General features: G+C 35.7%; 80 protein-coding genes (1 of these 80 running past the window's edge). 42 read left to right on the forward strand and 38 right to left on the reverse strand.

Annotated elements, in window-relative coordinates:
* A partial coding sequence (locus PL77_RS32290; RefSeq protein WP_044204701.1) for a hypothetical protein occupies positions 1 to 223 on the forward strand: 223 nt, incomplete at its 5' end.
* A gap of 349 nt (positions 224 to 572) precedes the next feature.
* Here PL77_RS32290 and PL77_RS30420 read toward each other — a convergent pair.
* From PL77_RS30420 to lon, 3 genes are all read right to left on the reverse strand, one after another.
* On the reverse strand, positions 573 to 1451 hold the full coding sequence (locus PL77_RS30420; protein ID WP_052444309.1) for a diacylglycerol kinase family protein: 879 nt from the start codon (positions 1449 to 1451) through the stop codon (positions 573 to 575).
* A gap of 344 nt (positions 1452 to 1795) precedes the next feature.
* Entirely contained in the window at positions 1796 to 2785 is a 990-nt protein-coding gene (locus PL77_RS10695; protein ID WP_044204704.1) for a beta-ketoacyl-ACP synthase III, read from the reverse strand.
* 275 nt (positions 2786 to 3060) lie between these two features.
* On the reverse strand, positions 3061 to 5526 hold the full coding sequence (lon, locus tag PL77_RS10700) for an endopeptidase La (protein WP_044204706.1): 2466 nt from the start codon (positions 5524 to 5526) through the stop codon (positions 3061 to 3063).
* A 461-nt stretch (positions 5527 to 5987) separates the two neighbouring features.
* Between lon and PL77_RS10705 the strand changes: the two genes are divergently transcribed.
* On the forward strand, positions 5988 to 8081 hold the full coding sequence (locus PL77_RS10705) for an OmpA family protein (RefSeq protein ID WP_044204709.1): 2094 nt from the start codon (positions 5988 to 5990) through the stop codon (positions 8079 to 8081).
* Between the two features lie 81 nt (positions 8082 to 8162).
* Positions 8163 to 9404, forward strand: coding sequence for an ornithine--oxo-acid transaminase (gene rocD / locus PL77_RS10710; protein ID WP_044204711.1), 1242 nt, complete (start codon positions 8163 to 8165; stop codon positions 9402 to 9404).
* Positions 9405 to 9939: 535 nt separating this feature from the next.
* On the opposite strand, the gene PL77_RS10720 is transcribed toward rocD, so the two are convergent.
* The 5 genes from PL77_RS10720 to PL77_RS10740 all read right to left on the reverse strand — a co-directional run bounded on the left by PL77_RS10720 (position 9940) and on the right by PL77_RS10740 (position 18897).
* Complete coding sequence (locus PL77_RS10720) at positions 9940 to 10338, reverse strand: hypothetical protein (protein WP_044204717.1); 399 nt, start codon at positions 10336 to 10338, stop codon at positions 9940 to 9942.
* A 212-nt stretch (positions 10339 to 10550) separates the two neighbouring features.
* A complete protein-coding gene (locus PL77_RS10725) occupies positions 10551 to 13256 on the reverse strand; it encodes a choice-of-anchor D domain-containing protein (protein ID WP_044204718.1) in 2706 nt (901 codons plus the stop codon).
* A 454-nt stretch (positions 13257 to 13710) separates the two neighbouring features.
* On the reverse strand, positions 13711 to 16230 hold the full coding sequence (locus tag PL77_RS10730) for a family 20 glycosylhydrolase (RefSeq protein WP_044204720.1): 2520 nt from the start codon (positions 16228 to 16230) through the stop codon (positions 13711 to 13713).
* Positions 16231 to 16612: 382 nt separating this feature from the next.
* Positions 16613 to 16975, reverse strand: a complete 363-nt coding sequence (locus tag PL77_RS31750) for a hypothetical protein (protein WP_156152318.1) — start codon at positions 16973 to 16975, stop codon at positions 16613 to 16615.
* 197 nt (positions 16976 to 17172) lie between these two features.
* Positions 17173 to 18897 (reverse strand): phospho-sugar mutase, encoded by a 1725-nt coding sequence (locus tag PL77_RS10740; protein WP_044204726.1) that lies wholly within the window; start codon positions 18895 to 18897, stop codon positions 17173 to 17175.
* A gap of 182 nt (positions 18898 to 19079) precedes the next feature.
* On the opposite strand from PL77_RS10740, the gene PL77_RS30425 reads away from it, so the two are divergent.
* The 3 genes from PL77_RS30425 to PL77_RS10755 all read left to right on the forward strand — a co-directional run bounded on the left by PL77_RS30425 (position 19080) and on the right by PL77_RS10755 (position 25456).
* Complete coding sequence (locus PL77_RS30425; protein WP_052444311.1) at positions 19080 to 20255, forward strand: M48 family metallopeptidase; 1176 nt, start codon at positions 19080 to 19082, stop codon at positions 20253 to 20255.
* A gap of 425 nt (positions 20256 to 20680) precedes the next feature.
* Positions 20681 to 24937: a di-heme oxidoredictase family protein gene (locus PL77_RS10750; RefSeq protein ID WP_044204730.1), complete on the forward strand. Its 4257-nt coding sequence runs from the start codon at positions 20681 to 20683 to the stop codon at positions 24935 to 24937.
* Between the two features lie 54 nt (positions 24938 to 24991).
* Complete coding sequence (locus tag PL77_RS10755; RefSeq protein ID WP_044204731.1) at positions 24992 to 25456, forward strand: T9SS type A sorting domain-containing protein; 465 nt, start codon at positions 24992 to 24994, stop codon at positions 25454 to 25456.
* Between the two features lie 482 nt (positions 25457 to 25938).
* On the opposite strand, the gene PL77_RS10760 is transcribed toward PL77_RS10755, so the two are convergent.
* A complete protein-coding gene (locus tag PL77_RS10760) occupies positions 25939 to 26679 on the reverse strand; it encodes a hypothetical protein (protein ID WP_044204733.1) in 741 nt (246 codons plus the stop codon).
* 579 nt (positions 26680 to 27258) lie between these two features.
* Here PL77_RS10760 and PL77_RS10765 point away from each other — a divergent pair.
* On the forward strand, positions 27259 to 30879 hold the full coding sequence (locus PL77_RS10765; RefSeq protein ID WP_044204735.1) for a fibronectin type III domain-containing protein: 3621 nt from the start codon (positions 27259 to 27261) through the stop codon (positions 30877 to 30879).
* A 214-nt stretch (positions 30880 to 31093) separates the two neighbouring features.
* Positions 31094 to 33961 carry a triple tyrosine motif-containing protein gene (locus tag PL77_RS10770; RefSeq protein ID WP_044204736.1) on the forward strand — a complete coding sequence of 956 codons (2868 nt, stop codon included), beginning with the start codon at positions 31094 to 31096 and terminating at the stop codon, positions 33959 to 33961.
* 78 nt (positions 33962 to 34039) lie between these two features.
* Here the strand turns inward: PL77_RS10770 and PL77_RS10775 are convergent, their stop codons facing one another.
* A complete protein-coding gene (locus PL77_RS10775) occupies positions 34040 to 35356 on the reverse strand; it encodes a hypothetical protein (protein WP_044204738.1) in 1317 nt (438 codons plus the stop codon).
* A 339-nt stretch (positions 35357 to 35695) separates the two neighbouring features.
* On the opposite strand from PL77_RS10775, the gene PL77_RS10780 reads away from it, so the two are divergent.
* The 4 genes from PL77_RS10780 to PL77_RS10795 all read left to right on the forward strand — a co-directional run bounded on the left by PL77_RS10780 (position 35696) and on the right by PL77_RS10795 (position 38813).
* Positions 35696 to 36643 (forward strand): hypothetical protein, encoded by a 948-nt coding sequence (locus PL77_RS10780; protein ID WP_156152319.1) that lies wholly within the window; start codon positions 35696 to 35698, stop codon positions 36641 to 36643.
* 192 nt (positions 36644 to 36835) lie between these two features.
* The gene (locus tag PL77_RS10785; protein WP_044204740.1) at positions 36836 to 37669 is read left to right on the forward strand and encodes an ATP-binding cassette domain-containing protein; all 834 of its coding nucleotides are present in this window, start codon (positions 36836 to 36838) and stop codon (positions 37667 to 37669) included.
* A gap of 18 nt (positions 37670 to 37687) precedes the next feature.
* The gene (locus PL77_RS10790) at positions 37688 to 38449 is read left to right on the forward strand and encodes a hypothetical protein (protein WP_044204743.1); all 762 of its coding nucleotides are present in this window, start codon (positions 37688 to 37690) and stop codon (positions 38447 to 38449) included.
* Between the two features lie 40 nt (positions 38450 to 38489).
* The gene (locus tag PL77_RS10795) at positions 38490 to 38813 is read left to right on the forward strand and encodes a GntR family transcriptional regulator (protein WP_223241413.1); all 324 of its coding nucleotides are present in this window, start codon (positions 38490 to 38492) and stop codon (positions 38811 to 38813) included.
* A gap of 416 nt (positions 38814 to 39229) precedes the next feature.
* Here the strand turns inward: PL77_RS10795 and PL77_RS10800 are convergent, their stop codons facing one another.
* The 4 genes from PL77_RS10800 to PL77_RS10815 all read right to left on the reverse strand — a co-directional run bounded on the left by PL77_RS10800 (position 39230) and on the right by PL77_RS10815 (position 44646).
* Entirely contained in the window at positions 39230 to 39787 is a 558-nt protein-coding gene (locus PL77_RS10800) for a DUF4291 domain-containing protein (RefSeq protein ID WP_044204918.1), read from the reverse strand.
* A 99-nt stretch (positions 39788 to 39886) separates the two neighbouring features.
* Positions 39887 to 41446, reverse strand: coding sequence for an arylsulfatase (locus PL77_RS10805; RefSeq protein ID WP_052444313.1), 1560 nt, complete (start codon positions 41444 to 41446; stop codon positions 39887 to 39889).
* Between the two features lie 311 nt (positions 41447 to 41757).
* Entirely contained in the window at positions 41758 to 43848 is a 2091-nt protein-coding gene (locus PL77_RS30430; RefSeq protein ID WP_052444314.1) for a T9SS type A sorting domain-containing protein, read from the reverse strand.
* A 501-nt stretch (positions 43849 to 44349) separates the two neighbouring features.
* Positions 44350 to 44646 carry a GNAT family N-acetyltransferase gene (locus PL77_RS10815; RefSeq protein ID WP_044204748.1) on the reverse strand — a complete coding sequence of 99 codons (297 nt, stop codon included), beginning with the start codon at positions 44644 to 44646 and terminating at the stop codon, positions 44350 to 44352.
* 518 nt (positions 44647 to 45164) lie between these two features.
* On the opposite strand from PL77_RS10815, the gene PL77_RS10820 reads away from it, so the two are divergent.
* Both PL77_RS10820 and PL77_RS10825 read left to right on the forward strand, forming a co-directional pair.
* Positions 45165 to 49289 carry a choice-of-anchor tandem repeat GloVer-containing protein gene (locus PL77_RS10820; RefSeq protein WP_044204750.1) on the forward strand — a complete coding sequence of 1375 codons (4125 nt, stop codon included), beginning with the start codon at positions 45165 to 45167 and terminating at the stop codon, positions 49287 to 49289.
* Positions 49290 to 49457: 168 nt separating this feature from the next.
* Positions 49458 to 50474, forward strand: a complete 1017-nt coding sequence (locus PL77_RS10825; protein ID WP_044204753.1) for a bestrophin family protein — start codon at positions 49458 to 49460, stop codon at positions 50472 to 50474.
* Between the two features lie 286 nt (positions 50475 to 50760).
* Here PL77_RS10825 and PL77_RS10830 read toward each other — a convergent pair whose 3' ends face one another.
* The 8 genes from PL77_RS10830 to PL77_RS10865 all read right to left on the reverse strand — a co-directional run bounded on the left by PL77_RS10830 (position 50761) and on the right by PL77_RS10865 (position 58942).
* The gene (locus PL77_RS10830; protein WP_044204756.1) at positions 50761 to 51663 is read right to left on the reverse strand and encodes a DnaJ C-terminal domain-containing protein; all 903 of its coding nucleotides are present in this window, start codon (positions 51661 to 51663) and stop codon (positions 50761 to 50763) included.
* Between the two features lie 439 nt (positions 51664 to 52102).
* Positions 52103 to 53038: a TIGR01212 family radical SAM protein gene (locus PL77_RS10835; RefSeq protein ID WP_044204757.1), complete on the reverse strand. Its 936-nt coding sequence runs from the start codon at positions 53036 to 53038 to the stop codon at positions 52103 to 52105.
* Between the two features lie 21 nt (positions 53039 to 53059).
* On the reverse strand, positions 53060 to 54301 hold the full coding sequence (locus tag PL77_RS10840) for an MFS transporter (RefSeq protein WP_044204759.1): 1242 nt from the start codon (positions 54299 to 54301) through the stop codon (positions 53060 to 53062).
* A 439-nt stretch (positions 54302 to 54740) separates the two neighbouring features.
* On the reverse strand, positions 54741 to 55784 hold the full coding sequence (gene fbp / locus PL77_RS10845) for a class 1 fructose-bisphosphatase (protein ID WP_044204762.1): 1044 nt from the start codon (positions 55782 to 55784) through the stop codon (positions 54741 to 54743).
* Between the two features lie 173 nt (positions 55785 to 55957).
* A complete protein-coding gene (locus tag PL77_RS10850; RefSeq protein WP_044204766.1) occupies positions 55958 to 56350 on the reverse strand; it encodes a phasin family protein in 393 nt (130 codons plus the stop codon).
* 237 nt (positions 56351 to 56587) lie between these two features.
* Positions 56588 to 57490, reverse strand: coding sequence for an alpha/beta hydrolase (locus PL77_RS10855; RefSeq protein ID WP_082026484.1), 903 nt, complete (start codon positions 57488 to 57490; stop codon positions 56588 to 56590).
* A gap of 15 nt (positions 57491 to 57505) precedes the next feature.
* Positions 57506 to 57931 (reverse strand): thioesterase family protein, encoded by a 426-nt coding sequence (locus tag PL77_RS10860; RefSeq protein WP_044204933.1) that lies wholly within the window; start codon positions 57929 to 57931, stop codon positions 57506 to 57508.
* A 66-nt stretch (positions 57932 to 57997) separates the two neighbouring features.
* Positions 57998 to 58942, reverse strand: a complete 945-nt coding sequence (locus tag PL77_RS10865) for an alpha/beta hydrolase (RefSeq protein ID WP_052444316.1) — start codon at positions 58940 to 58942, stop codon at positions 57998 to 58000.
* Between the two features lie 205 nt (positions 58943 to 59147).
* On the opposite strand from PL77_RS10865, the gene PL77_RS10870 reads away from it, so the two are divergent.
* From PL77_RS10870 to PL77_RS10885, 4 genes are all read left to right on the forward strand, one after another.
* Positions 59148 to 60902 (forward strand): M14 family metallopeptidase, encoded by a 1755-nt coding sequence (locus tag PL77_RS10870; protein WP_253273979.1) that lies wholly within the window; start codon positions 59148 to 59150, stop codon positions 60900 to 60902.
* 9 nt (positions 60903 to 60911) lie between these two features.
* Entirely contained in the window at positions 60912 to 61340 is a 429-nt protein-coding gene (locus PL77_RS10875; RefSeq protein WP_044204773.1) for a YkvA family protein, read from the forward strand.
* Positions 61341 to 62358: 1018 nt separating this feature from the next.
* Entirely contained in the window at positions 62359 to 65451 is a 3093-nt protein-coding gene (locus PL77_RS10880) for a TonB-dependent receptor (protein ID WP_044204774.1), read from the forward strand.
* A gap of 11 nt (positions 65452 to 65462) precedes the next feature.
* Positions 65463 to 67103, forward strand: a complete 1641-nt coding sequence (locus PL77_RS10885) for a RagB/SusD family nutrient uptake outer membrane protein (protein WP_082026486.1) — start codon at positions 65463 to 65465, stop codon at positions 67101 to 67103.
* Between the two features lie 319 nt (positions 67104 to 67422).
* Here PL77_RS10885 and PL77_RS10890 read toward each other — a convergent pair whose 3' ends face one another.
* Positions 67423 to 68127 (reverse strand): hypothetical protein, encoded by a 705-nt coding sequence (locus PL77_RS10890; RefSeq protein ID WP_044204778.1) that lies wholly within the window; start codon positions 68125 to 68127, stop codon positions 67423 to 67425.
* A 63-nt stretch (positions 68128 to 68190) separates the two neighbouring features.
* A complete protein-coding gene (locus PL77_RS10895; RefSeq protein WP_044204780.1) occupies positions 68191 to 69804 on the reverse strand; it encodes an aminopeptidase P family protein in 1614 nt (537 codons plus the stop codon).
* A 397-nt stretch (positions 69805 to 70201) separates the two neighbouring features.
* Here PL77_RS10895 and PL77_RS10900 point away from each other — a divergent pair, with 397 nt between their 5' ends.
* The 13 genes from PL77_RS10900 (at position 70202) to PL77_RS30440 (ending at position 88754) form a co-directional block, all read left to right on the forward strand.
* Positions 70202 to 70906, forward strand: a complete 705-nt coding sequence (locus PL77_RS10900; RefSeq protein ID WP_044204787.1) for a FadR/GntR family transcriptional regulator — start codon at positions 70202 to 70204, stop codon at positions 70904 to 70906.
* Positions 70907 to 71213: 307 nt separating this feature from the next.
* Entirely contained in the window at positions 71214 to 74318 is a 3105-nt protein-coding gene (locus PL77_RS10905) for a TonB-dependent receptor (RefSeq protein ID WP_044204788.1), read from the forward strand.
* 5 nt (positions 74319 to 74323) lie between these two features.
* Positions 74324 to 75691 carry a RagB/SusD family nutrient uptake outer membrane protein gene (locus tag PL77_RS10910; protein WP_044204790.1) on the forward strand — a complete coding sequence of 456 codons (1368 nt, stop codon included), beginning with the start codon at positions 74324 to 74326 and terminating at the stop codon, positions 75689 to 75691.
* A gap of 118 nt (positions 75692 to 75809) precedes the next feature.
* The gene (locus tag PL77_RS30435) at positions 75810 to 76571 is read left to right on the forward strand and encodes a PKD domain-containing protein (protein WP_052444317.1); all 762 of its coding nucleotides are present in this window, start codon (positions 75810 to 75812) and stop codon (positions 76569 to 76571) included.
* 206 nt (positions 76572 to 76777) lie between these two features.
* The gene (locus tag PL77_RS10920; protein ID WP_044204792.1) at positions 76778 to 79012 is read left to right on the forward strand and encodes a polysaccharide lyase 6 family protein; all 2235 of its coding nucleotides are present in this window, start codon (positions 76778 to 76780) and stop codon (positions 79010 to 79012) included.
* Positions 79013 to 79017: 5 nt separating this feature from the next.
* The gene (locus PL77_RS10925) at positions 79018 to 81246 is read left to right on the forward strand and encodes an alginate lyase family protein (RefSeq protein ID WP_044204942.1); all 2229 of its coding nucleotides are present in this window, start codon (positions 79018 to 79020) and stop codon (positions 81244 to 81246) included.
* A gap of 20 nt (positions 81247 to 81266) precedes the next feature.
* On the forward strand, positions 81267 to 81620 hold the full coding sequence (locus PL77_RS10930; RefSeq protein ID WP_044204794.1) for a cupin domain-containing protein: 354 nt from the start codon (positions 81267 to 81269) through the stop codon (positions 81618 to 81620).
* Positions 81620 to 82939 (forward strand): MFS transporter, encoded by a 1320-nt coding sequence (locus PL77_RS10935; RefSeq protein WP_082026487.1) that lies wholly within the window; start codon positions 81620 to 81622, stop codon positions 82937 to 82939. Before PL77_RS10930 ends, PL77_RS10935 begins: the two co-directional genes overlap by 1 nt.
* Before the next feature lie 93 nt (positions 82940 to 83032).
* Positions 83033 to 83785, forward strand: a complete 753-nt coding sequence (locus PL77_RS10940; protein ID WP_044204796.1) for an SDR family NAD(P)-dependent oxidoreductase — start codon at positions 83033 to 83035, stop codon at positions 83783 to 83785.
* 1 nt (position 83786) lies between these two features.
* Positions 83787 to 84821, forward strand: coding sequence for a sugar kinase (locus tag PL77_RS10945; RefSeq protein WP_044204798.1), 1035 nt, complete (start codon positions 83787 to 83789; stop codon positions 84819 to 84821).
* Between the two features lies 1 nt (position 84822).
* Positions 84823 to 85512 (forward strand): bifunctional 4-hydroxy-2-oxoglutarate aldolase/2-dehydro-3-deoxy-phosphogluconate aldolase, encoded by a 690-nt coding sequence (locus tag PL77_RS10950; protein WP_044204800.1) that lies wholly within the window; start codon positions 84823 to 84825, stop codon positions 85510 to 85512.
* A gap of 12 nt (positions 85513 to 85524) precedes the next feature.
* Positions 85525 to 86424 carry a polysaccharide lyase family 7 protein gene (locus PL77_RS10955; protein ID WP_082026488.1) on the forward strand — a complete coding sequence of 300 codons (900 nt, stop codon included), beginning with the start codon at positions 85525 to 85527 and terminating at the stop codon, positions 86422 to 86424.
* A gap of 623 nt (positions 86425 to 87047) precedes the next feature.
* Complete coding sequence (locus PL77_RS30440) at positions 87048 to 88754, forward strand: polysaccharide lyase family 7 protein (RefSeq protein WP_082026489.1); 1707 nt, start codon at positions 87048 to 87050, stop codon at positions 88752 to 88754.
* A 307-nt stretch (positions 88755 to 89061) separates the two neighbouring features.
* On the opposite strand, the gene PL77_RS10965 is transcribed toward PL77_RS30440, so the two are convergent.
* From PL77_RS10965 to PL77_RS10980, 4 genes are all read right to left on the reverse strand, one after another.
* On the reverse strand, positions 89062 to 90606 hold the full coding sequence (locus PL77_RS10965; protein ID WP_044204951.1) for an acyl-CoA carboxylase subunit beta: 1545 nt from the start codon (positions 90604 to 90606) through the stop codon (positions 89062 to 89064).
* A gap of 177 nt (positions 90607 to 90783) precedes the next feature.
* A complete protein-coding gene (locus PL77_RS30445) occupies positions 90784 to 91464 on the reverse strand; it encodes a head GIN domain-containing protein (protein WP_172665832.1) in 681 nt (226 codons plus the stop codon).
* A gap of 330 nt (positions 91465 to 91794) precedes the next feature.
* Positions 91795 to 93441 carry a glucose-6-phosphate isomerase gene (gene pgi / locus PL77_RS10975; protein WP_156152320.1) on the reverse strand — a complete coding sequence of 549 codons (1647 nt, stop codon included), beginning with the start codon at positions 93439 to 93441 and terminating at the stop codon, positions 91795 to 91797.
* A gap of 240 nt (positions 93442 to 93681) precedes the next feature.
* On the reverse strand, positions 93682 to 94521 hold the full coding sequence (locus tag PL77_RS10980; protein WP_044204804.1) for a mechanosensitive ion channel family protein: 840 nt from the start codon (positions 94519 to 94521) through the stop codon (positions 93682 to 93684).
* 267 nt (positions 94522 to 94788) lie between these two features.
* On the opposite strand from PL77_RS10980, the gene lpcA reads away from it, so the two are divergent.
* Positions 94789 to 95373, forward strand: a complete 585-nt coding sequence (gene lpcA / locus PL77_RS10985; protein WP_044204808.1) for a D-sedoheptulose 7-phosphate isomerase — start codon at positions 94789 to 94791, stop codon at positions 95371 to 95373.
* 17 nt (positions 95374 to 95390) lie between these two features.
* Here the strand turns inward: lpcA and PL77_RS10990 are convergent, their stop codons facing one another.
* Positions 95391 to 97577, reverse strand: coding sequence for an ATP-binding protein (locus PL77_RS10990; RefSeq protein ID WP_044204811.1), 2187 nt, complete (start codon positions 97575 to 97577; stop codon positions 95391 to 95393).
* 95 nt (positions 97578 to 97672) lie between these two features.
* Entirely contained in the window at positions 97673 to 98512 is an 840-nt protein-coding gene (locus PL77_RS30450) for a hypothetical protein (protein ID WP_052444321.1), read from the reverse strand.
* 175 nt (positions 98513 to 98687) lie between these two features.
* Here PL77_RS30450 and cysC point away from each other — a divergent pair, with 175 nt between their 5' ends.
* The 3 genes from cysC to PL77_RS11010 are packed head-to-tail and all read left to right on the forward strand — an operon-like array spanning position 98688 to position 101543.
* On the forward strand, positions 98688 to 99302 hold the full coding sequence (gene cysC, locus PL77_RS11000; RefSeq protein WP_044204813.1) for an adenylyl-sulfate kinase: 615 nt from the start codon (positions 98688 to 98690) through the stop codon (positions 99300 to 99302).
* Positions 99303 to 99309: 7 nt separating this feature from the next.
* Positions 99310 to 100215 carry a sulfate adenylyltransferase subunit CysD gene (cysD, locus tag PL77_RS11005; protein ID WP_044204815.1) on the forward strand — a complete coding sequence of 302 codons (906 nt, stop codon included), beginning with the start codon at positions 99310 to 99312 and terminating at the stop codon, positions 100213 to 100215.
* A gap of 20 nt (positions 100216 to 100235) precedes the next feature.
* Positions 100236 to 101543 carry a sulfate adenylyltransferase subunit 1 gene (locus PL77_RS11010; RefSeq protein WP_253273980.1) on the forward strand — a complete coding sequence of 436 codons (1308 nt, stop codon included), beginning with the start codon at positions 100236 to 100238 and terminating at the stop codon, positions 101541 to 101543.
* 154 nt (positions 101544 to 101697) lie between these two features.
* Here the strand turns inward: PL77_RS11010 and nirD are convergent, their stop codons facing one another.
* A complete protein-coding gene (nirD, locus tag PL77_RS11015) occupies positions 101698 to 102072 on the reverse strand; it encodes a nitrite reductase small subunit NirD (protein ID WP_044204817.1) in 375 nt (124 codons plus the stop codon).
* An 80-nt stretch (positions 102073 to 102152) separates the two neighbouring features.
* Positions 102153 to 104642, reverse strand: coding sequence for a nitrite reductase large subunit NirB (nirB, locus tag PL77_RS11020; protein ID WP_044204820.1), 2490 nt, complete (start codon positions 104640 to 104642; stop codon positions 102153 to 102155).
* Between the two features lie 478 nt (positions 104643 to 105120).
* Between nirB and cobA the strand changes: the two genes are divergently transcribed.
* The 3 genes from cobA (at position 105121) to PL77_RS11035 (ending at position 107122) form a co-directional block, all read left to right on the forward strand.
* Positions 105121 to 105873: a uroporphyrinogen-III C-methyltransferase gene (gene cobA, locus PL77_RS11025; RefSeq protein WP_044204822.1), complete on the forward strand. Its 753-nt coding sequence runs from the start codon at positions 105121 to 105123 to the stop codon at positions 105871 to 105873.
* 191 nt (positions 105874 to 106064) lie between these two features.
* Positions 106065 to 106472 carry a DUF4345 domain-containing protein gene (locus tag PL77_RS11030; RefSeq protein ID WP_044204824.1) on the forward strand — a complete coding sequence of 136 codons (408 nt, stop codon included), beginning with the start codon at positions 106065 to 106067 and terminating at the stop codon, positions 106470 to 106472.
* 104 nt (positions 106473 to 106576) lie between these two features.
* Entirely contained in the window at positions 106577 to 107122 is a 546-nt protein-coding gene (locus tag PL77_RS11035; protein WP_044204825.1) for a hypothetical protein, read from the forward strand.
* 37 nt (positions 107123 to 107159) lie between these two features.
* Here PL77_RS11035 and PL77_RS11040 read toward each other — a convergent pair whose 3' ends face one another.
* Genes PL77_RS11040 through PL77_RS11050 form a run of 3 tightly spaced genes read right to left on the reverse strand, consistent with a single transcriptional unit; the run spans position 107160 to position 109541 of the window.
* Positions 107160 to 107798: a class I SAM-dependent methyltransferase gene (locus PL77_RS11040; protein ID WP_172665833.1), complete on the reverse strand. Its 639-nt coding sequence runs from the start codon at positions 107796 to 107798 to the stop codon at positions 107160 to 107162.
* Positions 107798 to 108622 carry a hypothetical protein gene (locus PL77_RS11045; RefSeq protein ID WP_156152321.1) on the reverse strand — a complete coding sequence of 275 codons (825 nt, stop codon included), beginning with the start codon at positions 108620 to 108622 and terminating at the stop codon, positions 107798 to 107800. Before PL77_RS11045 ends, PL77_RS11040 begins: the two co-directional genes overlap by 1 nt.
* Before the next feature lie 16 nt (positions 108623 to 108638).
* Positions 108639 to 109541, reverse strand: a complete 903-nt coding sequence (locus tag PL77_RS11050) for a DUF4835 family protein (protein ID WP_044204830.1) — start codon at positions 109539 to 109541, stop codon at positions 108639 to 108641.
* 162 nt (positions 109542 to 109703) lie between these two features.
* Between PL77_RS11050 and PL77_RS11055 the strand changes: the two genes are divergently transcribed.
* The 3 genes from PL77_RS11055 to PL77_RS11065 all read left to right on the forward strand — a co-directional run bounded on the left by PL77_RS11055 (position 109704) and on the right by PL77_RS11065 (position 111471).
* A complete protein-coding gene (locus PL77_RS11055; protein ID WP_044204832.1) occupies positions 109704 to 110261 on the forward strand; it encodes a TetR/AcrR family transcriptional regulator in 558 nt (185 codons plus the stop codon).
* Positions 110262 to 110329: 68 nt separating this feature from the next.
* A complete protein-coding gene (locus tag PL77_RS30455; protein ID WP_052444322.1) occupies positions 110330 to 111205 on the forward strand; it encodes a pyridoxamine 5'-phosphate oxidase family protein in 876 nt (291 codons plus the stop codon).
* 11 nt (positions 111206 to 111216) lie between these two features.
* The gene (locus PL77_RS11065) at positions 111217 to 111471 is read left to right on the forward strand and encodes a hypothetical protein (protein ID WP_044204842.1); all 255 of its coding nucleotides are present in this window, start codon (positions 111217 to 111219) and stop codon (positions 111469 to 111471) included.
* A 63-nt stretch (positions 111472 to 111534) separates the two neighbouring features.
* Here PL77_RS11065 and coaBC read toward each other — a convergent pair whose 3' ends face one another.
* The 3 genes from coaBC to PL77_RS11080 all read right to left on the reverse strand — a co-directional run bounded on the left by coaBC (position 111535) and on the right by PL77_RS11080 (position 113979).
* Positions 111535 to 112740, reverse strand: a complete 1206-nt coding sequence (gene coaBC / locus PL77_RS11070; protein WP_044204844.1) for a bifunctional phosphopantothenoylcysteine decarboxylase/phosphopantothenate--cysteine ligase CoaBC — start codon at positions 112738 to 112740, stop codon at positions 111535 to 111537.
* Positions 112741 to 112914: 174 nt separating this feature from the next.
* Positions 112915 to 113223 carry a DNA-directed RNA polymerase subunit omega gene (locus tag PL77_RS11075; protein ID WP_044204845.1) on the reverse strand — a complete coding sequence of 103 codons (309 nt, stop codon included), beginning with the start codon at positions 113221 to 113223 and terminating at the stop codon, positions 112915 to 112917.
* A 552-nt stretch (positions 113224 to 113775) separates the two neighbouring features.
* Complete coding sequence (locus PL77_RS11080; protein WP_156152322.1) at positions 113776 to 113979, reverse strand: hypothetical protein; 204 nt, start codon at positions 113977 to 113979, stop codon at positions 113776 to 113778.
* A gap of 213 nt (positions 113980 to 114192) precedes the next feature.
* Between PL77_RS11080 and PL77_RS11085 the strand changes: the two genes are divergently transcribed.
* A protein-coding gene (locus PL77_RS11085) for a hypothetical protein (RefSeq protein ID WP_044204849.1) crosses the window boundary here: on the forward strand, positions 114193 to 115343 show its 5' portion. Its footprint extends 259 nt past the window's final position; the window shows 1151 of its 1410 coding nt (coding positions 1-1151); its start codon is at positions 114193 to 114195; the stop codon falls past the right edge of the window.

Here is a 115343-nt window from a genome sequence, read left to right on the forward strand (position 1 = left end):
CCTAAATGATTTTAAACTCGCTAAAGCTCAAACAAGAAAATCATTTTTAACGGCTCATTCCATGAAATTTTTAACGCTTTTCCCTTCAAGGCCGAGGAAAGTACTGCCAAACGAATTGGGTAGAATGCCACTGGCGCGAATGTTAAGCGTTAGCGGCATTCGTGTCCTACAGATCAACAGAAATCTCCTGATTTCTAAAAATCATAAATATTCGAAAACTTAGTTTACAATGTATTTAATACATTGTAAACTAAATTGAAGTTAACTTCTAATCAATCTTTCTACTTTTTTTTATAAGGTCGATTTTCAAGCTTCCTTCTTCTTCATTTTTGTCTTAACACAAAAACGAAGCAAAAAAGTCAAGGCTTTGAAGTCAAAAGCTAAATTTCATTCCATTCGCCTAAATGATTGCTTGATTACAGATAAAAAAAATGAGGATTTTATAATAATCTTTTAAAAAGCAGTTCTGTAGGGTCGTTGCAATGCAACGTCCTCGCGAACCACAATACATAACCATTTATCCTTCATAAAAAGAACTTCTTTAATTAATGAAAATTGATTTTATAATGTGTTTAATCAATGATCACATTAAGGTGGTCTTCTTTTCTAATCTTAAAATTTAAAGGAGTAGACCACTTTTTATGCTCTCCATCTTTGTGGCCTAGAATCTGACTTTTCTGAGTAGTGGAGTTCACCACAAAATCATTTGATTTTAAGTTAGTACCTTTTGATACATTATTGTCTTTGAGAATTTGAACATCAAAATTGATAAGATTATGAAGGGAGGACTTAGCTGAAAATTTTGCTTTGAGGAGTCCATCATTTAATTTTTTTGATGTTGTATCCAAGTCCATAGGATGAGTTTGAGCTCCTTTGTCTACAGTTATCGAAAAAGCTTTTGAAGTGATTTTCTGACCATTGATATGAATTGTATATTCATTCTGTACTTGATTTTGTAATCCCATAAACTTTACCTTAAAGTAGTTCTTTAAAGTTTTGCTGTTGAATTGCATCAAACTATTGTTGTTGATCAAAGTATCAAAACCAATCCCTGCGTTACAAAAAAAGTATTGATCATTGATAAGTGGAGCATTGATATGAATTACCTTTTGATGATATATAATTTTTATCGCCTTTTTTAGTCGTGCAGGTATACCAAAGTGCTCGGCTAGTCTATTCCTTGATCCACAAGGAATGATCCCAAAAATCTTATCTGTTCCAACTAACGATTGTGCTACTTCATTTACCGTAGCGTCTCCACCAATTGCGACTATGATATCAAAATCATTTAATAGAGATTTTGCTAACGTTGAGGCATGACCAGGATATTCAGTGTAGACAATATGTACGTTGATCCTTTTACTTGCTAATGCTTGTTGTGCAAGGTGTGCTGCTTTAATAGACGAACCATTCCCAGATTTTGGATTCGTAATCAATATTATGTTAGGCATGATGAATTTGTTTTAAAATAAGATTTTAAAAAATTACTCGTCCTTAACCATCAACCAGTTATTAAAAAAAGAATATAACAAAGCAGTCCCTCAGTTATGAGGTTATTATTCATAAGGTGTGATATAATTTTAGTTCATTTTGTAAGGTAATTCGGCAAATTTTTATAGTCTTTATAGTCTTAAATTTCACACCACCAGTAGAATAGTAATCTTAATATAAGGTAAAGCTTGATTACATTTTTTTAGGTTAAGTTTCTATTTTCATAAATATATAAAAAAAACAGCATTTTCTCTTTTGATTCAGAAAAAATGCTGTTTCTATAGTCTAAAAGGAGATCATAGCCTTATTCACTATCATAAGCCCATTTGATGTAAAGGGAACCCCATGTAAACCCTCCACCAAAGGCCGCTAAAACTAGGTTATCGCCTTTTTTAAATTTCTTTTCAAAATCCCATAAAACCAAAGGAATAGTGGCACCAGTAGTATTTCCATATTTTTCAATGTTGATACACACTTTTTCTTTCTCTAGTTTCATGCGTTTGGCAGTTGCATCAATAATTCTCAAGTTGGCTTGATGTGGGATAAGGTAAGCAACATCTTTTGCAGAAAGTTGGTTTCTTTCTAAAATAGAAGCAGCGGCAGAAGCCATATTTGTTACTGCATGTTTAAAAACCGACTTACCATCTTGGTAGAAGAAGTGTTCGTTTTCAGCTAAATGTTGTAATGAAAGTGGATAAGCTGATCCTCTTTTTACATTTAATAGGTCTTTGCCTGACCCATCCGAGTGTAATACAGCATCCATTAGACCATATTCTTCGCTTGGTTCGAGTAGAACAGCACCTGCTCCATCTCCAAAAAGAATACATGTATTTCTATCAGTGTAGTCCATTACAGACGACATTTTATCAGCACCTACTACTACAACTTTTTTATAGTTTCCTGACTTAATAAAGTTGGAAGCCATTTCTAAAGCATATATAAATCCTGAACAAGCTGCAGAAATATCAAAGCTCATAGCATTGGATTGAATTGCGTCACAGACAATGTTGGCAGTAGAGATAAATCCCATATCTGGCGTTGATGTAGCACAAATCAATAAGTCAATCTCTTCTCCTTTAGCATTTGTTTTTTCTAGCAATGCTTGTACGGCATTTATCGCAAGTGTTGAAGTACCTTTATTGTCTCCTTTTAAAATACGTCTTTCCTTAATTCCTGTTCGAGAAGTGATCCATTCATCACTAGTCTCCACCATTTGCTCTAAATCGTGGTTTGTTAATTTGTCTTCAGGAACCCAGCCTGCTACAGCGGTAATCGCAGCATTTATTGGACTCATACGTTTGGTTACTTTTATGGTAATTGTGTGTAAGGAAGAAAAAAAAAGCAGTACAATGGGGTACTGTTTTTAATTAAACTTCGATGCAAAAAAAAGAATTTTTTTCGATTAAAGAAAAAATATCATTATATAAAGATGTTTTTTAGAGTTAATATTAAGGATAAAACATAAACCATTGTGAATGAATATTCACTTTAATGTAATGCAAAAAAAAGAGGCTATCTTTATAACATTCTGCGAATGAAGATAGCCCCTTTTTTTGTGCTTTTTAAAGCCTAATTTTCTTTTGGAAGGTGAAATTGAATAGGGTCTCCAACCTTACCTTTTAGAAGTGCAATGTCTAAAACTTCTTTTGCATCTTTAACAAAATGAAGTGTTAAACCATCTGTATATTTTTCTGGAATATCTTTCACATCTCTTTGGTTTCTCTCCGAGAAGATGATTTCTTTAATTCCAGCTCTTTTTGCTGCAAGTAGCTTTTCTTTAATACCACCTACAGGCAATACTTTACCTCTCAAAGTGATTTCACCAGTCATCGCCAATTTAGCTTTTACCTTACGTTGTGTAAAGATAGAAACCATAGAAGTAAGCATTGTGATACCTGCAGAAGGCCCGTCTTTTGGAACAGCACCAGCTGGTACGTGAATATGTAAATCATAGTTTTCGAAAATTCTATAATCGATATCATATACCTCTGCATTTGCTTTTAACCAAGACAATGCCGTGGTCGCAGATTCTTTCATCACGTCACCTAACTGTCCCGAAAGGGTCAATCTACCTTTACCTCTATTCAGTGAGCTTTCAATAAATAAGATTTCACCACCAACAGAAGTCCAAGCTAAACCAGTCACAACACCTGCATACTCGTTGTCTTGGTAGGTTTCTCTTTCAAAGATAGGAGCACCTAGGAATTTTACAATTTCATCTGGTCCAATTGTTTTCTTGTACTCTTCTTCAAGTGCGATAGATTTTGCAACCTTTCGAACAATAGAACCCACAGTTCTTTCTAAACCACGAACACCAGATTCTCTAGTGTAATTTTCGATTAAGAATTTTAAACCTTTAGCCGAAAGTGTAAAATCTTTTGCTTTTAAACCATGTTCCTTTCTTTGCTTAGGAATTAAATGTTTTTTAGCAATTTCCTCTTTCTCTTCAAATGTATAACCTGTAATCTCAATGATTTCCATACGGTCTCTTAAGGCAGGTTGTATAGTATCTAAAGAGTTGGCTGTTGCAATAAACAATACTTTTGAAAGATCATATTCTACCTCCAAGTAGTTGTCAACAAAAGAGCTGTTTTGCTCAGGGTCCAGTACTTCAAGGAAGGCAGAAGAAGGATCTCCTTTGAAATCTGAGCCGATTTTATCAATCTCATCCAAAATGAATACAGGGTTTGAAACGCCTGATTTTTTGATACTTTGAATGATTTTACCAGGCATAGCTCCTACATAGGTTTTACGGTGACCACGGATCTCCGTCTCGTCATGTAAACCACCTAATGAGATTCTATTATATTCTCTACCCAATGCTTTTGCAATAGAGCGACCAAGTGATGTTTTACCTACACCTGGAGGGCCATATAAACATAAGATAGGTCCTTTGATGTCATTTTTTAGTTTAAGAACAGCAAGGTATTCTAAAATACGTTCTTTTACTTTTTCTAAACCTTGGTGATCTTTATCTAAGATTTTTTGAGCATTTTTCAAGTCAAAAGAATCCTCTGTTAATTTATTCCAAGGGAGATCAAGCATAAACTCACAATAGTTCATTGATACTGCAAAATCAGCTGCAGCAGGATTTGAACGTTGAAGTTTTGCTAATTCTTTAAAGAAATGTTCCCTAACGTTGTCTGGCCAGTCTTTTTTAACAGCACGAGCTTTAAGTTCTTCAATTTCTTGATCAGGACCCTCCATTCCTAATTCACCTTGAAGTACTTTCATTTGCTGACGTAAATAGTAATCACGTTGCTGTTGATCAATATCTACATTTGTCTTTCCAGCAATCTCATTTTTGATTTCCAAAACGTTCACTTCCTTATTCATCAATTTAAGGAGTTTCTCGATTTTGGTTTTACCATCAGTGATCTTAAGGATTTTCACTTTTTCCTTAACATCTGCCGTGATGTTTGTGGCAATGAAATTGGCTAAAAATTCTAGCCCCTTGATATTCTCTAAAGCTAAAGAAGCTTCTTGAGGAATGTCACGGTTTAAGCTCAAAAGGTGATAAGCAGAATCTTTCAAAGATGATTCTAAAGCTTTCTCTTGATCTGGCGTTATATTTTCAAAGTTTTCCTCTTTGATGGCAACGTTTCCTTTTAAATAAGGAGTTTGTGTCGTCACATCAATCAGTTCAACTTTACTTCTTGCTTGGGCTATGATTGTACAGTTACCGTCTGGTAATTGTAAGATTTTTACGATCTGAACAAGTGTACCAAATTTATGCATATCGTCAAAAGATGGATCTTCAACAGCGGCATCTTTTTGAGCGATTGCAGTGATAAATTGTTTTTTATCGTAAGCCTCCTCTACAAGCTTTAAGGATTTTTCTCTTCCGATGGTAATGGGTAAAATCACATTAGGGAAGAGTACCATATTTCTTAGTGGAAGTATGGGTACCTCAAGTTCTGTAATTCCGTCTAATTGATATTCGCTACTATCATCTTCAGCAATCACTGAAATCACAGCATCATTATTTATATTTGATAAAAGCCCTTGGGCTAATGTATCTTTTGTTTTTCTCATAAATTGAGTTTGTCTTGTCTTTATTATGCCTATCTGCACAATCAGTATGGTTAGTATTATTCAATATTGTACCTAAATGGTAAATGCTGACATATTTTCATGCTCAACTGACAAAAGTGGCGCAACAATGGACGGTATATTATTTTGAATTTCCCTACGACTGTACGGAAACAATTTTTTTTACGTTATATAAATATAGAGATGTTTCAGGTATGAAATTATCTTTTATGGTAAATGTACAAAAGTACTAACTCAAAATGACTTTATACTACTTCTTCTTATTATTATATTACAATTTTTGGTTTCAAAAAACGTAGAATAGTACCACTTTTAGTGCGTTTTTTTAGCGTTATGCTTACAAAAAACAACAAAGAATCAAATTATGAACTAATTTTGGTTTAAGTACTCAATTAAATTAACATCTTTGATTATCTTAAAAGAATAGAGAGATAAGATAAACTATGGAAAAAACCTTCATTAGAAGCGGACTTAGTCTTTTATTCATCGTATTGTTGCTCATGCATAACCCAATATATGGACAAAGAAAAAAGAAAAAGAAGGCCGAATCACAAAATAAGGAACAACAAGACAGCGGACTGAAAATTTCTGAGTTTGAACCTACTTCTATCAATAAAGTAGTCAAGCTACCAGGATTAAAATTCCCGAATATAAATCGTATTCCATATTACAGAAACGACAAAGCTTTAGCTCAAATCTTAAGACTAGAAAGAAACAAACAATGGGCTGAATACAGACAACTATTGTATACTTATGTCACTTCTTTTGGCATTCAAAATTTTTTAAAGAAAGAAGACATGGATCTGATTTGGCGATTGGCCAAAGTGTCAGAACATGCAGGTGATAGGGCGTTAGCCAAAGAATCCTATAGACTTCTTCTAAGACATTATCGTGGTGACTTTTCAAAAGCATTGAAACATTACGATAACTTAGTTTTATTCGAAAAACCATTATATGCCAACCTAGATGACTACTATCGGTTGGTAGATAAAAGAGCATTAATTGATACACTTCAACCCCCTGAAGATGTATTGGTGGATATGGGTGGTCATGTGAACTCTCAATTTTCAGACTATGGAATGACATTAGGTGGCGAAGCTCAAAACAGGTTACTTTTTACAAGTAATAGAAGTGGTAGAGACACATCAGCTTTCAACAGACAGTTTAATCCTTCACATGCTAACGAGGATATTTTTGTATCCGAAAAGACTGAATTTGATATGTGGGGACCGGCTGAGTCATTTGATGAAATCAATACAAAATACAATGAAGGGTCACCATACCTTACAAAAGATGGAAATACACTTTACTTTATTCGTTGTATGACACCTGACGGTTTTGGAGATTGTGACATTTATGTCTCTCAAAAAAATGAAGATGGCAGTTGGGGTAAACCTAAAAATATGGGTCCGGGCATTAATTCTTACGCTTGGGATTCTCATCCTTCGCTGTCCATGACCGAGGATACTTTGTATTTTGCATCTGATCGTAAGGGCGGTTTTGGTAACGCTGATATTTATTTTAGTGTAAAGAAAAAAGATGGCAGCTGGGGTAAACCTAGAAATATAGGGCCATTTATTAATTCTAGAGGAAGTGAATTGAGCCCTCATCCCCATGTGAAATTTCCAGTTTTATATTTTAGTTCTTCTTTAGGTATTATCAATTTTGGGGGCTTTGATATTTATAAATCCTACATCGTTAAAGGAGAATTTACAGAGCCTAAAAACGTGGGTCCTTTGGTCAATGGTCCTGGTGATGAGTATTATTTTGCAATTGACTCAGAGGCGAAGCAACTGTATTACGCAAAATCTAAGGTCAAAGGAGATCCAAATCTAGATTTACAATCTTTCCCTCTTCCCATGGAGGCAAAACCAAACAATACAGTCCGTTTTTCAGGAAGAGTTGTAGAACCTACAACAGGTGAAGTTTTTAAAGGTGTAGTAACGATCATTGATTTATCGGATAGGGTGGAGGTAGCTCCAAAGGAAATCAGAGAAGATGGCTCTTTTGATTTTGAATTGGTCAACGAAAAGAAATACCTCTTGGTGATTGAAGGAGATAATTTTTTCCAGATTGAAGAAATATTTTTTGTAGAAGGAGATAGACATGTTCAAATACCTGCTATTTCTGTAAATAGTTCCCTTTCATTTGCATCCATTGATTTTGACCCTGGTAGTTCAAAGTTAAAACCTGAGATGGAAAACAATCTTCATTTAGTGGTTGACTTTTTAGTTAAACATGAAAATTACAGATTGTTGGTGACCGGACATACAGACTCAGATGGTAATTCAAAAGCCAATTTGAAATTATCTAAAGAAAGGGCAGAGTCCATTCGTAGGTTCTTGATCAATTACGGTGAGATGGAAGACAATCGTGTCATTGCCGATGGCAAAGGGGACGATGATCCTATCATTGTGAATCCTCAGAACGAAGATGAAAAACGGTTGAATAGAAGGGTAGAGTTTAAGATTTTCCTAGATGAATATAGAATTTCAGTTCCTGTAACAGATGATAATTTTGAGTGGAGTGATGACTAATTTTTGGAAAGTAGATGAATAACTTTCATATTTGACGAACTATAATATAATAAACACAATATTCATAATTGATTAACTGTCATGGAACAAGTAAAGTCTATCTCTTCGCAAGAAGCAATCGCTTTGGAGAAGAAATATGGTGCACACAACTATGCACCCCTACCTGTTGTATTAGAGAAAGGTGAGGGCGTTTTTGTATGGGATGTAGAGGGAAAGAAATACTATGATTTTCTTTCAGCTTACAGTGCAGTGAATCAAGGTCACGTTCATCCAAGAATCTTAGATGTGATGGTCAAACAAGCTTCAAAGTTGACTTTGACATCAAGAGCTTTCTATTCAGATCAGCTAGGTATTGCCGAAAAAATGTTATGTGATACATTTGGTTTCGAAAGAGCAATCCTAATGAATACAGGTGCTGAAGGAAATGAAACTGCTATTAAATTAGCAAGAAAGTGGGGTTACGAGAAGAAAGGTATTCCTGCAAATGAGGCAATCATTGTAGGTGTAGAGAAAAACTTCCACGGTAGAACGACGACGATTATCTCAGCTTCAACAGATCCTGTCGCAACAACGAACTTCGGTCCGTTTATGCCAGGTTTCGAAATTGTGCCTTATAATGATATTGCCGCTTTAGAAGAGGTATTACAAAACCCTAATGTAGCGGGTCTTTGGTTAGAACCAATTCAAGGTGAAGCAGGTGTTTACCTTCCTGAAGAAGGCTACTTGAAAAAAGCACAAGAACTTTGTAACAAACATAATGTACTATTTATGGTAGACGAAGTTCAAACAGGTGTGGGTAGAACAGGTAAATTGTTGGCTTCAGATTATGAAGAAATCAAGCCGGATATGATCATCTTAGGTAAAGCTATTTCAGGTGGTTTCTATCCTGTATCTGCAGTTTTATCTTCCAATGAAGTAATGGATGTATTGAATCCTGGTGAACATGGTTCTACTTACGGTGGTAACCCGTTAGCATGTGCAGTGATGATGGAAGCTTTAAACGTACTGAAAGACGAAAAGCTTACTGAAAATGCGTATGACTTAGGTGTGATTTTCAGAGCGAAGATGGAAGAACTTTGCGGAAAAACGGATTTACTAATTGGAGTAAGAGGTAAAGGTTTACTGAATGCACTTTTAGTAAATGATACGGAGGAAAGTTCTACAGCTACGAAGTTGTGCTATGCTTTAATGGACAAAGGTCTTTTAGCAAAGCCAACGCATGGTAATATTATCCGTTTTGCACCTCCTTTAGTAATTACTGAAGAGCAATTAATGGAATGTATTGCGATCATTGAAGAAGTCGTAATGAATTTTGAGAAGTAAATAATTTACTTCTATCAATCATATAGATCAAAAGGGCATCTGGTATTTAATTACTCGATGCCCTTTTTATTTTTAGGCGACTTGCGAGTAAGACTATTTTTTTCTAAAAATTTGATTTAATGTCTTTAGAAAATAATTAAAGGTGAACCCTGATAGAATTAAAATCAAACTATAGATTAAAAAATAAAAAAGAGATTTAGGGTGAAGTACTGTAAGATGCATTTCTGGAAGAATTAAAAACAAAAAGCAAACAATAAGTATGATGAAGATTAAACTTCCAAATTCAGTTTTTCCGAAAGCATCATTTTGTTTTTCTTGATTCATTTTGATATTTATTAGAGGATGAATGGTTAGTTATAGAAAGATGGGAGTTGATGATGTTATTGAGTCGAGTAAATTATTCTTTTTGTATTCATTCCTAGTTCAGGAGGTCTGTAAATCAAAGAAATAGGGACATAAATTCCGAAATATTACACTTCAAAATCTATGCCCCTATTTATAAAGTAGATCAACTACTTCAATAGATGATATTCTATTATAAAACCTCTTTTCCTTCCTCATCCACTGGATAAGGAATAAAAACGAAATTGACGAAGTCTTCATCAATTACGAAAAGACAACAAAATTCATCTGCATTTTTATAGTTCTTTTTAAACTCTTCATATTTCTCTGCAAGAATAAGTTCCTTTTGAAGGAATTCTTCAGCGAAAGAAACATTATAATTCCACTCTAGGAAATCCTTTTGTTGAGGCCCTACAATGTATTGCCCTACTTTCGCTTGTGTTTTGCTCACGGGAAAGATAGGGTATTGAGAAAAGTTTCTTTTTCTGATTTGATAGGAAGCTTCTTGAAGTACGGAATAGACTTTAATAAAATCTTTTGTAATTGTACCAAGGTATTTTCCTTGACTATTTAATTCTGGCGTATTCTGCATAATCTTTTCTTTGATTTGGAATCAAATTTTTCATTGACTCCCAATTACAAAATTCTAAAGTATTATTGATCGAAGCAAATCTCTTAAAGTAAAGTTAACTATTCAGTCGAAAATTGAGAGAATAAGCTTTACAAATCAATATGTTATAACGTTCTACCGAACCACAATGATCATTTACTATTCAAAAAAACATCATAATGCTCATTAAATTTTTACTTAATGATCACTTTTCGAGTGATTTGACCACCAATATCTAAAACATAAATCCCTGCATGTAATCGACTGACATCAATCGTTCCATTAGATATTTGATCTATATGTTGCACGCCATAGAGATCGAAAATCCTAACTTTTACTTGTTGAGATATTCCTTTAATATATAGTTGGTCTTCAGCAGGATTTGGATAAATATCTACTTTAACCACTTGGTTATCAATACTTGTTACCGTTCTTTCTTTTAAAACCAATGAGAACTCTTCCATTTTTTTGTCATTGGTTTTTAAAGAGAAAATACCATCCACTTTTATTTTATCCTTTGGCGAATAATTAATGGTAATATCCAAGCTTTCTTGAGGTCTTAAGAAATTCACATTCTCGTCATAAGAAATTGAGAATTCATCATTATCACTTACAAGAATTGAGGGTAATTCTAGGATGTCAGTTCCTTTATTGAGTATGGTTAGCGTGTAAGCATCAAAACCTGCAAAATCCACAGTACTGGGTTGTATTACTTCATTATTATGTGTCACCTCCAATACCGGAAGTAATGAAGTCATTTTTACGGTATAGCTGAAATGATTGGCAGAAGGTTCATCTGTTGTGATATGCACTTTTGAGTTATACTCTCCTGGTAAATGTGGAGTAGCATGCATGATCAGATTTTGTTTTTCAGAGGGTTGAAGTGTAATTGGAAGATCAAACCCCGAAAAATCCAGTGTATAACCATCGTTTAGGTCTACTGTGATGGTTTTTATGGTTAAAGGAGCTGCACCTCTGTTTTGAATGACATAAGTGTACTCAAAATCCCTTTCATAACTCAAAGGACCATATTCTTCTATATCTCCATTCCATACGGTAATGGTATTTTCAGGATTACTCATATAAAATTCAGACTTAACTGGATTTGCTGTTAACCTGACAGTTTGAATAGCATTTTTGTAATCTGATGTTTCTACTTTTAGTATTTCCTCAAGATGCTGATGTGCTTTCGATGAATTACATTGAATAACAACCTTACCATTTTCATTTGCCTTGATTTCATTTTGAGTAAATTCTTTAATTTCGAAATCGTTTTGACCTGTATTTTTGAAACTTACACCTTTTATGGTCAAAGGTAATGTACCTGAGTTTTGAACAAGAAGCGTAATTTCTTTGCCTGTATTGATATCAAAACGACCAAAATCAATAGGGTACGATTCTGAGACTAAATTACCTTCGTATTTTAATTCAGCTTCATGGTATTGATGGAATGCATGAACATTGAAGCGAATCGTTTTTTTTTCATGAGCATTTGAAACGATATCTATCGGAAAGCTTTTCTTATATGCATTATACCCATTAGGAGAATAGGTGAATGAAATTTTTTGACGTTCATTTATACCAATATCACCACCTGAATAGTCAAAAGAGAATTGATTATGGATGTCATAGATTTCAGAAAACTGAGTAATACTTAATACTTTATTTCCAATATTTTTGATATAAAGTTCATCAGTCACCATTGCATTATCTGATGTGGATTGCATATCAAACCCTAGGTTTTGAGTGATCTCTTGTCCATTTTTATCTTCAAAACGAATCATCGCAGCTTCAATGACTGTTGAAAAATCAACTTTAATTGTTGGAGCCTCTACATCTGTAGTATTGAATATAATCTCAACATTCTTTTTCCCGATACTAGAAGGAATTAACTCTAAGGTATACGTGAAAGATTCATTTGGTTGGATTGTGGTAAAAATACCGCTATTGGGCATATGGTACTCACGATCATTATTTTGGTTTAAAGTGACACCATTGATTGTTAAATCGGCATTACCTTTATTTTCTACCGTGAAACGGAATTGTTGAGTTGCATAGGGTAGAGGCTTTTCTGTAATAGTATTTTCAGGTTGGAGTAGATCACCTTTATAACTAATTTCTACCTCTGGTGATAATACATTTCCTATGACTTTTATTTGATGTTCATCCATTTGCCCTCTTTCAAGTTTATTCTTGATGATGGCTTCAAAAGCACCTTTTTTCATTGCTTTAAATGAAAGATTATTATTGTAAGTCGTACCTTTCCCGAAGCCTTGTTTTGTGTGGTAGGTAGAGATAAACTTGTTTGTTTCTGAATCAAATTCTGTTTTATCGACAAACATATAGCCTTCTCCAATATTTTCCATCTCAATAGTGAAACGTTTTATTTCTCCAATTAATACATCTCCAAGGTCAATTTGATTATTGACAATAGGATATTCAGGGCTACTTACTTTAAGTTCTCCATCATCTTTATTGACAATCGTGTTGATGGTAACAGAGGGAGCTTGTGGATCTGATGAAGAAAAAGTAAGAAATCCTTTATGTAAATCAATATTAGAAGCAGCAGAGTAATAAATATAAAAACTCCCAGCTTCATTAGGATGGATAGTCATCTCTCCAGAAGCAGGGAAATAACCAAAAATTCCTGTGTCATCAAAAGTAATTGTATTGATTGTCAATGACTCAGTTGAAGACTCATTTCTGACTATGATTTGTTGTGATAGAATGGGTGACGCTACTCCAGGATTACCAAAGTTGATAGTGTCCTTATCGTTTAATACATCTTCTGTATTATCACTGTTGACTTTGTATAGGCCTAATTTTCCTTGTGCATTGGATTGAAACGTTATGCTCAGAAATAGAATTGAAATTAGAATAGTAAATGTGTATTTCATCATTTATGTTAGTTGATAAAATGTGAGAGGTTAATTAAAATTATTTAAAGTTAGAGGACAAAAGTACGGGAGTTATTAGACGTAGCAAGTACAAGTAATAAAGTTGAGCTTGATGTTTACATTGTTATTTAGTGAACTTTCAGAATTTTATTTTGGTTAGATTTTGAAAACGATTTAATGTGTTGAAGTAGGTGTTTTTTACCATCTTTTTTGTAATCCTAAATTGTTTAACATCTGTTACCATGGTGTTTCGTACACTGTAAACTCAGTTATCGTCAACTTTTAATCGACTTCTCTATAAGCAATTATAGAATCTACTTTCAATCTTCCTTCTTTTTCATTTTTGTCTTAACAATAGACTACAACTGTACAAAAGGTATTAAACAAACAAAACCATTCTTAATGTTGCCAAAAAGAATGGTTTAGAAAGGTTGTTTGTCAGTTAATTTTATAATGTTTATAAACCTGCCATACTCTTATTATTTGAGATGACTTGTACTCTACCATAGTTGCCGTAAGCATCAAAAGCAGCTACTTTGATAGGTCCATCAATTTTCATTGGTGAAGTAAGCACTTTTGAATTTATGTCTAAAGTTTCTTTTACTGATGCATAGCGTATTTGTAGGCCAGGGTAGGCAACATTTACTTTTAATACATCATTTTCTAAATCAACTCCTACAGGAGGTATTCTGAAGTTACGTCCCCATGAAGCCAATCGGTTAAATTCTCTTTGTCCAACGGCATTTGCAAACACATTCCATTTTTGATCTAGATTTTTGAAAATCTCTTTTTCTTTATCTCCTTTTTTCACTACAGATTTAGACCATGCTCTTTCAGCTAATGCCATCATCTTAGGATAAAGTAAATATTCAGTGTCTTGAGGAGACTTTAAAGTTTCTGACCATAATGCCCCTTGTATACCTTTGATATGTGATAAGCCTTTAGCCGTCAAACGCTCTTTATCTTTCATTTCCTTTACGGTCAAATCACCACCTAAGCGTAGTTTATGACTCACCTCAAAGAAGTTAGTAGGCAGATAATTGAAAATGTTTCTTGTATCGTTATAATCACCCCAGTAGAAACCAGGTTCATCGACTTCTTTTGTATAAGCCATATCAAAGTAAAGGCTTGAAACGCTTGTCAGAATTACATCATATCCTTCATTTGCTCTCTTATAACCGAAATCTTCAGTACCAGAACCCCATGAGTTGTCCCATGCGTTTAAGGTCAAGTTTTCAGAAGACATACCCTCTGCATGATGAAGAATATCATCCCATAACTGTAATTTGATTTGGTTTGCTTTTGCAATATCAGCAAGTTTTACTGCATAAAATCCTTTCAATTCGTTAATACTCTTGATGCCATTTTCTTTCATATACTCTTGACATAGAGGAGATTTTTCCCAAACACCATGTGCTACCTCATCACCGCCAAGGTGCATTGTTTCTAATGGAATACCTGCTTGAGCATAAATCGTTTTAAATTCTCCGATCAAATCATTGATAAATGTATACGAAGATTCTTGGCAAGGGCAGATTGTATTATCGTTGAAGCCTTGTACAGAAGAATACTCTGACTCATCATTTGGATCGTGAAGAATATACTTATCAGCTTCTTCATTTTCTTCCACCTTACGAAGATTTTCAGCTCTAAACTTCATTGCATTAATGGCAATACGAGCATGTCCAGGAAGATCTACTTCAGGGATAATTGTGATATTTCTCTCATCAGCATAACGGATAATTTCAATGTAATCTTCCACCGTGTAATAACCGTTGGAAACATTTTCAATACCTTCAGCACCAGAACCGTAAGAAGGTAACGTACTGTATTCCGAAGTAGGGTGTTTACGAATACTACCAATCTCTGTCAATTCTGGGAATTTCTTCAATTCAATTCTCCAACCTTCATCGTCTGTTAAGTGGAAATGTAAAGTATTCATTTTGTAGAATGACATTACATCCAGAAGGTTTAAGACCGTTTCTTTGGTTTGGAAGTTTCTTGCAACATCTAGCATAAATCCTCTGTAACCGAAACGAGGTTGATCTTTAATTTTAGCTGTTTTGATGCTGTTTGCTTCTCCTTGGATAGGGAGAAGACCTCTTAATGTTTGAATACCATAAACGATTCCTTTTTCTTGACCAGAAATTTTGATATTGTTTTCATTGATATCCAAAGTGTAAGCCTCCTCAGAATCATTAACTTTATGTAATGTTAGATGAATAGCTTTTTCAGTTGCCTTTGGAACGATTTCTAATTCAACTCCAGTAGCATCCTTAAAGTAACTTTGTAATAACTTAGCTTGTTTTGTTGTATTTGCTGCCGCCTCGATTTGCTTTAAAGTTGTAATATCGATGCTTGATTTTCCTTCAATTACTGAATAAGGAGAAGGAATTATTTTCTGAGCTGTCGTTAATTCAATTTCAGATAACTTGCTATTTTTCTTGTATCGGATCTCTTTCGTTTCTACCTCATAAGTATCTGTAGCAGATATTTTAGCCATTGAAGGCTCTAAGTCACTGTAAGAATAACTTGGTGTATAAAACTCTTTCTTATTGTTTTTATTGAAAATAAAGTAAAACCCTTGAGCTCTATCTGTATACTTAATAACTGCACTGTTGGTATAAAGAGGAACAATTATGCTATCACCTGTAGTTAAACCTTTAAATGTTTTTTTAGGTGTAATTTTAAAGAAATCGCCATTAATTCTCTCAATGTTGACATCCTCACCTGCAAGGTCTACATTTAAATCTGTACACGGTTTATTGTTGAAATATAGTTCCCAATTATCCTTATCAAGGTTTTGTTTGCCTACATTTTTTATGGTTAATTCTGCAAATGATTCATTTTTTTCATTCGCATCGTTTGTTCGTTGTTTCCAATGTATTGTGATATCCTTAGTGCTTTTTTCTTTTGTACTTACGCAAGAGAAAAGTCCCAAAAATAACACGAATAAAAGATAGTTGAATGTCCTCATTATAGTATATTCTATTGTTCCTTGGCACAGCCAAAACATAATTCGATATTATTTCTATAAGCAATTTATTATTTAATAAGTGTAGAAAGAAAACTTTTAGCTGAGAGGCATGTTTTTCAAGTCAAACAACATAAAAACGCTGTTTAATGTATTTTGGTAGAAATGAAAAGTAGGTCTAATCCCTGCTATTGAGGTCTTGTTAGCACATTTACTATAATCTATCATAGGGTATACCTGCCTTATTTTATCTCTAGGCTTGATAGTAGGATGATATAGAAAAGAGGAGAAATAGCCTAAAAACGGAAACGAGCACCATAGTTTTTACCATGATGCTCGAAATTTAATGTTTCACCTCAATGTCACTTATTTTAACCTTGTGGAGTTATTGTTCCAAAAGATAATTGAGGATGTAAATATTGTACCTTACGGGGTAAATGAAGAAGATAACAAGACAAACATATGCAAAGTACATAAAGTAAAGATGCATGCTTTGTCGGTCTTCATTTCCTTTGTTTTTCCATTCCTTCTTGAAAAAAGACAATTGGCTAAGTTGAGCACTTTCAATGTTCAACTTTCGGTCATTCAGAATGCTAATATTTTCATTGGATAAGTTTTGAGCTGCTGTTGTTGTTGGCTCTTTTGAGAAATGATCAGTTAGAAAAGGTAAAGCTCCTGATCCAATTAGGAAAAGGGCGAAAAAGAAGTATCGAACTTCTCTCACGATTATTTTTTTTACCTTTTGCACGTACACATAGTTTAATAGAATTGTAAATTAACTTTGCTTTTTAAAACGAGGTAGAACAATCGAGGTTGGAAAATTGACAGTTGAATTTAGAAAAGTTGTTTTATTATAAGGGTTTTTAAAAGAATCCCTGCCGTTATATAAAAATAGCCAATAACCTTTTAAAGGTTATTGGCTAATAAAAGAGAATGAATTGATGTTTATTTCAATTTCATGTCTTCAATAATTTTAGCAACTCTTTCTTCTAAAGTAGCATCTGCAGCATCAAATTCGTCTGCTGATGAGATAGAAGTATTTACGCTAAAGTAGAATTTGATTTTAGGCTCAGTACCTGATGGACGAGCAGAAATCTTAGTACCATCTTCTAAGAAGAACTGTAATACATTTGATTTAGGAAGATCAATTGTACACTCTGCTTTTGTCACTAAGTCTGTAGCTACTGAAGATTGGTAATCTCTCATTTCAAGAACAGTAGAACCGTTGATTGTTGCAGGAGGATTAGCACGTAGTTCTTTCATCATGTTCGCAATTTCCTCAGCACCGCTCATACCTTTCTTAGTAATTGAGATTAATTTCTCTTTGAAGTAACCGTGCTCAACGTAGATGTCGATCAATTGGTCGAACATTGATTTACCTTCATTTTTATAGTAAGCAGCCATTTCGCAGATCATTGAAGATGCAGCAACAGCGTCTTTGTCTCTTACAGAATCACCGATCAAGTAGCCATAAGATTCCTCACCACCTACGATGAAGTTTTCTTTTCCTTCTTTCTCTTTGATTATTTCAGCAATGTATTTGAAACCAGTCAAAACATTGTAGCAAGGTATTCCGTTTGCTTTTGCAAAACGATCAATTAGGTCAGTAGTAACGATTGTTTTACAAACGAAATCATTGTCTTGTGCCTTACCTTCTTTCTTACGAGCAGAAATCACGTAGTTGAATAATAAAGCAGCAGTTTGGTTACCGTTTAATAAAGTCCACTCTCCTTTGTGATTTTTGATCGCAATACCCACACGGTCAGCATCAGGGTCAGTACCCAATAAGATGTCAGCATCAATTTCTTTTGCTTTTGCTAAAGCCATGCTCAATGCTTCCGCTTCTTCTGGGTTAGGATAAACTACAGTAGGGAAGTTACCGTCTACTACTGCTTGTTCTTCGATGATATGGACGTTGTCAAATCCAAGTCTTTCCAAAATACGTGGTACCATAGTGATACCTGTACCGTGAATCGAAGTGAAAACAATTTTCAAATCCTTTTGTGCTTTGATTGCTTCAGGAGAAACAGCCAAACCTTCTAACATATCTAAGTAAGGTTCGTCTACCTCTTTGTTGATTTTCACAACTTCTCCGGCTCCGCCTTCCCACTTCACGTCTTCGATAGATTCGATTTTTCTTACTTCAGCAACGATATTACCATCATGTGGAGGTACTACTTGACCACCGTCTGCCCAATATGCTTTAAAACCATTGTATTCTTTAGGGTTGTGAGAGGCAGTAAGTACAATACCTGTATGACAACCTAATTCTCTAATCGCAAAAGATAATTCTGGAGTAGCACGAAGTTCATCAAATAAATAAACTGTAAATCCGTTGGCTGCTAATACGTTTGCAGCAACTTCAGCAAAAAATGAACTGTTATTTCTACAGTCATAAGCAATAGCAGCTTTAGGAGTACCTTCTACTTGTTGTTTTACATAATTTGCTAATCCTTGAGTAGCCATACCAACAGTGTATTTGTTCATTCTGTTAGTACCTACTCCCATAATACCACGTAATCCACCTGTACCGAATTCAAGTGACTTATAAAAACTTTCTTTGAGTTCTTGTTCGTCTTCGGTCTGCAAGCGTTTAATTTCTGTTTTAGTTGCTTCGTCAAAAGGTCCTTCCAACCAAGCTTGTACGTTTTGGTTTATTATTTGATCCATTATAATATATAAGATAAGATTGGTATATACGCGTGCAAATTAATATAAAACAATAATATGTTTACGGTGATTTATATCAATTCCTTCGAATATCTTTTTAAAATTGTTTAAAAATGTTAATTTGGTATATTACAACCGTTTGAAATAAACCCAAACACCCACCAACGAATTTAACTCATAACATGTTTACCTATTATCAGATACTAGAAATTGACGAAAAAGCCTCAGAAAAAGAAATTAAACGTGCTTACAAACGAATGGCTAAAAAGTACCATCCAGATGTAAGTAGTCATGAAAATGCGGAAGAGTATTTTAAGTTGATTATTTCGGCTTATAATAACCTTTCCAATCCGTCTCAAAGAGAATTATATGATGCTTGGCTTTTTCAAGAACGGACAAAAACAAAAAAGAGGAGGGTTTCTCTCCCTAAAAACTACCAACCTGCTTATTCAAATGCTTCGAAAAAGAAAGAAGACCGAGAAGTGGTACGCTGGGGAATGGTTTCCGTTATTGGTTTCTTTTGCTTAGTCATCACTTTTATTGGGGTAAATAATTATCTCAAGGACAAAAAAGTAGAAGAACAAATCGCATATGAATATTCGTTACTTCAGAAGGCACAAAGGGCAGCTCAGATCAATGATTATGTTACCGCTTTTACCATTCTGGAGGCTGTCGAGTACGATATGCAATACCTTTATACGCAACATCGAAAGTTGTACGACAGTTTGCATTCAGTCTTAAAAAATACCTCTCTACAGTTATTTGAAGAAAAAGAATATACTTCTCTGCATTATCTTTTAACTGACTTAAGAGATAGCTCCAACAATGTGTTAACGGAGCAAATGTTATGGCAATTGGCACTTTCTCAATTCAATATTCAAGAGTACAATAACAGTGCAAAGACGTTTCGAACATTGATTACTAAAAATAAATGGAATTATGATGCTTATGCTGCTTATTCTGAAGTGTATTCATCAGGGTTAAATTCACCTGAAAAGGCAATAGACATTCTTACAGAAGGCGTATTGGTGACAACAGAGGAATATGCATCTACTTACGGAGCAGCCTATGCTGTTATTCTCAACGGAGAGGACATTCCAAATACTCACTTCAACCTGTATTATTTAAGAGCACGACTGCTCATGCAATTGGAAAGACATAAGGAAGTCATTCGAGATCTTAATTGGGCATTACGATTAAGACCAAACAACGAAAAACTACATTTTATTTTAGGAAATATGTATTCCAAAATAGGTGAAAAAGACAAAGCATGTGAAGCATGGGTGGAGGCAGAACGACTAGGTCACATACCTTCTACAACAATGTTATACAAATATTGTGTGAAACCAAACTCTTGATTTGAAGTAGAAATCTTTTGGATTTTCAGCGTGTGACTTACTCTTTCGTGATGATTTTCTTAAAAGAATGATTACGTCAAGCTATTAAGAAATGGACAGCATAGGTATTTTTCTTTTTGGAAGAAAAAAGCCTATGCTGTTCTTTTTTATGGGTTATTGCTGTATTCAGTTTGAAATATGAATTTCAATTTACAGCAATTGAAGTACTGCAATAGGGATTAATACAAGAATATGCAATACTACTTTTTTTGACGATGGTCGAATGATAATGAAACATGAACCTGTATCGATTGTGTACTTTGACGAGTAGTATTTAAGTAGTTCATTTTTTTGAGTGGCTAAAGTGAATACCTAAATTTTCGATAGCTAATCAGTTATGATTTAGGATTATTACTAAAAACAATTATTCACTTACAACTTTAAAAATGAATGAATTAATTACTTTCAATGGGAGGTCTATCTTGAAAAAGATAGGGGCTTTGTTTGCTTTATTTCGGAGCATTCAACTTTCTCAAAAACTATCATTTCTTGTGCTAACTTTTCTTTTCTCATTTTCTACAATGAATGCTCAGGAGTATGGAGTAGAAGTTGAAAATGGTACTGGAACAATCTATTTTGAAGATCAAGGATGGACTGGTGGATGGAATTATATCTGCTTGGGGAGCGACTGTAATGCTGGTGAAAAATTAGGTTCAAGATGGGTGCGAGAAGTACCTGGGTTGATAGTTGGACAAACTTATACCATCCAACTAAAGATTCAAGACAATGTAAACGGACAGTATATTTCACCTGAATATACCGTTACGGCTGTTGCGAAAGGTGATTCTTCTAACCCCGATCCAATTCCAACATGTGATGATGGTATCCAAAATGGAGATGAAACAGGAGTGGATTGTGGCGGTTCTTGTGCACCATGTCAGGTCACACCACCACCGGTTACTTCTAGAAAAGTAGAAGTAGAAATGGCTACTGTTTTAGGTGGAGCGTCTATATATGATGATACATCTGCATCGAATGGAAAAGGAATAGCTTATATCTCTTCGCAAGGAGCAGGTTTTTCTATTGCCAATACCCCGTCAGCTTCTTCGGTTGAAATCGTTTATGCATCCGAATTAGAAGGAGAAATTTCTATTTTTATTGATGGTGTAGATCAAGGGAATATACCTTTTACAAGTACAGGTGGTTGGGTTGGTACTTATCAGACCGCTACTTATACTATTGATATACAGCAGGGATCTACCTTTGAAATGATTTTTCAAACTGGAGATGCAGCACTCAATGTTGATTATGTCAATTTTGTAGGAGAAGCCGGTGAGCCTTTACCATGTACTGGGTTGAACAGTCCATCTTCTATTTTTAATGGAGTAGCTACTACGAATGAAACTTCGGATGGAGCACTTGATGGAACGGTAACGTTTAGTTTTGATAATGTAACAAACGATTACGATAGCATCACCTTTATTTTAGGAAGTACTTCTTATACTACTGCATTAAGTGATCAGACACTTTTAATTCAAAATATTGCCGCAGGTGATTACCCTGTATCCATTCAATGGAGTAATGGAGATTGTACCTCAGATTTGGGAACTGTTAAAGTTGGATCATGTGAAAATGGAGTAAGAGATGGCAATGAAACGCAAACAGATTGTGGAGGTATTTGTCCTGCATGTACCGATGAACCTCTTCCCACTGAAAACCTTGTAATTTCTGTAGCAATTTCTCCTACACATGGAGAGTATCTTGTAGCTCAATATGGTGAAGCTCCTCCAATGACGATTTATACATGGACCAATGATAATTCTGAGTTTACAAATTGCACAGGAGGTTGTGCTGAAAACTGGCCTTATGTCGTTACTGATACGAAAGCAAACGTAGTTTTACCCTCTACTTTGCCTTCAGGTTTAACAGGAGAGTTTGGTTTAAGTGGTACTTGTGATGGTCAACTTCAATTAACTTTTGATGGAAATCCATTGTATTACTATGTTGGGGACAATGTTGAAGGTGATGTGAACGGAGATGGAGCAGGTAATGAGTGGTTTATCGTCAAAGAAGTGGCAACAAATACTTGTTCAGATGGTATCCAAAATGGAGATGAGACAGGGGTTGATTGTGGCGGTTCATGTACACCTTGTTCATCAGGTTCTGGACAAGGATCATGTAGTGACTTTGGTTTAACAATCATTGATGGACAAGGTATTTTATACTACAACGAAGATTTAGGTTCTGCATCTTACCTTTGTTTAAATGGACAATGTTACCCGCCAGATGCTCAAGAGGATGGGTATTACAAGCGATTCGTAACTATTTCAACGAATACCGATTATACTATCAAAGTTCAAGGAAGTAATGAGCAAGAAAAAGTAGCTCAGGTAGCACAATGTTATTTTGTACCAACCTGTAATGATGGTATTCAAAATGGAGATGAAATGGGTGTTGACTGTGGCGGTAGTTGTGGTGATTGCCCAACGTGTGAAGATGGTATTCAAAACGGAGACGAGACTGGTGTAGATTGTGGTGGGGCCAATTGCATTTCATGTGAAGAAGTTTGTAATGGAACTCCCAACCCCAATGCAACACTTCAAAAGACCAATGAATCGGTTGAGAATTTAGCAGATGGTACGATTACCTTTGTTTATGAAGATGTATTAGGTAGAGAAGTTTTAGAATTTTCAATTGACGGTGGACAGACTTATCCTTATGCTAGAAATGATAATTCAGAGTGGTTTACGGTAGCTGATCTTGCTCCTGGTACTTACCCAATTAAGGTGAGATGGGGGAACGGTGGCGACTGTCCTATTGATTTGGGTGAGATCACAATTCTTGAAGGTGGTGCAGCACCAACTTGTTCTGATGGTATTTTGAATCAAGGAGAAACAAGAGTGGATTGTGGAGGCCCTTGTCAAGAATGTGGTGACGATCCATGTGGTGATATTCCATTGGTATTGTATCCTTCTCCAGCCTTACCTACTCCAGTGATAGGGGTAGCACCAGGTACTCATGGTTATACTTTTGATTTAGCAGAAGATTATTCTACGGTATCAGTAAGTTATGGTCAAACTATTGGTATTCAAGCTGGAGGAGATCCTGATTTTGAGTTTTTCTGTTCATGTAATCAGATCGAGTTTGAAGGAATAAAACTTAACGAAACAGGAGAAGTTCCTTCAAAATGTAAAGATGCTGGTAATTTTTACTACTTCTTTAGATATAAGAAACAAGGTTATATGACAGATGATCCTGGTGATCAATACATGTACTCTTCGTTATTTACAACCGAAGGGGAGAGAATTGATCCAAGAACTCGTCCAACGATATCATCCATAGGTGCCAATTGGATGCGATTCAGACACCCTCATGCTTATGATGGAATCACTGAAGCTATCTTTGATGCAGTACACAATGCAGATCAATTACGTTACTTAGACCGTTACGAAACGATCATCACAGACGGCCCTGATAATTTAAGAATTGACCCTCAATTGACTTCTGCGAATGGTACTTTCCATCCACATGCAGGAGCTGACGTTACGGTAGTTCGTATCGACATTTTAGATATTGGCGATTCTCCAGCACCAAGATATGCAACAACTGTTGGAGGTGTTTCAGGAACAACCTATGCTGACCTTGGCCCAGGCTATAATTATGGTAATATGGTCAATTATGAAATCACGGCTGTTGCTGGAGGAAGTGGTGCCCAGACATATAATACCCTTCAAAATTACTTTATTGGTCAGGGTTTCAATACGCTTGGAGATCCTCGATTGGCTTCAGCAGGTAAGGCATCTACTTTAATGATACTACCAAGTTTACAAACGGCAGGATTCAATGAAAGAAACTATAATCTAGAAAGAGACGCCATTTTCACACAACATTCAATTACGGTAGAAAGTGAAGATGATGTGGATGATTTCTTAGAGGGGCATCACTTGTTCCACGGTGTAGTCCATAGAAGTGAAGCTGGCGGTTATAATCAATATCAGGTGGATTTAGGAGAAGCAAAGATCGGGTCTACAACTTGTGGTACATGTCACTTTAGAGATGGTAGAGGTCCAGAAGTGATTCAAACTCCAAGAGGTCCACGTTTACCACCAGCGGTTTATGGTGTTGGTTTCTTACAGTGGATTGCAGGTGCGGAAGTTGGATTAAGATGGGATGGAGGAGTTGAAACAGTAGAGGAGCAAACTCGCAATGCCTTGATTGAGGACCATGGAATTGACCCTGATACGGATATTTCTCAAGAAGACTTAGAAGAAATCATTGCATACACCAAATTCCTAACGGTTCCAACGCGTAGTGCCAACTCTTACAATATACCAGGGGTGGTAGAAGGTGAATTGGCCTTTAATCAGGTAGGTTGTGCATCTTGTCACCAAGTCGCACAAAAAACAAGAAGCGATGCTCCTAAGGAATTCAGAGATATTGTAATTCGCCCTTATACTGATATGAAGTTACATAATGTCAACAATGGTAATTTCAGAACACCAGCACTTTGGGGAATTGGTAGAAACATTGATTTACTGGAAAGAAATGGACATCCAACTTTATTTATGCATGATGGATCTGCAAGTTCTCTTGAAGAAGCGATACAGAAACACGGTGGAGATGCTTCGGGTGTAAGAGCTGTATACAATGCTCTTTCTGAAGAAGAAAAAAGTAACATCGTCAAATTTATTAAGACGCTTTAAAATCAATAATGAAGGGTAGCACCTTAGCTACTCTTCGTTCCAAAAAGTATAAAAATGAAGAAATTAGTAACAACAATACTACTCATTTTAGGAAGTTGTATTGGTGTATTTGCACAGCAAAATGTAGCAAATATAACAGTGAAATGTCCTCCTTGCCGACCAATAGCAAGTTGTGATCAATGTTTTGAGACCCAGGCTCAAGCAGCAGCAAGTTGTAATTCAAATGCAAGAATTAATACTCAAAACTTGGTGGAAAGTTTGCCTTCACTAGGGGTTAATATCTTTCCTAACCCAAGTAAAAATGGAATTTTTACGGTGGAAGGTAATACGCCATTAAGTGGTACCATTCAACTCTTTTCACCCATTGGTACTTTAATTCAGGAATTTAGTGTGTCAGAGTCTAAGTCCTTCGTGATGGGACAAAAGTTAGAGCTGACAACAGGTATTTATATATTGTTATACACTGATAAAAGCGGTAGATCAATTTCGAAACGCGTAATTGTAGATTACCAAGATTAACGAATTTATTTGAGTGTAGTACGCTGTAAACTATATTTTCGAATATTTATGGCATTTAGAAATCAGGAGATTTCTGTTGATCTGTAGGACACGAATGAGGCTATCGCTTAACATTCGCGCCAGTGGTCTTTCTACTCCATTCGTTAGGTAGTACTTCCTTTTGCCTTCAAAGCCTAGATTTTTTGCTTCGTTTTTCATCAATGGAAAAATGAAGAAGAAAGAAGCTTGAAAGTAGAGCCTATAAATGTTTGTAGAAATGTTGTTTAAAATTTAACGAAAACTTAGTTTACAATGTAGTTATGTCTCAAATAAAAATTAGATGAATTTTCAGATTGAAAATCCGAACGTTAAAGAGGCATCTTTTTTAGGATGTCTCTTTTTTTTTGTTCCCTTTTCAGTAACGAAAAAAGAAGAAATAAGCTTGGAAATAGCCACTGTAAAGTCTTTCAGAAATATAGATTGAAAGGTAACAAAGGTTCACTTTAAAGGGTGCTGCTTTGTTTTAATTCATTTTCTAAAACACCACTTGGAATCTTTGGATTTGAGATATAAAACTTCAATTCATAGTTTTCTTCAAGGTATTCTTTAATGAAAAGAGGAACATCCTGTAAGTAGATCTTATGTGAAATATTATCTCGATTATTGTCTTTTTTAAATTTAGTGAAAGTCTTAATGACCTCTTCCTTTGTATTTTTTTCTTTAGCCAATCTTCCATTCAAGAATAATATCTGCTCTACAATTTTGAGGGCTTTTTTTGAATTTTCTTTATCACTCTTAAGGTTAATACTACCATTACAGGCAATCCTTATTTTTTCGATTTGCTGTATATAATAGTAAAAGTCTTTTTGGGTATTGTCAGAGAGTTCATTGATTTCAGTTTCTAATTTCTTGATTTTTGAGTTCTTCAGATTAATTAAACTGTCTAACTTTTCACCTTTATGAATCAAATCAAGAAATGAATTTTGATCTAATAAAGTCTGATCTGATTTCTCTACGGATGTTTCACTATAAAAAAGTTCAGGAATAGTATTTTCACCTGAAAAATCTTGATTATTAAAAAGTAAAACAACTGCGGCTACAACTTCAAGAATTAATGCAGAAAACAAAGGTGTCAAGTATTTTTCACGTATTCCTTTGATGATATTTGTAATACCTAAAAGGGTAACGACTGCCGTTAAAGTAAAAATTGAGATGAAAACGAAAAACAAAATGTTTGCCTTCATAAGATTGAATATTAATTAGTTTGTTCTTTGAATAATAGAAGTTCTAAATCAAAATTACAGTCACGATTTCTTATGGTTTTTGGAATTGTATCAATTAAGAAATGATAGAGTAATAATGTATTTGAAGCTTAATTTAGAGCTTGATGCGTTAAAATTAACATTATCCAGACAACATTACAACTCATCATAATTACATTTTGAGTAAAGTAAAAAGAGAGTATAGTTCAATTTGTTAGATCTTTCCCTAAAAGAACAGTGAAATTACTTCAAATCCACTTCAAAGAAGTAACAGCAATTCCATGAAAAATGAGAGCGGTATACTCTTAGTGAAGCATTGATGCAGTATCAGAAACTTAATTTTAAAGCTTGGAAACAACTTCATTACGTCAAAAGTGCTCTATTTGAAGAATACCTTTCTGTAACTCTAGTAGTACTTAAATATTATAGCATTCAATACGCATTCCCTAAGTTTGAGTTATAAATGAGTCTCGAAGCTCATCTAGCTATGAAATACTGAAATCCCTCTTTCACCGGGTTTCATATTTGATTTTTAAATGAAATGAAATAACTAAAATTGAAATGAAAAGACTAACGTTACTAATCTTAACTACAATTGTAGTATTGGGATCGTATGCTCAAAACTGTCCACCATCACACCCTTATGAAGCATGTGGCAGATGTTGGGAAAATGCAGCCCAAGCTCAAGCAGGAGGATGTGAGGAAACCAACGATCCAACTTCCCCTCCCAATGCACCGTCCAATTTGGTGTCCACTTCAGTTACAACATCTTCAGTAAGTATTCAGTGGAATGACAACAGTACAGATGAAGAAGGTTTTGAAGTTTACAGAAATAACAATTTAGTGGCTACTGTTGGTGCTAATGTAACTTCTTACAACAGTCAAAACTTGTCAAGTAATACCACTTATACATTTGAAGTTTTGGCCTTTAATGGAACCTTGAAGTCCTCAGCTACAAGTCCTCTTCAAATCACAACAGAGGAAGATATTCCTTCTGATGAATTAGGAAATGTTGCATTGTCTTCAAGAAACCAAGGAAATGGTTGGGTCATTGAATGGAACAGTGTGAATAACGCCACTTCTTATTCATTGAACATTACAACTAAAGAAGGGAATACGGAACTCTCTAATGACGATCTGATTGTTACAGGTTTATCTTATTCAGAGGGTAATCCGGTTGAAGATAGAACTTACATCTATACTTTGACCGCTTCGAATGCTACAGACTCAAAGCAGTCTAATCTAGTTCAAAAAATTAGATCAAGCTGTAATGGATCAGCAGATGAACAAGGAAAAGTATCAGGGAAATTTACACCTAAGAACGGGAAAGTATTGATGTTCCTTGGACAAGACAACAACTCCGTAGATGAGTATGTCAACTCTGGGCAATTCCCTACAATTGGTGGTTTTACCAACTATACTAACATTTATGACTTTGCAGGTCTAGAATCGATTAATAATTACGGAAGCGGTGACATGTGTATCCAATGTGGTATTGACAAATACCCTTCAGCGGCTGTAGCAATTGGTTTATACATGGTAGAGGACAACGATGGAAAAGGTGAAGACCACCCGAATGGTTTAACGGACGTTGTCAATGGGGTTTACGATGCATCAATTGATAAATTCGCCAATTTTGCGAAAGCTAACCCAACAACACCTTTCTTCCTTAGAATTGGTTATGAGTTTGATGGAACTTGGAACTTCTATGATCCTACAAAATACATCAATGCGTACCGTTATTTGGTGGATCGATTAAATGCTCAAAATGTAGAAAATGTAGCTTATGTATGGCAATCAGCAGCTTATGGGTTTACTTATAATTCTAACCCAATAGATGCATGGTACCCTGGGGATGAGTATGTAGATTATATTGGTTTATCATTTTTCTTCTATGATGAAGGATTTAATGGGCCAAACCTTCAATTCCTATTGGATATGGCTAGAAACAAGCAAAAGCCAATCATGATGGCGGAGGTTTCAGCACAGTATTATGATTTTGATGAAAATACATTTACGACTTATGATAATCCTGGCTTAAAAACACCAATGACAGGAGAAGCAATGTGGCAACAGTATTTTGAAGATCAATTGAAACCCTTTATTGAAGGAAACGAAGATGTGATCAGAGCCATTTCGTATATCAATGCAGATTGGCAATCACAAGAGCAATGGATGTGGCCAGATGCAGGCAATGGATATTGGGGAGATACGAGAGTACAACAAAATCCTTACATCGCTCAACAGTGGAATACTTGGATCACTTCGGGGCAATTCCAAAATGGAGATCCCAATTTATATCAGATTCTAACCACTGGCGGTTGTGGAGACGATACACCTCCAGATGATGATAATCCGCCAGTAGAAGGGGTGCTGCCAGGTGTACCATCAAATATTGCTGCCACTAGCAATTCATCTTCATCTATTTCAGTGAGTTGGTCAGCAGCAACTGACGCTGAGCGCTACGTTGTAAAATATGGCCTTTCATCAGGAAATTATACAGATTCCCTAACGGTTACTTCCACTTCAACAACAATCAACAACCTTCAAGCAGAAACGAATTATTATGTGAATGTGTACGCGATTAATGCAGAAGGCTCTGGAGACCTGGGTACAGAGACTTCTGCTACTACACAAGCAGCACCGGTTTTAGGCGATAAAATTGAAGGTAAGTTTACGCCTAAAAATGGAAAAACAATGTTGGCAATCGGACAGGATTTAGCAGCAATGTCGGGTTACAGAGAAGGGGAGATGCCAGAGCCGGCAGCGGCAGTAGCTTATGTTTCTTTCTTTATGCTAACACAAGATAATTATGGTATCAACTATGGTGCGACTGGCATGGACAATGATGGCAATTTCACTGGAGTGGATACAGATTGGGGATCAGGACCGTTAAACGCATCAAGTACAGCTTTAGGTTGGGATCAATCGGCTTTGATTATTGCGATGTCCATCACTGAAAACTGGAACTTGAATGGTCTACAAGGTATTGCGAGCGGGCAATATGAACAGTATATCGATAAATTGGCTTTATTCTGTAATACTTTCTCTGAGAAGAAGATTTACCTGAGAATCGGTTATGAATTTGATGGACGTTGGAATTCTCAAGAAACAGCAGGTGGTAACTATCCGGCAGGGTATCACAAACAAGAAGAATACAAAGCGGCTTGGCGTCATATTGTAGACGGGATGAATGCAAGAGGAGTAAACAATGTTGCTTATGTATGGCAGTCGTCTACATCGCCAGTTGATGATGTATTGGATGGATATTTTGGCAATAATGGTGACCTAGCAGCTGCAAGAGAAGACATTTCAGGTTGGTACCCTGGAGATGACTATGTAGATTGGTGTGGTATCTCATGGTTTATTTCTCCAACAGAAGCTTCTAATTACTTTGGTTTTGATGATGTTCCTAATCTACCAAATCAAGATGATTTAGCAGATGAAATGTTAGCTTTTGCAAGAGAGCATAACAAGCCGGTGATGATTGCCGAATCGACACCTCAAGGATATGATTTTGAAATTTCAGAGTTTGATCCAACACCAAGTATGATTTCAAGAGCAGCAACAGGTTATACTTACGAAGGGGCTAAGACTTTATTTACAGAAGGACTAAGTGCGGCAGAAGAACAGTTTGCTCCAGGGACATGGTTTGGTAACTATGAGGCACAAGAAGCTTGGGATAGATGGTTCACGCCTTTCTTAGACTATATCCATAATAATGAGGACGTGATTAGATCGGTTACTTATATCAATGCCAATTGGAACACTCAAGCCAAATGGGCAAGTCCTTACAATGAAGGTTATTGGGGTGATACACGTATTGAGTCTAATCCAGCCATTAAAGCATTATGGTTAGAGGAAACAAATTCTGATTTCTGGTTATTAGGTAGTCCATCTATTGCGAATGATTTGTACGATGGAGCAAGTAATGCTAGAGTTTTAGGCGTTGATGAAAACGAAATAGTACAAAACACAACTGTTGTTCTTTATCCAAATCCAGTAAAAAACACTTTAAATATCAAGGGCTTAAATGAAGTACCTACACTGCAATTGTACTCTACACAAGGGGTATTATTGATGGAAAAAGAAGGTTTTTCAATGGATGTTTCAAAATTGACTAGAGGACTTTATGTCTTAAAAATCAATGATCAGTTGATGAAAAAGGTAATAATTGAATAATTCAATTGTGAAGTACATACTGAAAAATTTTAAGTACTGATTATGAAATTAGTACTTGAACTCTCCATACTCATCACTTGTATGGAGAGTTTTTTCTCTATATCTTAAAAAGAATTTTTTATTTGTGTACTCAAGATTTTCGATTATCAATTATAAGTTTTTCGAAGCATTGTGATCTAATAAGAACCAATTTGATTAACTTACTTCACTGGCTATGAAATATTTTTTATTAACAATTAGTGTTATTTTCTTTTCACTTCCTCTTTTTTCAAAATCAATAAACCCTATTGATGGCGTACCTATCATTACCAAAATTCCATCCTCTGTTTATAGAGCCGGGTCTCAAAATTGGTCTATTACTCAGGGGAATAAAGGCTTTATGTACTTCGCCAATAACTTTGGATTATTAGAATTTGATGGGAAAAATTGGAACACTTATAAACTAAACCAAGCCAATAGTAATTTACTTTGTGTAAGAGCCATTGGTAAAAGAATTTATCTGGGAGGGCAGAAGGAATTTGGATATTTCGAGGCGGATTCCCTTAATGAACTTCGTTACAATTCTCTTTCAGATGTATTACCACAAGACATAGAGTTTGATGAAGTCTGGAATATTTACAGCGGAAAGGAAAATGAGATTTACTTTATCTCGCACGACTTCATATTCTACTACGACCACACAAGAGTAACGGCTATTCAGACCAAGGAAGCTACACGTTATTCTTTTTTTATAGATGAATTTATTTACTCCTCTAGTGCTCAATTTGGTATTGAGAAGTTTATTCCTTTATCACAACAAAGAATAAAACTAACGAATGCTTCTTTCTTAAAAGGTAAAAATATTCGAAAAGTATTGAATTACTCTTCCAATAAACGTTTAATCTTCACTTTGGAAGGGGAAATCTATAAAGAGGAAAATAATATCATATCGCCTGTTGCTCAAAACTTATGGGAAGCGCTCAAAAATGCGATGATAAATACGGCTTTAATTTTACCAGAAGACAGAATTGCGATTGGTACTCAAAATGCTGGAATATTTATCATCAATGAGAAAGGCGAAAAACTAGATCACATTGTGACCGATCAAGGTTTGACGGATATTATTGTTTATGATCTATTCATTGATAAACAAGACAATTTATGGGTGGCTCACCGCAATGGTTTGTCGTATATAGAGCTTGAATCTCCTTTCAGAATGCTCAACAAATATGCGGGAATAGAAGGAGGTGGATATACGGCGTTCAAAGACAATGGAAAGGTTTATTTGGGGACATCCAACGGTTTGTATGAAAGTATTCAGGAGCCTGATGGTATCACTTATCATTCAGTAGAAGGAGGAAGAGGACAGTCTTATTTTGTAGAGAAAATTAATGAGGAGGTATTTTATGGTCAGCATTTAGGCTTATACAATATTAAAAACGGTAAAAGCCAATTGATCAATGATCGAATAGGGGCTTGGAATCTAATTGCTATAGACAATAACCGTTATTTACAAGGGGCATACAATGGTCTCTTTATTTTGACAAAAGAAAAAAACGGTTGGAAAAGGGAAAAACTAAAAGATTTTCATGAGTCATCGAGGTTAATGTCGCTCAATAAAAAAACAAATACACTTTGGATAAGCCATGGTTTTAAAGGAGTTTATAAACTGAAAATTGATTTCAAGACGAATAAGATGACAGAGCTAAAACACTATGGTCAATCAGAAGGATTTTATAGTAATGTTCTGATCAATTTATTTAAGATTAATGGTGAACTTGTTTTTTGTGGCGAAAGAGGCATTTTTAGTTATGATGAAGAACAGGATAGGTTCAAACTTCATGATCTGTATACCAATTTGTTAGGTACAAATGAGAGAGTATCTGCAATGTCCAGTGACTTTGCGGGTAATATCTATTTCATTCAAAAAGGAAAGGTCGGAATGATCAAAAATATATTAAGTAATTCCCCCATCATTGAAAGAAATATTTTTGGAAGAATTAATCACTTGGTAAGCGATGATTTGGAACAAATTATTCCTATTGATAAGGATCATGTGCTCATTACAGCCAAAGAAGGATTTATTGATTTTAACCCCAGATATCAAAGATCATTCATAGAAAAAGTGCCACTTTCAATCATCTCATTTAATAGTTCAGATGGATTAGAAGCCCAAAATGAGTACAATCCGCAGTACAAGGAACAGACCATTGAAATCCCCTATGATAGAAATACAATTGAAGTTGAATTTGTAGCCTCCTATTACGATGGAATGCATTTTAATGAGTATGAAACTTACCTTCAAGGTTTTGACAAGCAGCCTAATGAGTGGAGTAGTCAAAACCAAGTGAAATACACAAACCTCAAGGAAGGAGACTACACATTGATGGTAAAAGGTAAAAACATCTATGGGGAAGAAAGTGCAATGACAGCCATTAAATTCACGATACTTCCCCCTTGGAACAGAAGTATTTACGCTTATATCCTTTACGTACTATTAGTGGGTGTATTGGTGTTGGCTTTATTTCTTGCTTCTCGATGGTCATTTCTCAACAAAGTAAAAAGTGTATTAGGTGAAAAGCAATTGCAGCTTCACAACAAGGATATCGAAATTCAAGTGCTAAAAGAAAAGCAATTACAACAGGATCTAGAACATAAGAATAAAGAACTCGCATTAAGTACGGTGCATTTAACACAGCGTAATGAATTGCTCAGTAATTTAAAGGAGGATTTACAGAAAATTCTTGAACGTATTAATAAAGGCAACTTCTCAAAAGTACGCACTTATGATTCACTGGAGGTCATCATCAAAAAAATTGGAAAAGATATCAATGATGAAAAAGAATGGTCTCGTTTTGAGGAACACTTCAACTTGTTACACAGTGATTTTTTCAAAATATTAAAACAACAACATCCTAACCTCAACACACAAGAACTGAAAATTTGTGCTTATATCCGTATGAATATGTCTTCAAAAGAAATGGCAACAGCCTTAAATATCTCTTTAAGAGGCGTTGAAACATCACGTTATCGTTTAAGGAAGAAATTGAATTTGGATAGGCATGAAAACCTAACAGATTTTATAGAAAATATCACCAAATAATAGTCTAAGGTACAGTGCTGTAGGGGCGTTGCATTGCAACGCCCTTGCGAACCACAACACATATTACCTACTCTTTTCTCATAAAAATGGATGATAATCTGTGATATAATAGTTTTGCAAATAATGGAATGCAGGCGCTAACACAGAAGTCAATACCTCATCATCATCCAAAGGCAGATAGACTTTTGAAGCTTCAACTTTTCCATTCCCTTTTAGCAAATAATGATATTTCACTTTGTGTTGTACCAGGTCAAATAAATTGCTCATTGTGTGATCTTCAGACTTACAACTCAGTTGAGCGGGTATACTGAGAAATATATTTTTCAATTCCTCATTGACCAACAATTCATCATATAAAGCTAATAAGGCGATTTGTTCATACAGTGTACCTTTTCCCATTCTCCATTTCGGATCAGGATTTTCATCTTCCAAGCTATTATTAATCGAAAAATCGGTTTTGGTATCAATATTAACCAAAGTATAAAGTGAATCGATGTGGTGAGGTATGTTGTTCAAATCAAAATGCTTATGAGTGATTTGCCCAATATTGATATCTTTTTCCATTTGAGCAGTCAGCAACAATAACGGAAGCACTATCTTTTGGTAGTTCTCATTTTGTCGCATTCTAATATAGATACCTTTAGCGGTAGATGCTCCAATAAAGTGGTTTGAGGTGATCAGTTCAGCCCCAAAACGATTGTCTTTTATATTTCTTATTCCCCCAGAACGCAGCTTTTGTTCCTTATCCCAAAGTAGTAATTTGAGTCTTGGACTATTCGTCTCATGATCTTTAAATGCATTCATTTTTCGGAGGTACCTCATCGATAAAGCTTCACCATTTGGGCCTTTAGCCTCATTGTCCCCAAATACACCTTCCCAATGATTGCTTGTTCCCCAAAGTGGCTTAGGGTGAGCTTGACCATGACACCTAAAGCATTCTTGAGGAGCATCGTGTACTTTGATTTTAGCTTGTGTAAAATCTACTTGAAAAAGCTCCCAATTTCCTGTTTGCTCATTCAGTTCAATCCCATCAACCTTCTGATAAGTGGGGTCATCTAACTTGGAACTGATATTGAAAAGTAGGTGTCCATCACTGCCAAACATGACGATGCGAGGATAATCTAAGTTGGCTTCTCCCAAGGCTTTTGTATGTTCTACAAGCGAGAAGTTTTTACGATATACCTCTGGTAGTTTTAACATGAGATCTTCAACAGAAGAGATTTCCTTCTCCTGTACCCATTGTTTAATATCGCTTAAATGAATTTGTTGATGTGCATTATATTTTTCTTCAGAAAGGACACATTCTTCGTTCAAGCGTTCCTTCATTGTGTTTTTTTGTACTTGACAACCCAAAATGAGAAGTGAAGTCAATCCTAGTAATAATTCCTTTTTCATACAACCCAATTTAGTAGGATTCTTTAAGAAAAAAGACCAAATAAATACTGTTCAAAACGATGACGTATTTATTTTTGAAATTTTACTCCAAAAATAAATTATAGATTCTTTGGAGTAAGTATGAATAACTTATTTTATTTTGTAAAATTCTGTAAACCAGTGTTTTGTTTTTTGTTGGGTGTATGTATGAAGTAGAAAATAAGATTGATTTGTGAAGTTTCTATAAAATGATGAAGTAGCGGTAAATTTAGTTTCTCTGTTTTTGACTACTTATTTCGAGATAAGTTTTAGGGCTGATATTCAGCGTTATTACTGATCTCAAACTTAAATTGAAATGAAATGAAAACAGTAAATTTAATTCTACTACTACTATTCTCAATGTCGATTACAGGATGTCTAACTGACCACCAAGGCGAAATCGATGAAACTGCCTCTAACTACAGAGTAAGTTGCCCTCCTTCTCATCCTTTTGTAGCGTGCGATCAATGTTGGGAAAGCCAAGCACAAGCACAGTCTGCTGGATGTACAGATACGGGGTCAACAGATGAATCAACAGCCGACGATACTACTCCAGCTTCAAGTAACTGTCCTGCATCTCACCCTTATGAAGCATGTGGACAATGTTGGGCAGATCAAGTACAAGCATTTAGTGCCGGCTGTACAGAAACTCCTCAGGAAGGAGACGATACAGCAAATGGTGGTAACGAAGGAAGTGGTAACCTTAATCCAGATAATACCACTTGTGTTACACCTGTTGGTAATGGAAATGACGGCTGTCTAAATTCAGATGGTTACTTTGTTTCTCGTGATGGAGTGGTAAGTGATCCAGAAAATGCTCGTTTAGCAATCCTTGATATCGAAGTGAACTTGGGTATTGATATTGATGATGAGTTTATTGAAAAATGTGGTTATCAAGGTACAGTGCCATCAATCAATCCGTCTATTACTGCTGCAGATGCTAAGATTTACTTTAAAGCATTAATTGGTGAACAGAAAGCACAATGGTTGATTGAAGATTTGGATACAAATGGTGATGGCATCTTGACAAGAAACGAGGCTAGCCAAGCTAAAGGATCTGATCCAAGACAGGTGTTAAGAACAGGTTTTGGTCAAGAAAATGGTTTAGCCACAGACGATATTCTCGCATACATTGGTCTTTACCTCGGCGATGGTGCAATAGATAAATATGCTGGAGATTTATTACCAGAAGTACAAGACAACTTAGCCAAATTTACTAGAACTTGGCAGCCAGAGGTAATGAATTCAAATGGACGTTACAGAAACTAACTACTCCTCATCGGTAGGGTCATTAATCATAATACTTTAGATGTGACCTAGAACGAAATTCACAATCTATCATTATAATACCTTAATTGTTCTGCAATTAGGGTATTTTTTTTCTTCAAAGTTTGGAATTATCATATTAATGTTCTAATGTTGTAGTGTAATAGTTAATTAGTACACTAAATAATTAATAAAATGATCAACATAAATAATCTAACATTCGGGTATTCTCGAAGAAAAATATTATACGATAACCTTGAATTAGAATTAAAAGAAGGAAATATATATGGTTTATTAGGTGAAAATGGAGCAGGTAAATCGACTTTATTGATGTTGATTGCCGGTTTAAAAAGACCACATTATGGAACGGTGGAAGTAGGAGGTCATTATGCTTCTGATGCTTCACCTGAGTTTTTAAGAGAGGTTTTCTTTATTCCAGAAGAGATGACCTTCCCCAATATTTCTATAGAAAGTTATGTAGGGGTTTTAGCTCCTTTTTATCCAAAATTTGACCATACAGCATTTTTTGAAATGATTTCAGAATTTGGTCTAACACCAGATATGACACTTCATAATATGTCTTATGGTCAGAAGAAAAAAGCATTAATATCATTAGGCCTAGCAAGTAATACACGTTTGCTTTTGATGGATGAACCTACAAACGGTTTAGATATTCCATCGAAAAGTCAGTTTAGAAAGTTAGTTGCAAAATATATGTCAGATGATAGAGTTTTTCTTATTTCTACCCATCAAGTGAGAGATTTGGAGAGTTTGATAGATCCTATTGTGATTGTAGATAGTGGAAAAGTTGTGTTCAATGAAACATTAGATAGCATTACAGAAAAACTCCTTTTTACTACCGCTGATAAGGTGTTGAGTGAAGACGTTATTTATTTAGAAAAAGGTATTGCAGAAGATAAGGTGGTGGCCAAGAATACTTCAGGTGATGTCAGCAGAGTAAACCTTGAATTATTATTCAATGCCGTTTTAAGTGAAAAAACAGTAATGGTAGAAGCGTTGTCAAATTAATTAAAACTAACAATCATCATGGAATCTAAAATAAATATCAGAAGAATCACTCATCTTTTAAAGTATGAGTTGGTATTATCAAAACAGCCTTTATTAATAGGAATTTTAGGTGTTGTTGCCTTTATATTAGCCATCAGTGCTATGGCAAGCAGTGTAGAACCTAAAGGATTGGTAAGAGTCAGTACAATGGAAAGTATATACCCTCTACTTTTTGGTTTAGGTGGAGCAGTTGTAACTAGTTTTTCATTTCATAGAATTTCCACAAAAGGTGGAGCTTTGAATTATCTATCTCTACCAGCTTCTCGTGAAGAAAAGTTTTTAGTGATCTTTTTAAGCACTGCATTAATTTACCCATTAGGTGTAACATTAGTTTTTGTAATTGGTCAGCTTATCGCAAAATTAGGCTGGACAGTGACAGGAGGAGAGTTCCAGATGTACAATCCTTTTCTTATCACTGATACAAACCTAATCAAGAATGTAACCTTGGTCTATTTTACAATGCACTCATTCTACTTCTTGGGTTCAATTTTATTCAAAAAGTATTCATTCTTAAAATCTACCGTAGCCTTCTTTGTCTTAGCATTTGTATTTTGGCTAGTAGTGGCAATTGGTTTGGTAGCATTAGTTGGAGCGGCGGCAGATCAAAACATGTTTACTTTCGAGTTTAATGATCAAATGATACAAGAGCGATTAGGATATGTAGTTCAAGTAGTAGTTGTTTCCTTTATTTTAGGATTATGGGGGTTATCATTTTTGAAATTTAAAAAGAAGGAGGTTTAATATGGAATTTACCAGCAATAAGGCAATTTATCTACAGATAATGGATCTCATTTGCGAAAAGGTATTGAAAGGAACTTGGGGAGAGGGGGAGAAAATTCCTTCAGTGAGGCAGTTGGCTGTAGAGTTGGAGGTAAACCCAAACACAGTGGCAAGATCTTACTCTTCTCTTCAAGATGACGGCATTATCTTTAACAAAAGAGGAATAGGCTACTTTATAGCAGAAGAAGCATCGAAAATGGTTCAAAACGTAGAGAAATCGGCATTTATGAAAGACGATGTACCTACATTTTTCAAGAAGATTCAACTATTAGGCATCTCTTGGAACGAACTATCAGAATTATATCAACAATACGAACAACAATAAGTTTTCTACTAGTGTCAAATCAAGAAAACAAAGTGTCAAATTAAAAACTAACTCACTATCAAGGCCTGCTCATCTCAAAATGGGTGGGCTTTATTATTATATATTGATGGATTTTTACCGCAAACTTCCAATCAATTATTCTGCAGGCTTTTGTGTCCTACTTTCTAGCATCCTTCTTCTTCATTTTTCCATTGATGAAAAACGAAGCAAAAAATCTAGGCTTAGAAATCAAAAATTGGAGGCTGAAGAAATTTTATGGTATTGAATAGAAAACAAATAGTGATTTCAAATGGTTATCATCACGAAGCATAAAAGATTATATTAAGCTATTAATACACCTTACAAATTTTGTTTGTAAGGTGTTTTTGATATTAAGGTATTTAGATGCTTTTATGCAAAGGTTTTTGAAGTGTTTGCTAGTATCCATAAACGCTCTCTTGAGGAAGTAAAGCCTTTGCTGTATCAATTTCGTTATTCATAACAAGCTGATGGATTGTTCTACACTGCTCTGAAATATCCTTAATTTCAACAATCCATTCATTCACATATTTAAGTACAGCTTCTCCAGAAAGCCCCACTTGAATGGCTCTATACTCTAATTTATCTAAATTAATATTTCTCTCAGGGTCCCACTGAATTCGGACAGGAGCATTTTGAAGTTTTTGTTTCCATTCCTCTTTTGAAGTATGAATACTTGGGTCAAAATGTGAAATACAGGCATTGTGTATAGCCCATTCCCAGCCTTCACGCTTTATTTTGATGGCCAATACATGTTCTTGCCCTTCTTTTAGAGTCCACCCACAACGGTACATCATCCAGAGAAAGGAAGGTTTGATCCATGTCATTCGATCCAGTTTGAAAGGAGAAACAAACTTTTGATATTTCACTGCAGGAATTGCAATTTCTGGTCGATAAGCCTGATATACGGTAATAGTTTCTTGATCGAAAACGGCACGAACTTCTTTTTCTTTCATCCCGTAAAAATAGAAATAAATAGTAATACTGCTTAAAAACCCTCTTACAAAAAACATTTCGTAAGAGGGTAATGTATTGCTAAGCGTAATAAAAACGATCTAGTTATGTGCCGCTTTCGTTGCTTCTGTTTGCTGCATGATCATTTCAATGATTTGATCTACAGAGAAGGAAGCTGCTTTTTGTTTTGGAGGATATTTCACTAAAGTATTCATGAAAGCACCCACTTTATCTTGTGCCATGTACAAGTAAGGAACATGATCAAAATACCAATCCCAGTAAGCATTCGAGTCGATATCGGCTCTCTCATAAGGATCACGACGAAGGTTGAATATTTTTGGTAATCTTAGAGGAACGAAAGGCTCTGACCATACAGCCATTTGATGTGCTCTTTGTTCCATGAAAACTACTTTCCAGTCGTCCATACGGATGGCTGTCAACTGTGCATCATCATTGAAGTACAAGAATTCATGACGAGGCGATTCTTCTTTACCTGCCAAGTGATCTACTAAATCATAACCATCAAGGTGTGCTTTAAACTCTTTACCGTTGGCTTTCACACCACCTTTAAGTAAATCTTCTTTGATTGTTTCATTTCCAGCGTAGTGCAAGATGGTAGGTACCCAGTCTAAGTGAGAAACCATACCGTTAGAAACTTGACCAGCAGGGATGTGACCAGGATATTTTACGAAACAAGGTACACGGTAAGCACCTTCCCAGTTTGTGTTTTTCTCACCACGGAATGGAGTAACCGCAGCATCAGGCCATGAGTTGTAGTGAGGGCCATTGTCAGTAGAGTACATTACAAATGTATTTTCTTCTACACCTAACTCTTCAATAAAATCTAGCATCTGACCGATCACTTGGTCATGAGAAACCATCGCGTCTGCATAAATACCTTGACCGTTGGATAACCCTTTTTCGTCTTCATTAATATGCGTTCTGAAGTGCATACGTGTCGTGTTGAACCATACGAAGAAAGGAGTTTCGGCGTCTACTTGCGTTTTGATAAACTTCTGAGCCACTTCCATTACTTCAGTATCGATGGTTTCCATTCTTTTCTTTGTCAAAGGTCCCGTATCAGAAACACGACCGTCTGCATAAGAGTGAATGACACCTCTAGGACCAAATTTTTTCTTGAAAGCAGGGTCTTTAGGATAGTCAGGTAATTCTGGCTCTTCCTCTGCATTAAGGTGGTATAAGTTACCGAAAAATTCATCGAAACCGTGATTGGTAGGAAGGTCTACATCTCTGTCACCAAAGTGGTTTTTACCAAATTGTCCTGTAGCGTAACCTTGCGCTTTCATCAACTCCGCTAAAGTAGGAGTGTCATCAGTAAGGCCCTTTTCTGCACCAGGAAGACCTACTTTAGTCATACCTGTACGAATACCCGATTGTCCTGTGATAAATGATGAACGACCCGCTGTACACGATTGTTCTGCCATGTAGTCTGTAAAAGCAATTCCCTCTTCACCAATTCTATCAATATTTGGCGTCTTATAACCCATCATACCTCTGTTCCAGTAAGAAAGATTATACATCCCAATATCATCACCCCAAAGGATTAAGAAATTTGGTTTTTCTGGTGCTTTTTTGGCAAAAGCGGTCGACCCTGTTAAGCCGAATAAAACGGCCAAGGTTGTTAGTAATATATTTTTCATATCAATGTATAGTTGTAAATATAATTATGACTCTATATCAATAGAGTTGAGTACTTGTTATTACATTTCAAATATACGTTGTTTGATATTGAACAAGTTTTGACGTTTAAGAAATGGTAAGATAATGAAAGTAAAACACTGTTTTATTTAACTTAAATTTAGATACAAAGCTAATTTAGATTGGTTTTGATGAGTTTTAGAACCATTTTCATCATGATTTATTAAGTTTGTATTGAAACAAAAATAAAAAAGACTACTAATATAGTAGTCTTTTTAACTCAACTGAAAAACTAATTTTTACTTCTATGCAACTAATTTCTTACTATAAATCTTTTCACATCCTTACTTCCTTTTGCGGTTGTAACTTTTAAGAAATAGACCCCATCTAATAGGTTCGAGATATTAATATCTTCCATGTGATGTGTATCGATTTCTTTGACCATCATCCCGTACGAATTATAAATAAATGCTGTCGCAACTTGTACTTCCTCGCTTGTAACAATTTCAGTATGAATCATTCCGTGAGCAGGAACAGGGTAGATGTTTAATTCTTGAATTTTGATTTCATTTGCTTGAATTTTGATAATGTTAGAGTACTCAAAGTCACCATCAAAATCTACTTGCTTTAATCTATACCACTTATAACCTCTAACTTTTCTTTCTGAGGCATCAAAAGCATACTCTATTGAGACATTTGCGTTACCATTTCCATCTACTTTACCGATGTTATCGAAACTACGACCATTTCTAGAGGCTTGTATGATAAAGTGACTGTTATTGATTTCTGAGGCTGTTTCCCAGTATAATGAGATAGATCCATTTGAATTTTTTTCTCCTTCAAAATAAGTTAACTCTACTGGTAAATCATGATTATTAGATCCGCCGAAGGTAAAAGGAGAGAAACTTGAAGCTAAGCCTGACATCAATGTACCTTCATCATCACCAACAGTATGTTGTGATTGATTTCCTTGATCTTCCCAAACTGAACCATTGTAGTGCATCACTTGTGCATCTAAAATATGTGTGTTTTGTAATCCACTATTTGAATTATAAGTAAGAATAACCGCTGCACCAGCAGAACCTGAAATTCTATCTACGTTCCAATATTCAAATTCACTTACAATATCTACAGTAGATGAAAGATCAATATTTCTATAATTGGGGTGAGTAGTATTGAAATACTCCACTCTAAATGTTGTTTTACTATCAGCCGTTGGAATACCAATTCCAGCTTCTCTAAGCGTGCTATTCTTTCCTACAGGGAACATTAAGAAAAAGTCATTTCCCGAAATTCCCAAGGCAGCTTTTGTTGCGGCACTAAACTCAATTTCTTTAGTCAGAGGACCTTCGATATAAGAATTACTAGACCCTCCAGAAGCATGACCCGACCATGAATACACTGCATTGGTTACAAAAGAAAACTCATCCAGGGCTAAGGTATTGGTTTCAGATGTAATTAATTTCCCATTGATAAGTGTTAAAGCAGCTAAGTTATAGGATGAGTTCACAACGTCAACTTTGTATCCCAACGTAACCCCTGCAGTTGAAGTTGTATTCATGGTAACAGATCTTACTACATTGTTGGTAGGTGCTAACGTTACAGTACCAGATGCTGTTCCTGCAAACGAAAGATCTACCGATGGATTGGTGTTTGAAGCCAAATCCGCAAAAATAGTCACATTCTCATTGATGGTATTAGCAATAACTAAGTCGTTTCCTTCAGTATATATATTAACGTCAGAAGAAGAAAGGTCAGCAGTGATCGCGGTGTTTCCATTAAGGATCACCGAATTGATATTGGTGCCTACTCCTTCTAAAGTACCTTGAGCAACAATTTTGGGGTTATTCCCCGGTAAACTATTGATTTGAGCTAATGTAATTAGGTTGTTTGATGCTCCTGATGTAGACAATGATACATTATCTTCCACAGCAATACTACCTGTCCAGTTTAATCCACTATAACTATTTGAACCAACAGATGGTACCGAAAATTCAGCTCCCTCTTCAAGAACAATATCTTGCACATTTACATATAAACGTCCACTAGAGTGATTATCCGCATTAAAATTTCCTGAACCTGAAACGATAATGGTCCCAAAGTGACACGTAGTTCTGTAAGCAGTATTATTGATCGTCCCGTCTACAAATAATGTATCAATTACTACATCAGGATCGAAAAGCTGATTTCCTATATAAACGTTTTGACCGGATTGAATTCTAATATTATAATTTCCACCCCATGATGGTAATGAATTTCCATCTTCATCCACAAAATCTGATAAACTTCCTCTAGTTCCTATATAAACGTATCCTGAAACGTCATCTGATACCGAGTAAGTTGTAGCGTTAATATTAATTTTTACGATTAAAATTAGGAGTAACAATAATAAAATCTTTTTCATTTTTTCAGCGAGTAATGGTGTAAATTAGGTTTGGTCTGTCTAACGATTTAACTTTTATTTAGGATATATTTTAGATAAAGCAGGTGCGTGAGATTTTGCTTATAATGTGATTATTTTTAGCTGCCTAAAATGGGTTTTAATTGTATTATTTGGTTTTAAATTGAGTTTTTGGAATATTAATATTGTATATATCTAATAAATTGAGTTTTGTGTAATTTTATTTTAGATGTAATGAATTTGCATTTTATAGTAACTAATTGACGCAAAAAGACTTAAATAACTCAAATCTTAGTATTGTACTTTCTGTTGAAGCGGAGAAATTAAAACAAATTTGGCAAGATGTAGTCCTTCTTCAAATCGTTTACTTTTAGATTAAAGGTTAAAATGTATTGTTTGTTATAGAAAATGATTTTTTGAGAAATTTGATCAAAAAAAAGAAGAGAACTTACTCTCTTCTATAATTCAATTTGTTGAATGTTGTATTTTTTGACTGCGTGTTTGCTATTCAATATTTACAAGCTCCGATAATATGGATTTCCATTCCGGATGTTTCTTTATATATGCGGCAACAAAAGGACAAAGTGGAAAAAGTTTATAGTCTGTATTTTCTTTTATATCTGTCAAAACACTATGTACTAACTTAGAACCTATTCCTTGTCCTCCGAGCGATGGTGGAACTTCGGTGTGTGTGAGATAGATATTACCTCTTGCAAGCATATAATCTATATAAGCGATTTGTCCATCGATATCAAATTCATACCGCTTTTTATCTTCATTGTTTGTGAGTTGATATTCCATACGTTTTCAGGTTGATTAGAATTGTTGTATTAAGATACAATTTTTCTTCAAGCAAAAATGATAAATATAGCGTGCACCACGACTAAAGTCATGGGCAGGTCCATAGCGCAAGAGTTAAGCGCTAGCGTCTCTTGTGCTTTAAAGGTCTTAAGAAGTCTTTGACTTCTATTAAAAAAACATAGTTAGAGAAAAATTAAGAATGTAAATGGGCCGTGTTGTGGTTTTTAAAAGTGTTTTTTATGGTGGTTCAGCGGACGTTGTACTACAACGTCCGCTGAACCACAGTATGGATCATTTTTTTATTCTAATAACAATGATCACAAATTTATAACTATTGCAATGATACCTACCGGCTGTTTGTGAATTACATAGAGCATTATCATGAAATAATTGCTTTATTCTGATAGATTCAATGAGAACTATAGACTTATTATTAAATTATAAGGTGTAAAATCACTCTATGTAGTGATACCAAAAACTAATTATAAAAATCTAAAACCGATTATTGATCTATACTTATGAAAGTAAACTACTTTTTGAAGGTGTATCAATTGATATTGTATCCCTTTCTATTATTGTTGATTACAACCCTTTCAACGAATGCTCAGCCTTATTTGATGAATACAAACTCTAGCGGTGGAATTCAAAATGCTGGTGGTATTTCAATTTACAATTTATCATCTCCTGCAGGGACACCTCCCGAATTTTATGATCATGGAGAATCCTTTACAGGTCGTCCAGGTGACTTTAGTTCATTGATTTTAGCCTCTGATGGCTATATCTATGGTCATACCGAGGAAGGTGGGGAACATAATAGCGGTATCTTCTTTAAAATAGACCCAGCTACCAATACTGTAACTCAATTATTTTCTTTTGACTATAATTATCATTATCCCATTTATAATATGGTGGAGCATAACCAAATTTTGTATGGTATAATGAGAAGACGAAGCAAAGAGGATGTTGTTTTTGCTATTAAATTAAGTGATCCGACCCACATAATACCTTTAACCAATTTGAATAGCATTTTCAAGATTAGACGAATGGGCGGAGGTTTTTATAAGTTGAATAATAAACTATATGCTACAATATTTGATGGTGAATCAGGGTCGAATGTACAAGTTGGAGGTGTATACGAGTATGATTTAGCCACAGGCAACGATAGAATATTATGTAGAAACCCATATGGATATGAATATGCTTCAGGTGCTCTTGCCCATCGAAACGTTCAAGGGAGAGATCGATTAATTGTAGCCAACTCTGCTTCACAATTTGGAGCAGGTGGTTTTTATGAAGTGGATGCTGAAAGTGGTTTTATCCATGAAATTAGTGTAGTAAGAGATCGAGCATTTAAAGGCTCAAAATTCTCAGGTGTATTTAGAAACTCTTCAGGTGATTTTTATTCTAGGTCTTTTGCTGATGGTGGTGCTGGAGTAGGTACTTTAGTGAGTATCTTACCGGATGATAAGAAAGTGACGAAAGAGTTTACTTTTAGTCATGCCAACGGAACAGCAATATCTGGGTTAGTGCCCAATGGACATGACTTAATTGGTATGACACAACCTGCTACAATTTCATTTTCTAGTCCCGATAGAGGTGTTATCTATCAAGTTGATAGGCATGGAAACTATAAAGAACTCTATCACTTTAAAAACATGTCCTATCCATCAGAATTTTTTATTATCACCAATGACAATGGAGGAACCGTTTGGGGTATTGCAGAATTTGGTGGTAGAAGTGAACAGGGGGCTATTTTTAAATATGAAATAGGAACGAATAAAATGGAAGTGATCGCTAGTTTTGGATCAGATACAGGTTTTATTCCTGAAACAAGATTAACCCCGTTCAAAGATGGAAAATATACATTTTCTAACCGAGATGGAGGCATTCAAAATTATGGTACATTAGCTACTTTTGATCCATCGACAGGTTCAATCGGTCACTTGTATTCAACGGGTAATAATTCATTAGCAAAACAAGGCTACTCCAACGGTGCATTCTTGGCATCCAATGGGAAATACTATGCCATTGAAAGAACAGGAGCAACAGCTTATGATATAAAAGTAGATTCATTGTTCTACAGAGATCGATTAGTTGAATTTAATGATGACCTAGATTCTGTTACGGTCCTTACAAATAGATTGGCCAATAGATTATATGAAGCCAATGAGAAAGCCCCGTATAATATCATTGGAGAAATAATAGAAATTCAAGGTAAGCTGGTTTTTACCTATACCAATTCAATTTTTACTCATGATTTAGCCACTGGTCAAACCACTAAATTATTTGATTTAATAACGAAAAGGCATGCTGATAATAGTGATGCAGCTTGGGATTGGGGATATTTATTCTCAACAGCAGTGACTAAAAAGGATGATAACACTTACTATTATGCTACCCAAGGATCAGGCGAAAGTATACCAAATACACATGGTGGTACTATCATCAAATTAGATGTATCTACTTCACCATGGACTATTACGCATGAGTATACTATTGACCCTCTTACATCTATCAGTGGCTATAGATCAAGAATTGCAGTAAGAGCTTCTGGAAAAGGTGAAGTTGGAGTGAAAGGCCGTATGCTTATTCTTCCAGGTGCAAATGCTGATCCGGATACTTTAGTGATGGCATCAGAATACAATAGCCCTACAACATTCGGATGTATTTTAGCCTACCCAATGGGAGAGAACGGAAATAGAATTGGTACTTCACATATTATTAAAGAGTTCCCAGAAACAGGTTTTGATCCAGATTTGAATTCATCAGCAAATGATAGTACAGACGGATGGTTCCCGATGGCTGATTTGGCCTATTACAATAATAAAATCTATGGTTTTACGAAAGGTGGAAATGTAGGTAGTTATACATCTAATGCTGACCATGGAGCAGAAAGAGGAACAGCCGCTTTTAATGGTACTTTTTGGAGTATTGACAGGACTAACGCTAATGCATTCGAGTTACTTTATACTTTAGAGGAAAGCACAGGTATAAATCCATTATTAACTTCAACTGATATTATTCAGTTGGCACCTATTTCAGGAAATAAGTTGAATGCGGATACTTTAGGCTGTGCAATTACGACAAGGACTTTCAAAGTGTATGGTCATGGTCGAGGTAGTCTTCAGTGGTGGTCATCTAATTCAAATGTGACCTTAGTACCTTCGATGACAAATGCTGATAGTGCAACATTTGACTTCAGCAGTGTGCCTGTAAATTTAGAGCAAACAACAACTATTAGTGTTGCTGCTTATAATCCAAATGCAGCATCAGCTTATCAGTATGGAGACACTTTATCATGGAATGTGCATCAATACGTACAGCCAAGTATCGGTGATATTGTTTCATCTGTAGATTTGCATTGTCCTGTACAGCATGCCCGTCTTACGTTAAATTCCTATGCCCATGTTGATTCTTTCTATTGGGAAATTCCAACAGATATTATTGCTTTGACTAGCGTCAATAACCATGATGAGGTACAAATTGATCTTAGTAGAGAAGATTATGGGATGCATCAAATTATCTGTCATGCATTCAATGGTTGCGGTGAACAAGTTTCAGATACACTTTCTTTTGAATTAGTTGATCCAAATTATGACATTCAATTAACTAGTTCTGCAAGTTCTACTTGTACCGACGGAAATTTGACTTTTTCAGTAACTCCTCCAGTAAGTGGACAAACAATTAATTGGACTTTACCTAGTGGTGCATTTATTGTAGGTGCCAATAATCAAAATGCTACATCTGTAGAAGTAGATTTCTCAGGGGTTGCTCAAGGTACTTATCAAGTAATAGCATCAGTTCAAGCTTCTTGTAATGTCAACCTTACAGATACAGCCTCAGTAGATATTCATACTATTCCTATTATTAATAGTTTAACAGCTAATAGAGCGTTAAGCTGTGATGATGATATTATTTCATTTATTGCAGATGTGGATGGAGCAGAAAGTTATCAATGGACTTTTCCTAATGACGCCATTCTTATTTCAGGTCAAGGAACGAAACTAATCACCCTTGATATGTCTGATATTACCACTGATTCTGTATTAGTCACTATATCAGTAGATAATTCATGCAATGTCAATATTTCTGATTCTTTACAAGTGGCTGTACCAGGTATGCCGTCAATTTCAGGAATCGATATTTCTAGCAATATCGTCCATCCAGAAGATACCGTTACGATGACGGCTTCAAATGTTTCTAGTGAAATGAATTGTACTTGGAATTTACCTGAAGGGGCGGTTGTATTAGGAGCAGAGAATGAGCCAACAATTCAATTTACAGTTCGAGAATGTGATTTAGGAGATCATAATGTTGGAGTACAAGCCTCCAATAGTTGTGGTGCCTCTTCGATTACTACAGCGGTCATTCGTATAGAATTTAACCCATTATCTTTAGAGAATGAGTTGTCGGATTCTATTATAGCTTACCCTAATCCTACTAAGGATAAAATATCTCTAAATGGTATGAACGAAAATACAGTTTCAGTTATAATTCGAGATATTAACGGAAGAATAGTCAAAAAATATACCGGTGAACCCAAAGACATTAAACTTAATAAAGTGACAAATGGTCAATACTTTATAGACGTTTATTCTGAAAAGTATGATTATGGAGTTCATCCTATTCTAATTCAAAAATAATAGAATAGATAAAGTACGTATTATAATGTCATTGTAGTTTAAAATATCACAAACTGCAATGGCATTTTTTGTGTCAAAATAGCTTACCCAATAAAATATCGATGAACGCTTTGCCCCAATACATTGATTTCTTAACTTATTTGTGATATTCAAAACTAATTATCAAAGATGTACATAAACAGAAACATAAACTTCAAGGTTTTTCTTCAAAAAGCGTATAAGCCATTACTTTTTTTAGCCCTTTACGGAGCTTTGATTGTTGTGCTCTACGAATACTTTCACATGACTTGGATCAAATTACCATGGTCTATTCTCTCCATCGTTGGTACAGCAGTCGCTTTTTATGTAGGTTTTAAAAATAACTCTGCCTACGCAAGAACATGGGAAGCTCGAAAAATTTGGGGAGCGATTATCAATAGCAGCCGTTCTTGGGGAATCTTTGCGAGGGATTTTACTTCAAATCTATTTGTAGATAAGCCATTGGATGAAAATGAATTGTATCAGATTCATAAAGATTTAATTTTAAGACATATCGGTTGGGCATACCGTTTACGTAGACAACTTTGGAAACCTCAGCCTTGGGAACACTCACATCAGTTATCGAATGAAATGAGGAAGAGGTTGGGAGATACTTTTGCTTCATTGTCAGAAGAAGAAGAACTGAAATTGTTTATTGAAGAACAAGAGGCAAATGATTTATTGAAAAAGAGAAATGTTTGCACACAGATCATCAGTAATCAATCCCAGAAGATATTAGAGTTAAGAGAAAAAGGGTTGATCGATGATTTCAGACATATGGAAATGCAGAAGTTACTCAAAGACTTTTATATCCAACAAGGAAAATGTGAGCGTATTAAAAACTTTCCATTACCTCGTCAATATGCAAACACCTCTTTTGTATTGACGGTATTGATTGTGATACTATTACCTTTTGGGATGGTGTCTCAATTCAGTGCAATGGGGCAGGGGTTAGTTTGGTTGACAATTCCATTTACGACCATAGTTGGGAGTATTTATTTTATCATGGAATTTGTGGGAGACTTTGCTGAAAACCCATTTGAGGGATTAGCATTTGATACGCCAATGACAAGTCTTTGTAATACTATTGAGATTGATTTAAAGGAGATGCTGGGTAAAGAAGAATTACCAGAAAAAGTAAAGCCTCACGATAATGTTTTAATGTAGAGGCATAAAAATGAGAAGAAAAAATAAAGGCGTTTGAAACATGAAGTTCAAACGCCTTTATTTCGTTTAACGCAAAAGACTAAACTTTGTCTTTCTTTAACGTGATAAGAGCATAAGCAATCGCACCTACTAATGGAGGCACCATAAAGCCCATTGCTGCATATTCTAAGTATGCTGTTGCTATCATTGTCGTTGGAATTAAGAGAATGTAATTCGGTTTTTAACGGCACAATAATAAACAATTGTACTTCTTAATCCAACAAAAGAGCTGATTTTAGTCACTCTTTTATTCTGATAAATCTCTGACTTTTTGGATCAATGCTTTCTGTTCGTCCGTCAATGAAGATGGAACTTTCACATTATAAGTGATATACAAATCTCCGTGCACTTCGTCTTGCTTATACTTAGGGAAACCTTTACCTCTGAGTTTCACCTTCATACCATTTTGAGTACCCTCTTTCACTTTTAACTTAACTTTGCTGTCAAAAGTATCAATGGTGATTTCTCCACCCAATAAAGCAGTATATAAATCAAGATCAACTGTTTTGTAAAGATCACTTTCTTTACGTTCAAATTCAGTATTGTTGGTAATATTGAAAGCAATTAAAAGGTCACCATTTTGACCACCATTTATACCCGCTTTACCATGACCAGGGATTTTGATGACTTGACCATCTGCTATGCCGGCTGGAACAGTAACTCTAATATTTTTATTATTGATCTTATAAGTACGCTTCTCTGTTTTGTAAATGTCTCTAAGATCTAACGTTACATTTACCTTATAATCTCCACCTTTCTTGGGTCTTGGTGATGAGGCACCTCCAAACATTGAATTGAAGAAATCTGAGAAGTCAGCACCGCCTTGGCCTCCTCCGAAGCCACCAAAGCCGCCTCCACCGAAACCGCCTCCTCCAAATCCACCAAAGCCTCCGCCACCGAAGCCTTGTGATTCAAATTGATCAGCGTGTTCCCAATCCTTTCCGTACTTATCGTATTTTTTTCTATTATCCTCGTCACCCAATACTTCATTCGCTTCATTAATCTCTTGAAACTTCTTTTTTGCCACCTCATCATCAGGATTTTTATCAGGGTGATATTGACGAGCTAACTTTCTATATGCTTTTTTAATTTCGCTTTGAGAGGCATTTTTATCCACTCCAAGCACTTTATAATAATCTATATATTCCATGTTAATTCTTTCTGATCGTTTCTAATTTGACATATTTATAAAGGGTGTATTCTACTTGAAGAGTGCTTTATACTCTTCTTTTCCCTTTATTGGATCACGAATATAAAGTTATAGTAACCATTTTTACTAAAAATTTAAGGAGAAAGTTTTTAATTCAGATCGCTTTTAACCGTAACTCTAGTCGCACCAATAATTGGGATACATTTTATCCTACATAATATAATACGTAAGAAAGATATTATGTTTAATAGAAATTGAGAAATATTTACAAAATCTTTATTTCTTTTGTGAAATGACAAAGTTATTGCGTAGTTCTCAAAGACATTCAACATCCTTAGAGATTACATTGTAGAAGGTCATAATAAAACAGTTGTCTATTGATGAATCATCAGATAATCATTTTGCAGAATGCTTCTATTAAAACCAATATAGATTTGATTTACCCTTTATAAAGTGCCCCTTGGTACGTATCTCTTTCTTTCAACCTTTTCTCAATCATCAATTGAATTTGGTTGGGTCTAATTCCCCAGTTAGGAGCAATTCTTAGATTGATAGGCGTGTCGCTGCTGAAACGTTGGATAGCAATATCAGGGCGTAATCTTTCTAAGAAATCCACCATAAAATCAACATATTCATCGGGTTGGAATAATGGAAATTGAGTAGGATCTTCTTTGAATTGCTTGGCCATAATTGTCCCTTTGACAATTTGCAGCTGATGGAATTTTAGTGATTCTAAAGGCAATTTATTCAAGATTTCAGCTTGTGCTAAGGTCTCTTCTCTTGTCTCTCCGGGTAACCCAAATAGCATGTGACCTGCGACCGAAATTCCTCTGTCAACAACTTTTTGGATTGCTTCTACAGAATCTTCAAAAGAGTGTCCTCTGTTGACCCTATCCAATGTTTTATTATAACAAGATTCTATTCCAAACTCTATAAAAATTAAATGTTCTTTAGAGAGTTCTTCAAGATAATCCAACTGCTCATCGGAAAGACAGTCAGGTCTTGTACCAATCACTAAACCATCAATTTTGGGGTGATTTAATGCTTCTGTATAAATTTCTTTTAAGTATTCCAAAGTACCATAAGTATTGGAATACGCCTGAAAATAGCCTACAAAAGCTTTTGCACTATGGTATCTACCTGGCAAAAACTCCATTCCATGATCAATCTGTTTTGTGATACTCATCATTCCGTCATGAAGATAATTTGGAACGAAGCTATCATTATTACAAAAAGTACAGCCACCATATCCCAAAGATCCATCTCTATTGGGACAAGTAAATTCCGCATGGATAGAGACTTTTTGAATACGTCCACCGTATTTACTTTTTAATTGCTGAGAGTAGGGGAAATACCTTCTAGATTGAAAGTTCATGACTTCTGAATGGTTATTACTTTATTTTGTGACTAAATTTTTCATACGTTCTTTATGAGCTTTAGTATCACTGATGTGTTTGAACATAAAAACGCCTAACATAGTTGCAATTACGCTACAAATACCGACTATGTTATAATTTTCAAGCTTATCTGTTACTGGATTATCAATTATTATCAGACCAGAAGCAAACGATGCTAATCCTTGTGATAAATTTTGTACCGCAGAGCGAATACTCATAAAACTTCCTCTTTGTTTTGGATTGGCAGTACCTAGTATTAATGCATTGGCAGGGATAGATCTTGCTCCACAAATAAAGAACAAAGAAGAAAACACTAGCACTACAGGAATACTCATTGAGGGGACATTGGTGAGTACTAACGCTGGAATGATTGTAATAAAAGAAATGATTACAAATACATGATACTTACCATGATTATCAGACCACTTACCAATTTTTGGAGAGAAATATAACGTGGCTAGACCTCCACACAAGTAAATCCATGTGAGTTGTTGATCTAAAAATCCAATATTTTTCACCATATAAGGTGAGAAGAAGGGAATGAGTAGGAAATGACCGAAAAACACTAAAAATAAGGCAAATAAGCCTTTCAGTTGTTTTGTGTTTTTTAGAACATTCAATAATGGAGAAAAGAAAGCCTTCTTCCCTTTAGTTGGGGTGTCATTCAAGTGTCCTTTCATTTCCTCTAATCTATAATAACATACAAACCAAAGAATAGCGGATACAACTGCAATAATGATAAATGGAGCATGCCAATCAATAGTAACGCCTAGATATAAACCAATAGGTACACCTACGGCGGAAGAAACGGCAAAACCTGTCATTAAAATTCCAATACCAGTTCCTCTTTTTTCTTCTGGAAGCATATCACCGACAATCGTAAACAAAGTGGCATTGATCAATCCACCGAAAATCCCTGTAAACAACCTAGCGAAGAGTAGAAAATCGTAAGAATTTGCGACTCCACACAATACAGTTCCGAAGGTGAAAAAGGCGTAGATGAATAAGAACATCTTTTTTCGTTCGAATTTATCAATAAAGAAAATGGATAAAAGTCCGGATATTGAGGCGGCTAGTGTGTAAGAAGATACCACTGCACTCCATTGTATAGGTGTCATATCGAAAGTTTCTTGTAGAGTATGTCCTAAAGGCATCAATACAACGAAGTCTAAGATATTCGTAAAGCTCACTGCGGCAAGCATATAGAGCGTTACTTTCTCTTTTTTATTTAATGAGATCATACGGGAAATTGTTTAGGTAGAAGTTCGCCTTCTATGAATTGTCAGTCTATAGTTAAGTACACACATTTGTAAAGTTAGAGTTAAAACAATAAAAACTTGCATCACTAAACTTTTATTATGATAAATCTGTGTTAATCAGGTTATAAGCAGTTGTACAATTAAAATCGGAAGTTTTGGATTTTCTTTTTTATCCTACTCTTCGTTAGAATATCATCACGTAGCTTTGGCTATGCTCTTCTATTCTGCCTTGATTAGACTAAAAAATAATAATCCAACTTATCCCAATTTCAAATGTGCAACTACTTAAAAGGAATTAATGTGTTGTCATAAAAAAATGGTCAGCTAAAATATTGATTAGCTGACCATTAAAGTATGATATGATTGAGGAAGGAGTTGAATGTATTGGTGAATACAAACTATCTCATTCTTGTACTTTTTCTTATTTGACTTCTACACCATTGACGGGAGGTGTAGCAACCGTTTCGTGTTTTTTACCTTGTAAGCATGCCATTGCTTCTTCCACCATTTTTGGGGAACCCACATAAAAAGGAGTTCTCTGATGAAATTCGGTGGGCTTGATGTCTAAAATTCGTTGATAACCATCCGTTGCCATTGCCCCAGATTGTTCTGCTAAGAATGCCAATGCATTACATTCATAAAGCAAACGTAGTTTACCGTTTTTATACTTTGAAGTAGATGGGTAGATATAAATCCCACCTTTCAATAAGTTTCTATGAAAATCCCCAACTAATGAACCGATATAACGGCTAGAGTATTCTCTATCCTTACATTTTGTGATATAATCTTTTAAACCTTCGTCGAAAGTATTATAACCACCTTCATTGATAGAATAAATTTGACCATCCTCTTTGCATTGCATATTAGGATGAGATAAGAAGTATTCACCTAAAGAAGGTTCATATGTAAATCCATTTACGCCATAACCAGTACTGTAGACAAGCATAGTAGAAGACCCGTAAAGTACATAGCCAGCAGCAACCTGCTCAGTACCTTGTTGCAACATGTCTTCTTTGGTAGGGGGTCTTCCGATAGGTGATCTTCTTCGATAAATCGAAAAGATTGTACCTACAAGTACATTTACATCAATGTTCGAAGAACCATCTAGAGGATCTATAGTAACGATGTATTTTGCATGATGATTACCCGTGTCGATAATTCCGTCTACCTCTTCAGAAATGATTCCACATGTTTCTCCACCTTTTGAAAGTGCTCTTGTAAAACGAATGTCTGCAATCATGTCTAGTTTTTGTTGTGCTTCTCCCTGCACGTTTTCTGCTCCTGCACCTCCTTCAATTCCAGCCAATCCGGCTCTATTGATTTCTCTGTTGATGATTTTTGAAGCTAAAGCGATATCACGAAGTAGCTGAGATAGTTCTCCTGTAGCATAAGGAAATTGTTCTTGCTTTTGAGCGATAAAACGATCTAGCGCTGTACCGACTGAAGCAGTAAGTTTATCCATCATAATTTTTGGTGAATAATTTTTGTGTTTTTCGTTGTCTTATATTGGTTGGATAAAATTAGGTAATTATTTCTGATTTGTTGCAATCGATTGCAGTAAGTATAAAAAAAAGACCGACAATTCTGTACAACATACAGTACTGTCGGCCCACACACATCACAAAAGTACCAAAAGGCTTACGCTTTCGACGCTTCTGAAGACGTAGTAGTTTTCTTAGCTGGAGCTTTTTTTGGTGTAGCTGTCTTTGCTTGAGCAGCTTCCAAAGCTTCAATTCTTGCTTTTAAGATCTCTACCTCTTCAGAGTCTCCACCTTTAAACATTGAAGTGATCTTGTCGAAATCAAAGTTTAATGATGATGTAAATTTTTCAGCTAATGTTTTGAGTTGCTCTTCAAATTCGCTTTTCTTCGCTTCAGTGCTATCAACAAATTCATCTACTATTTTCTTCCCTTCTTCAACGGTTAATTTTTCTTCTGCTACTAATTTGTCAACAACTTCTTGAATTTTCTCGATAGTAAATGCTGTAATACCGACACCAGTATATACTAGCTTTTTTAATAGTTCTTCCATGGTGCTTATTTTTTATTTTGTGGTTAAACTTCAACTGTTCAATCACCTTGAGTTATTGTTTTTACAAAGGTAGTAAAAATAAATGAATGAACAATCATTATTGAGACTATTCTATATTTTAAGAAAAATTTTGATTTAAGGATAATCTCTTGATAAAGATAGAGATAAGTGATTGAAATTACTAAGTACTAGGGCAGAAGAAAAGGATAATTTTTACCTCTTAACTAAAAGAGCGGTTTACTTGAATTGTTGATGAATATAACTTGAAACTTTTATAAGTGCTTCATCTGATTCGGGGATAAAACGCCAAAACAGTTGCCACCAATGTATCAAATCATCCCATTCTTGATAAGTGACTTCAATTCCTTTGTCTTCAAGTGCCTTTTTGAGCCTGACGCTATCATCATGTAACACTTCATTTTTAGAAGTCTGAATCAACATTGGAGGAAAATCCGTGAAATCGCCGTAGAGTGGAGAAACATAGGGATCGTCCAAAGGCTTTGCGCCAGCATATACTTCAGCCCACCTTTTCATTTCATCAATTTTCACAAAAGGATCAGTGTATTTATTATCTTCTACGGTCTCTCCTGTATGCATTAAGTCTAACCAAGGAGAAAGACAAATCCCCGCTTTGGGCAGTTGATCCCCTTTTTCTTTCAGCATAAAAAATAAAGTACAGACTAAACCTCCACCTGCGGAGTCACCTGCTACAATAATTTCATTTTCTTGATATCCTTCTTTCAGTAAAAATTGATAAGCCTCATAAGCATCTTCAATAGGGGCAGGGCAAGCATGATTAGGAATTTTTCTGTAATTGATCAACAAAGCTTCTGTTGAAGTGTCTTTTACAATTTTCCCAACCATATGACGGTGCGTTTGATTAGAACCGATCGCAAAACCACCACCATGAAGGTAAAGTAATGCTTTCCTTTTTTCAGTGGTACTTACGGGCTTGATGATTTCAGCCTCCATCTGACCGATTTTAAACTTAGATGATTTTACGCCCCACGGCAAAAGAGCCACAAGCGATATGATTTCTGTGGTTTCTCTTAATAATGTAAGGTTGATATCTTTGGTAGGAAATAAAGTAGAGGATAGGTTTAATCCCATTTTTAATATCCTATGCTGAAATGATGACATTGATGATAAGGTTAATTATTTGAATAATTCATCTTTTATGATGGGTGAAATTTTCTTAGGTTTTTGTGTCTTGATGTCAAAAGCAACTAAAACTACATCCGCCTCCAGTGCAACAAGTTCTGTTCCTTTAATATAAATAATTTGATGGAAAGTTACGCTCGAACTGCCCACTTTAACGACTTGAGAGTGCAATTCTAATTCTTGATGAATAGAAGCAGGGTACTTGAAGTTGATATTATAATTGGCGATTACAAATGTTGTATCTTCTTGACTTGCCAATAATAACGTTTCATTGTTTTCAAAGTGACACCACCTTGCTTCTTCAAGAAACTCCATGTATCTCATATTGTTTACATGTTGGAAACTATCAATATGATAATTTCTTACTTTAATTGTCGTTTTGCTTATTCTACCTGTTGTTGTATCTGTTTGTTTTGTCATAAGTAAAGGTGTATTGTGTTGATTATGAATGAGTGAATATACATACATTATTGTATATTCTGCAAATTATTTAGAAAGCTGGGAAAGCACTGTATTGATATAATTCATTACGGTAATCTCATACATGACAGGTGCAACGGTAATGGATTTGGCATGTGTAGCATCAGGAACAAACCAAATATATTTTTCTCCAAACTTCTTCGCTTCAAATAAATCCTTAGACATTTGCATTGGAATGTATTTGTCTTCTTGTCCGTGAATAAACAGGAAAGGTACCTTACTAATTTTCACGTTTTGAATAGGAGATGCATCACCAAGGTAGAAGTCTGCGAGCATTTTAGTCAACAAACTCGCAGTATCCATAAAACCAAAGTCAGGAAGATGAAAATCTTCATAGGCTCTTAAAGCAAGAAGTTCTTTGGTATCTGAAAAAGGACAATCAGCGATATAAAAATCAACAGAATGAGTGGTCTCATTGAGTCCAGAGTGAGAAGTTACAGTAGCAGCCCCCAGTGATTCTCCATGGGCTAAGATCAAGTCATTTGGTTTCCTTTTTTTAGTCCACTGAACTACTTTTTCTAAATCTTGATGTTCAAAATAACTGAAACTCACTTGGTCACCACCACTGAGTCCATGTTTTCTGTGATCATACAATACAACATCAATACCTCGTTTTAGATAAATTTGAGCGTAACGCATCATTCTCCATCGATCATGTGTAACGCCATGCACCATTACAGCAGTAAGATTTACTGAATCTGTAGGAGCTTTGAGGTAGGATCCGCTTAAGGTGTAGCCTTGTGGTGAGGTGACTTCAAAATCTTCTCTGCTTACTTTGTCTAACCATAATGTATCGAACGAGCCATTTTCTTTTTCAATTTGCAAACGGCTACTCCCTTGATGTGTCTGTATCAAACACGATTGATCATACGTTATCAATGATACGACAGCATAGAGAAGTACAATAAAAATAGATAAACGGATACTTAATTTTTTAAAAGATAGTTTCATTAATATTGGTTTATAAGGAGATTGGAATGAAATATTTTTGAACAAAAAATTGGCTAAGTGAAAAGAAAATAGATTTTTCAATGACTACTCCACGGCGGTACATCCTATTTTTGTCTCATTTCTTTTGTCCTAGTACTTAATCTTTGTTGAATCAAATTAATTATAGATATTAATAGATAATATTGACCATAAATATATCAAAATAGTGATACAACTACGCAGTACTTTTTTAATAATAGGCTTATTCACCTTTATTTTTTCATGTTCAAAACAGCAAACTGAAGAAGACATCGATTGGCAAACACCGTTTGAGAAATCCAACGGAACAGAAACCTTCACTTATGAAGAAGGTATGGCTTATTTTCATCAATTAGGTGATAGCTATGAAGCATTTAGAGTGGTGGAGTATGGCAAAACCGACAGTGGTTATCCTTTACATGTAGGTATTTACTCCAAGGAAAGTACGTTTATACCTTCTGATATAAAAAAGAAAAACGTGTTATTGATCAATAACGCTATTCACCCAGGGGAGCCAGATGGAGTGGATGCGTCAATGATGTTGATGCGTGATCTGTTACAAGGAAAAGTAAATATTGAGAATGAAAATACCATTGTTGCCATTATCCCTTTTTATAATATTGGGGGAGCACTCAACAGAAACTCATCGACAAGAGCAAATCAAGATGGTCCACACGAATATGGTTTTAGAGGTAATGCTAAAAACCTTGACTTGAACAGAGATTTTATCAAAATGGATTCTGAAAATATGCGTTCTTTTGCAGAAATATTCCATCTCTATGAACCTGAGTTGTTTATTGATACACATGTAAGTAATGGAGCAGACTATCAGCATGTTTTAACCTATTTAGCTACTCATGAGGAAAAATTGGGTGGTGAAATAGGAGCTTTTATGAAAGAGAAAATGAATCCTTTTATGGAAGCTGAAATGAAAAAAGAAGGATGGGATATTGTCCCTTATGTCAACGTTTGGGGCACTACACCTGATAAAGGTTATGTACAATTTTTTGATTCACCTCGTTACTCTTCGGGTTACACTGCTCTTTTTAATACGCCAAGCTATGTGATTGAAACCCATATGCTCAAGCCTTATCAGCAAAGAACATTAGCGACTTATGCTTTTCTGAAGAAAGCCATTATGTTTTTAGAACAACATGGTGATGCACTTTCAAAGGCCAAAGAAGATAAGATGGCAGCAGATTTGAAAGCAGAGTCATTTGCGGTTAATTGGAGCTTGGATTCATCCAAAGTAGATCAAATTACGTTTAAAGGATATGAAGGGTCTTACAAAGCAAGTGAGGTGAGTGGCTTGCCACGCTTATTTTATGATCGATCAAAACCTTATGAAAAAAAGATCCCTTTTTACTCTGGCTTACAAGTGACAAAGGAAGAAAAGAAACCAGACTTTTTTGTCATTCCAAGGGCGTGGGGTAATGTGATTGCCGCTTTGGAACACAATCATATTAAGATGACACAGTTGGAAGCTGATCAAAAAATGAAAGTAGACGTAAAATACATAGACCACTATCAAACGGTAAAAAGTCCTTATGAAGGGCATTATTTACATTATGATATTGCCACAGTAACCAAAAGTGAGGAAGTTCAATTTAGAAAAGGAGACTATTTGATTCCAACAGCACAAAGAGGGGTTCGGTTTTTAATGGAAACGCTTACTCCTGAAGCAAAGGACAGTTTTTTCGCTTGGAATTACTTTGATCCTATTTTACAACAAAAAGAACATTTTTCATCTTATGTTTTTGAAGATAAAGCGATAGAGATTTTAGCAAAAAATCCCGAACTTAAAGAAGCATTGGAACAGAAGAAAAAAGAAGACAAGCATTTTAGAAATTCCGCTTATGAGCAATTGGAATTTATTTATGAACATTCCGATCACAAGGAAAAGTCACACCTAAGGTATCCCATTTATAAATACAATAAATAAAACTAAAATATGGAACTAAAAAATATTGAAACGGCAAAATATGTCAATGCATTTAAGGAGAGTAAGTTTATGAATGCTCTTTTTAAAATGGCCAAAAAAGCAGGTGAAAAAGTAGTATATGTTGCCTTGTTACTTTTCTTTATGTATATCGATGAAGAAACACCAAGTAAAGCGAAGGTCGCTATTGCGGGAGCTTTAGGGTACTTGTTAGTACCAATGGATTTAATTCCCGATTTTATTCCAGTCGTAGGCTTTGCCGATGATTTTTCGGTAGTATTTGCTGCAATTGGTTATGTTTCGGTTTGCTTAAAACAAGAACATAAGGAATTGGCCTTACAAAAAATGGAAAATTGGTTTGAGGACTTTGATAGAAGCGAAGTAGAAGGCCTAAATGACTTAATTTTCAGAAAGAAAGAAGAAGCTGAAGAAGCAAAATAAATCTTCAATTTAAATGCAAATAAGAATTGACTGCCTATATGAAAAGAGTTCGTATGGGCAGTTTTTTTTAGAATTGCTACATTGTTAACTAAGTTTTCGAATATTTAAAGTATTTAGAAATCAGGAGATTTCTGCTGATCTTTAACGCTATCGCTTAACATTCGCGCCAGTGGACTTTCTACCCAATTCATTTGCTACTTCTTCCCTCGGCCTTGAAGGGAAAAGCGTGAAGAATTTCATGTATGGAGCCGTTAAAAATGATTTTCTTGTTTGAGCTTTAGCGAGTTTAAAATCATTTAGGCAAGTGAAATGGAATTTAGCTTTTGACTTCTAAACCTAGATTTTTTGCTTCGTTTTTCATCAATGGAAAAAAGAAGAAGAAGGAAGCTTGAAAGTAGGACATAAAAGCTTGCAGAATAATTGATTGAAAGTTTACGGTAATAACGTTCTCAAAGCGGTAACATTTTTTTCACTCATAGCAACATTTTTTCAAACTAACAGTCACTTGTTTTTTACTAATACTATCCCTGTCTGCACTTTAAATCACCTAATTTTGGACTATAATTATTTTTCAAATGATCCCAAGAAGTAATTAATACATGAAATGAATTAGGTATTAAAAGTAAACTACAAAATGAAATGATCTTTCTATCTCTCTTCATAGAAAGAAGGTACTTGATGATGATTGCATTCGTTGAGTTAATCGTAAACAGTAAACAACAACCTTTAATCAATGAGGTGGTAGGTCTATAAAATTAAAACTATAAAAAATGGAATGCCTCATTGATGTAAGCATTAAGAATTACACATCAAAATCTTAAGACTAAACCATTGATAGTGAAAACGATGTCTACTCGTTTTTTATCAAAATACGTCACTTCTTTTGAGTGAATAGCAAGGGAATTCTAACTATTGGTATACTATATATTATGTAATGCTTATTATTTAATTAAGATGGAACGTCTTCTTAATGTTGAAAGGTTATGCTCTTTTTTTGAAATGAATTTGAATTTAAAGTATGTTTAAAATTACATTTTCGGAGATATTGACAGTAAGTCTATTATCTCTTCTATCCTTCAATGTATTTGCTCAAAATATCATTAAAGGAGTGGTTCTTGATGAAAAAGAATCACCAATCCCAGGTGCCAACATCCTCATTAAAGGCACCACACAAGGTACAGTGACTAATATGGACGGAGAGTTCTCTTTATCAACAAATGAGAATGATATTTTAGTGTTCTCTTATATTGGTTATCAGACAAAAGAGATCGCGGTAAAAGGACAAAACACTCTAGAAATACAGTTAGATTTGGATGCGAAACAATTGGAAGAAATTGTAGTCGTAGGTTATGGTGTACAAAAGAAAAGCGTGGTAACGGGTGCCATTTCTTCTATCAAGTCGGAGGATGTAGAGTCGACTCCTATTGCCAATGCTTCTCAGGCTCTTCAAGGTAGAACTTCCGGTGTGATTGTACAGAGTAATTCGGGAGCTCCAGGTGGGGCAGTCAGCATAAAAATCAGAGGGGTGAGTAGTAATGGTAACTCAGCTCCACTTTACATTGTAGATGGTCTTCAAGTGGGGAATATCAATAATTTATCACCTAACGATATTGCTTCCATAGAAGTGTTGAAAGATGCGGCATCAGCAGCCATTTTTGGAGCACGGGGTGCTAACGGAGTAGTATTAGTCACCACAAAGCAAGGTGAAAAAGGGAAGTATAAAATTACTTATGATGGTTACTATGGTATTCAGGAAGCAGCGAATAAGGTTGAGATGTTGAATGCTGACCAATATATGAGAATTCATAATGCCGCTAGTGAGTGGGACAATACGGAGCCACGTTATACAGAAGACAGAATTCAACAAAACACTATAGATACAGATTGGCAAGATGAAATGTATCAAAAAGCCCCTATCACCAACCACGCATTAAGTTTTTCTGGAGGTGGTAAAAAGTCTAGTTTTAGCAGCTCTTTGTCTTATTTCTCACAAGATGGTATAGTGGGAGGAAGTGCGAAATCTAATTTTGATCGTTATACATTTAGAATTAACTCCACACATGAAATCAATGATGTGGTTACATTTGGACAAAACCTTTCTTATTCGTATTCAAAGACAAGAGGTTTTAATGAAAAACAGCAGGTATCTACGCTCTCTAGTATGTATTTGCATGATCCTCTGACACCTGTTTTTACAGATGACCCAACAGGTTATCACAAAAATGCTGTAACCAATGCAGATGGAAGATACTATGCAATCAGTGAAGAATTGGATGGTTATGCAGGTAACCCAATGGCCATTTTGGAGACTCAAAACAGAGAACAGCTCGCCAATACTTTAAGAGGAAATGTATACTTGGATTTTAATTTATCATCCCTTGTTGAGGGACTGAAATTTAAATCAAGTTTTGGTCTGAATAATTATGATAGTCATAACAGAGTATTTACACCGGCTTTTTATATTTCAGCACAAGGCCCTTTTCAAAATGGAACAAGCACGGCTCAAGTCATCACCAACCGAAATACATCCATTCAATTTGAAAATGTATTGAGCTATACCAAATCATTTGGAAAGCAAAACATCTCCGCAATACTTGGTCAGTCGTTAATCAGTGATCAATATAGAAATACAAACAGTACCAACTCTGATATTTATCCAAGTACATGGCATTATGGATGGCCGTCTAATGGAGGACAAGAAAATATGTTGGCTGAAGCGATGTTGAATGAGTCAAGGTTAGTTTCATTCTTTGGTAGAGTGAGTTATAACTATGATGAAAAATACATGCTGAATGCAACCATTAGAAGAGATGGGTCGACAAGATTTGGGGATAATAATAAATACGGTATTTTCCCTTCCATATCTGCAGGTTGGACTATTTCTAACGAAGAATTTTTCCAAGTGGATCACAACAAAATCAGCTTGATTAAACTAAGAGGATCTTGGGGACAGGTAGGAAATGACAGAATTGGTAACTGGGGTCACATGTCCATTATGGAGCGAAGTGATCATTATATTGTGGATGGTCGCCTGATTCAAGGTTTTGCACCTTTAAGAGCCGCAAACCCCGATTTGAAATGGGAAACGTCAGAAACATTGAACATCGGTATTGATCTCGGCTTCTTGAACAATAAGCTTACACTAACAGCTGAATACTATGATAAATTGACGAAAGACCTTTTATATGAACTTCCTATTCCTGCTTTTACAGGGAGAATGGGCCCTCTCGCAAATATTGGAACTGTTTCTAACAAAGGTTTTGAAATTGATTTACGTTACACTGGCGAAATCAGAGATTTTAAGATTGATATCCTAGGCAATATGTCATACAACCATAATAACATGACAAAACTAGAAAATGCTGAGGGATACTTCAATGGAAGAAATTTAGGAACATTGGATGGTAACATGAGAGTGCAGGAGGGGTACCCAATGCCATTCTTCTTTGCCTACAAAACCGATGGTATTTTCCAGAATGAGGAAGAGGTCAACAGCTATGTCAATGAAGAGGAAAATTTGATTCAACCCAATGCCAAACCTGGTGATATCCGATTTGTAGACATCAATGGTGATGGTAAAATCTCAGATGAAGACAGAACGAACATTGGTAATGCTATTCCTAAATTCAATTATGGTTTGACGATTAATCTTGGTTATAAAAACTGGGATTTAAGCATGTTCTTACAAGCACAAACGCATTATGATATTGCCAATGTGGCATATGGTCCTAATGAAACTTACCAAAACTTAAATGCAAGACATCTAGGTTACTGGACTGGCGAAGGATCAACCAATGAATGGCCTGCAATGACACATGAGGATGCAAATGGTAACTTCACTAAGATCAACGATATGATTCATATTGAGGATGCAAGCTACTTAAGACTTAGAAACCTTCAATTAGGATTTACCATTCCAACAAGAACTTCAAGTAAGATTGGAATGGAGCGATTAAGAATTTATGGCTCAGTTCAAAACTTGTTTACAATCACGAATTACTCAGGAGCTGATCCAGAATTTAGTGACAGTAACCTCCTTCGATATGGTCTTGATAACGGTTCTTATCCTCAAGCAAGAACTTACCTAATGGGGCTTAATGTATCATTCTAAACTGTAATCCAATGAAAAAAATATATTTAATTTTTCTTCTATTGATGGGGTGTGATTATTTAGATATCCAACCTAACGACAGAATTCCATCTTCTCAATATTATAATTCTGTAGACGAAGCTTATCAAGCACTCCTTGGTGCGTATGAACCAATACGTACCATGAAAATGAATTATGTGGATCCGTTCCCATTATTTTCTATTGCTTTGTTTAGCGAATGTATGTCTGACAATGTAAATGGCGGAGCAAATAAAAAACAGACCAACAATCCTTATCAGGAAGCAAATCAGTTTGAAATGAGTCCAATTCGATCAGAAGCATTCTGGAGAAGGTCTTATAATGGTATTTCAAGAGTCAATTCCTTATTTCACAATTGGGAGAATATTACCATCAAACAAGGCGAAGAGGCAAGAGCCAATAATATCCTTGGAGAAGCATATTTTCTAAGAGCACATTATTATTTTGAATTGCTCAGAATGTATGAAAACGTAATCTTGACAACTGAACCTATCGATGGTACAAGTTGGAGAAGTTTTAAGCAGGAAGATCCTGAAAAAGTATATGCTCAAGCGACAGATGATTATTTAAAGAGTTTTGAGTTGATGGCAGAAACGGATCCTGAAAGAGGTAGAATGTCAATGTATGCATCAAAAGCAGAGTTATTGAAAATGTTCCTTTTCTATACGGGGTATTATGAAAAAGAGGCTTTACCAAGAACAGATGGAAGTACGTTTACTTTAGACAATGCCATTGCACTAGCAGATGATATCTACCTTAACAGCGGAAAACGCCTATTACCTAAATATGCAGATAATTTTGATCCTTTGACAAGTAATTGGAATGATGAGGTTTTATTAGAAATACCACATGTAGATTCTGGTTTACCAGGTTGGACAGGCATTAAATCAGGAAATATTATGTGTAGAGCCTCAGGACCATGGGGTGGTAAAGGCAAAGCTTTTGATGCAACTTACGCTGACGGCTGGGCAAACGGAGTTCCAAGAAGAAAGTTACTGTCAATTTGGGATGATCCTAATGACGAGCGCAAAATGGCAACTATCTTAACAGCAGAGGAAGTGGAAGAAGGACAGAATGAAGATGGTTTTGATCCAGAAAATGCCCAATTCCCCATTAAAATAGGGTGGCAACACACGGGTTTATACAATAAGAAGTATAGCACTTTTGCCTCTATTCAACCTTCCATTGCCATTAATCTCAATTATGGAATGAACCATCATGCCATCCGTTTTGCTGATGTTATTTTGATGGCAGGGGAACTGTATCTAAGAAAAGGAAATACCGGGAAAGCACTAGAATATGTTAACCTTGTAAGAACAAGAGCGAATGCAGCAGCTTTAGCTGCGATTGACGAAGAAACGTTGTTTGCAGAAAGAAACAGAGAGTTAGCCCTTGAAGGAGTAAGGTACCACGATTTACTTAGAAGATATGGTCAAAGTAGGTTAGCGACAGTGAAAACGATTTTGGATGTGAAAAACTACACACCAGAATCCAATGAAATTGACCGATATGGTGAAGCGGGTAAAAGCGAGGATTATGAAATTGATTTCAAAGTGGAGCAGAGAGGTTTTTTACCTATTCCGATTGTGGAATTGGATGTGCATCCAGAATTGCAACAAAATAATGGGTATTAATAGGTTTTGTAAACTAAGTTTTCGTTAGATTTTGATTCCTATTTCTACTAGACTTTATAGGGACTACTTCAAGGCCGGGGTAGAACTATCAAATTAAAAGAGTGGTAATTTCACTGGAGCGAATGTTAAGCGATAGCGTCATTGGTGTCCTGCAGATCATCAGAAATCTCCCGATTTCTAAATATTATAAATATTCAGAAATTTAGTTTACAGAGTATTAAACCTATTTGTTATTAGAATATGAAAGGCTTAGGAGAATTACCCCTAAGCCTTTTTTATGCTTTTATACACCGTGAGTAATAAGACAAAATGAAAAGCATTAAAGCAGTTCAATTGATCTTATAAAATCAGAGGTAATGTCCTCAATCTCTGTCCATTTAATCAAAACTTCATGCGGACAGTTTTTACCCTTACATCGATTGTAATCTAACGGGAATAACAACCCATCTTTATTGATACAAAAAATGCTGTAGCTTTCTTTTTTGACTTTACCATCACTCCCTACTTTTTCTTTGATAAGCTGATGTAATCTTGTCTTATAATCAGACTCAGGAAGGAACAAATCGTTGAGTTGGATATTTCTTTTATGGATATAATCGTAATTGTATGACAATTTGATATTTCTGACATCTTCCAAACCATTATAATACGTCTCTTTGGCGAAGGCAATACTCAATATGCCATGTTCTTGGAAATGAACTTGGTAATCTAAATTTAAAAAACTTAGACCTATAGCCCCCTTCTCATTTTTGGTATGGTACATCTTTTTCATAAAATCAGAAATAGCAAAAGCCATGATACTTTGGATATCAATGTTGATTTTATGTTCTATATCAAACTTATCCTTGTAGTGAACAAAAGGGTAGCTGATATTGAGTTCATAATGAAGAGAAGAGTTCAATTTATTAAAGCCCTGCTTCTCAATTTCAAGTGCATTGAGAGGAAGGGTGGTATTCAGCACATTTGTAGGAATCTGAAAAGATGTACTGATAAAAAGAACAAAAAAAATAGTAATAAGCCTCATATACTTTATTATCTACTTTTTAAACCTAGTAAACAATAAGATTATTGTATGGGAAATAAAGATTTATTCAAAGTTAGGGAGAATTATTTTATCAAATGCACTTTCCTGCTCCATTAACGTTTCAATTTCTGAAATAGTTCTAGGAGCAGTAGCCGATAAGTTAACCGGTCCCTCCTCCGTAATCAGAATATCGTCTTCAATTCTGATACCTATTCCCCACCATTTTTCATCACACTCACTCTGTTCTGGAATGTAAATGCCAGGCTCAACCGTTACAACCATATTGGGTAAAAGCGTTTCATAATGTCCTTTGTCATGTACATCTAATCCAATGTGATGCATCAAACCATGTGGGAAATATCGGGCATAGTCTTCAGGGAATTCGATAATTTTCAGTTTCGTCAAACCTTTTCCAATAATCTCAGTCGCAACTTCATATACCTCTTCAAAGGTTTTACCTGCCTGACATTCTTCAATTGCTTTAGTTTGTGCTTCGAGTACAATGTTATAAAGCAGCTTTTGTTCTTTTGTGAAAGTACCGTTTACCGGAATCGTCCTTGTAACATCTGCAGTGTAGCCTCTATATTCAGCACCACAATCCATTAATATCAACTCTCCATCTTCCATTTTAGGCTTATTATTGGAGATATAATGCAACATACAGGCATTTTCTCCCGCTCCAACAATACTTGGGTAGCCTTCGTATTCTGCACCGTATTTTTTATAGACAAATTCATGAATCCCTTGAATTTCTGTCTCAGACATTCCAGGCTTTATGGCTTTCATGACTTCTTTTTGACCAACACATGATATAAAAATGGCTTTCTTCAATAATTTTATTTCCTCTTCTTGCTTGATTTGTCTCAAGTCTTTCATCAAACTATCCAAGACTCTTATTTGAATATTGGTGGTAGGAAGACTTTCTCCCACAGAAACCCTTTGTTCTGGAGATGGGGCGGTGAGAAATGAAATTATATTTTGATCTAATCTTAAAACTGCTGCATCTACCAATTCACCACCAATGATTTGAGCAATATCGGCTTGATCTTGAAGCGTTACTTTTCTCATCATATTATATAAGTCCTCAGTAGCAGTATTGAGGTAGGTGGGATACTGACTTTTCTTTTTGAAGATTTTTATGAAGTCGAAAAGCTCATAAGGATCATAAATATTGTCGCGTACATCTCTTGGAGGATCGAAAGTAAGTATATGCTGAAAGTTTTGAAAGTCAATTTCAATTTTTCTAAACTCTTGATTAGACCTTACATTTTGAAGTCCCAATTGATCATAAACACCTTGTACCCCCAAACGACCACCATTCCACATCTCATCATATTCATCTTTGGGTTGTACATAAATAAGGTCAGTACACGTCTCTCCATTCTCTAATGTGAAAGGGGTTTTGAAAATGATCAATACAGCGTTAGGTTCCCTGTAGCCTGTCAAGTAAAAAAAATCAGGATCTTGATGATAGATATAGTTCACATCATTGGCTCTATTACGAACAGGGTTGGCAAAAAATATTGCTACGCTATTGTCAGGCATTTTAGCTCGGAGGCTATCTCTTCTACTTTGATGAAAAGTTTTAGAAGTGTAATCCGTTGGTTTGAATTTATATTGAGCAAAACTGTGATAACAAAGTGTAAAAAGTGATAGGAGTAGTACAATTTTTTTCATGATTTAAAACTACCCTTTGTCGATGAATTATGGAATGTTTTTCATCATCAATTCTCTTTTTTGTTAAAAAATAAGTGTGTTTTGAACATTTTTTTAATAAATATTTGCTTTTGAAATTTAATCGCCGTAAAATTGGTCAACCAGTTTGTGGTAGAGCAGTTAAAACACTACCAAAGCAAGGTTAAAAAATGAAATGAATTATTCAATAAATTAATTAAGGTAGAAAAACGAACTATTATAGCACTCTTTGATCATTGTCTATATAAGCCTACTAAAATGTAGAAAACAAGTGTTTTAAGGCTGATTTTGATGATTTTTAAAATAAAATTGTCTTTTGATTTGGAAGTGAAATGTAAATGTTTGTAAATTGGTCTACCAGTTTATAAGTAAAACAAAAATGGAGCAGACAGTATTCAATACATTCAAAAAAATTCAAATTGAAAAGCCTGTTGATAAAATCATCAAGCAGATCAAGACATTAATATCTTCAGGTCAATTGAAGCCAGGTGATAAATTACCATCTGAAAGAAAATTGAGCGAACATTTTGGAATCGGACGTACACACGTTAGAGATGCTATTAGAAAATTAGAATTTTATGGCATTCTAAAGACGCTACCTCAAAGTGGCACTGTAGTGGCAGGTTTTGGCATTACAGCTTTGGAAGGTCTCATTACCGATGTGCTTGATTTAGAAGGGAATGATTTTAAATCATTAGTGGAAACTAGGGTGATTTTGGAACAGAATACAGCCCGTTTTGCGGCAATGCGTCGTGATGAAAAAGATATTGTTTCTATATCAAGTGCATTAGCAGCCTATGAGAAAGCGGTAAAAGAAGGGAATGATACAGTGGAACACGACTTAATGTTCCATCTTAAAATTGCGGAAGCAAGTAAAAACAATGTTTTGAAATCGTTGATGTTGATTGTAGCACCAGACATTATCACTTTCTTCAAGGAAAATGATATCTGTACAGGAACAAAACCTTCAAAAGCATTGGAAGAACACTATGAAATTTTAGAACATATTTCCAACAGAGAGCCTGAAAAAGCAGAGTTGGCAATGTATAATCACTTAAAGGAAATTCTTGACACTAAACTTTAAAAATGCCTATGATATGAACAAAGACACAAAAAAAATGGATTAACAATATAAATAATGCTAATCCATGCAGGTTAAGATTTTCATAAGCAGGGTCATCGGCAAAATCATCCGCATTAGAAACATCTTAGGGTTCAAAGATAATATTTCAATTATGTAAACACAAATTTTTATCTAACCTACTACACAACCTGCATCCTAACTAATTATTAAAATTTTAAGCAAATAGATGAATGGCGTATGTATTTAACTATTCGTTAGCTACAATCGTGAAATAACATCTATCGCTATCTCTCTTATATGAAATAAAATGAATTATTTATCTAGAATATTACTAACTGTAATAAGTCTGACGGCTTTTTTATGCACTTCAGAAACTTATGCTCAGGAGGCTTACATGCTCAAAGGACAGGTCGTTGATCAAGAAGGAATGCCTCTGCCGGGTGTTACAATTGTGGTTAACGGTAACGAATCCGCAAAAGGTACAATTACTGATTTTGATGGTATTTATAAATTGATGGTCAAAACATCAGACGTTGTCACTTATTCTTTTATTGGATGTAAGCCTAAAAGTGTCACGATTACTTCACAGACAGAATTGAACATTACTTTAGAAGAGGAAGCAAGTCAATTGGAAGAAATTGTGGTGGTAGGATATGGTGCTATACAGAAATCACACTTAACGGGTGCAGTTTCAAAAGTAACGAGTGATAAAATGGATGAAATTCCAGCAGCTCGTTTAGATGACGCATTATCAGGTCAAGTTTCGGGTGTAAATATTCAAATGACTAACCCTGCTGCCGGTGAAGCACCAACTATCCGTGTTCGTGGTGTGGGTTCAATTACGTCATTCCCTAATCCACTGATTGTAGTAGATGGAGTTGTAGTGGATCAGGATTATATGAGTACATTGGATATGAATGATGTGGAATCGATTGAGGTCTTAAAAGATGCCTCTTCTGCAGCAATCTATGGTTCAAGAGGCTCGAATGGTGTTATTTTGATCACTAACAAAAAAGGTAAAGAAGGAAAAGCAACTTTTAATTACAATGGTTTCTTCGGTGTAAAGCAAGTTCCTGGTAACGACGTTTTAAAAACTGTTGGAGAATGGAATGCTTTTGTAAGAGAAAATAACGAGGGAGAGTTAACGGACAAGATGCGTTACATCAATGAGTTGGGAACGGAGACCGATTGGCAAGATGTAATCATGGACGGTGGTACAATCCAAAGTCACTCACTTTCAGCAAGAGGTGGTTCAGAAAAAACACAGTATTCAGCTTCAGGTAACTACCTAAAAGATGAAGGGGTGTTATTAACAGACAGCTATGAGAGAATCAATTTCCGTTTGAGTGTAGATACTAAAGTCAACAAGCGTTTGTCATTTGGTCTGAAATTAAACCCTTCATACAGTAATCAAAGAAGATTCCCAATTGGTGTACACGATGCCCTTCGTCAGTCGCCTTGGTTACCTCAATATGTGGATGAAAACAACGAACAGTACATCAACCGTGAGCGTGAATCTGGTCGTTGGGCAGATACTCAAATTGGTGATTATACCATGGAAAGAATGTTTGATGATTACGATCTAGACGCTGGAATGCCAGTAGAATCAGGAGGAACAGATATCAGTACAACATCAAATGCATCACCAATTGCTAAGATTTTAGAAAGAGAGTATAGAAAATACCAAACAAAGCTTTTCACAAGTCTTTATTTAAAATATAAAATTGCTGATGGATTAAACTTCAGATCTACAGTAGGTGGCGACTATAAGAATACAAGAAACCATCGTTATACAGGCGTAAGGGCAAGTAGAAATGAGGAAGCCGGTACTTCAGCTTATGATAACACGGAAAATCAGTTTCATATAATAACAGAGCATACGTTGTCTTACAACAAGAGATTTGCAGATAAACACTCTTTAAATGCAGTTGTTGGTTTCGCTTTTGAATTCTGGGATAGAAATTATAGCTCAATTGAGGCCAATGGTTATAACTTTGATTACATCAATACAATACCAGCCAACAATGTTACAGGGGCAGCCACTTCAGCTGATCAGAAGTCTTTGGTATCTTACTTAGGTCGTGTAAACTATGGTTATGAAGACAAATACTTTGTGACACTAAGTTTCAGAACGGATGGTAGTTCTAAGTTTGGTGAAAATAATAAATTTGGTGTATTCCCAGCAGCTTCAGTGGGTTGGAGAATATCAGAAGAGAACTTCCTAAGAGACAGTGAAATTATCAGTAACCTTAAAGTAAGGGCAAGTTATGGTGTAACTGGTAATGATGGTGATGATAGAATTGTTGGTCGTTATCCATCAATAGGTCTAGTAGAGCCAGTAGGAGCGGTTTTCAACGGAAATACTTATACAGGTTTTAATCAGTCTACGTTGTCAAATCCACAATTAAGATGGGAGAAATCAATCGAGATCAACCCAGGTATTGATGTAGGCTTCTTACAAGATCGTTTTGGATTTAGTATTGATCTTTATAAGAAAAATAGCCAAGACTTATTATTGAACAGACCCATCCCTTCAGCTACAGGATTTAGTGATGCCATTGTCAACTTAGGTGAAGTTGAAAACAGAGGTATTGAGTTTGAATTAAGAACAACCAATATAGATAAAGGTGGTTTCAAATGGTCTACAACCGGTAACTTATCGTTAAACGAAAATAAGTTGGTCAGCATGGCCGGAGCTGATGGTTTGATCTCTATCGTAGATTCAAAAAGACCAGCAGAATGGATTGCAAAAGAAGGTCATCCGGTGTCATCTTTTTATGGTTATGTGGTAGAGAAAGAGATTCCATTGAATTACATCAAAAATCCTTTCTTCCCAATCAACGGTGAATCACAAGACATTTATGTAAAAGATTTGAATGGTGACGGTATTATTGATCCAGATGATAGAACAATATTAGGTTCTCCATATCCAAAAATGATTTGGTCAGTATCAAATACTTTCAACTACAAAAACTTTGATTTGAGTATTATGTTCCAAGGTTCACATGGTGCAAAAGTAAGAAACATGGACCCTCAGTATGTAAATAATCAGTTTAGCTCAAACCAAGATTACATTACAGACGAAGAAGATCCGAACTTCTTCCCAGATGCAGACAAAGTGGTACAAAGAATATTTACGGATGATATTGTCATGGATGCTTCTTATATCGCTTTACGTAACCTGAATATTGGATATACTCTACCGAAAGCTGCAATTAGCAAAGTAGGTATCAACAAGATGAGAATTTATGTTGCAGCACAAAACTTATTGTACATCATGGGTAATGACTATAGAGGTTACAACCCAGAAGGTATTAACCAAGGGTTGGATTCTCCTTTAACTTACGGTTATCAGAGAGGTGCAGCACCAATCAACAGAACATTCTCAGCAGGCGTTAACTTATCATTCTAAGAAACATGAAAAAGAAATATTTAAATATTATCTCAGCTTTGATGTTAGGTGCAGCAACATTAACATCTTGTGAGAGCCAATTGAACCTTCAGCCTCTTTCAGCGATAGGGGATAATGGATTCTACCAAAACACTTCAGAAGTACAAGCGGCAACATTTGCGATGTATGACGGTCTTCAGAGTACAGTTTTAAGAGAATTTGCATTGACAGAAATGCGCTCTGATAACTCAAAATCAAAAAACAGTGAAGGGGAATGGGCACAATTTGAGCACATGAACGTATCACCTACAAATGGTACTTTATCAACGTATTGGAGCGATTGTTACAATGTGATTTTCAGAGCGAATAAAGTACTTGCCTCACTAGATGTGGTAACAGATGACGCTTCAAAAACAATTTTTGAAAGTGAAGCAAAATTTGTGAGAGCATTGATGTATTTTAATCTTACCCGAGGTTTTGGTGACGTGCCATTAGTGACTAAGGTGGTAGTACCAGGCGATTTGACAACTACTGAGCGAATCGCTGTAAATACAGTGTACCAACAAATTGATCAGGATTTGACAGAAGCAATTGCGGGTCTTCCTGATAGAGGAGGTATTGAAGAAGGAAGAGCAACAAAAGCGGCAGCACAAGCACTTCTAGCAAAAGTAAAGTTGACAACGGGGGATTATACAGGTGCAAAAGGCTTATTAGAAACTGTAATGAATAATGCTGATTATGGTCTTGAGGAAAACTATACAGATGTATTTTATACTGAATTAAACTCTGAAATTATCTTCGCAATTCAGTTTCTCAATGATAATGCTGAAGAATCACAAGACTTCTCTTATGAATTCACAAAATTGGGTAGAAATAGTGGTTTGAATTATGTAACAGATGATTTTAAAGCCAATGTAGATGCAGCAGATACTGAAAGAACAGCAGTACTTTATAATCCTGAAGATGACAAAGAGAATGGTAAGTTTATCACTTCTTCATCTGACAACAGACTTTGTGGTAATGACTGGGTGGTATTAAGAATGGCAGATGTTTACTTAATGTATTCAGAAGCAATTTTAGCAGGTGGAGAATCGACTACTGATGCAGGAGCCGTTGATGCTTACAATATGGTCAGAGCTAGAGTAGGAATGCCTACTTTAGACGCAGGAAGTACATTGACAAAGCAAGCTTTGTTATTGGAAAGAAGAATTGAATTGGGCTTCGAAAACCACAGACTTTATGACTTGGTGAGATTTGGAGTAGCAGAAGAAGTAATGGGTGCGTTCGCATCGGACAATGGATTTACATTCAACGGAACAAAATTATTACTTCCTATTCCTCAAAGAGAAATAGATACAAGCTACGGAGCCTTAAAGCAGAATCCAGGTTATTAATACTTTTTGAAGTAGTGTTGGGAATGATTTATTAAAATAAGGGAAACGCACGTGAAATTTGAACCATCGTTCCCAACCTACTCTTAAATTTTTTGAAGAACAATTCAATAAGCAAATCATGAAATCATTTTTAAAATATATAGGATTGGCAGGAGCTTTAAGTGCAGCATTATTTGCTTGTACTGAGGAATTGCCAGGTGTGGGTTCAATTGAGGATTTAACACCACCTTCAGCAGATTTTACTTACAAATCAAGTACAGAAAGTTTCAAAGAAATTCTATTTACAAACAACTCCATCTCAGCAGGTATCTTCGAATGGGATTTTGGTGACGGATCAACTTCTGATGAAAGAAACCCAACACATATTTACTCAGGAGAAGGATCTTTCACTGTAAAATTAGTAGCAAGAGACGGTAACAACCTTACATCTGATACGACTATTACAGTAGAAGTGGTAGATGAGTTAGTTCCTGAATTCCAATGTAAAAGTTTCGAATGTTCAGACAGAAGTGTTTGGGGTAGCTTCTCAGGTTCTGGGTCACCAACTCCTCCAGATGAATCTACAGGAGCAAAACTTGGAAATAGCTCTCAATACTTAGATCAGACCATTGCTGTAACAGGTGGAGTGACTTACAATGTAAGTTTCCATTATGTAAGTAAAAACAGCGGAACAAGTGCAGGAGCATTACTTTTAGAAGATCCTGATAACGGAATTAAATTCGTTGACGAAAACATTCCAATGACAGACAATTCTTCTGAATATGTATACATAAGTTATATTGTTGAGACCACCAATAACACCTCACAATTACGTTTCAGTTTGAATTATGTTGACACTGAAGCAAGATTCGATTTAGTAGAAATCAAAAAAGTAGAGTAGGGGCATACCTATGTGTTTGCCCGCGGTACCACGACAAACCAACGGTTTGTCCACGTGACCACCACAAACCGTATTTGTCAAAATAATAACGACAAACCACCGTGTTGGTCCAAATTACCACAGGTAAACATAAACAGACAACCGCCATCCAGTTTCGACTGGGTGGCACCTCTCAAATCATTCAAAGAAGCATAAATGAATTGATAATGAATACTTCAACTAAAATAAAACTACTCTTACCGCTCTTACTTTTTATCTCTTTGGTCTCTCACGGTCAAAAGCTTGTGAACGATGTAACAGAACTAAAAGAGGCGATCAAAGCAGCAAAAGCAGGAGATATTATTCTAATGAAAAATGGCGTTTGGAAAGATGCCGAAATCAAATTTAAAGGAGAAGGAACCGAACAACAACCTATTATTTTAAAAGCAGAAACGAACGGTAGTGTATACTTAGAAGGACAGTCGTACATCGGTATTTCAGGAAAATACCTTCAAGTGGAAGGACTGACATTCAGAAATGGCTATACACCAACCAATGCAGTAATTAGTTATAGAACAAGCAGTAAAGAATTGGCTTACCACTGTAGAGTGACGCAGTGTGTAGTAGAAAGCTACAGTAATCCAGAAAGATACGATGCAGACAAGTGGGTGGAGATGTATGGAAAAAACAACACCTTTGATCACAATGCATTAGTAGATAAGCGTAACAAAGGGGTGACATTTACAGTGCGATTGAACAGTGCCGAAAGCCTAGAAAACAACCACATCATTGAATACAATTACTTCGGTAAAAGACAGAATTTGGGTTCAAATGGAGGCGAAACGTTAAGAATCGGAACAAGCCATTACTCTAGAAAAAACTCTAATTCAATTGTAAGAAACAACTACTTCGAAGCATGTGATGGAGAATTGGAAATCATCTCCAACAAATCATGTGGTAACACTTATCGAAACAATGTTTTTGATGAATGCAAAGGAACGTTGACGATGCGTCATGGAGAGAGAACATTGGTAGAGAACAACTATTTCTTGGGAAATAGAAAGCACAATACAGGAGGAATCAGAGTCATCAATGAGTATCAAACAGTAAAGAATAACTACTTAAGTGGATTGACAGGCTACCGTTTTAGAGGAGCATTAGTTGTGATGAACGGCGTCCCTAATTCACCTTTGAACCGCTACAATCAAGTGGTAGGAGCGAATATCACCAACAACATCATTATTGATAGCGATCACATTCAGTTGTGTGCAGGTAGCGATGAGGAAAGATCAGCAACACCAGTAGATTCTCACTTTGATCAAAACGTCTTAATGACGACGACTAATCCTAAGTTATTCACGGTTTACGATGACATTTCAGGCATCAGCTTTAATGGAAATTACATCAACCAAGAGGAAAACACACCAAAGGAAGAAGGTTTCAAAAAAGTAGAATATGCTTTAACTGAAAACGAAAACGGGTTAAAAGTTCCATCAAAGAAGATCCTAAAGAAAATTGGTTTTGAAGGAGAGGTAAAATTACCAGTGACGAAAGCAGAAGTTGGTCCATCATTTTACCAAAAAGACCAAAATAAATTGGGCTTGAATGAAGGAAAGGTAATCGAGGTAGCACCTGGAATGAATACAATCATTGAAGCGTATAGCAAGTCAAATGCAGGAGATATATTACAGTTGAAAGGTGGTCAAGAATACATTATGACAAAGACCTTATTTGTAAAACATCCAATCACAATCAAGAGTGATGCAAAGGCCATTGTAAAGTCGGAAAAAACAGTCGCAATTAAAATCGAAAACGGTGGAGATCTAGAATTAAACAACTTATTGATCGATGCTTCTGATGCTCCCGATCAATCAGGAAATACCATTGTGAGTACAAGTAAATACTCAATGAACGACAACTACATTTTCAAGACGATTGATTGTACAGTGAAGAATTTGAACATCAACCATACCTTCAATTTCTTAAAGATTTATCCTTCTACAATGGCGGATACCATTCAGATCCAAAACACAGATTTTGAGGATGTAACAGGGGCAATTTTAGCCTTGGATAAAGAAGTGGATGACTTGGGAATGTACAATGCAGAGTATGTAATCATTGATCAATCCAACTTCAAAAACATCGGAAATACGATTGCAGATGTGTACAGAGGCGGAACGGATGAAAGTACTTTTGGTCCAAATGTAAGCGTAACAAATTCCACTTTTGAAGCGGTAGGAAAAGACAAGAGAAATAAGGAGATGTCATCTCTGACTTTCCATGGAGTACAGCATTTGGTGGTAGAAGATTGCCTTTGGAAAAAGAGTGCTCCTCTGAAACTATTCTTGACAAACGGTGAGCCGATTTCCATCATCAAAGACTGCACATTTGATGAAACTGAAAAGGTAGTCGCCAACTCGGATCAGTACAGTTTAGAAAACGTGAAAATGATCAATAAGTAATGTTGATGAAGAAATTATATACAGTAGTTTGCTTTATAATGTGTGTTTCAACTCTCTTCGCTCAGTCAGTAACGCTGACTGAAGGAGAAGTTGAGGAGATCATTTCGGTAGACAATCAAGGGAATCTATTTGGTGCATCACTCTCTCAAGCAGAAAAGGAATTAGCTCCTTATTTGGAAAGCGGTTTGGACGTTCCAACTCCCAAAGATTTAGCTGGAGGTTACACGCATACGCAACATAAAGTCAATTACTTTACGATGCAGAAGGCAGGGTTACTTTTCCAGATTACAGGAAAAGAAGCTTACGCCAAACTGATCAAAACGACTTTAGAAAAGTATTTGAAACAATACCCGACTTGGGGTAGACACCCTTCAGAGAAGTCGTATGCAAGAGGGAAAATCTTCTGGCAATGTTTGAATGATGCCAATTGGTTGGTATACACGAGCCAAGCGTATGGTAGTATATATAATTGGTTAAGTGAAAAGGAAAGAAAGCAATTCAACGAGAAGCTTTTTGTACCAATGGCCAACTTCTTATCCCTTGAAACGCCTCACTTTTTTAACCGATTACACAACCACAGTACTTGGGCAAATGCAGGTGTAGGAATGATCGGTCTTGTAATGCAAAATGAAGATTTGATTCAAAAAGCATTATACGGATTGCCATTAGATACCAAAACTGCTACGGATAATGACGGCGGAAGCATTCAGAAAGAAGGACAAACGAAAGCAGGTTTCCTTGCTCAAATTGATCACTCTTTTTCCCCTGACGGTTACTATACGGAAGGTCCTTATTACCAACGTTATGCGATGTACCCTTTCTTGATTTTCGCACTATCATTGGAACATCAAAAGAAGGAGTTAAAAATCTTCGAATATAGAGATGGGGTATTACTGAAAGCGATTGATGCATTATTGCAACAAACGGATGATGATGGAGAGTTTTTCCCATTAAATGATGCTCAAAAAGGGATGTCATATTACTCTAGAGAATTACAACTGTCATTGGCTTTAGGATACTATTATGGTAATCAAGATGAAGGATTATTATCCCTGATTCAAAAGCAAAATAGAGTGCCGTTGACTTATTCTGGATGGAAATCAGCCATTGATTTAGCCAAAGGAAAAGGAAAGAAATTTGAAAAGCGATCAATCTATTTAAGTGATGGTCCTAAAGGTGAAAAAGGTGGAATTGGAGTGTTGAGAAGTAATGAACATGAGTTGATCATGAAGTTTACGCAACATGGAATGGGACACGGTCACTTTGATCGACTTTCATACAGCTTGAACTATGACGGACATGAGATCCTTCAAGATTACGGTGCTGCGAGATATGTCAACATTCATCAAAAAGATGGTGGAGGATATTTAAAGGAAAACAAAACATGGGCAAAGCAGACCATTGCACATAACACAGTGGTGATCGATGGTCAATCACAGTTCGAAGGAAAGGTAAAAGTAGCCGACCGAATTGCTCCAGACGAGTTTGTTTTTTCAGCAGAAAATCAAAAAGTCCAAGTGGTAAGTGCCAAAGAAAACAATGCATATGAAGGCGTAGAATTATTCAGAACATTGGCTTTGGTAACGGATGAAAGCTTTGAAAATCCATTGGTCATTGACCTTTACAATGTGAAGCTTTCTGAAGATGCGGAAATCGAATTGCCGTATCATTTTCACGGTCAATTTATGTCATCAAGCATTGCTTTGACAAGGAATCAGACTTTAAGTCCACTAGGTGAGGACGACGGATATCAGCACTTATGGAAGGTTGCCGAAGGAGAAGCGGATCAGGAATATGAGCAGATCAATTGGTTTGATAAAACACGTTTCTACACACTCAATGTCGCTTCAAACAAAGGAGATCAATTGATCATGGCAAGATTAGGTGCCAATGATCCCAACTTTAATTTGAGAAACGATCCATGCTTTATTCTGAAAAGAAAAGGACAAAAAGGAAATAATTTGATGGCTTCAGTACTGGAAACTCACGGTAGTTATTCTACAGTCACAGAAGCATCAAGAAATTCATACGGAAATATAAATAGTGTAACAATTTCATTTCATACAGACGAATATTCAGCGGTAAGCTTTACTAACAAACAAGATGAAGAATGGACCTTCATCATTTCAACGGTTGACAAATCTAGTCAGACAACACATGAGATTACAATCGAGGATAGACAATATAAATGGGGCGGTCCATTCGCCCTATTTCAAAATGATTTAAAACAGTAAAACATAAAATATTAAGTAAGATGGAAGCATTAAAAGCAAGCAAAGAATTTTTATTTTCAAGCGAACTACCTTGGGAAGAAGTAGGACCAGGTTTGAAACGTCAGATCATGGGGTATGATGATAAAATTCTGATGGCAAGAGTACTTTTTGAAAAAGGAGCAATTGGTACTGTACATGAGCATCACCACAGTCAAGCTACTTATGTAGTATCAGGTCAATTTGAATTGCAAGTGGGTGATGAGAAAAAAGTAATCGGTCCTGGAGACGGATTCTACATTCCTCCTCACGTTGATCATGGTGCTGTTTGCTTGGAAGCAGGCGAGTTGATCGATGTATTTAGTCCTATTCGTGAAGACTTTTTCGATCAAAAGTAATGGCTACAGGAATAAAATTACCAGAAGAAGAGGTAGGGGGGAAATCCTCCTCTTCTTCCGGAGCCTTTAAGCTGAAAGGTCTCCGTTGGTGGATCATCGGGTTGGTATGTTTGGCAACAGTGATCAACTACATTGACCGTTTGGCAATGGCGATGATGTGGCCGGATATCGCCCAAGATCTGAACATGACAAAGAACGATTACGCATTGATCTTGAACGTCTTTATGATTGCTTATGCAATTGGTCAGTCAGTCTCAGGAAAGATGTTTGACAAGATCGGGACACGCTTAGGCTTTGTGGTTTCGATCACCGTCTGGGGTATTGCTACAATGCTTCACGCAGTGGCAAGAGGTGTTACTTCATTTGCAGGGTTTAGAATAATGCTGGGAATGGGCGAGGCAGGTAACTGGCCAGGAGCAGCAAAGAACAATGCAGAGTGGTTCCCCGTGAAAGAAAGAGCTTTAGCACAAGGGATTTTCAACTCAGGAGCGGCATTAGGTTCTGTAATCGCACCGCCTTTGATTGCCATTGTTTGGGCGACTTACGGTTGGGAAAAGACCTTCTTGTTCCTTGGTGGATTAGGTTTGATATGGATTATTCCTTGGTTAATCATCAATAAAGGAATTCCCGCAAAGCACCCTTGGATCACAAAAGCGGAGAAGGAATTTATCCAAGGTGATCAAGAGGAAAAGAAAGAGGAAAAGCCGGGCTTAAGTATGAAGACGATACTTTCTCACAAGGCCTCATGGTCGGTATTAATGTCTCGTTTCTTCATTGAACCTATCTGGTGGTTATTTGTAGGTTGGATGCCGTTATATCTTTCAGATACGTACGGATTCAATGTCAAAGAAATTGGTTACTTCGCGTGGGTACCCTATGTAGGTGCAGCATTAGGAAGTTTATCAGGAGGTTACTTCTCAGGGAAATTGATGCAAGCAGGAGCATCGGTGGATCAAGCCAGAAAAAGAACCATTTTAATCGGTGGAATCATCATGTTTGTTGGTCTATTGGCAACTATATTTTTGGCAGATAGTGCATTGAAATTTGTACTGATTGTAGCCATGGTATTGTATGGTTTCCAGTTTGTAATCAGCAACATTCAAACTATACCAAGCGATTTATTTACAGGTAAATCAGTAGGGTCATTGGCAGGACTTGGAGGTACGGTAGGCGTATTTTCGGTCATCATTATGAATTTTTTAGTACCAGTTATTTCAAGCTACTCTTACGTGCCCATCTTCGTGATGATCGCAGCGTTTGTACCATTAGGAGTAGGGGCGATCTACCTGTTTGCTAAAGAAATCAAATCAATTAATTAAAAATCAACCTCTCACTTATTCATTCTCAGTTATCAAAAGGTAGGGTAGCTAATTTATTTCATTTCAGAATAAGTGAGAACAAACAAAATCATTATGTTATTAGAAAACAAAGTAGCCATCGTTACTGGCGGAGCAAGAGACATCGGAAAAGCAGTTTCATTAAAATTAGCAAGTGAAGGAGCAAAAGTAGTGATCAACTATTTTGACAATGAAGCACAAGCCACACAAACTTTAATAGAGATTAAAGCGGCAGGTGGAGATGCAATCATCGTTCAAGGTGATATGACAAAGAAAGAAGACGTAGATAACGTAGTAGCTCAAACAAAAGCAGCTTACGGCGATCAAGTAGACATCTTAGTAAACGTAGCAGGTGGTTTAGTAGCTAGAAAGAAAATCGACGAAATGGATCTTGATTTCTTCAACTTCGTGATCCAATTGAACTTAAATACAGCATTCTTAATGACGCAAGCAGTGGCTCCATTAATGCCAAAAGGTAGCTCAATTGTCAACTTCGCATCACAAGCGGGTAAAGACGGTGGTGGACCAGGTGCAAGTGCTTACGCTACAGCAAAAGGTGCATTGATGACTTTCACACGTTCGATGGCAAAAGAATTAGGACCAAAAGGTATCAGAGTGAATTCACTTTGCCCAGGTATGATTGCAACAACTTTCCACGATACATTTACAGCAACAGCAGTACGTGAAAAAGTAGCCGTTTCTACACCACTAGGTAGAGAAGGTAGAGCAGAAGAAGTAGCTGATTTTGTAGCATGTTTAGCCTCAAATCAGTCTTCATTTGTAACGGGTACAAATATCGATATCAACGGAGGATTAATGTTCTCATAGTATGAAGAAGGTCGTAACATTTGGCGAATTACTTTACCGTTTTTCGCCAATTGGCAACCTTCGATTCTCTCAAGCCAACCAATACGAAGCAACTGTAGGAGGTGCTGAAGCCAACATCGCTATTTCTCTGGCACAGTACGGAAGTGAAGTGGAGTACGTAAGTATTGTTCCTGATAATGCATTGGGACAGTTTGCAGTACGCGAAGTAAAAAAATGGGGAGCGGGAGTTGAAGGTGTCCAATTTGGAGGAGATAAAATGGGTATGTACTTCCTTGAAAAAGGAGGTTCTCTGAGAGGAGGAAATGTCATTTATGATAGAGCAGGAGCCAGCATCACAGAAGTGGATGCGAATACATTTGATTGGGATAAAATATTGGAAGATGCAGATTGGTTTCACTGGTCAGGCATCACGCCAGCCTTGTCAAAAGGTGCTGCAGCTGCCAACCTTGCCGCTGTAGAAGTCGCTTTTAAAAAAGGAATTCCAGTGTCATGTGATCTGAATTACAGAAGCAAGCTTTGGAAGTACGGTGTGGACCCGAAACACATCATGCCTAAACTATTGGAGAATACGACAATATGTTTAGCCAACGAAGAAGACGTAGCCAAATACTTAGGCATTGTTCCTCAAGAATCAGATTACGAAGAAGTAGAAGGTTTTGATAAGCGTTGTTATAAGTTTATCAGCCGAGAAGTGATGAAAGCGTTTCCAAACTTGGATTATGTGATCACTACTTTAAGACAAACCATCAACGCTTCTCACAACAGATGGTCGGGAGTGAGTTATGATGGAGAAAACTTTGTCAAAGGCGAAGTCCATGAAATTCCTTCCATCATTGATAGAGTAGGAGGAGGCGATTCATTTATGGCGGCTTATATCCATGGAAAAAGAAAATTTGTGGTCGACAAAGAAGCCTTGGATTTCGCATTAGCGGCTTCGGCTTATAAACTTTCCATACCGGGCGATTATAACATTGCTACGGAAGAGGAAGTATTCCAGATCATGGATAAAAACAGTATCAAAAAAATCAATCGATAAAATGGCAAGATTCAGTAGAATTGAAGTAGCCTTGAGCATGAAAGAAGGTGGGATTGTTCCCGTCTTTTATCATGCCGATGCCACAGTGTGTTGGGAAGTGGTAAAAGCATGTTATAATGCTGGAATCCGAGTTTTTGAATTCACAAACCGAGGAGATAATGCCCACAAAGTTTTTGATGAGGTATTGAAGAAAGTGATCAAAGAAGCTCCTGAAATGAAAATGGGTGTGGGGTCAATTGTCGATGACGTTACAGCCGGATTATACATTCAAAATGGAGCAGATTTTATCGTTTCACCTCTATTAAACCCAAGTATAGGAAAGGTTTGTAACCGTAGAAAAGTAGCTTGGATGCCGGGTTGTGGATCTGTTACAGAGATTTCTTATGCAGAAGAATTGGGTGCTGAAGTAGTGAAGATTTTCCCAGGACTTCAAGTTGGTGGACCAGAGTTTGTAAAAGGTGTGAAAGCACCAATGCCATGGTCGAGCATTATGCCAACCGGTGGAGTACAACCTCAATTCGATGAATTAAAAAAATGGTTCGATGCAGGAGTACATTGCGTGGGACTAGGCTCACAGTTGATGGATTCAAAAATGATTTCCTCAGGTAACTTCACAGCTTTGGAAGAACACATTAAAAATGTCTATCAGATAGCACAAGAAGCGATGGGCAAAGAAACTGTACTTGCTTAATTTCAAATAACTATGAACAGACTTTTTACTTTAACACTACTTTCTTTCTTTTTTATGAATGCTCAATGCAAATCGGATGCAGTCGAACCCTCCCAGGAGGAAGAGGAGATAATTGAGGATGTAGACAATGAACTGACAGAAAAAGATACAACTGACACAACAAACGAAGATACTGTAATAGTTACTCCTGATTATGATCTTCCTTACGTTATCCTCAATTTAAATAATTGGAAATTAAATGCGTTTGAAGGAGAGTTAGATAATTTGGAGTATGTTGATAGAATTTCTGATTTAGCAAATTATTCCAATGAGCATTGGTTTTATTCATCCGCAGAAGATTGGGTAACCTTTAAATGTTATGCAGGTTTTCCAACTTCATCAGGCTCTGGAAATCCTCGAACAGAATTAAGGGAGTTGGAGAGTGATGGTAAAACCAATAGCTATTGGGATGGAACAAAAGGTTCTCATCAAATGGAGTGGGAAGTGAATGTAGAGCATTTACCAAGTTCTGGAAAGCTATGTTTCGGACAGATTCATGGACCTTCAGATTCCTATGATGATGTCATTAGAGTACAATTCCAAGGAGATAAAAACCAAAGCGAAGGAGATGTTCGCCTAAAAATTATGGGATGGGTAACGGAAGAAAATGGAGATTTCTCAGGCGATTTTATAGAAGGAGATTGGGCTTTAGATACCGTTTATCGCTTCCGATTAATTTTCGAAAATGAAAACCTGATTTTGTATTCAATTCTTGGTGAAGAACAAATAGAGATCTACCGTTTTGAAGGATGTGGAAGTACTGAAAACTACTTCAAAGCAGGACTTTATATGCAATCCATGCAAAACAAACCTTATAACTTGGAAGATTATGGACAAGTATCAATGTCTTACTTGTCGGTAACACATCAATAAGAGTTTGTATAGGTGTTGCACTTACTCTGTTTCAAGTGTTAAGCGATAGCGTCACTTGGAACTGAACATCGGCGAAGTCTCCTGACTTCGAGAAAAATCCATTATCAATATTCGAAGTCATGAGACTTCGCCAAAATAGAATCACAAGTGACGCCTAGGGCTTATCACTTGCGATAGGAAAAAATGTAGGGGCGTCGCATTGCAATGTCCAACGGACCATCAAGAAAAATCACCAAGAATTATCATAGTTTTTTATATAGTGAAACACTTTTTCAACGACTGTCAAAAAGGATCCTAACTAACATTACGATGTACATAGATAAAAGAAAAGGGATAAAATAGCGTGCACCACGACTGAAGTCATGGGTAAGTAATACTGACTCCATCAACACTAAAGTGTTGTCTACGTTATCAACCTTCAAGACTTAAGTCTTGATTAGGTTGGATTATCACTTACCCATAGTTTTAACTATGGTGTACGAAACATCCATTTACTTATATCTAACTAACATTACTATCAGTGTGCGGTACGTATTTGGTTTCAAATGCATACCAGATAAACTAAATGAACAGCAGCAATACTTCAGAATGAAATGCAAAAATGCACACAAATTAAATGAATTATGAACAACCAGTTTTTAATTGAGAAACTATTCTCTAAATCTATTTTGGGAACAATGCTTATTGCAGGCGCAATGAGCTGTACAAACAACCAACAGGAAATTACTGTTGCAGAAGAAACCAGCCTTCAAAGCAGTAATGCCAGAACAGCAGTCGCAATAAGTAACAGCGGTTTTGAAAGCAGTTGGAGTAGTTGGTCGGACACTGATCCATCTGCAATTTCCGGAGATGCAAACTCAGGATCAAGCGCTGCCAAAATTACAGGAAGTGGAGGATCATTTGCTCAAGACGTAAATGTGACTTCAAATACTGATTTTGAAGTGTCAGCTTACGTAAAAGGTAGTTGGAGAATTTCAGCAACAGTCAATGGCAACAAAACTTCAAGAAGTGGTAATACTTCGGATTGGAAAAAAGAAACAGTAACATTTAGTTCAGGGTCGGCAACGACAGTGACCATCAAAGGAGAGTATTATAATGGTGAAGGTCGTTATGATGATTTTGAATTGATCGCGTTGGATGGTTCATCTACAAATCCTCCTGCTTCAGCAGAACAATTAGCAGTGAGTGGAGTAGCAGCTTCATCTAATGATGGAAATGTTCCTCAAAACACACTTGATGGTAACTTGGGCACAAGATGGTCAGCCAATGGTAGCGGGCAATGGATTCGCTATGATTTTGGTTCAGTGAAAAACATTGAGTCAGTGTCTATCGCTTGGTTTAAAGGTGACCAAAGAGCAAGTACTTTCGAGGTCTTGGCAGGAGATGCAACAGATGCTTTAAGTGTTGTACACTCTGGAGTATCAAGTGGTAACTCACTGGATCTTGAAACGGTTTCGTTGAGCAATGTCTCAGGTCGTTATATCCAAATTATAGGCTATGGCAATACTTCTAATTCTTGGAACAGCATCACAGAGTTTGAAGCATTTGGAACAGATGGTGAAGGCAACGGAACTGATCCAACAGACCCAACCGAACCTACTGATCCAACACCAGGAGGAGATTACCCTTATGATGTATTAGGGTTACAAAACTGGAAATTAAATGCTTTCTCGGGAACATTGAACAACCCTACTTTTGTAGATCAAATTCCGAATTTGGATACTTATTCTAATGACAATTGGTTCTATACAGATGGATCAAAAGTTTTCTTCAAATGCTATGCAGGGTATCCAACATCGTCAGGTTCAGGTAATCCGAGAACAGAATTAAGAGAATTAACAGCCAATGGTTCTAATAATATCTATTGGGATGGAGGAAGCGGTGTAAACCGTATGGAATGGAAAGTAACAGTCAACCAATTACCAAGTTCAGGAAAACTATGTTTTGGTCAGATTCACGGACCTTCTAGCTCTTATGATGATGTCATCCGAGTGCAATACGAAGGAGATCCTAACCAATCTTCAGGTTCGGCAAGACTGAAAATTATGGGTTGGGTAACAGAAGAGAATGATGATGGATCGGGAGATTTTATTGATGGAAACTGGGCATTGGATCAAGAAATGCACCTTGAACTGATCTTTGAAAACAGCAATGTAGTGTTGTATTCAATCAATAATGGTTCAAGAATGGAGATCTACCGTTTCAATGGCTGTAACAGTGATTCAAACTATTTTAAAGCGGGTAACTATATGCAATCTATGAAAGGAAAGTCTTTAGATACGAGCGATTATGGTTTAGTTTCAATAAGCTATTTGAAAATCACGCACTAAAAGGAAGTATGGGCGTTGCAGTGTGACGCCCATGTATATAAATTGTATTTTTTTGAAAACGGACGAATATATACCTACTATCAGTATTCTTTACCTTATTATAAGTAATAGTCTTATAGTTTCACTTTATTTGAAGAATGACGTGTGGATAGATTAAGTAAAAATAATAGTGTTTTTACGATGTTTTTATTGGTAATTAAGCGGTGCCAACTTTTGGAAACGCTTGAAACCACACGCATTTATTCATGAGAAAAAAAGTAGAGATAGGTTTTTCCTATACTCTACTTTCTTCTTTTTAGGATTTTCCTTACAAAGGAATATTTCCATGTCTCTTTCTAGGATTATGGTCTACTTTATTTCGAAGCATATTAAAGGCTGCAATCAGGCGTTCTCTTGTATTTTCAGGTTTGATCACTTCATCAATATAACCTCTATATGCTGCACGATAAGGATTGGCAAATTCTGCAGTATACTCATCAATTTTCTCTTGTAATTTAGCTTCAGGATCTTCCGCATTTTGAATTTCCTTTCTAAAGATAATTTCCGCTGCACCTTGTGCACCCATCACTGCAATTTCGGCTGTTGGCCAAGCGTAATTCAAGTCAGCACCGATATGTTTGGAGTTCATCACATCATAAGCACCACCGTAGGCTTTGCGAGTAATGACTGTAATTCTAGGTACTGTAGCTTCACAAAAAGCATAAAGTAATTTGGCTCCGTTGGCAATGATTCCATTCCATTCTTGGTCGGTACCAGGAAGGAAGCCAGGTACGTCTTCAAATACAAGTAATGGGATATTGAAAGCATCACAGAAACGTACAAAACGGGCAGCTTTCTTTGAAGCGTCATTATCCAATACTCCGGCAAGTACTGCAGGTTGATTTCCTACAATACCAATACTTTTACCGCCTAATCGAGCAAAGCCAACAACTATATTTTCAGCGTAAGCCTCATGCACTTCAAAGAAAGTATCCTTATCAATAGTACCGTGAATGACATCGCGAATGTCATAGGGAGTATTCGGGTTGTCAGGTATGATATCTTTCAATTCTGTTCTGACTTCAGAATTGATATTAGAATATTCATAGCGAGGAGAATCCTGCTCACAGTTTTGAGGAATATAGCTTAAAAGTTTTCTGATATTTTGTAACGCGATTGCCTCATTTGCAGCTGTAAAATGGGTAACCCCACTTTTTGTACTATGAGCAGTAGCTCCACCAAGTTCTTCTGAAGTAACTTCCTCATGTGTCACTGTTTTTACAACATTGGGACCTGTTACGAACATATAGGATGTTTGCTCCACCATCATAATAAAATCCGTGATGGCAGGGGAGTAAACAGCACCACCGGCACAAGGCCCCATAATACAAGAGATTTGAGGGATTACACCTGATGCACGAGTGTTTTTGTAAAAAATGTCTGCATAGCCGCCTAGTGATTTCACACCTTCTTGAATTCTAGCACCACCAGAGTCATTCAACCCGATTATTGGAGCACCATTTTTCATGGCCATGTCCATAATCTTACAGATTTTCTCTGCGTGAGATTCTGAGAGAGAACCACCAAATACAGTGAAGTCTTGAGAGTAAACATAGACCAAACGACCTGAAATTTTACCATAACCGGTAATCACACCATCACCAAGATAATGTTCTTTATCAAGACCGAATTGTACCTCACGGTGTCTGACGAATTTGCCTACTTCATGGAAAGTATTTTCATCTAAGAGTAACTCTATTCTTTCTCGGGCGGTTAGTTTACCCTTTTTGTGTTGAGCTTCTATTCTTCTTTCTCCGCCACCAAGTTCGGCTAAGCGGTTCATTTCTTCTAATTGCTGAAGCTTATCCTTCATGTTGTTTATTTCTAGTGTTTTTTGGTTTGTGTAGTGTACTGTGATCAATAGAGCAGATGAAAGGCTCATGTTTTCATTAGTACTAATCTTAAGCTAAGAAAAAAACAGAAGACAAAAAAAAAGGGAGCGATATTTTTCTATCACTCCCTTTCATCTAAGTCAATGTTCAACTAAATTTTAATTGGCAGGTTCTTTCGCATTTCCGTGATTTTTCACTGAACCAATACCTGAAGCTTCCATTTTAATGTATTGTTCTGCGTTTACGTGCATACTTCCTATACCATTACATTCTGCTTCGAGATCTCTAACTACAAAATCTTTAGCCATCACTTTGCCTATACCATTACATTCCATAGTGGCTTTATTGGCTTTTCCTTTTAATGTGATCTGACCAACACCATCAAATTCAAGGTTAAATTCATTAGCAGAAAGTACTAATTCATTATCGCCCACACCTGAATAATTAAAGTCCAGAGTGTTGAATTTTAGATCATTATCACTAGTCATTTCTCCAACCATTGCAGTTTCAATTTTAGTCAAATCGACAAATTGAACATAAATAACAGGTCTATTTTTTTTCCACTTGGTAGATTTTTTTTCTTCTCCATCCTCACGGTTTCTAAATTCGATATGATCACCTTTTTGAGTAAAAGTGATTTCTTTGAGTTGTGCTTCAGTACCTTCAATAAAAGCCTTGGGAACATCACCTTGTTTGAGGACTAAGTCAAACTCACCATTTACTTCGAGTGAAGTAAAGTCTTTGACATCTAGTTTTTCGGTGCTTACGTTTTTTTGAGCGAATGCAGGTGAGAAAGCAATTAATAATGCACTAGTAAATAATAGTAATTTGTTCATCATGATGAAAGTTTTTCTTTTAAAGACAAAAGTTAATTTGAATAGTTGCATCAATATAAGAATTTATTCTTCGAGATAAGGAATGATAGAAACAAAAAATGTCTTACCCTAATTCTAAAGGGTAAGACATGGGGTAAAGAAAAATAGATCAAAAACTTTTACCTGTTTTTATTATTAAGATCTCTGATTTAAGTTATTAGCTACCTTCACAACTATGAAAAGTTGATTTTCGTTTGTGATTCTTTATTTCTTGAAAAATTGTGTTCAAAAAGTCATAAAAAAAGCATCACATTGCAGTAATGTGATGCTTAATATTGTATTCTTAAAGATGAATTATCTCATCTCCTTGTATTTGTTGATCAATTGATTCGTAGATGAATCGTGAGAAGCAACTTTGTCATCGCTTTGTAATTCAGGAAGAATTTTGTTCGCTAATTGCTTACCTAATTCTACACCCCATTGGTCAAAACTGAAGATGTTCCACATTACACCTTGTACGAAGATTTTGTGCTCGTACATTGCGATCATCGCACCCAATGTAAATGGCGTTAACTTCTTGAATAAGATTGAGTTTGTAGGACGGTTACCTTCAAACACTTTGAATGTCTTTAATTTCTCAATCTCCTCATCAGATTTACCAGCCGCTTTGAATTCAGCAACTACAGTTTCCTCAGATTTACCTGTCATCAATGCTTCAGTTTGAGCAAAGAAATTAGATAATAACTTTGGATGGTGATCACCGATAGGGTTTTGTGAAACTGCAGGAGCAATAAAGTCCGCAGGAATCAATTTAGTACCTTGGTGGATCAATTGATAGAATGCGTGTTGACCATTTGTACCTGGCTCACCCCAGATGATTGGACCAGTTTGGTAGTCTACAGGATTACCCGCTCTGTCTACATACTTACCATTTGACTCCATATCACCTTGTTGGAAATACGCAGCAAAACGGTGCATATACTGATCGTAAGGAAGTAAAGCGTGGCTTTCAGCACCGAAGAAGTTGTTGTACCAGATGCCTAACACTGCTAAGATTACCGGAAGGTTTTCACCGAATTCAGCTGATTTGAAGTGGTTGTCCATTGCGTGAGCACCTTCTAATAACTCCTCGAAGTTATCATAACCGATGCTGCAAGCGATAGAAAGACCAATTGCCGACCATAATGAGTAACGACCACCTACCCAGTCCCAGAAACGGAACATGTTTTCAGGGGCGATACCGAACTCTCTTACTTTTTCTTCATTTGTAGAAAGAGCAACAAAGTGCATCATGATATGATTTTCGCTTTTCGCAGCTTCCAAGAACCAGTCTCTTGCTGAGTTAGCGTTAGTCATTGTTTCTTGCGTAGTAAACGTCTTAGAAGCAATGATAAATAAAGTTGTTTCAGGATTTAAACCTTTTAATGTCTCAGAGATATGAGTTCCGTCAACATTAGAAACAAAGTGAATATCAATGTTAGTCTTGTATGGTTTTAAAGCTTCAGTCACCATGTAAGGACCTAAGTCAGAACCACCAATACCAATATTTACAACATCAGTAATAGCTTTACCTGTATAACCTTTCCAGTTTCCAGAAACTACTTTATCAGTAAATTCTTTCATTTGGCGTTTTACGTGGTTCACTTCAGTCATCACGTCCTCTCCGTCTACAGACATTGGAGTGTTTGACTGATTACGTAATGCTACGTGATAAACAGCACGATCTTCTGTTTGGTTGATATGCTCTCCAGCGAACATTGATTGAATACCTTCAGCTACACCAGTCTCTTTTGCGAGGTCAAGAAGTAGGCTAAATGTTTTCTCGTCGATGATGTTTTTTGAAAAATCAACAAAAATATCTTCGAACGTCAATGAAAATTTTTCTGCTCTATCTGCATCCGCACAGAATAAATCATTCATATGTACGTCTTTCATCTCAGCATAATGAGCTTCAAGTGCTTTCCAAGCGTTTGTTGAAGTCGGATTTACTGTTTTCAACATGTTATATCTGCTTTTGTGTATTATTAATTTCTAAGAAAATAGAAGCTTTTCGCTTCAAGTCACAAAATTACGATTTCATAGGTATGACACAAGTTGATTTTACTCACACTTTTGTGATTTTACTTACTATTTTGATTTCAACGGATTGATAGGTGAAATAAAAAGGAAGAGAAAACAAAAAGAGCATACTTTTTATTCGTATGCTCTTTCTTATTTATATCGTTTTTGATTCAATTTCGATTAATCTTCTGATTGCTGCATGTGTACCACTCGTTGAGGGAATGGAATCTCGATGTCAGCATTATCAAAGGCGATTTTAGCCGCTTCAGTCGTTTCAAAAAGAACGCCCCAATAATCATCCACACTTACGTGAACTCTTAATTGTAAATCTACAGAGCTATCGCCAAGGTTTGTTACCCAAACTACAGGCTTCTCGGGATTGTCTAGCACTCTTTTGTCGTTATTTGCAAGATCAAGTAAAATCTCTCTTGCTTTTTGAATATTAGCACCATAAGAGATACCAATAGGAATGTCACATCTGGCAAAACCTTCACGAGTGTAGTTTTTAATTACACCACCTGCTAATGCACCATTAGGAATGAAAACATGTCTACGGTGTGGTGTAACAATAGTAGTTGCAAATAAACCAATGTCGAGAACGACACCTAAGTGTCCTTGAGCATCAATCAATTCACCTTTTTTGAATGGTCTTAGAGTGAGAATTAAAGCACCACCTGCAACGTTGGCTAGTGATCCCTGAAGTGCTAAACCAATTGCTAAACCTGCAGAACCCAACATTGCAATGAATGAAGTTGTTTCGACTCCTGCTTGTCCTATGGCAGCAACAACAATAATGACTTTAATGATGATTTTTGTGATAGCAACTAAAAAGTCAACTAATGCTTGGTTTTCAGAATATTTCTTTTTGACTTGTGTGGAAACAAAATTACCAGCTTTATTCGCAACATAAAAACCAATAATTAAAATCGCTAAAGCTCCTAATAATTTAAAAGCATATTGGTTAACGAAATTCACTGTAGAGAGGACAAGTACGTCCTGATATTGAGAAATTTCTTCCATTTGTAAGGTATTATTAAAGAATAGATTGAAAAATACTATTGTATCTAATTGTTACATGAGATATCAATATTTATAGTTCTTTTAAAAATTGACGGAAAGTACAACCGATGTGTAGTTTTCAGAAAGGGATATTTAGTTAAATGAAATATAAATTAATATAACCTGTATACTTAGATACTTAGTTTGTATAAAATTAAAATTATTTTTCTGAATATTGTAATTGTAAAAAGAAAAAACATTGCTTTTTTCAATTAAAACAAAGATTACATGTCAGATTACACAAACTTGGTAATTGAGGAGTTAAAAGAAGCACAAGAAGTTTTAGCTCGTTTTTTATCAGATACAAATAATATAAATGCAATTGAAGCTGCAGCAGACCTTCTCGTAAATTCTTTCCAAAATGAAGGGAAAGTGATTTCATGCGGGAATGGAGGTTCACATTGTGATGCGATGCACTTTGCAGAAGAGTTAACAGGGAGATACAGAGAAGATAGGCCTTCTATTGGTGCAATAGCGATTTCTGACCCTAGTCATATCTCTTGTGTAAGTAATGATTATGGATATGAATATGTTTTTTCTAGATATTTGGAAGGAGTCGGTAGGAAAGGAGATGTGCTTTTTGCACTAAGTACTAGCGGAAACTCCCAGAATATTGTCAATGCGATCAATACGGCTCAACAAAAAGGCATTAAAGTGATTGCATTAACAGGGAAAGATGGAGGGAAAATGGCAAATCTAGCAGATGTTGAAATCAGAGTTCCTCATTTTGGATTTGCTGACCGTATTCAAGAAATCCACATTAAAGTTATTCATATCATCATCCAGCTTATTGAAAAGAAGCTAGGATATTAAAAATAAAACGAGGAGGACTAAGCCTCCGGATTATCAAATTGAAGAGGGAGTTGTATCGTAAAAGTTGCACCTCCTTCTTTGTTGTTAAAGGCATTGATTTCTCCTCTATGTTGTTTGATAATGTCTTTACAAATCATCAAGCCCAATCCCAAACCATCTTTTTTTGTAGTAAAGAAGGTCTCAAACAAATGGTCTAAATCTTTGATCCCGCCACCATTATCAATAATACTTACTCCAATTTTATCTTTTAGAAGATTGGTTCTAATGGTAATTTGACCACCTTCAGGAGTATGTTCCTTTATAGCTTGGAAGGCATTGTCAATGAGGTTGATGAACACTTGCGAAACTTTACCTCCAAGACAGATGATTTCACCCACCTTAAGGTCATAATCTTTAATGATTTCAATTTCATCGTATTTATATTTTTTATGGAGTAAGTTTAAAGTGGTATCAAGATTCTCGTGAATAAGATAAGGTTTAGGGAATCCATGATTACTTTTTACTACATTTTTCAATTCAGCAGAAATGTCCATAATCCTTTTTACCCCATCTTGAATACCGTCCAATAAGAGCTTACACTCTTCCACATCCTCTATTTTTTCTTCATCTACGTTTTCGATTTCTTTGATGAAAACAAGAAGCTCATCAAGGGTTTCTTGAATTGGAACAACATTATTGTAAATGAAATTGGTAGGGTTATTAATCTCGTGTGCAACAACTGCCATCATTTGACCCAATAAAGCGAGTTTGTCATTCTTTTCAAGCTGCTCAAACATCCTTTTAGATTGTTCGAGTGCTTCCATCAACTCAATATTTTTTTCTAGAAGTTTTTCATTAAGCTCATGTTCTTCTAAAGCTTTCTGATCAATGATCACCTTTTGTTTTTGTATCTCTTTCGCTTTTTCGGTGAGTTGTACACTAAACTGTCTAAATCGTTTAGATTTTAGATTGAGTAGATAAAGAATGACGGCAAAAAGAACAAAAACAACAAATAGAAAGATGATAAAATATTGCTGATTTTTGATTTGATCATTGGAGATTTGACGCTCGAAATTAAGTTTGTCTATTTCTTTTTCCTTGTTCGAAAGTTGAATAGAGTTATCAAGCATCTGTGCTCTTCTGAGCTTTTCTGTATCATTAAAAAGTTGGAGGTATTTAATGTTATCTTTTAGAGCAATATTCTCTTTAATTAAATCACCTTTATTATGGTAAGCTTTTACCAAAAGTTCAGAGAGTTGCAAAGCCTCTAATACAGCAGGTAATTTTTCAGCTATAGTTAAACCATTCCCAGCGTAAGCAATACATTGATTATAATTTTCCAGCTGATACTCTACCTCAGCTTTTCTAATGAGTACCCTTGCCTGTCCAAGAGGCTGCTGTAGGGTTAAGAAACCTTCATACGCTTTATCATAGTTTTGAACTGCCCATGATAAACTATCTAAACTTGAGGCGTAGGTAATCCCTATTTGTTCATAGCACTTGTATTGCAATGATTTGTAATCTGTTTTTTTAGCTTCTTCTAGAGCAGCCAAGAATTTAGTACGTGCTAAATGTGGTTTTCCACCACTTAAAAGTGCTTTGCCTATACTAAACTCAGCCACGGCAATACCATTTGTATCGCTGATTGCAAGTCTTGCCTTTCTAGCTTTTTTGTAATTTTCTAAAGCGACATCATATTTTCCCGAAGACAGTTGTATATCCCCAAGATTCATATAGCAATAGCCAATCATATGATCATTTTCTTCCTTGGTACTGATGATGAGAGCTTCTTTCATATTTTTCAAAGCCTCATATTGGTTTCCTTGGAAATAAAATAGATTACCAATATTGATGTAAGCATATCCTTTTTGAGGAGTATCGTTTAAAATATCTGATTGGAGTAAAGCTTGTTTATAAAAATCTAATGCTTCAGTATAATTTCCTAAGTTCCGATGTGCCACCCCCATAAGGTTGAGCACTTTCGCAGTATTTTTAAATTTTACATCAGCTTTTGTTTTATGAAGTAATTTGTTGCCAAGTGTAATAGTTTTTTCCGGTGCAATGTCTCTGTACTCCCACATAAGGTCAATCATGGCGGTCCATTTTTGATCTTTAGAGAGATTTGGTAGCTCTTGTTCCAATTGCTCAATTTTTGTGTTCTGAGCTTCTATAATTGGCGATTGCAACAGAGAGAAAATAAAAATAATGCCTAAAAAGTTCTTCATATGACATGTAAAATAGATAGAAACGCTTAATAATTCTATCTTAAAACGATGTTATTAAACGATAAGTTAATAAACATTTTCATATCCATTAAATTTTAATTGTTAATCCTGTTTAAGTTCAGGATATATTTATTGCTTCCGGCATTGAAAACAGGGAATTCAGGGTCTGTGTTATTATTACTTTTTTCTCTAATTTTTAATGTCTCATTCCAGTTGAATATAATGGGTGCAGAGTGATCCATTTTTTCAAAACCTAATTTTGTAAAGCTCTCACCTGCAGACCAATCAGAGTCAGTGTATGTCATAATATCATCTGGTGAATATTCTTTGATAAAGTATTTTAACAGCTTACTTAGCCCTCCAACAACTGTATGATCAATAAGGTTACAATAACGAATTAATTCATAGGATTGATGTGGAAGACCGTTTCTGTCATTTATTTTTCTTTTCCCACTGAAAGAAGCAATAGCAACTAATTTTTTCCCTTTAAATAATCCCAATTTGATTTTTGAGTTAGGTGACCCACTGATATGGTTGAGTTCTACAAATTCATTTAAAGTATGGATGTCGATTCTTTCTACTTTTAATGTTCTTGCGTGGATTCGAGTTGTATTACCAAGTAGTCCTGATACACGAGACAGGACAGCACTTTGTTTTGTTTGCCAAGTATCTGCCCATAGATGTATAATTCGTTCTTTTTTAAAGTGAGTATTAATAGTAGTAATAGCATGCCTTGAATGCCACTTTTTTAGTGTTTTAATTGGGTTTATAAAGTGGAACTTTGTGTTGATGTCTGGAATCGAAATAAATGAATAGGGAGAGATACTACTGTAATAATCAATACTATAAAGAATATTATTTTCTTCAAGATAGCAGAGTAGAGGTTGTAGAATAGCTCTAATATTTTTTTCGGTATTCTGTTTTTGATTATTCATTTCTCCTGTTAACGTATGAAAATTATGCAATGTAAAGGTGCTTTTTTTGAGATTAATATTGCGGAAAGGTTAAATTTTTGCAGATTTGTTTGTTATAAAATGGACATACTCTATATTTGCCTATTAAATATATAGGGTAATAGAATTATTAATTTTACTCTTATTCAAAAAACGTATGAGCGAAGCAACAAATATACATCCGATTTTTAATTCTCTTTTATCAAGAGAGAAAAAACAAGAATCATTAAAACAAAAAGGCATTGTTCTTTGGATGACAGGTCTATCAGGCTCTGGCAAAAGTACATTAGCAAGAGCATTAGAATTTGCTTTACATGATTTAGGTTATCATACTATGCTTTTAGATGGTGATAACTTAAGAACAGGCATTAATAGCAACTTAGGTTTCTCAGAGGAAGATCGTACCGAAAATGTAAGAAGATCAGCTGAGGTATCAAAGCTTTTTGTTAGTTCAGGATTAGTTACCATTTGTTCTCTAATCAGCCCAACAGAGGAAATTAGAGCTCAGGCAAGAGATATTATTGGTGAAGAAGATTTTTACCAAGTACATATAGATGCACCTTTTGAGGTGTGTGCGGAAAGAGATGTGAAGGGGCTTTATAAAAAAGCATTAGCTGGTGAGATTAAAAACTTTACGGGTTTGGATTCTCCTTTTGAAATTCCTGCTGACCCATTTGTAAGAATCCCAACGCATACTCAAACTTTGGAAGAAAGTTTAAAGCAACTACTGGATGCTGTTCTTCCTGTCATTAAATTATCAAACATCAAATAACTTTAGAATGCAGTCTTATACACTGACCCACTTAAAACAACTCGAGTCGGAGGCTATCTATGTATTTAGAGAGGTAGTATCTCAGTTTGAAAGACCAGCAATGCTATTTTCTGGTGGCAAGGACTCTATTGTCATGTTGCACCTTGCAAGAAAAGCATTCTGGCCAGGAAAAGTACCTTTCCCGTTAATTCACGTAGATACTGGACACAACTTCCCTGAGGCCATCGATTACAGAGATTGGCTGGTAGAAGAATATGACTTGGATCTTATCGTTGGGTCTGTTCAAGGATCAATTGATAAAGGAACTGCAGTTGAAGAAACAGGGACTAACCCAAGTAGAAACGGTCTACAGGCGATTACTCTTTTAGAAACATTAGAAGAGTACAATGTAGATGCCGCTTTTGGTGGTGGTCGTAGAGACGAAGAAAAAGCGAGAGCAAAAGAGCGTTTCTTCTCTCACAGAGATGAGTTTGGACAGTGGAACCCTAAGAACCAACGTCCGGAATTATGGACGCTTTACAATGGTCGCTACAATGACTATGAGCACTTCCGTATTTTCCCTATCTCAAACTGGACAGAAATGGACGTATGGCAATATATCGCTCAAGAGCGAATTGCTTTACCTTCTATCTACTTTGCTCATAAAAGAAAGGTAGTCAATAGAAATGGAATTTTATTAGCTGAATCTCCATGGAATACGCTTCTTAAAGATGAGGTATACGAAGAGAAATTGATTCGTTACCGTACTTTAGGAGACATGACTTGTACAGGTGCTGTATTGTCTGATGCAGATGATTTAGCAGGAATTATCCAAGAAGTAGCTTCTTCTAGAACTACGGAAAGAGGAAACCGTTCGGATGATAAGAGATCTGAAGCGGCGATGGAGGAAAGAAAATTACAAGGTTATTTCTAAACTATTATTCTACTAAAACAATGAGCGAAACAGTATTAAACAATCCAAGTATTAAAAGAGAAGATTCTGCTTCAGCAGTAGATCAATCTTATATGAATATGGACTTACTTCGTTTCACTACTGCGGGTAGTGTGGATGATGGTAAGAGTACTTTAATTGGTCGTTTGATGTATGACACAAAGTCAATCTTCGAAGATCAGTTAGAGGCAATCGAAAAATCAAGTAAAACAAGAGGTGACGAAAACGTAAACCTTGCGTTGTTGACAGACGGTTTGAAAGCAGAGAGAGAACAAGGTATCACTATTGATGTGGCTTACCGTTACTTTGCGACTCCAAAACGTAAGTTTATCATTGCGGATACTCCTGGTCATATTCAATACACAAGAAATATGGTAACGGGTGCTTCCACTGCGAACTTAGCGATCGTATTGGTGGATGCTCGTAATGGTGTGATCGAGCAAACAAGACGTCACACCTATATTGCTTCTTTATTGAAGATTAAGCACATCATTGTTGCTGTAAACAAGATGGACTTGGTGGATTACTCAGAAGAGCAATTCAATAAGATCAAGAAGGATTTCTTAGAAATGTCTTCAAAGATTGGCATTGAAGATATCCGTTTTATTCCTATTTCAGCATTGAAAGGGGATAACGTAGTGGATGACTCTGAAAGAACACCTTGGTATACAGGTGGTGCTTTATTGAGCAACCTTGAAACTGTAGAAATCAGCAATGATCATGATTTAGAAAATGGTCGTTTCCCAATCCAAAGAGTAATTGAAGCGGAAGGTTTCAAAGGATTCGGTGGTAGAGTAGATGGTGGTATTATTAAAGTTGGAGATGAAGTAGTTGCTTTACCCTCAGGTGCTAAAACTACGATCAAGACTATTGAAACAATGGACGGTAAGATCGAAGAAGCTTTCCCTCCAATGTCAGTAGTTGTGACTCTAAATGACGATTTAGATCTTTCGAGAGGTGAATTGTTAGCAAAGACTGATGCTCAACCAGAAAGTGCGACTGAGTTTACAGCTACTTTATGCTGGATGAACAAGAATGCATTATCTGTAGGAAATAAATACATTTTAAGACATACTTCCAATGAAGTCACTGCAGAAGTTGTATCAATTGATGACAAATTAGACATCAATACAATGGAAAGCGTAAACGATGTAGAAGATCTTAAGATGAACGAAATTGGTAAAGTAACAATCAAGACTTCTTCACCAGTAATGATTGATGCTTATACTAAGAATAGGGCTACGGGAAGTTTGATTCTGATTGATGAAGAATCAAATGAAACAGTAGCGGCAGGGATGATCACTGCATAAAACAATAAAAAAGCGGAACCTCAAAAATTGAAGTTCCGCTTTATTTTTACTATCTGAATTTACTCTTAGATTTTCAATAAGAGCTTTTTAATTTAATCAGAAAAAGAGAGAAAACACCCCCACACGGAAGTGTTTTCAATTATTTACTTTTCACCTATTTTTCCTCTACAAGACCTACGAATACGGTATCATCTTCTATCTTTATCGGAAATGTAGTGATAGAATCCTCGCATCCGTTCAGGTTTTCACCTGTCTCCAGAGAAAAAGTCTTTTTGTGATAAGGGCATGCCACTTTAGGTGTTTGCTCCTCACCTTGCGTACCGATGATACCTCTTGCAAGGATCATCTGCTTTTTGTGAGGGCATAAATTTTGTGTAGCGAACCATTTATTAATGGTAGTGAAGTTGAAAACGGCTATTTGTTGATCTTTATAAAGTATAGATGAACCTCCGTCTTCTGGAAAGTCACTTACATGTCCTGCTTTGACCCATGTAGTAACCTGATCTAATGTATTATGTTCGAATGTCATAGTAATCAATTTTTAAGGAATGGGAAATAGAAGTGCAGTATTTCAAAGAATAATGCACTTCTTTTGTTTTGTCAACTTACTTACCAAGCAACTGGGAAACGTTGACCTCTTTCTCTCTTGAATTTTTGCGTTGGATCATGAGAATCATCGTTACTGAAGTGAGTAAATCTCTTTCTCATTTCAGGATCATTGATTGCTGCTTTCCACTCGCAAGTGTAATGAGCAATTAAGATCTTCATGTCATTTTCCAATTGTTCGCCGATTCCAAGAGAGTCCTCACAAATTACTTGTTTCAAGTAATCGATGCCACCCTCTAATTTCTCTTGCCAAGGAGCCGTTCTTTGTAATGGCTCAGCCGTTTTGATGTAGAACATTAAGTATCTATCTAAGTACTTAATTACTGTTTCCTTATCAATATCACCTGCTAATAGCACAGCGTGCTTAGGATTAGCACCGCCGTTACCACCAACGTACAAGTTCCATCCTTTCTCCGTAGCGATAATACCAAAGTCTTTACCTCTAGCTTCAGCACATTCACGGATACAACCAGAAACACCACCTTTCAATTTGTGTGGAGATCTTAAACCTTTGTATCTGTTTTCCACTTCAATAGCAAAACCTACTGAATCGTGAAGACCGAATCTACACCATGTACTACCTACACAACTCTTTACAGTACGAAGTGATTTACCATAAGCATGACCACTTTCGAAACCTGCATCTACTAATCTTTCCCAGATTAATGGAAGGTCGTTTAGGCGAGCACCGAATAAGTCAATTCTTTGACCACCAGTGATTTTAGTATATAAATCAAACTCTTTTGCAACTTCACCAATAACAATCAACTTGTCTGGAGTGATCTCACCACCTGGAATACGAGGTACTACAGAGTAAGAACCACCTTTTTGGATATTTGCTAAGAATCTGTCGTTTGTATCTTGAATTGTTGACTCTTTTAAGATCAAGTCGTTCCAAATACTTGCTAGAAGTGAACCTACTAATGGCTTACAGGTTTCACAACCTCCACCACTACCATACTTCTCTAGTAGCTCAGTATAAGATTTGATTTCATTTACTTTGATCAAATCAAACATCTCTTGACGAGTGTAAGGGAAGTGTTCACAAATTTCTTTACGAACTACAGTACCCATTGAAGCAAGAGTATCTTCAAGGATGTTGTTGACCATTGGTAAACAACCACCACAGCCAGTACCTGCTTTTGTTGCCGCTTTGATACCGTTGATGTCTGTTACGCCATCGTCTTTGATACTACAGCAGATGTCGCCTTTTGATACGTTTTCACAAGAACAAACTTGAGCTGTATCAGGAAGAGCATCAACACCCATTCCAGCACCACCTTCTTCACCTGAAGATTTGATGATTAAATCTTGTGGATGTGGAGGTAAAGCCATTTCATTGATAAACATCTGGTGAAGCATGTTGTAATCATCAGCATCACCGATTAGAATACCACCTAATAGCTTTTTACCTTCTAAATCAACATTGATTCGCTTGTAGATACCGTTTTTCTTATCATTGATTGAGATTGGATAATGTGGGATATTATCACAGAACGGATCACCAAAGCTCGCTACATCTACACCAATTAATTTTAATTTGGTAGACATATCACATCCAGTAAATGTATATTCTTTATTATCGTTGGCTATTTGCTCAGCTACAACCTCTGCCATGTCGTAGCCAGGAGCAACTAACCCATAAATCATATTTTCATAAGAAGCACATTCTCCTACAGCAAAAATCTTCTCATCTGAAGTTTGCATTAAAGAGTTTACAACGAAACCGCCTCTTTCGGCAACTTCTAAACCAGCTTCTTTTCCTAATTCATCTCTTGGTCTAATACCCGCAGAGATAATTAGCATATCAACATCTAAAGAAGTTCCATCAGAGAATGCCATTCCCGTCATTTCTTCTTCTCCTTCAATATTACTTGTCGCCTTACCTAATAAAATATCGATACCTAAATCTTCCATTTTATTTTTCAGTAAAAGACCACCTTCTTCGTCAATTTGTCTTGGCATTAAGCGAGGAGCAAATTCTACAACTGAAGTTTTTAAGTTCATGTCAATTGCTGCTTTCGCTGCTTCCAAACCTAAAAGACCTCCACCAAGAACGGCAGCAGATGATGCTTTTTTACCATAAGCCATCATCATTTCCAAGTCCTCAATAGTTCTATAAACAAAAACGCCTTTTTTCTCAACACCTTTAATAGGAGGAACGAAAGCTGAACTACCTGTTGCTAATACTAAGTAATCATATTCATACTTTGAATTAGTATGTGTAGTCACGTATTGTTCTTCTCTATTGATCTGAGATACTTTTTCGCTAGTGATTAGATTGATACCATTTCCGTCGTACCAATCCTTAGGTGCCATAGTAAGTTTGTCTGCATTTTCGTCCTCGAAATAAGCACTTAAATGTACCCTGTCGTATGCCGGACGAGGTTCTTCGCCTATGACAGTAATTGATGCGGATGAATTTTTCTCAACAAGCTTTTCACATAGCTTATAACTAACCATACCGTTTCCTACAATAACTATTCTTGCCATAATTGATTCTGTTTAATATTGATTTTAAGTAAAACTACGTATAAATACTGAAAAATCAATATTACTTACTTAAAAAATTAATTTTAGGGTGAAAAAAGTCATTGTTTAGATTGATTCTAAGTATTTTTAGAGGGTTAATACGTATTTTTGATCTTGTGTTTCACTTGATTTTAGAGTTGAAATTTCCTTTTCCATTAATAAGGTATAAACTCTAAGTAAAATTACGATAAACAATAATGTTGAGCAATACCGTAATTTTGCTTTTATTTAAAGAAATATAATTTTATTGTTTAATAAATGTGTCTGGTCATTGTTATATTTTAAGTTATTATTTAAATATACAATTATATAAGAGTCTTACTTTTTACCTAGAAAATGAGTATAAGTTAGGTGGGTTACTTAAAAATTACGTAAAAATGTTGTAAAATTAAGTATATATACGTAGTTTTGTTAAACAATTCACCTAAACACTAGAATTATGACACCATCTTTTTACTTAATCGGAGCAGGTCCTGGAGACGTAGAACTACTTACTTTAAAAGCAGTACGTATTTTAAAAGAAAGTAAAGTAGTATTGTATGATGCATTGGTATCAGAAGATATCTTAGCACTTATTCCTGATCACGTAGATAAGGTTTACGTTGGCAAAAGGGCTGGTGCACATCACCTTAAACAGGAAGAAACAAATGAACTGATTGTTGAGAAAGCATTTGAATATGGTTCTGTAACAAGACTTAAAGGTGGCGATTCTTTTGTGTTTGGTAGAGGTCAAGAAGAAATTGAACACGCACAACAATTCGGAATTGAATGTGAAGTAGTCCCTGGTATTTCTTCTTCATTGGCTGCACCTACATTAGCAGGTATTCCTGTTACGAAAAGAGGAATCAACGAAAGCTTTTGGGTGGTAACAGCGACAACTTGTTCAGGTGGACTATCAAAAGACCTGACACATGCAGCATCTTCTTCTGCAACTATTGTGATTTTAATGGGTGTAGGGAAGTTGGAATTGATCTCACAGTTATTCTCAATGTATCGTAATGAAGATGAGCCTATTGCTTTGGTACAAGATGCTTCATTGCCAACACAAAAAATTGTGACAGGTACATTAGGTGATATTGTAGAGAAAGCTAATGAAAAAGGAGTAAGACCTCCTGCGGTAATCGTTATAGGTGAGGTAGTGAAGTTGGCAGAAAAACAATCATTAGTTTCAATGGTAAAGAACTCTATATAACTCTATTTAATAATGTGTTTAAAATAATATTCTATTTCTCTGGCAAAAAGAACTAGAACAGAAAAAGCTCCAATATTTGGGGCTTTTTTTATTTTCAGTTGAATGTTAAACAATGTTCACGATGAATAGTTTTATTTCATTGACTTGGAAATTACATTTGCATAAATGTTTAATAACCAACAAAAACTATTATGAACCTAAAACAGATTTATTTAGCGTTTTTTTCAATCACATTGTCAATCATTGCTTTAATGTATGGAGTACAGCCTAATTGGTTTGCTGTAATGTTCTTAGAAAATGCGAGTCTCACAACGAATGCATCTCACGTCTTGAGAGCAGTAAGTGGTCTATACTTGTCCTTATTGACTTTCTTTGTATATGGAATTGTTAATCCAAAATATACGGATACAGCAATTGTTATTACGGCGATCTTTTGTCTAGGATTAGCAATGGGTAGGACGATAAGCATTCTCTTTGATGGTTTACCTTCCCCAATTTTACTGGTTTATGTAGGGATGGAATATGCAATAATTCCGATAGCTTATTTTTTATTGAAGAAAGATAAGCTACATCAAAAATTGAAGTTTGAAAATATATAATTCATTATATTAATAAGGTTGAAAGGAAAATAGAGGTTTTACTTTCAACCTTTTTTTGTGTTTTGTAATTTTAGATTATCAAAAAATAACTAACCGACTATTACATGAGAAAGCATATTTTCATTTTTACTTTTCTACTCTTGATTTTAAATGCTTGTAATGATCCTGATGTGGACCCAAGTGCTTTTCAAGAGATTTTTTTGAGACAGGAAAATATTAATATTGACCTTCCTGATGTCACTAACGAAACCATTGATGTACAGGTATTACTGAATGCTAGACCTAACGCAGAGCGACTAATTTTAGTGTTGAAAGGTAAAGGTGTAGTAAACGGTGCGATGCAAGATTTGATGGTGGAAGTGAATGCTCAGATTTCTAACTTATTTTTAAATCCAGATTTTTCTTATTCATTTATTATTGAAGAGTCTACCCCAATTATCACGTTGGTGAATTGTGATAGCAACAACCCTTTTTCTGATATTGAAGAATTGACCTCCATTATTGAAAGTGTGGATACTTTTAAATGGGATCAGGAAAATCAGCAATATTACATGGATTTAAGTGATTTGAATGAAATTCTTCCAGCTCTTCAATTACCTTCTCAAACGATATATCAATCAAAAGGTATATTAGAAAGAGGTTGTAATTAGGGGAAGTGAAAATGTAACTTTAATATATTTTAGGTATCTACATTTTTCGTTTTTTAAAAATACTACTAAACATCATGTGCATATAGGCATATTTTTTACTTTCTGCTTGAAAAAAGCGACTCTCGTGAATCAGTGTATGGTAATTGAAGAGTTTCGTATTTTGGAGGTTTACAGTAATTCTAAAAAATGAAACCATACTAAAATGAATTAATTTATGCAGAGACCTTAACGGGAAGCGTTCATGAATTCTGAAGTCGGTAACAATCCATTTTCCACCGTCATTAAGTAAAGAATAGATAAATGGAATAAAAGTTTGAAACTGCTTTTCATTCAACAAGTCCACAAAGAAATTGGTAATGATTAGGTCAAATCGACCATATTCTTTTGCATTCTCATAAGAAGTGTTGATGAATTTTACAGGAGTTTTTATTCTGATTTTCTTAGCTAGAGCTGTCATTTTAGGTGATTTTTCGATGTAAATAACCTCTGAAGCAATACCTAATTCATCAATTTTTTTTAGAATTTTTCCAGATCCTCCACCGATGATCAATACTCTACTTTTCTTTTTTATTTTAGGAAGGTGTTTTAACTGAATTTCTTGAATTGCTTTGCCAAAAACAATGGCCGCAATAAAGTCATAAAACTTTGCTATATAGTCGAATTGATCTTTGTTCATTATAAAACCCATAACACCGGATAAAGGAAGACAAAGTCTCCTAAAATCCTAAAATAATCATCTTTTGAGAAGAAATCTGACTTAATATAAATTATAAATAGGGATAAACCCATTAAAAAGAAGATTATTTGTGGAATAATGTAGTCTAATCGCAGCCAAATAAAACTAATCAGAAACAATAATAGGAAAAGCGCAAATAGTATTTTCAACCTTATATTGATTCCATCATAACCTAATTTTAAGGCACCCGACATCATTTTATCCTTTTTGTCTGACTCGAAATCAAATAGAGAAAACTCTAATAAATTAATGGTTGCTAAAATAAAGATACTTACACTAAAAAAGTGAAGTGCGGGATGGTAGGTATCACTCAAACTGTACACCGGCAATGCTACTCCAAGTGTATAAATTAAAGCGACGGTAGTTTCTTTAAAGGTTGAAAATGGAACAAACTTTAGATTAATGATCAAAAGGTAGGCACCTACTATGATCATCAAAATTATTCCATGATAGAAAACGGTGAGAGGGAGGTAAGTCACCGTAATAATAAAACCCACAAATGCCAATATGGAACAAGCTGTAGATAATGCTTTTTTATATTTCTGATGAAAAGCATGTCTAAAGGTGTGTGCTGTATGTTGGATAGAGAAAGCATCCATCAGGTGATCTAAAGTGTAAATTACCCATACGGCGATTCCAAGGGAAAAATAGATGGGAGTTGGGATTTCAGTATTATTGATCTTACCTAAAAACATAGAGCATACTATAGCTCCAAGTGCTACATCTATGCTCAAGGCTTGTATATAGTGATAAAGTTGCTTCAACGAAGAAAGGTTAAAGTTATGGGGTTAATAATTTTTTATATTGACTCGAACGAGTAGGATCCAATTCCAATAATATTCGTCCTACTTGATCTGCCATTTCTGTAGGTGCTTTTGCAAAAAGGTTGGCGATTTCAACCCCTTTTGCTGCAAAGAAAACATCCATTGTAACTGAAATTGGAATGTTTTTTCGAACAATTTTGAGGTTATTTAATCCTTCTAAAATATTAGTTCTGGCTTCTTCAGGGTTTTCTTCGAAAATATCTAGTCCCTGACGGTGATAAGTGTATAAGAACTCTCTAAACTTTTCAAATTGAGGATCCATGAAATCTCTTGCCAAGTAATAGCGATCTCTTTTGTCTCCAAAAGCACTCCATCCAGCTCTACCATTTTGTTCAGAATAATTGGCGATTTCTAATGCTTTCTCAAAATAAGCAGAGCCACCTTTGGGAGAAAATGTATCATAGTCAATTCCTAAAACAATATACGCATAGTAGCTCATTAATGCCACAATTTCAGTGCTATAGATACCTTGAGAATAAACCATTCGATCTGAAGCATTGTAATTGAATTGCCATTTTGTATCTAGAAAATTTAAAGTTGTAGTTTCAAAAGATGCACCATAAACTGGACGAATACTTTGAATCTGTACATCTGCCGTATAATTCTGTGCAGCAATATCAGTATTAGAACTTAATGTCACTAGGATATTCATTTTGATTTTTTCAGCATCTTCAAACTGATCATCAGTCCATTCTTGACCATTAATAAACTGTTGCATGTTGTTTTGTAGGTCATCAAAGAGTTGTGTCTCATTGGTTTGCACTCTTTCTCCATTTACTGATATGGTAGTATTAAGTTCTTGTGCGTAACTTTTCGAAAGGATAAGTAAACCAAAAAAGAATATAAGAAGTTGTTTCATAATGGACTGCTTTATAAGCAACAATAGCTTATTGAAAAAATACTATTCACGAATATACAATTCCTAAATTTTTCTTCAACATCTAAACTAAAATATCATAGAATTAGTTTTATAAATTTTATTTCTTAAATTTACCGAACGAACGGTAAAATACTATTTCATATGAGACCTCAAAAAATTAATGACGACGAATTGATCAAGAGTATATTTCAAAGCATTCGATCGAAAGGGTATGATGGTGTGAGTATTCGAGACCTTGAGCAGTGTTCAGGTTTGAAGAAAGCAAGTCTATATCATCGTTTTCCGAATGGAAAAATTGAAATGACTCAAAAGGTCCTAACTTATGTAAGAGCATGGTTGGATCAAAATGTACTTTCTGTGCTGAAAGATCAAAATATGGAAGTTGAGGAGAGATTGGAAAAAACGTTAGAAAGCATTCGACTCTTTTATAATAATGGTGAGTATACTTGCTTGTTTAAGGCACTTTCTTTAGAAAATAGCTATTCTATATTTGACAAAGAACTCGAACAAGGAATGAATCACTGGCTCACTGCCTGGGAAGTTTTTGGAATGGATAAAGGATTTACTTCCGATGTTTCAAAAGAAAAGGCATTGCAGGTCATGATAAAGATTCAAGGAGCGTTAACGGTGGCTAAAGTAATGAAAAAGAATGAAGTTTTCATTCAAGCACTTAAAGAGATAGCCCAATTATATGACTAATGATAATTTAATGAGCTCTTCATGACATAAAACTTTACATCATTTTATAAACCCTAAACTTTTCAATTATGGAACTATTTCACGAAAAAGAACGCTATTTACAGGAACTATTAGCCTCGAATATTAATTATGATTTGGCTCATAAATGGATTTCTGATCAAATTGATGAACGAGCTTCACGTTTTATTCGAAGCTTGAATTATGCCTTTTTAAGTTACCAAGATCAGGAAGGTTACCCTCAAATAATCCCTTTGATAGGGGAGGGAATTATTAGAAATCCATCTCCCACGACTCTTATTATAAATCTAGATCAGCATCCTCACTTATTGGAGGTTTTTGAGCTTGACTTTACTACAATTGAGAAGGTGGGTTTATTGTTTATAGATTTATTATCTCGTAGGCGATTTAGGGTAAATGGAATGGTGAAGTATCATGCTGCACAAATTGAAATACAAATAGAACAAGCATATACAAATTGCCCAAAGTATATACAATCAAGAACCCTTGAGTTTGAGTATACTCCTCATAACAATATGATTCAAAAAGGAACAGACTTGACAAAAGAACAAGTTTCCATGATCCAAAATGCCGATACATTCTTTTTAGGAACGAGCAATGCTGATTACGACATGGACGCATCTCATAGAGGAGGGAATAAAGGTTTTGTAAAGGTAGATAACAATGTATTAGAGGTGCCGGATTATAAAGGAAATGGCCTATATAATTCTCTTGGAAATATGCTTGACTATCCTAAAGTGGGGTTGATGTTCTTGGATTTTGAAAATTCTCAGTTGTTGCAAATATCAGGTACAGCGACTGTAATTTTTAATCAGCAGAAGGATAAAATTACAGCATGGAAGTTAGCAGTAGAGCAGTGGACGCAATATGATCACGTATTTGAGTTTCAGTCAATATTTTTTGATGCTTCAATTTATAACCTTTAAATAAAATCGATATGCTACTATTAAAAATTAACCCGACAAGAAAAGAGGATCTATTGATCAAACAAAAGCTAGATGAAATGTTTCTGGCTAAGAAGGTAGAAATTATGGATACACTAGAAGTACCGATCATTTTACAAGGTAAAGAAGAGTACAAAGGCAAAGAACGAATTCAACAGTTTTTTGAAGAACTCAAAGTACTTTATAATGGTTGGTATGAAGATCGTTGTGATAAATATGAGAAAGAAGATGGAACTCCTATGTTTTGATTACATCTTGGTTTCTCGAAAAAAAACAGGATAGAATTGTGTTTCTACCCTGTTTTTTTTGAATTAAAATCTTTCTAAGATATTTTGAACCACGGTTGTTGCTACCTCTTTTTTGGTCATTAAAGGTAAATCTGTAACACCTTCTTTGGCAACTAAAGACACTTTATTTGTATCATGGCCAAAGCCGGCTCCTTTATCATTTAGGCTATTCAATACAACAAAATCGACATTTTTTCTAATCAATTTTGCTTTTGCATTATCCAGTTCATTATCTGTTTCTAGGGCAAATCCAACAGTAACTTGTCCTTCTTTTTTCTTTTCCCCCATTGTTTTAGCAATGTCAAAAGTTCTTTTCATATCAATTTGAAGATTACCTTCTTCTTTCTTGATTTTAGAATTAGAGACTTCTGCTGGTGTATAGTCAGCAACTGCGGCAGTGAAAATACTAATATCAGCGTCTTCAAAACGTTCATCTACAGCTTCATACATTTCTTGAGCAGAAAGCACACTGACTACTTCTACACCGGTTGGAGCAGGAAGTAAAACTGGGCCTGAAACAATAGTTACATCAGCACCTTGATTTCTCAGTTCTTCTGCAATAGCGTAACCCATTTTTCCGGTTGAACCGTTGGTAATATACCTTACAGGGTCAATTCTTTCTCTTGTAGGTCCAGCAGTTACAATTGCTTTTTTACCATACAAAGGCAAGTCTTCCTTAGGTTGGAAAAAATCTTGGACAGCGTCAATGATATGTTCTGGTTCAGCCATTCTACCTTTTCCAACTAATCCACTTGCTAACTCGCCTTCTTCTGCATCTACGATAATGTGACCGTAAGAAGTAAGCGTATTGATATTCCTTGTCGTTGAAGGGTGAATAAACATATCCAAATCCATTGCGGGAGCGATCATTACAGGGCAACGTGCAGAAAGGTAAGTAGCCATCAATAGATTGTCGCACATACCGTTGGCCATTTTTGCCATTGTATTAGCAGTGGCAGGAGCAATAATCATCAAGTCAGCCCATAAGCCAAGTTTTACATGACTATTCCACTCTCCAGTTTCTTCATTTGCATAATGGGTCAATACAGGGTTTTCTGATAGTGTAGATAATGTAACAGGAGTGATGAATTGTTTTGCTGCTTCGGTCATGATTATTTGAACTTCCGCTTTTTGCTTTTTCAGTAAGCGTGTCAATAATGCAATTTTATAAGCTGCTATTCCTCCAGTGACACCGATTAATATTTTTTTTCCTTTAAGAATGCTATCCATTTGTTATGTTGATTCAGTTATTTTTTTGAGCGGTTATAGCTGTACTTTCCCAAAAATAGGTTTTAGGTTTTCCTTCAATACTGCTCCAAGCAGTAAAAATAAAAAAAAAGAACTTCCAATTCTACTTAAATGTAAACTTGGAAGTTCTGATATCTAATAATAGTGTCCGATCAATTAGTATGATCTGTCTTCTACATTAGTAAAAAAGATCTTATCCTCAATCAACTCCTCAACTGCAAGAGTCGTTGCTTTAGGCATACGCTCGTAGAAACGAGAAATTTCAATTTGCTCACGGTTTTCTTGAACTTCTTCAAGGTTATCAACAGTGGTAGCAAACTCTGACAATTTTGCTTGTAACTCATCTTTTAAACGAGATGAGATTTGTCTTGAACGTTTTCCCGCAATAACGATTGACTTATAGATGTTATCTGTCTCTTTCGTCAAATCCGTTAAATCACGAGTTATAAGTGATGCTTTAGGCATTGATATATATTATTTATAATCGAATACTACTTACAAGTTCGCTAAATTATTGTTTTTTTGTGATAATCCCAAAAAATGGTTTTGAATCTATAAAAAATAAAACTTAATATAAGTTGAAGTAATTTTTTTGAAATCACAATATCAGAGATTTAGCGTACTTCAATGCTTTTATAGCCTACTTCTTAGCCACTACAAAAAGTGATAAAATGACGTAGTTCTTGGGAATTCGAAAATGTTGATGATAGATTGTTATAAGTGCTCTTGATATAAAGACCACCAACTAAACAATTTATATCTCTCAACTCCCACATTAATTTTATTAGTGTGGGTTTTATTTAGGACCTTTCTGAAGATCTATAGGACACGAATGACGTCAACGCTTAACATTCGCACCCATTGGACTTTCTACCCAATTCATTTGGTAGTACTCATAGATAAATTCAAAACAATTAACGTAAACTTAGTTTACAGCGTATTTACAATAGCAAAAAAATAAAGCCACCTTTTCTAGAAAAAAGTGACTTTATCAAAAGATCAATAGTAATCTATGATCTAGTTAGGAAATAACTGATTGCGAATGTCGTTGATTCTAAGACGTAATTCAGTGTCAGCGTCAGCGTATTCATTTTTCAGTTGATTTGGCTCTGCATCTCTGCTAGGACCATAAATTCTTTTGCTGTTTAAATTCACACCTGGGTTCGGAGCATGATTGTGCTGTCCAAAGCACGAAGTTAGAGTTGCTAAGATTGCAATCACGCTGCTATAAATAAAAAACTTTTTCATAAACTTCTCTATAGTGTTTGTTTGACTTAATGCGCATAGTCATCGCAAAATTAACCTTTCAAAGTAGAAACACAAGAAAATCTTCAAGGATTCCTTAAATAAAAGGCAAGACAATGCAAACTTTTTAGTAGATTTGATTAACAGACGTTATATTTCGTCTTATATTATTCTTCGACCTCTTTATATATGAATAAAAAACCGAATTTATCCGCAATTGAAATTTATGCTGAGAAGGTAGCTGATGCAATATGCGATGACTTTTTCTCAGAAAACGACTATATCACAGGCATCCAAATTACTAAATTAAGCTCTATACAGAGTATTAATCTATTCATATTAAAAAGAATTTTTGAGAACTGGCAGAAAGAGGCGGTAAGGATTCAAAGTCCTTATTTTGATTACTCTGCTGAGAGTGTTAGATCATCTTTAGAACAATTGATGAATGCACTTTCAAAAAATATTCATATCTCAAGACTTCATTTTTTGCCACTGTTACAAAAAGCAATTAGAGATGTCTTAATTCTGACTTTTGCTCCTGAGATTTTTTATGAAGAGTTTTATGGAGTGCAAGGTATCAAAATACCAATGAAAAATTATTTGATACCAATGTTTGCTTATATTAAAATACACCCCAAATTGGCAGCAGAAATTTTATCTGCTTTAGAAGATGAAGCAGGTGTAAATATCAAAAGAAATGAAGCAATCAATATTACCAATAACATCATCAATCATCATCAGGAATTACAAGATGATCCAAAGGAAATAATAGCTCTGTTTAATGAGATTGTGCCAGTTGGTATTTTTGAATTGCATCCTAATTATCTTGATGAACCGCCTGTTGCAGATGAGTCTTCATTCGAGCCAAAGGATGTTGCAGATATTGATATTGAAAAATTGTCTAGTGATGTTGTAGATTTTAAGACAACAGAAGAAAAAGTTGAACCAACTCCTGAGCATGTTGAAGAGGAAAATGATGAAGGTTTACCTAAATTAAGTGAAGAGGAACCTAAAGAAGAAGTAGATAATATTGGTTTTGAAACAATTGTAATAGAAGAACCTACTTTTGATGATTCTGTTATTGAAGAAAGCATAGAGGATGTTGTCGAAAGTTCATTAGAGAGCTTTAACTTAGACGAACTAAATGAGGAGGAGACACAGCAAGAGGAAGCTGTAGTTGAGACCGAGCCTGAACCTGAACCTGAGCCTGTTTCTACTGTAGAAGAAGAAGTTAATGAGGAACCTAAAGAAGAAGCCGTTGCAAAAGAAGAGGTTGAACCGGTAACTTTACAGGATGCTTTTAAATCTGAAGCTGAAGAACAAGAAGGAGTAACTTTACT

It is taken from the genome of Flammeovirga sp. OC4 (assembly GCF_000812565.1).
In the GTDB taxonomy this organism is placed as follows: Bacteria; Bacteroidota; Bacteroidia; order Cytophagales; family Flammeovirgaceae; genus Flammeovirga.

Bases quoted from the DNA above. Each gene is read 5' to 3' on its own strand.
- PL77_RS10955 (WP_082026488.1), top strand. From the start codon at position 85,525: ATGAACAGACTTTTTACTTTAACACTACTTTCTTTCTTTTTTATGAAT.
- coaBC (WP_044204844.1), bottom strand. From the start codon at position 112,740: ATGGATAGCATTCTTAAAGGAAAAAAAATATTAATCGGTGTCACTGGA.
- PL77_RS11075 (WP_044204845.1), bottom strand. From the start codon at position 113,223: ATGCCTAAAGCATCACTTATAACTCGTGATTTAACGGATTTGACGAAA.
- PL77_RS10750 (WP_044204730.1), top strand. From the start codon at position 20,681: ATGAATGAATTAATTACTTTCAATGGGAGGTCTATCTTGAAAAAGATA.
- PL77_RS10835 (WP_044204757.1), bottom strand. From the start codon at position 53,038: ATGAACTTTCAATCTAGAAGGTATTTCCCCTACTCTCAGCAATTAAAA.
- nirB (WP_044204820.1), bottom strand. From the start codon at position 104,642: ATGGCAAGAATAGTTATTGTAGGAAACGGTATGGTTAGTTATAAGCTA.
- PL77_RS10945 (WP_044204798.1), top strand. From the start codon at position 83,787: ATGAAGAAGGTCGTAACATTTGGCGAATTACTTTACCGTTTTTCGCCA.
- PL77_RS10740 (WP_044204726.1), bottom strand. From the start codon at position 18,897: ATGGATCAAATAATAAACCAAAACGTACAAGCTTGGTTGGAAGGACCT.
- PL77_RS10830 (WP_044204756.1), bottom strand. From the start codon at position 51,663: ATGGAATATATAGATTATTATAAAGTGCTTGGAGTGGATAAAAATGCC.
- PL77_RS10950 (WP_044204800.1), top strand. From the start codon at position 84,823: ATGGCAAGATTCAGTAGAATTGAAGTAGCCTTGAGCATGAAAGAAGGT.
- PL77_RS10935 (WP_082026487.1), top strand. From the start codon at position 81,620: ATGGCTACAGGAATAAAATTACCAGAAGAAGAGGTAGGGGGGAAATCC.
- PL77_RS10880 (WP_044204774.1), top strand. From the start codon at position 62,359: ATGTTTAAAATTACATTTTCGGAGATATTGACAGTAAGTCTATTATCT.
- rocD (WP_044204711.1), top strand. From the start codon at position 8,163: ATGGAACAAGTAAAGTCTATCTCTTCGCAAGAAGCAATCGCTTTGGAG.
- PL77_RS10725 (WP_044204718.1), bottom strand. From the start codon at position 13,256: ATGATGAAATACACATTTACTATTCTAATTTCAATTCTATTTCTGAGC.
- cysD (WP_044204815.1), top strand. From the start codon at position 99,310: ATGCAGTCTTATACACTGACCCACTTAAAACAACTCGAGTCGGAGGCT.
- PL77_RS10910 (WP_044204790.1), top strand. From the start codon at position 74,324: ATGAAAAAGAAATATTTAAATATTATCTCAGCTTTGATGTTAGGTGCA.
- PL77_RS10885 (WP_082026486.1), top strand. From the start codon at position 65,463: ATGAAAAAAATATATTTAATTTTTCTTCTATTGATGGGGTGTGATTAT.
- PL77_RS10900 (WP_044204787.1), top strand. From the start codon at position 70,202: ATGGAGCAGACAGTATTCAATACATTCAAAAAAATTCAAATTGAAAAG.
- PL77_RS10755 (WP_044204731.1), top strand. From the start codon at position 24,992: ATGAAGAAATTAGTAACAACAATACTACTCATTTTAGGAAGTTGTATT.
- PL77_RS30440 (WP_082026489.1), top strand. From the start codon at position 87,048: ATGAACAACCAGTTTTTAATTGAGAAACTATTCTCTAAATCTATTTTG.
- PL77_RS11035 (WP_044204825.1), top strand. From the start codon at position 106,577: ATGAGAAAGCATATTTTCATTTTTACTTTTCTACTCTTGATTTTAAAT.
- PL77_RS11055 (WP_044204832.1), top strand. From the start codon at position 109,704: ATGAGACCTCAAAAAATTAATGACGACGAATTGATCAAGAGTATATTT.
- PL77_RS10720 (WP_044204717.1), bottom strand. From the start codon at position 10,338: ATGCAGAATACGCCAGAATTAAATAGTCAAGGAAAATACCTTGGTACA.
- PL77_RS11040 (WP_172665833.1), bottom strand. From the start codon at position 107,798: ATGAACAAAGATCAATTCGACTATATAGCAAAGTTTTATGACTTTATT.
- pgi (WP_156152320.1), bottom strand. From the start codon at position 93,441: ATGTTGAAAACAGTAAATCCGACTTCAACAAACGCTTGGAAAGCACTT.
- PL77_RS10840 (WP_044204759.1), bottom strand. From the start codon at position 54,301: ATGATCTCATTAAATAAAAAAGAGAAAGTAACGCTCTATATGCTTGCC.
- PL77_RS30455 (WP_052444322.1), top strand. From the start codon at position 110,330: ATGGAACTATTTCACGAAAAAGAACGCTATTTACAGGAACTATTAGCC.
- nirD (WP_044204817.1), bottom strand. From the start codon at position 102,072: ATGACATTCGAACATAATACATTAGATCAGGTTACTACATGGGTCAAA.
- PL77_RS30435 (WP_052444317.1), top strand. From the start codon at position 75,810: ATGAAATCATTTTTAAAATATATAGGATTGGCAGGAGCTTTAAGTGCA.
- PL77_RS10895 (WP_044204780.1), bottom strand. From the start codon at position 69,804: ATGAAAAAAATTGTACTACTCCTATCACTTTTTACACTTTGTTATCAC.
- PL77_RS10800 (WP_044204918.1), bottom strand. From the start codon at position 39,787: ATGAAAGAAAAAGAAGTTCGTGCCGTTTTCGATCAAGAAACTATTACC.
- PL77_RS10770 (WP_044204736.1), top strand. From the start codon at position 31,094: ATGAAATATTTTTTATTAACAATTAGTGTTATTTTCTTTTCACTTCCT.
- PL77_RS10890 (WP_044204778.1), bottom strand. From the start codon at position 68,127: ATGAGGCTTATTACTATTTTTTTTGTTCTTTTTATCAGTACATCTTTT.
- PL77_RS10780 (WP_156152319.1), top strand. From the start codon at position 35,696: ATGAAAACAGTAAATTTAATTCTACTACTACTATTCTCAATGTCGATT.
- PL77_RS10860 (WP_044204933.1), bottom strand. From the start codon at position 57,931: ATGACAAAACAAACAGATACAACAACAGGTAGAATAAGCAAAACGACA.
- PL77_RS10815 (WP_044204748.1), bottom strand. From the start codon at position 44,646: ATGGAATATCAACTCACAAACAATGAAGATAAAAAGCGGTATGAATTT.
- PL77_RS11065 (WP_044204842.1), top strand. From the start codon at position 111,217: ATGCTACTATTAAAAATTAACCCGACAAGAAAAGAGGATCTATTGATC.
- PL77_RS10965 (WP_044204951.1), bottom strand. From the start codon at position 90,606: ATGAAGGATAAGCTTCAGCAATTAGAAGAAATGAACCGCTTAGCCGAA.
- lpcA (WP_044204808.1), top strand. From the start codon at position 94,789: ATGTCAGATTACACAAACTTGGTAATTGAGGAGTTAAAAGAAGCACAA.
- PL77_RS11030 (WP_044204824.1), top strand. From the start codon at position 106,065: ATGAACCTAAAACAGATTTATTTAGCGTTTTTTTCAATCACATTGTCA.
- PL77_RS10980 (WP_044204804.1), bottom strand. From the start codon at position 94,521: ATGGAAGAAATTTCTCAATATCAGGACGTACTTGTCCTCTCTACAGTG.
- PL77_RS10785 (WP_044204740.1), top strand. From the start codon at position 36,836: ATGATCAACATAAATAATCTAACATTCGGGTATTCTCGAAGAAAAATA.
- PL77_RS10695 (WP_044204704.1), bottom strand. From the start codon at position 2,785: ATGAGTCCAATAAATGCTGCGATTACCGCTGTAGCAGGCTGGGTTCCT.
- PL77_RS10805 (WP_052444313.1), bottom strand. From the start codon at position 41,446: ATGAAAAATATATTACTAACAACCTTGGCCGTTTTATTCGGCTTAACA.
- cysC (WP_044204813.1), top strand. From the start codon at position 98,688: ATGAGCGAAGCAACAAATATACATCCGATTTTTAATTCTCTTTTATCA.
- PL77_RS10940 (WP_044204796.1), top strand. From the start codon at position 83,033: ATGTTATTAGAAAACAAAGTAGCCATCGTTACTGGCGGAGCAAGAGAC.
- lon (WP_044204706.1), bottom strand. From the start codon at position 5,526: ATGAGAAAAACAAAAGATACATTAGCCCAAGGGCTTTTATCAAATATA.
- fbp (WP_044204762.1), bottom strand. From the start codon at position 55,784: ATGATGGATAAACTTACTGCTTCAGTCGGTACAGCGCTAGATCGTTTT.
- PL77_RS10760 (WP_044204733.1), bottom strand. From the start codon at position 26,679: ATGAAGGCAAACATTTTGTTTTTCGTTTTCATCTCAATTTTTACTTTA.
- PL77_RS10855 (WP_082026484.1), bottom strand. From the start codon at position 57,490: ATGTCATCATTTCAGCATAGGATATTAAAAATGGGATTAAACCTATCC.
- PL77_RS11010 (WP_253273980.1), top strand. From the start codon at position 100,236: ATGAGCGAAACAGTATTAAACAATCCAAGTATTAAAAGAGAAGATTCT.
- PL77_RS10775 (WP_044204738.1), bottom strand. From the start codon at position 35,356: ATGAAAAAGGAATTATTACTAGGATTGACTTCACTTCTCATTTTGGGT.
- PL77_RS10765 (WP_044204735.1), top strand. From the start codon at position 27,259: ATGAAAAGACTAACGTTACTAATCTTAACTACAATTGTAGTATTGGGA.
- PL77_RS10865 (WP_052444316.1), bottom strand. From the start codon at position 58,942: ATGAAACTATCTTTTAAAAAATTAAGTATCCGTTTATCTATTTTTATT.
- PL77_RS10875 (WP_044204773.1), top strand. From the start codon at position 60,912: ATGGAACTAAAAAATATTGAAACGGCAAAATATGTCAATGCATTTAAG.
- PL77_RS30450 (WP_052444321.1), bottom strand. From the start codon at position 98,512: ATGAATAATCAAAAACAGAATACCGAAAAAAATATTAGAGCTATTCTA.
- PL77_RS10925 (WP_044204942.1), top strand. From the start codon at position 79,018: ATGAAGAAATTATATACAGTAGTTTGCTTTATAATGTGTGTTTCAACT.
- PL77_RS30430 (WP_052444314.1), bottom strand. From the start codon at position 43,848: ATGAAAAAGATTTTATTATTGTTACTCCTAATTTTAATCGTAAAAATT.
- PL77_RS10825 (WP_044204753.1), top strand. From the start codon at position 49,458: ATGTACATAAACAGAAACATAAACTTCAAGGTTTTTCTTCAAAAAGCG.
- PL77_RS10905 (WP_044204788.1), top strand. From the start codon at position 71,214: ATGAATTATTTATCTAGAATATTACTAACTGTAATAAGTCTGACGGCT.
- PL77_RS11050 (WP_044204830.1), bottom strand. From the start codon at position 109,541: ATGAAACAACTTCTTATATTCTTTTTTGGTTTACTTATCCTTTCGAAA.
- PL77_RS30425 (WP_052444311.1), top strand. From the start codon at position 19,080: ATGTTTACCTATTATCAGATACTAGAAATTGACGAAAAAGCCTCAGAA.
- PL77_RS10990 (WP_044204811.1), bottom strand. From the start codon at position 97,577: ATGAAGAACTTTTTAGGCATTATTTTTATTTTCTCTCTGTTGCAATCG.
- PL77_RS30420 (WP_052444309.1), bottom strand. From the start codon at position 1,451: ATGCCTAACATAATATTGATTACGAATCCAAAATCTGGGAATGGTTCG.
- cobA (WP_044204822.1), top strand. From the start codon at position 105,121: ATGACACCATCTTTTTACTTAATCGGAGCAGGTCCTGGAGACGTAGAA.
- PL77_RS10930 (WP_044204794.1), top strand. From the start codon at position 81,267: ATGGAAGCATTAAAAGCAAGCAAAGAATTTTTATTTTCAAGCGAACTA.
- PL77_RS10705 (WP_044204709.1), top strand. From the start codon at position 5,988: ATGGAAAAAACCTTCATTAGAAGCGGACTTAGTCTTTTATTCATCGTA.
- PL77_RS10820 (WP_044204750.1), top strand. From the start codon at position 45,165: ATGAAAGTAAACTACTTTTTGAAGGTGTATCAATTGATATTGTATCCC.
- PL77_RS10795 (WP_223241413.1), top strand. From the start codon at position 38,490: ATGGATCTCATTTGCGAAAAGGTATTGAAAGGAACTTGGGGAGAGGGG.
- PL77_RS10850 (WP_044204766.1), bottom strand. From the start codon at position 56,350: ATGGAAGAACTATTAAAAAAGCTAGTATATACTGGTGTCGGTATTACA.
- PL77_RS10730 (WP_044204720.1), bottom strand. From the start codon at position 16,230: ATGAGGACATTCAACTATCTTTTATTCGTGTTATTTTTGGGACTTTTC.
- PL77_RS10790 (WP_044204743.1), top strand. From the start codon at position 37,688: ATGGAATCTAAAATAAATATCAGAAGAATCACTCATCTTTTAAAGTAT.
- PL77_RS30445 (WP_172665832.1), bottom strand. From the start codon at position 91,464: ATGATGAACAAATTACTATTATTTACTAGTGCATTATTAATTGCTTTC.
- PL77_RS10920 (WP_044204792.1), top strand. From the start codon at position 76,778: ATGAATACTTCAACTAAAATAAAACTACTCTTACCGCTCTTACTTTTT.